Here is a 115343-nt window from a genome sequence, read left to right on the forward strand (position 1 = left end):
CGCGACGAGTCGGAAACCGCTACTCAAACCATTGAAGAGCTGGCCTTTCGCAATGACCGAAACTCACGACTCATCGCAAAATCCTCTTGAACCCCTGACCGCTGCTCAAGCGGTTGCAGCGGGTATCGACTTCGCCGAGCTGGACGTCAGTTCGGCCGGTCTGTTCTGGAACGAATATCGCCCCGAAGACGGCGCCAGCCGCATCTGGCACTGGTACGCGAACAGCAAACGCTGCCTGACGCCACAAGGCTTCAGCGTTCGCAGCCGGGTCTATGAATATGGCGGCGGCTCGTTCTGTCTGGCTGACGACACCGTTGTGTTCGTCAATGAACGCGATCAGCAGCTGTATCGACAGGCGCTTGATGCGAGCGAGCCAGTGGCGCTGACCCAGGGCGACAAGCGCTACGGCGGCCTGTTCTTCGGCAACGGGCAGATCCTCGCCGTCGAAGAAGACCACAACACCCACCGATTGGTCGCCATTGACCTCGCTGACGGGCAGCGTCATTTGCTGGCCGAGGGCGCTGACTTCTACTCGTCACCGCTCATAAGCGCCGATGGCCAGCGCCTGGCCTGGGTCGAATGGCAGCGCCCGCACCAGCCGTGGACCCGTACCCGACTGATGTGCGCAGAGAAGCAGGACGACGGCCACTGGGCCAGCGCCTTGTGTGTCGCCGGTGACGGCGCTGAAGAGTCCTTGCAGCAGCCACGCTTTGATGCGCAAGGCCACCTGCATTGCCTGACTGACCGTGCCGGCTTCTGGCAGCCGTGGAGCGAGTCGCCTTCAGGATTTACAGCGTTGCCTGCCGTGTCGGCCGATCATGCTTCCGCGCCTTGGCAACTGGGCAGCTGCACTTGGCTGCCGATCAACGAAGGTTATCTGGCCAGTTGGGCGCAGGACGGCTCTTGGGTATTGGGGCTGTGTGAGGCTGACGGTTCATGCGCTGATTTCAGCGCCGGCTATAGCCGCTTCCGCAGCCTGGCCGTGGACGAAGAGTTCATTTATTGCATTGCCGCTTCGGCGCTCAGCACATCGGCGGTGCTGGCCATATCGCGTAGCGACGCCAGCGTGCAGGTTCTCGCGGGGGGTGGGTCTCCCTTGCCTGCCGAACAGATCAGTCACCCGCAAGCGCTGCGCTACCCCAGCGGCGGTTCTGAAGCTTACGGTTACTTTTACCCAGCCATGAACGGCGTCGAACATCCCCCGCTGGTGGTGTTCATCCACGGCGGCCCTACTTCGGCCTGTTACCCGGTGCTGGACCCACGCATTCAGTACTGGGCACATCGCGGTTTCGCCGTTGCAGACCTGAACTACCGCGGCAGCAGTGGCTATGGCCGTGACTATCGGCAGAGCCTGCACCTGAACTGGGGGGTGGCCGATGTGGAAGATGCCTGCGCAGTGGTCGCACACCTTGCCGAACGTGGCTTGATCGACCCGCAGAAGGCATTCATACGCGGCGGCAGCGCGGGCGGTTACACAACCCTGTGCGCACTGGCCTTTCTGGATGTGTTTCGTGCCGGGGCAAGCCTTTACGGGGTCAGCGACCCTGTGGCACTGGCCAAGGCCACGCATAAGTTCGAGGGTGATTACCTGGACTGGCTGATTGGCGATCCGGAAAAGGACATCGAGCGCTATGAAGCCCGCACACCGTTGTTACACGCGGACAACATCAGTGTGCCCGTCATTTTCTTTCAGGGCGAACTGGATGCGGTGGTTGTACCGGAGCAGACCCGAGCCATGCTCAAGGCCTTGCAGGACAATGGCTTGAAGGCTGAGGGGCATTTTTATCCGGACGAGCATCATGGTTTCCGCAAGGCGGCTAACCTGGCAGATGCGCTGGAGAAGGAATGGAAGTTTTACCGGGATGTACTTGATGGAGCCGATTGATCGCTCCTGCTGAAGGAACGATCAACCCATGCGCCGGGGTGTTATTTACGCGAGACGATGATGTAGATCGCGTGGATGATGCCCGGGATGTAACCCAGCAGGGTCAGCAGGATATTCAGCCAGAAAGCGCCAGCAAAGCCGACCTGCATGAACACGCCGACCGGCGGCAGCAGAATGGCGAAGATTATACGAATGATGTCCATGAAATGCTCCTGAGTGATTGGCTCTAAATGGCCATACAGCTAATCGACCCTGGCCATCGGTGAGGGTTCAACCGGCTCTGGCAAGACGCCATTGTTTTCAGGAGTGTTTTACTGCGATCAGCCCTATACCCAATGGCTGTAAAAGAAGCCTGCGCCAGCCTATAAAACGCAGACAAAGAAAACCCCTCCGAAGCGAGGTTTTCCAGACTGTTTCCCTGATTTCCTTTTCACCCCACCGTCCTGGCAGGCTTCCCTACGTGTCCCTGTTATGTCTTGTTGCGCGTCCTGCGCTACGTCCATGAACAAAGATTAACTTTGGATCCCTTTCGTGGGAAGAGGCTAATTGGCGACACGTAGTGTAAGCAAATGCTTACACTCATTTCTCAGTCAGAATTGTGATGCTTCCAGCAGAAACAGGGACTCGCTGCCTGCGCGTACCGATGCATCGAGCGAATGAATACGCGGCAGCAGGCGCGCAAAATAGAAGCGCGCGGTGCCCAGTTTGCTCGCGTAAAACGCTTCCTGCTGTTCTTTACCCAAAGCCGCCTTGGCCATCATTGCCCACATGTAGGCGTAGGCGGTGTAGCCGAACAGGTGCAGGTATTCGACAGACGCGGCGCCGATTTCATTGGGGTTACTGCGCGAGCGGTCAAGCACCCAGGCGGTCAGCTCGTCCAGCATGTTCAGCGCAGACGTCAAAGGCCGGACAAACTCGCCAAGCGAGCTCTCGGAACTATCGATGAACTGACGCACTTCATCCGAGAAGACCTGATAGAACGCGCCGTTCGACCCGACAATCTTGCGACCGACCAAGTCCAGCGCCTGGATGCCGTTGGTGCCTTCGTAGATCTGCGTGATGCGCACATCGCGCACCAGTTGCTCCTGCCCCCACTCCCGAATATAACCGTGACCGCCGAATACCTGCTGGCCGTGGACCGTGGTTTCCAGGCCGATATCGCTCAAAAAGGCTTTGGCGACCGGAGTCAGCAGCGCCACCAGATCGTCGGCACGCTTGCGCGCAACTTCGTCCGGGCTGAACTTGGCGATATCCAGTTGCAGGGCAACATAGCTGGAGAACGCCCGACCACCTTCGTTGAACGCCTTCATCGTCAGCAGCATGCGTCGCACATCCGGGTGGACGATGATCGGGTCAGCAGCTTTTTCCTTGTTTTGCGCGCCGGTCGGCGCACGGCTCTGCAGGCGATCAAGGGCGTATTCGACAGCGTTCTGATAAGACTGCACGCCAGACGCCAGGCCTTGAATGCCCACACCGAGACGCTCGTAATTCATCATGGTGAACATTGCCGCCAGGCCCTTGTTGGGCTCACCGATCAGGTAACCGACGGCGTCGTCGAAGTTCATCACGCAGGTCGCAGACGCCTGAATACCCATCTTGTGTTCGATGGAGCCACAACTGACGGTGTTGCGCGAACCGACGCTGCCATCGTCACCCACCATGAACTTGGGCACCAGAAACAACGAGATACCTTTAGGGCCAGCCGGAGCGTCAGGCAGCTTGGCCAGCACGAGATGGATGATGTTCTCGGTCAGGTCGTGTTCACCACCTGTAATGAAAATCTTGCTGCCGGTGATCGTGTAGGTGCCGTCCGCTTGTGGCTCGGCTCTGGTGCGGATCATGCCGAGGTCTGTGCCTGCATGTGCCTCGGTCAGGCACATGGAGCCGGCCCAGGCGCCCGAATACATGTTGGGCAGGAATTTGGCCTTGAGTGCTTCGGTGGCATGGGTGTCGATCGACACGCACGCCCCGGAGGTCAACATCGCGTACAGACCAAAGGCAAGACTGGCGGAGTTGATCATTTCCTCGACCTGAGCCGAGACCACCTTGGGCATGCCCATGCCGCCGAACGCGGGGTTTCCGCCAACGCCGACCCAGCCACCTTCGGCATAGGTCCGATAGGCTTGCGGATACCCCGCCGGCGTAGTCACGACGGTGTCATTCCAGTGACAGCCCTCCTCGTCGCCGTTGCGGCTCAGCGGGGCAATGGTCTTGCTGGTGACTTTGCCGGCTTCTTCGAGAATGGCGTCGACCGTTTCCGCGTCGACTGATTCAGCCAGCTCGGGCAGCTGTGCCCAGAGTCTGGAGACCTCGAACACTTCATTGAGGACGAAGCGCATATCGCGCAGTGGCGCTTTGTAGTCAGCCATGGCAAACCTCGTGAACACGTAACGAGAAACAGTGGGAGGCTGGTCGATGCGTGCAAATACGACGATCAGCTACCGGGTTTCACGAGTCTACCCGAACAACATTTCAGACACATAGGGTCGTGTCATGACTCGATGGTCATAACAGGTCACGGCTTTATAAGGTGTTGATCAGTTCGTTGCACTCGGAGTACGCACGGCGCCACGTCGATTCAGGTGTTCATGGGAGACGACACAGTTGCGCCCCGCCCCCTTGGCCGCGTAAAGCGCCTGGTCAGCGCATTTGAGCACCTCTTCAGGCGTGCAATGTTCGGGTTGGCGTTCGGCAACACCGATACTGACCGTTACCGACACACTGCCTGCCTGAGCACCGTTGCGTCGCTGGCGGCCTTGCTGATAGTCCTGAGGACGGCTGTCCTTGTTGCGCAACTGGATCTCGTAAGTGGCAATGGCTTCGCGAATGGCTTCCAGGTGCGGCAGGCACTCCTCAATGGTTTTGGCCGCAAAGACAATGGCGAACTCTTCCCCGCCATAGCGATAGGCCTTGCCGCCGCCATTGGTGATTTTCGACAGTTTGCTGGCCACCAGCCGCAGCACCTGATCTCCTACATCGTGACCATGTGTGTCGTTGAATTTCTTGAAGTGATCGACGTCGCTCATTGCCAGAACATAATTGCGCCCCAGACGCTGCATGCGCTCATTGAGTGCCCGACGGCCTGGCAGCCCTGTGAGTTCGTCGCGAAAGGCCATCTGGTAAGCCTCGTGAGCGACGGCAGCAGCAATCATCAGCATGACCTGACTGCAAAGAATATTCAGCGTGAACGGCAGAATGAAGGTTTTGGGCAGCGCCCAGAACAGCCCCAGCAGACCGACGATCTGCGCGGCGTGCAGCGGTCGCGGTTTTTCCAGGTACTGCCAGATCAGCACCGCGAACGACATTAGAAACATCGCGTAGGACAACTGGATCAGACTCATCCACGAGCCATGCAATGCAGGCCAGCGGATGTCCGCCAGCCAGGCTTGCAGTTCGACCGGATAACTTTGCTCAAGCCCCACTGCCACGCCGCCCAGGGCCACCATTACCGCGAGACGCGCGACCATGTCCTGAAACAGATGAGTGCGTTCCTCCCACGCCGCGTAAAGCCCGAACAGCACCGGCAACAGCAGGCACACCAGATGGAAGATGACTGCGGCATCGTCACGGACCTTGCCGTTGTCGCGGTAGAAGTCGGTCTGGGTATCAAGCAGGTAATAGGCGATGTAGACGGTGAGCATCAGGAACAGCTCGCGCTGCCGACGATAGACACAGCAATACGCACCGCCCAACAGCAAAACCAGAGTGGGCAGCACATTGAACAGAGAGGTGAAGAAGACGTTCAGGTCCTTTACATACGCAGCCGCAAGCCCCGCCACCAGCAATGCCAGTGAGGGCAGAAAATGACTCAGGCGTGCAGCTGATGGACGCAACAAAAAAACAATCTCCTGCCCAAGGACGAATCGATGTCATTGTGCCTTCATCCGGCGAACAATGCATTCAGCAGGATCAACAAACGAGCTACTTCTGTAACGGCAGGAGAGTGGAAATGTTTATTGCGTGATCCTCTAACGCGCTTCTTGGCGCTCTACCGCCGCACCTCTGCGCCGCACCACAACTCAAGACCGCACGCAGAGCGTTCCCACGCAGGAGCCCGAAGAACGAGTTCGCTGAGTCGCATTAGCCGCTACAAACGCAGCCCAAAAAAAAGCCGCCTGATCAGCGATCAGGCGGCTTGGTTGACTGACGGAGGGCTCAGTAAGCCAGACCGAAGTCTTCTTCCTTCATGTCCATCAGGTTACCGGCGCCCGACAGGATGGCGGCAACGTGGGTACGGGTGCGCGGCAGGATGCGCTGGAAGTAGAAGCGTGCAGTCTGGATCTTGGCGCGGTAGAACGCCTCGTCCGACGTACCGGCTGCGAGCTTCTCAGCGGCCAGACGCGCCATGTCGGCCCAGAAGTACGCCAGGCAGGCATAGCCGGAATACATGATGTAATCCACCGAAGCAGCGCCCACTTCTTCACGGTCCTTCATTGCAGCCATGCCCACTTTCAGAGTCAGGTCGCCCCACTCCTTGTTCAGCGCAGCCAACGGGGTGACGAATTCCTGAACGGCTTCGTTGCCTTCATTGCACTGGCAGAACTTGTGTACGATTTTGGTGAAACCCTTCAGTGCTTCGCCTTGGGTCATCAGCACCTTGCGGCCCAGCAAATCGAGTGCCTGGATACCCGTGGTGCCTTCGTACAGCATCGAAATACGGCTGTCGCGAACGTTCTGTTCCATGCCCCACTCGGCGATGAAGCCGTGACCACCGTAGATCTGCACGCCATGGTTGGCGGCTTCAAAGCCCACTTCAGTCATGAATGCCTTGGCAATCGGCGTCATGAACGCCAGCAGCGCGTCGGCGGCTTTCTTCTTCTCGGGGTCTTCGCTGTACTTGACGATGTCGACCTGCTTGGCGGTGAAGTACACCATCGCGCGGGTGCCTTCGGCGAAGGCTTTCATGGTCAGCAGCATGCGCCGCACGTCAGGGTGGACGATGATCGGGTCAGCCGACTTTTCCGGCGCTTTCGGGCCGGTCAGGGAACGCATTTGCAGACGGTCACGGGCGTATTTCAGGCCGCCCTGAAAAGCCACTTCGGCATGCGCCAGGCCTTGCAATGCGGTGCCCAGACGCGCGGTGTTCATGAACGTGAACATGCAGTTCAGGCCCTTGTTCGGCGGGCCGATCAGGTAGCCGGTAGCACCGTCGAAGTTCATCACGCAGGTTGCGTTGCCGTGGATGCCCATCTTGTGTTCGATCGAACCGCAATTGACTGCGTTGCGCTCGCCGATGCCGCCATCAGCAGCCGAGATGAACTTGGGCACGATGAACAGGGAAATGCCTTTGGTGCCTGCAGGCGCATCCGGCAGACGGGCCAGCACGATGTGGACGATGTTATCGGCCATGTCGTGCTCACCGGCGGAAATGAAAATCTTGGTGCCGGTGACCTTATAGGTGCCGTCCGCCTGTGGCTCGGCCCTGGTGCGCAACATGCCCAGGTCGGTGCCGCAATGCGACTCGGTCAGGCACATGGTGCCGGTCCATTCGCCGGACACCAGCTTGGTCAAGTAGGCCTCCTGCTGCTCGGGGGTGCCGTGCTCCGAGATCGTGTTCATCGCGCCATGAGACAGGCCCGGGTACATGCCCCACGACCAGTTGGCTTCGCCGACCATCTCGCTGACTGCAAGACCGAGAGACTCCGGCAGACCCTGGCCACCGTGCGCCAGATCGTGTGCCAGACTCGGCCAGCCGCCCTCGACAAACTGCTTGTAGGCCTGCTTGAAACCGGACGGCGTCTTCACGCCCGACTCGCTCCAGGTGCAGCCTTCGGTATCACCCACGCGGTTCAGCGGGGCCAGCACCTGCTCACAGAACTTGGCGCCCTCTTCAAGAATGGCGTCGACCATGTCCGGCGTGGCGTCGTGGCAAGCGGGCAGACTTTGATAGTGCGCTTCATAACCGAGCAGCTCGTCGCGGACGAAACGAATATCACGCAAGGGGGCCTTGTAGTCAGGCATAGCGATAAACCTCTGCTGATGAATCCTGGAACGAATGACCGGACGGTCGCCGAGAACAGAGCCTCAAGCACCAGACAATCTCGCATGCCTTGCGGTCAAACAGGTGTTTGAAACATACGTTTACGCCTAAACCTTGTCAATAGCGAACCACGCACCATTCGTCCAAGGCATTGACCGACCGCGCAGGCACAGGCATGCAGCGCAGAAAAAAGCGTAACGAGAGGTTAGTTGGGGCGAAGAGAACAGCGCGGGCGATACAGCGCAGTGATAGCGGGGGATTCAGCCGATGACGCCGCGCGGTATTGGTACCACGCGGGTTCTTTGAGCGGAATATTAAGCGTAAGTGTCGATCAGCGTACCGAGCGCTTCGTTGCTTGCTCTTTGAGCTGCAAGGCCGGCCTCGAACTGATTTTTGCCTGCTGCGAGCTCGACAATATTGCCAGGCAGATCCGAGCGCTGGCTGCGATCGACAGAACGAAGGTTTTCGAGCTGGAAGTCCGATGACTGGCTTCGGCCCGCCACTTCGACATTGGTGCTGGCGATCTGGGTGGCCGCCTGATCCACACGTCCCTGCCCGACCTGCATGGCGCTCAAGCCTGGGTAGAGGGTGTTGTTCATGGTGATTTGCATAAGCCGATCCTCAGTTCAAAAAAAATGAACATCTGCATTGAACCAGCATTTGCTCAGGAATACTCGACAAACAGACTAATGGCACTAGGCCTCACGATAGACTGAGCCTTTGAAATCGGAAAAGACCCTTGTCTGTCAGGAACATAGCAACGCTGTCAGCAGAGCTTCCCGATATCAAGATATAGCGCCACGTTTTCGGCGCTGGCCGTGTCCAGACGAGGGACACGCCCCAGGCACGGAGCGGGCAAGCGCTCGACCAGCGTGGCAAGGTTTTCCTCAAGCCGCGCCGTCTCAGGGTCGATGATATTGGCCACCCAGCCCGCGAGATGCAGACCGTCGCGGGCAATGGCTTCGGCGGTCAGTACGGCATGATTGATACAGCCCAGACGCACGCCCACCACCAGAATCACCGGCAAACCCAAGGCAATGGCCAGATCGGAAAGATTGCTCTGCCCATCCAGCGGAACACGCCAGCCACCTGCACCTTCAATCAAGGTGAAGTCAGCCTGTTTATCGAGAATGTGGCGCATCGGCGTTAACAAGGAATCAACGGTCAGTGTAACCCCCGCCTCGCGTGCGGCCAGATGTGGAGCAATCGCTGGCTCCAGCGCCAGCGGGTTGACCTCATCGTAATCCAGCGCAAGTGAACACTCGGCCTGCAACGCCAGCGCGTCGGAATTGCGCAGCCCCTGCGCGCTCTTCACACAGCCGGACGCGACAGGCTTGCCCGCAGCCGTACTCAGGCCACTCAGCCGGGCAGCGCACAGCAGACCCGCTGCCACTGTGGTTTTACCCGCATCGGTGTCTGTTCCGGTTACAAAATAAGCAACACTCATCCTGGAAACCTTTCCTTCACCACACTCAGCCATCAGCTTTTTCCAGCACCGCGTACACCACTTGATACGTGGCAGGCAGCCCCGCCTCCAGGCGAAAGCGCTCATAGGCCTTGACCATGCCCAGCATTCGCTCGCGTCCAGTCAGGCCGCTGGGTCGCCCCGGATTGAGATTGTGCGCTCCGAGGGCCTTCAACTCGTGGGTCAGGCTGCGCACATCCGGGTAGTGCAACACGTGTGGGCGAACGTCCAGGCTGCGCACCCGCAGACCACTGGCGGCACACAGCTGGCGGTAGTCATCCTCGCGACGGAAGCGATTCACATGCACCTGGCCGTCAACCGCTTGCCAACTGTCGCGCAGCTCATACAGCGTGCCCACGCACAGGCTGGCAAAGGCAAACACGCCGCCGGGCTGCAATACACGATGAGCCTCACTCAGCACAGCCTTGAAATCAGCACACCACTGGACGGCGAGGCTGGAGAAAATCAGCCCGCAGCTTTGATCGCGCAACGGCAGATGCTCGGCATCCCCCGCAATAAAATGCTCTGCTCCACCAAGCGGCTGTGCGTGACGCAACATGCCTTCGGCGATATCCAGCGCGATGCCTTCGCTGCTATTGAACGCTTGCCCCAGCGCCCGGCTGAAATAACCGGTGCCACAGCCAAGGTCCAGCCAGCGCGCAGGCGTGAATCCGGCAGGAAGACAGGTCAGCAGATGGTTGCCGACGCTACGCTGCAATTCAGCGACGCTGTCGTAGCTGCCCGCTGCCCGGGAGAAAGACGCCGCGACCTGGCGCTTATCGGGCAGCACAGAGGGCGGCTTGGGATGGGAAAGATCAGTCATCACCCGACTCATGTAGAAAAGCCTGGATTGCCGCCGCCACCCCATGAGGGTTTTCCAGAAGAAACGCGTGACTGGCTTGCTCGATGAAGCCTACTTCTACATCCGGCAACAAGGCCAGCAGATCACCTGCAGCCTCGGCTGGCACGAAGGCATCCAGCCCGGCGAACAGGTGCAATTGCGGCCCACGATAGGTTTGCAGCGCGCTGCGGGTATCCAGTTGTTGAAGTATTTTCAGGCCATCGACGAGCGCGGTACTCGAAGTGTGCGGCGCACCGGCCTTGAGCAGGCGCGCCAGACCGCGAGGGTCTTCTGCACCTTGTGTACACAACAGGCTGAAGCGCTTGAGCGTCGCCTCCGGGTCTGCGCAACAGCCTGCCAGAAACACATCGAAATCCAGTGCAGGCATCGCATTCGGCCATGCGCCGCGAGTAACGAAACAGGCATTGCTGGCCAGGGTCAACAAGCCGCAGCAACCCTCACCACGCCGCGCTGCCAGCTCGGCAGCCAGCATGCCGCCCAACGACCATCCGCCCAGCCAGGCATCATCCGGCAGGTTGCTGTCCAGTTCGTCGAGCCAGTCCGACAGATCGCAGCTGTCGATGTCCGGCAGTGGCTCGATCTCGACTCGCAAACGCTCGTCCAGCCCGCACAATGCGTCGGCAAGCGGTTGCAGAGGAGACACACCAAGGCCCCAGCCCGGCAATAGAATCAGACGATCACGCATGCACAGGCTCCGTAGATTGACGTGCATCCAGCAGCGGGTAGCACTGCTCCAGCGCCTCTAATAACAGTTGCACGTCAGCCTCGCTGTGGGCAGCAGATAACGTCACGCGCAGCCGGGCACTGCCGGCAGGCACAGTGGGTGGGCGTATGGCGGTCACCAGCAAGCCACGCTCTCGCAGCAACTGCGACAGGCGCAGCGCGCGACCGGCGTCGCCGATCATGATCGGCTGGATCGGCGTGAAGCTGTCCATCAGTTGCAGGCCGAGCTGCTCGGCACCGCGCCGAAATTGCTGAATCAGACGGGCCAGATGCTCGCGACGCCAGTGCTCGGTGCGCAGCAGTTGCAGGCTTTTCAGCGTCGCGCAGGCCAGCGCAGGCGGTTGACTGGTGGTGTAGATGTAAGGCCGGGCAAACTGGATCAGGGTTTCGATCAGCTCTTCACTGCCTGCCACAAATGCGCCAGAGGTGCCGAACGACTTGCCGAGCGTGCCGACCAGCACCGGTACATCATCCATACTCAAGCCGAAATGCTCGACAATGCCCGCCCCGTTCGCGCCCAGCGGCCCGAAACCATGCGCGTCGTCGACCATCAGCCAGGCGCCGCGGGCCTTTGCAGCGTTTGCGAGCGCAGGCAGGTCGGCGATGTCGCCATCCATACTGAACACGCCGTCGGTCACCACCAGCGTATCGCCGACGGATTTTTCCAGCCGCGAGCTCAGGCTGTTGACGTCGTTGTGCAGATAGCGGGAAAACCGTGCGCCGCTGAGCAAACCTGCATCCAGCAGCGAAGCGTGATTGAGGCGGTCTTCCAGTACGGTATCACCCTGCCCGACCAGGGCTGTGACCGCGCCGAGGTTGGCCATGTAGCCGTTGGAAAACAACAGCGCGCGCGGTCGTCCGGTCAGGTCGGCAAGGGCTTCTTCCAGTTCGTGATGCGGTGCGCTATGGCCGATTACCAGATGCGACGCGCCGCCACCCACGCCCCAGCGCTCGGCGCCTGACTGCCATGCAGCGATCACGTCGGGATGATTGGCGAGGCCCATGTAATCGTTGTTGCAGAACGCCAGCAGCGGCTGACCATCGACAATGACCTGCGGGCCTTGCGGGCTTTGCAGCAGCGGGCGCTGACGATACAGATGCTGCGCGCGACGGGCATCAAGGCGTGTGCGGAGATCGAAAGACATGCAGGCCCCGGTCCGGAAGGTAGCGATTCAAAACGGGCCGATAAAGACCGGCCCGTTCCAGGCGTCAGGCAGAAGCTGCGTCGTAAAACATCGAACTGCTTTGCTGCTCGACCAGCGCCTGCTCGATGGCAGCCTGACGCACTTCGTCGGCATGCCCCTCGCCCGCTTCAGGCTTGATGCCCAGGCGCGAGAACAGCAGCATGTCCTTGTCGGCTTGCGGGTTGGCGGTGGTCAGCAGTTTGTCACCGTAGAAAATCGAGTTGGCGCCAGCAAAAAACGCCAAGGCTTGCATTTGTTCGTTCATCGCTTCGCGGCCGGCAGACAGGCGCACGTGGGATTTGGGCATCAGAATACGCGCCACGGCCAGCATGCGAATGAAGTCGAAAGGGTCGACGTCTTCAGCGTTTTCCAGCGGCGTACCAGCGACCTTGACCAGCATGTTGATCGGCACAGACTCCGGATGCTCCGGCAGATTGGCCAGCTGGATCAACAACCCGGCGCGGTCATCAAGCGACTCGCCCATGCCCAAAATGCCGCCAGAGCAAATCTTCATCCCCGCATCGCGAACATAAGCAAGGGTTTGCAGGCGCTCGCCATAGGTACGGGTGGTAATGATGCTGCCGTAAAATTCCGGCGAGGTGTCCAGGTTGTGGTTGTAGTAATCCAGCCCTGCGGTGGCCAACGCCTCGGTCTGCTCCTGGTCGAGACGGCCCAGGGTCATGCAGGTTTCCAGGCCCATTGCCTTAACGCCTTTGACCATTTCCAACACATACGGCATGTCTTTGGCAGACGGATGCTTCCAGGCTGCGCCCATGCAGAAACGGGTCGAACCGATGGCCTTGGCACGCGCTGCTTCTTCGAGGACCTTCTGCACTTCCAGCAGTTTTTCCTTTTCAAGCCCGGTGTTGTAATGACCGGACTGCGGGCAGTACTTGCAGTCTTCAGGGCAGGCGCCGGTCTTGATCGACAACAGGGTGGAGACTTGAACACGGTTGGCGTCGAAGTGAGCGCGATGCACCGTTTGCGCCTGAAACAGCAAGTCATTGAATGGCTGTACAAACAACGCCCTGACCTCGGCTAAAGTCCAGTCGTGACGCAAAGTGGCGGTGGTGCTGGCGCTCATCGGGCGGCTCCTTGGTATTTCTGGGCAATGCGCGAGGGGCGAAAAAGACCACACACGCAACACGGATGTCGGGCATATTTAAGGAAGAGCCATGCAGTGTCAACCCAGGCACTACCATCAGGTTTACATCTGGTTAAAAAATAAACAAATCTGCATGTTGTGCGATGAACGCAGCGAGGTGCCAACCCCCATCTGTGTGCCCTGCGAAGCCGAGTTGCCTTGGCTTGGCGCGCAATGCGAGTGCTGCGCACTGCCCTTGCCCGGCGCCGGCCTGAGCTGCGGCCTTTGTAGCAAGCGTCCGCCGGCCTTCAGCCAGGTTATCGCGCCGTGGCGGTATGACTTTCCGGTCGACAGCCTGATCACCCGCTTCAAACACAACGGCAAGTTGCCGATGGGGCATTTACTGGCCGACCTGTGCGGGCAATTTCTTCAGCACCGCTTCGATGAAGGTGTGCCGCGCCCGGATTACCTCTTGCCAGTGCCTTTAGCCGTCAAACGCCTGCGTCAGCGCGGTTACAACCAGGCGGCAATGCTCGCTGGATGGTTGGGCAAAAAGCTGCAATTGCCTGTCGACGAACACCATCTGCTGCGCAGCCGGGAGACCGCAGCGCAACAAGGCCTGGACGCCAAAGCCCGCAAGCAGAACCTGCACGGCGCCTTCACCCTGATTGATGCCGACTGGGTGCGAGACAAGCACCTTGCATTGGTCGACGACGTCCTGACCACCGGCTCAACGGCAGAGGTTATTGCTCGCCTATTGAACGACGCCGGTGCGCGACGGGTGGACGTCTACTGCCTGGCAAGAACCCCCAAGCCAGGTAGTAGGTGATTCAGGTAAGTCTGGCGATTATCGTTCCCACGCTCCAGCGTGGTAACGCCCTTCTGGACGCTCCGCGTCCGGCTTTCGACGTCACGCACAAGAACGATCATACTGCCCTCTCTTCCCCAACCCGCCCGGTCACCATGTCCCTGCCACTCTTGCTCACGCAATACATGGTCCGTCGCCCGCAACGCATTGCGCTGTTGCAGCATATTGCTGAACAGGGTTCGATCACCCGTGCTGCGAAAAGCGCAGGCTTGAGTTACAAGGCCGCCTGGGACGCCATCGACGAACTCAACAACCTGACGCAAAAACCACTGGTAGAGCGCAATGTCGGCGGGCGTGGCGGTGGCGGCGCCAGACTGTCGGTCGAGGGCGAGCGAGTGCTGCGTCTGTATCAGCGGGTGCAAGCCTTGCAGGCTCAGGTGCTGGAGGCTGCCGAACACAGTAGCGACCTCGACCTGCTTAATCGCCTGACCCTGCGCACCAGCGCGCGCAACCAGTTGCTGGGGCGGATCGTGAGCATCACTCAGCAAGGGCATAACGATCAGGTGCGCCTGCAATTGGCCGATGAGGTGTTTATCGATGCGCAGGTGACGCACGACAGCACGCTGAGTCTGGGCCTGGAAATCGGCACGGACGCTGTTGCACTGATCAAGGCGGGATGGCTGGAATTACACGCGCCGGGCGCCGAAGAAACAAATGGAAACAATTGCCTGACCGGTCATATCGAAAGCGTCATCGACGCCGAAAACGGCCCCAGCGAAGTGCGCATCGCATTGCCCAGCGGCCAGACGCTGTGCGCCCTCGCGACACCTTCGCAGCTGCACGCGCAGCAGTTGAAAACCGGCGCCAGCGTGCAGGCAAGATTCGCAGCTTCGTTCGTGCTGCTGGGTATACCGCTGTAAGCCCAGGCGCGTCATCACTGCGACACAATTTCGTCATATGTGCCCACTAAGGTGGCTGCCATATTCGAGGGAGCCGTGATGATTAAACTATTAGAAGAAAATCAGACCACCGATCTGGAAAGCATGGTCGCCACTACCAAGGCCGGCCTTACCCGCCGAGGTTTCATCAGCGCCGGGGCGTTGTGCGGGGCTGCGATGTTTCTGGGCGGCAACCTGCTGAGCCGCACCGTGCTGGCAGACAGCGTCAAGGCAGCGTCCGGCGCCTTGCTGGGTTTTGACAGCATCGCTGCCGCAACCGCCGACAGCATCAGCTTGCCAAAAGGCTACACGTCATCCGTTCTGATCAGTTGGGGCCAGCCGCTGCACGTGGGCGGCCCGGCCTTCGATCCAAGCGGCAAGGGCACTGCCAAGGCTCAGGAAGAGCAATTCGGCGACAACAACGACGGTATGTTCCTGTTCCCTATGCCGAGGTACACCGATCGCGCCCTGATGGCGATCAACAACGAATACACCAACTACCGTTACCTCTTCGATCACGGCAAAGAGCCGCAATCGGCTGAAGAAGTGCAGAAGGCACTCGCTGCAGAAGGCGTTTCGATAATCGAGGTGCGGCAGAAAGACGGCAAATGGCAGTTCGTCCAGGACTCGCACTACAACCGTCGCGTGCATGGCAATACCCCGATCGACCTGAGCGGCCCCGCAGCCGGTCACGACTGGCTCAAGACCGACGCAGACAAGACCGGCACACACGCTTTGGGGACCTTTCAGAACTGCTCCAGCGGTCAGACGCCGTGGGGCACCTACCTGACGTGCGAGGAGAACTTCACTGATTGCTTTGGCAGCAGCAACCCCGAGCAGAAGTTCGACGCAGGCATGAAGCGCTACGGCGTCGTGGCCGCCAGCAAGGAGATCAACTGGCACCCGCACGATCCGCGCTTCGATATCGCGAAAAATCCCAATGAAGTGAACCGCCACGGCTGGGTGGTCGAGATCGACCCGTTCGACCCCAAATCGACACCGGTCAAGCGCACTGCACTCGGACGCTTCAAGCACGAAAACGCTGCCTTCACGCAAACCAAGGGTGGGCGCGCCGTGGTGTACATGGGCGATGACGAGCGTGGCGAATTCATCTACAAGTTCATCAGCCGCGACAAGATCGATCACCAGGACCCGAAAGCCAATCGCAATCTGCTGGACCACGGCACCTTGTACGTGGCGCAGTTCGACGCGGGCGACAGCAATCCGGATCATCCGAAAGGTAAAGGCCAGTGGATCGAACTGACTCACGGCAAAAATGGACTGGATGCAGCCGCCGGATTCAATAATCAGGCAGAAGTGTTGATTCATGCGCGTCTGGCCGCCAGCGTCGTCCAGGCCACACGCATGGACCGCCCGGAATGGATCGTGGTCAGCCCCAAGGACGGCCAGGTCTATTGCACCCTGACCAACAACATCAAGCGTGGTGACGAGGGGCAGCCTGTCGGCGGGCCGAACCCGCGCGCCAAAAACCAGTACGGGCAGATCCTGCGCTGGAGCGAAGAAGACAGCAATCCTTCGGCGATGGACTTCGAGTGGGATCTGTTTGTGGTGGCGGGCAACCCTGCCGTGCATGCTGGAACACCCCAGGCCGGGTCGAGCAACATCAACCCGCAAAACATGTTCAACAGCCCGGATGGCTTGAGCTTCGACCAGGCAGGTCGCCTGTGGATCCAGACCGACGAAGACTCCAGCAACAAGGGCGACTTCGCAGGAATGGGCAACAACCAGATGCTTTGCGCAGACCCGGCCAGCGGCGAGATTCGTCGTTTTCTGGTCGGCCCGGTCGGCTGCGAAATCACCGGAATCAGCTTTGCGCCTGACTACAAGACAATGTTCATCGGCATCCAGCACCCTGGCGAAAACGGTGGCTCCACCTTCCCCGAACACCTGCCCAATGGCAAGCCACGCTCATCGGTGATGGTGATCACCCGTGAAGACGGCGGCGTTATCGGCGCCTGATCGGCGGAGCGCTGAGCAAGGAGCACGCAAAGCGCTCTGCCTTACATGCAAGGCCCGAACTCTCAGGAGATAGGGCCTTTGTGGGAGCGATCACCACACGGGCGTCAATCGATCAGCCCGTTCACATCGTAAAACGGATACGGTCCTTCATAGTCGCCGAACACCGCGTTGTGGCTCACCAAACCTTGCTCGGGAACCCAGCGGTGCAGTACGTAGCCTGCCGGTTCAAGGTTGAAATGTGCAGGAGCGGCCTCATCCAGGTCCAGCACGATCTGGTGCGAGGTGCCGGGACAGATACTCGCCAAACTGCCACCAAAACGGCGCTGCATCGGTCGATGCAGATGGCCACACAACAGGCGCTCTACCTGCGGATGCTGCGCGATCACACGCTCCAGCGCCGACGCATTGCCGAAGGGTTCGCGGTCCATGTGGCCAATCCCGGTAATAAACGGCGGGTGATGCAGAATGATCAAGGTCGGCACATAAGGGCGTCGCGACAGTTGGGCATGCAGCCAGTCCAGTTGGCAGTAATCCAGTTGCCCGCCATGTTCGCCGGGAATCGTGGTGTCCATTCCGATCAGGCGTACTGGATACTGTTCCACTACCCAGTCCAGGGGCCCGCTGGCCGACAAGGGCAGATACACCTGGTCGGCAAACGCAGCCAGCAGGTTCTCCCGGTTGTCGTGATTGCCAGGCACCAGGTAGAACGGCATTTGCAAACGCTCAAGCTCTGGCTTCAGCACGGCATATTCATCCTCACGACCGAAGTCCACAAGGTCACCGCTGATCACGACTATGTCAGGCCGCTGTTTGCTGGCGTTGATATGGGCGACGGCGCGGCGTAACGCCCCCAGCGTATCGACCACGCCGTAGGTCAGACGACCATCGGCTTTCAGGTGCAGGTCGCTGATCTGAGCAATAAGAAACGAACGGTTCACAATAATCTCTCGACAGAAAACGGTTTCACGAATGCAGTGTGAACAGCATTTGCGGTTCGACGCTCAGGGCGATGAAAGCATGTGCGGCATAAATCACGTTGTCGGTGCAGTCCACCAGCAACGGCTGAGCTGCGCCCACATCCACCAGCAAACGGCTTTGCGCCCCCTGAAAAAACTGCCCGACCAGACGCCCATGAAGCTGCCCGCCGCCTGACATCAGCTGCAAGTGCTCGGGACGGCAGTAGACTGTAGACGGCACATCGGCACCGCGCCACGGCAGCTCGCCGCCGCTTACCTTGAGACCGCCAGATGTGCGCTCGACCACGCTGAATGCGTTCAGATTGCCGACAAACCCGGCGACAAATGCGTTGGCGGGTTGTTGATAGATTTCCCTCGGTGTCGCCAGCTGCGACACACAGCCTTTTTCCATAACCAGAATCCGGTCGCCCAACGCCATCGCTTCGCCCTGATCGTGGGTGACGAAGACCGACGTGATGCCCAGCCCGCGCAGCAACTGATCAAGCTCGCTACGCAGGCGCTCACGCAACTGCGCGTCCAGCGCGGCAAGCGGTTCGTCAAGCAACAGCACCCGAGGACGCGGCGCGAGGGCACGGGCCAGCGCGACCCGTTGCCGCTGGCCGCCAGACAGCTCGTTGACGCGACGATTGCCATGACCGGTCAGGCCGACCAGCTCCAGCAATTCATCACAACGTTTATTGCGCTCGGCAGCCGACAGCCCTCGAATCTTCAGGCCATAGACAATGTTGCCTGCCACATCAAGGTTCGGAAACAGCGCGTAATTCTGAAACACCATGCCGACATCGCGTCGTTCGATAGGCAGCCGGGTGACGTCCTGATCATCGAACAGCACCTGACCGACATCCGGGCGTTCAAGGCCGGCGATCAACCGCAAGGTGGTGGTTTTGCCGCAACCGGACGGGCCGAGAATCGCCAGCGTTTCGCCGGGCTCGATGGTCAGGTGCAGATCCTGTACAGCAACGGTGCCATCGGCAAATGCCTTGCGGCAGCCCTTCAGGCGAATGGTGGTTCCGCTCATCGGCTCTCTCCACGGGCAAGACGCGCGCTGATGGCCTGCAACGCAATCAGCAGCGGCACAATCAGCAACAGAAAAAGAAGGGTGTAGGCGCTGGCAACTTCCAGCCGGGCCGAGGCGTAGCTGTCGGCCAGACCGACAGGCAGGGTCTTGGTCATCGGCGTGTGCAGCATCCAGGTCAGGTTGAATTCACCCAGCGACAGGGTGACGACCATCAGCACGCCGGCAAGAATCCCGGCCCTGCAGTTAGGCACCACCACGCTGAAGAAGCGCTTGATCGGTCCGGCACCCAGGCTGGCAGCAGCCTCCTCGAGCACCGGCAATTGTTGACGCTGCATGACGGCCATGACCGGTCGTACCAGAAACGGCAACGTAAACAGCACATGGCCGACCAGAATGAACAGCCAGCTGCTGCGAAAGCTGCCGAACTGGCCGTAGGTCAGCAACAACGCCAAAGCACTTGCCAGACCGGGCATGGCGACCGGCAGGACCATCAGCTCTTCAAACGCACGGCTGAAGCGATTGTTCATGCGCACCAGCGCATACGCCGCCGGAACACCGACCACGCATACGCAAATCGCACAGGCCACCGCCAATTGCAGCGACAGCCAGACGGTCGGCGAATAGGCCTGCCAGACCTGTATCAGCCAGTCGAAGGTCAGGCCGCTCGACAGTCCGAGAAAATAATTGCGGGTCAGGCCGGCCAGCAGCGACAGCACGACCGGCACCAGCATGAATGCGCAGACCAACAGCGTGAAGGCCAGCTGTGCAGCAAACAATGGAGAACGTTTCACAGGGCGACTCCCGACTTGCCGACCATGCGGCGGGCCAGCAACAACACCGCCCAGGTCACCAGCCCAAGGATCACCGACAGCGCGGCAGCCACGGTGAAATTGGCGTAATTGGTGAACACGTTGTAGATCGCCACCGGGGTAACGTTCAAGCGCGTGCCCAAGGTGAAAGCAGTGCCGAATGCGCCCATCGAGGTGGCGAAGCAAATTGCACCGCAGGACACCAATGCAGGTGTCAGCCCAGGAATGATCACGTCGCACACCACACGCCAATGACCGGCACCCAGCGAATGAGCAGCCTCTTCAAGACTCCGGTCCAGGCTTTCGCAGGCAGCCATGACGGTGAGGATCACACGCGGTATAGAGAAATACAGGTAGCCGATGAACAGCCCAGTGAGGGAATAGGCGAACACCCATCGTTCACCAGCCAGCTCCAGACCGAGGGCAGCGAAGATCCCTTGTCGACCGGCCAGCAGAATCACCAGAAAGCCGACCACCACGCCGGGAAACGCCAGTGGAAAGGTCAGCAACGCCACCAGTGCAGAGCGTCCGAAGAAGTGGTTGCGGGCCAGAAACACTCCGCTGATGCCACCGACCAGCAATGCCGCCAGCGTCACCACCAGCGCCAGCACGCAGGTTTGCAGCAGGCTGCCGAGGTACTGAGCGCTGCTCAATACCTGCCAGTAACCGCTGCCATTGCCATCCGGATCTTGCGTACCGAGCATGATCAGGTGGGTCAGTGGCAGCAGCCAGAAGGCCAGCAATACCGCCATCGCCGGGGCCAGCGCCACCGCAGCGGTCGGGCGTAGCCGCAGCCTGAGAAATCCGCCCTTGCGCAAAGCCGGCGCTTGTCCCGACGAGGCTGACATTACTTCACCTCACGCAGATAACGAGCGGCGAAGGCTTCCTGCACGGCTGCCATGTGCTGGTAATCCACCACGCCAGCGCGGGCATAATCACTGTCCGGCAGGAACTGCGCAGCCACGTCGGCCGGCATCGTCGAGCGCACCGGGCGAAGATAGGCCTTGGCCCACAGTGCCTGCCCTTCATCGGACAACACGAAATCCAGCACCTTCTCGGCGTTGGCGCGATGCGGCGCCTTGGCGACCATGCTCATCACGTAAGGCACACCGATGGTGCCTTCTTTGGGGATCACGAAGGCGACGTTGGCCTTGTCCTTGTAGCGGGCGCGGTAAGCGTTGAAGTCGTAGTCGACCAGAATCGGCAGCTCGCCGGACAGCACGCGGGCATAGGCGGTTTGCTTGGGCACGATGGGCGAGTTCTTCGCCAGTTTCTGGAAGTAATCAATGGCCGGACCGAAGTTATCCAGGGTGCCGCCCATCGCCTGATTGATCGCTACAGCGGAAACGTAGCCGACGAAGGCGCTGGAAGGATCAAGGTAACCGACCATGCTCTTGTATTCGGGTTTCAGCAGATCAGCCCAGCTCTGCGGCACTGGCAGACCGCCCAGTGCATCGACGTTGACCATGATGCCGAGGGTGCCTGAGTGAATGGCGAACCAGTGCCCTTGCGGGTCTTTCAAACCAGCTGGAATGTCGTCCCAGTGCTTGGGTTTATAGGTATCGACCACACCCGCTTTTTGCGCCTGCAGGCCGAAAGTCACGCCGTAATACACCACGTCGGCGACTGGGGCTGCCTGCTCGGCGACAATCTGCGCCAGCGCCTGCCCGGAGTTCTTGTTGTCCAGCGGCACTTGAACACCCGTGCTGTCGGCAATGGCCTTGAGCTGAGTCCCCCAGTCAGCCCATTCAGGTGGGCAGTTGTAGCAGATGGCGGTTTCGGCGGCCTGGGCGAGGCTGGCCGCACCGCATAACAGCAGTGCCGCAAGGGTTTTACTGAGGCTGAGCATGAAGCATCTCCTGGTAGGGCTGGGTGCTTTCGCCGGGCCGGATGTGGCACGGCAGACAATGAGAAACCGCTGCTGACCCGGCAATCCGGGCCAGCAGTTGGTCGATGAGCAGGTGGGCGAGCTCGGCGATGGGCTGCACCACACTGCACAGCGTCGGGTGCATCTGGGTGCCCAGCGCAATGCCGTCGAAGCCGATGACCGACAGGCGTTCGGGAACGCCCCAGCCATTGCGTCGCAATTCGGCAATCAGGCTGATGGCCAGCAGATCGTTGGAGCAGACCAGGGCGCTCGGTGCGCCTTGACTGCGCAACAAGGGCTCGAGCGCGGCAAAGTCGGCACGGGTGTGATCCGGCATTTCAATCACGGGGCGCGCCTCAAGGCCACGTTCGTTCATCGCATCGCGATAGCCTTCATAGCGCAGGCGGGCGCGGTCGGACTGCATGACCGGGCCTGCAACCATGGCGATACGCTGATGGCCAGCGTCGATCAGGTATTGGGTCGCCAGCGCCATGCCTGCGCGGTTATCCACAGACACAGCGCTGTAATCCACATTGCCGGTCTGGTGATAGGCCAGCACAAACGGAGCGTCCTCACTGGCCAGACTTTCCAGAACACGATTGTGCTCGGCGTCGGTCACAGTCAGCACCAGGCCGTCGACTCGCTGGCGCAGCAGTTCTTCAACCACGGCGCTTTCCCGCTCGGCGCTGTAGTCGGTGGTAGCCAGCAACAAGGTATAGCCGCGCGCCCGGGCCGCTCGCTCCATGGCCTGAAATTGTTCGGCAAACACTGGATTGAGCAGGTTAGGCACCACGACGCCGATCAGGTTGGTGGTTTGCAGACGCAACTGTCTGCCCAGCCGGTTAGGGCGAAAACCCAGCGTACGGGCTGCGGCGAATACTCGGTCACGGGTTTCGGAACGCACCACATCAGGGCTGGCAAACGCACGTGCAGCGGTGGCCCGGGAAACGCCGGCCAGGCTTGCAACCTCTTTCAGATCAGTCATTGTCGCTCGCTTGAGATCGATCTCATTGACGGCGACTCTATGCGCTCAACATGGCTGAATGGCGAACGAGGGATGACCGTTTAGTGACAGTCCGACCCTTGAGCACTTTAATCCGATGGGTTTGGCGAAGCGGGACCGGTCTGCGTTACCATCACCGGTCCGACGCGGCAACCTGCTGCGCGCAGGAGTAGTCATGGCTCACCCGTTTGCAACACTTACTCCCGATCTGGTCCTGGATGCTGTCGAAAGCATCGGTTTTCTCAGCGACGCCCGCATCCTGGCGCTCAACAGTTACGAAAACCGCGTGTATCAGGTCGGTATCGAAGACGGCCAGCCGCTGATCGCCAAGTTCTACCGCCCACAGCGCTGGACCAACGAAGCCATCCTCGAAGAACACAGCTTCACTGCAGAACTGGTTGAGGTCGAAGTGCCGGTTGTTGCGCCGATGGTGCATAACGGCGAAACCCTGTTCGAACACGCAGGCTTTCGCTTCACGCTGTTCCCGCGTCGCGGTGGACGCGCGCCAGAGCCGGGCAATCTTGACCAGCTGTATCGTCTCGGCCAGTTGTTGGGGCGCCTTCATGCAGTCGGCTCGACCAAACCGTTCGCGCATCGCGAAGCACTGGGCGTAAAGAACTTCGGCAACGATTCAGTCAATTACCTGCTGGAAAACGACTGCATCCCGCGTGGCCTGCTTCCGGCTTACGAGTCGGTAGCCCGTGATCTGCTCAAGCGTGTCGAAGATGTCTACGCCGCCACGCCGCACACCAATATCCGCATGCATGGCGACTGCCACCCTGGCAACATGATGTGCCGCGACGAGATGTTCCACATCGTCGATCTCGATGATTGCCGTCTTGGCCCGGCCGTTCAGGACATCTGGATGATGCTGGCTGGCGATCGTCAGGAACGCCTGGGTCAGTTGTCCGAGTTGATGGACGGTTACAACGAATTCCACGATTTCGATCCTCGCGAGCTGGCTCTCATCGAGCCATTGCGCGCGCTGCGTTTGATGCACTACAGCGCCTGGCTGGCACGTCGCTGGGACGATCCGGCTTTCCCTCACAGCTTTCCGTGGTTCGGCACCGAACGTTACTGGGGCGACCACATACTGGCACTGCGCGAGCAGATGGCTGCGCTGAACGAGGAGCCACTGAAGCTGTTTTGATGGATTGATAGCCTTCAACATCATAAAGAGCGCTTGTGTATGACGATAAGCGCTCCAGCGTGTGTACGATCAAAGCCATCATCCGCATCACCCCACAATAAAACTGGAATCTTCTGTATTAAAGGGACGCTCCATGCAAGCTGCCAATCCACGTCGTGGATACATACTGGGCCTGTGCGCCTACATCATCTGGGGCCTGTTCCCTCTCTATTTCAAAGCCATCGCCGCCGTTCCGGCCATCGAAATCATCATCCACCGCGCGCTCTGGTCGGCGCTCTTCGGCTCGATTGTGCTGATGCTCTGGAAGCATCCCGGCTGGTGGCGCGACCTGCGCAACAACCCGCAACGACTCGCCGTACTGGCGCTGAGCGGCACCCTGATCGCCGCCAACTGGATCGTCTACGTATGGGCTGTGAACAACGGGCGCATGCTTGAAGCCAGTCTTGGCTATTACATCAACCCGCTGGTCAATGTGCTGCTCGGCATGGTGCTGCTGGGTGAGCGGCTAAGGCGTCTGCAATGGGTCGCGGTCGCTTTGGCGGCGACAGGCGTCGCCCAACAGGTCTGGCATGTCGGCAGCTTGCCGTGGGTGTCACTGGCACTGCCACTGACGTTCGCTTTCTACGGCCTGATCCGCAAAAAGGCCCCGGTCGCCGCCCTGCCCGGTCTGGTCGTCGAGACCTGGATGCTGGTACCGCTGGCGTTGATCTGGCTGGTCCTCAACCCCACGGCCGTCAGCACACAAGCCGAGTTCTGGACGACGACCCAAGCCATCTGGCTCGCCGCCGCTGGCCCGGTCACGCTGATCCCCTTGGTGTGCTTCAACGCAGCGGCCCGCCACTTGCCATTTACCACACTGGGCTTCCTGCAATACGTCGCGCCAACCCTGGTCCTGCTGCTCGCGGTATTGCTGTATGGCGAACAGCTGACCACCAGCACCCTCATCACCTTTGCCTTCATCTGGGCCGGGCTGGCGATCTACAGTGTGGATATCTGGCTGAAATCTCGCGGCCGTCGCTGATCAAAAAACATACAACGCCACGCAGGCCTTTCAAAACGGGGCCTGCAGAGGGTTCTCCAAGGGTTATCCACAGGCAGGCTGACCTTATCTGTGCACAAACCCTTGAAACTGTTGGATTTTTGATCAGTTCTCTACAGGCCACAGTGGACTTGGCGCGCAAGGCTATTCCCCCAGCTTATCCACAGGCAGGTGCACGGTTAAACTGGATAACCTGAAGACTCGAATCACTCTTCTCCACCCAACACCAACTCCACCATCAAATCATCAGCCAGCGTCTCAAGCCCTGCCTGCAGATCATCCAGCGACAAGCCCGCTGGCACGCCCAGCACTGCGTTGGCATGGAACAGCAGTTCGCTGCTCATGGGAGCCGGGGTGACGTCGGTAATCAGGTGCTCAACATTGACGCCCTGCCCGGCCAGCAAACGGGTGATATCGCGCACGATGCCAGGGCGGTCGTTGCCGACCAGTTCCATGCTGATCGGCCGAGTGGTGCCACTGGTTTCGACAACGCTTTCGGCCAGCAGCATGCGGATGCCATGCACCGACAATTCGTTCAGGGCCTTGATCAGGTCGTCGTACTTTTCTGTTTCGACACCAACCTTGAGTATCCCGGCGAACTGCCCGGCCATGCGTGACATGCGGCTTTCCAGCCAGTTACCGCCATGCTCGGCAATGCACTGGGCAATGCGTTCGACCTGCCCGGGTTTGTCGGGAGCAACCAGCGTTACGACGAGATGATCCACGGTCTATTCCTCTTGCAGTGCAGATGATTTGGACACTTCGATATTCCCACGAGTATAGGCGTGCTTGAAGGGCAACTCATGCATGGCAAATCGTGTACCGTCTGGCACGCTTTGTGGAACAATCCCGAGCGCTTTCGAGCGAACAGTGAAATAGCGTGACCCGACATGAGTGTTCAGTCGTTTACTGACATGTTCAGCAACGTTTCCACGCGATTGCCGCTCATGTAGCATCCCCGGTCACGCACTACATGGCAAAAGATCAATAACAGAGCGCTCTCCGAGTGCGTTCGCCCCTGCTGAGCAGAGTGAGGCAAGTGTAATGACTGAATACGTTCAAGTCGGTGGCCTGCAAGTCGCCAGAGTCCTGTTCGACTTCGTGCAGAACGAAGCCATCCCTGGAACCGGCGTCGATGCTGCGGCGTTTTGGGCCGGTGCGGATCAACTGATCCACGACCTGGCGCCAAAGAACAAGGCACTGCTCGCCAAGCGCGATGAATTACAGGCACAAATCGATGCCTGGCACCGGTCCCGCGCGGGGCAGTCTCACGATGCCTCAGCCTACAAGGCTTTCCTGCAGGAAATCGGCTATCTGTTGCCAGAAGCAGCAGACTTCCAGATCACCACACAAAACGTCGATGAAGAAATAGCCAGCATGGCCGGCCCCCAACTGGTGGTGCCGGTGATGAACGCACGTTTCGCCCTCAATGCGTCTAACGCACGCTGGGGCTCGCTGTATGACACGCTCTACGGCACCGACGCGATCAGTGAAGAAGGCGGTGCCGAAAAGGGCAAGGGCTACAACAAGGTGCGTGGCGACAAGGTCATCGCCTTCGCCCGAGCGTTTCTGGATCAGGCTGCGCCATTGGCGGCAGGCTCGCACGTTGACTCGACTGCTTACAAAATGATCGACGGCAAACTGGTCATCAGCCTCAAGGGCGGCAGCAACACCGGCCTGCGTGACGACGCACAACTGGTTGGTTTGCAGGGCGATGCCTCGGCGCCTTTCGCCGTGCTGTTCAGACACAACGGCCTGCATTTCGAATTACAGATCGACCCTGCCAGCCCGGTCGGTCAGACCGATCCGGCAGGCGTGAAAGACATCGTCATGGAAGCCGCGCTGACCACCATCATGGACTGTGAAGACTCCATTGCGGCTGTAGATGCCGAAGACAAAGTGGTCGTTTACCGCAACTGGCTGGGCCTGATGAAGGGTGATCTGGCAGAGTCGGTGTCCAAGGGCGGTGAAACCTTCACCCGCACCATGAACCCCGACCGCGTCTACACCACACCGCAAGGCGGCGAGGTCACACTGCATGGCCGCTCTTTGCTGTTCATCCGCAATGTCGGTCACTTGATGACCATCGATGCGATCCTCGACAAGCATGGCAATGAAGTGCCCGAGGGTATTCTCGACGGCCTGCTGACCAGCCTTGCGGCAATTCATAACCTCAACGGCAACAACTCGCGCAGCAACAGCCGCAGCGGCTCGATGTACATCGTCAAACCGAAGATGCACGGGCCGGAAGAAGCTGCGTTTACCAACGAACTGTTCGGACGTATCGAACAGGTACTGGGCTTGCCGCGCAACACGCTGAAAGTCGGGATTATGGACGAAGAGCGCCGCACGACGGTCAACCTCAAGGCCTGCATTCAGGCAGCGAGTGAGCGAGTGGTGTTCATCAACACTGGCTTCCTGGACCGTACCGGTGACGAAATCCACACGTCGATGGAAGCAGGCGCGGTAGTGCGCAAGGCGCAGATGAAAGCTGAAAAATGGATCTCGGCCTACGAAAACTCCAACGTCGATATCGGCCTGAAATGCGGCCTGCAAGGTCGTGCGCAGATCGGCAAAGGCATGTGGGCGATGCCGGACCTGATGGCCGCCATGCTGGAGCAGAAAATCGCTCATCCACTGGCTGGTGCGAACACGGCCTGGGTGCCCTCACCTACCGCTGCTGCGCTGCACGCCCTGCACTATCACAAGGTTGACGTGTTTGCCCGTCAGGCAGAGCTGGCGCAACGCGAACAGGCTTCGGTAGACGACATCCTGACCATCCCGCTTGCACCGAACACCAACTGGACGCCGGAAGAAATCCAGAACGAACTGGACAACAACGCCCAAGGTATCCTTGGCTACGTGGTGCGCTGGATCGATCAGGGCGTAGGTTGCTCGAAAGTGCCGGACATCAACGACATCGGCCTCATGGAAGACCGCGCCACGCTGCGCATCTCCAGCCAGCACATGGCCAACTGGCTGCGTCATGGCGTGGTTACTGAAGCTCAGGTCCTGGAAAGCTTGAAGCGCATGGCACCCGTCGTGGACCGCCAGAACGCCAACGACCCACTGTACCGCCCACTCGCGCCAGACTTCGACAGCAACATCGCCTTCCAGGCGGCCGTCGAGCTGGTAATCGAAGGCACAAAACAGCCGAACGGATACACCGAGCCGGTGCTGCATCGTCGTCGTCGTGAGTTCAAAGTCAAAAACGGAGTGTAAGGATTTCAGTCACCGGACCGGAGAGGCGGCTTGCTGCCTCTTCGGGAAGGTGATGAGTAGACATCGCGTTTTTTTCGTTTGAACGACCCAGATATTTTTTAACTCGACACGTCATAGAAGCAAAAAAAACTTCATCCCGTTTGTGGGAAAAAGTTATCCCCCGCGTAAGACGCCTGATCAATATAGGTAAGTCGAGTCTTAAATTATAAAAACGTAACCACAGGGTATTTCCGCGCACGACACACAGTGCTATCTCTCTTCCTGTTGCATTAACAAAAGTCATACATCTTAAACAACGTCGTTTAAATTGATGAGCGTTGAGAGTGGCCATGACTTCAGTTCTGCTCAAGGAGAGTTGCATGAACCGACTGGCAATTGTTGTAGGTGATATGACGGATCATGGAGGACGCGTCATGACAGGCTCCGAAAGCCATATTATTGATGGGTTCCCCACGGCGCATGTCGGGTGTGATGTTATTTGTCCGCTGCATGGCCCTACCAAGATAATCAGCGGGCAGAACGACCACCTCGTAGAAGGCCAGCCACTGGCGCTTGAAGGCGACCTGACAACCTGCGGTGCACGACTGGTCTCTTGCCAACAGAACTTTTTCCTGGTCGAAAGAGAATCCTCTTCCGACCACAAACCCGTTACCCCGCCAATGAAACGGGCATATACCCCCGTCGTACTTGCTCAGTCCTACACTTCGCCGACGTCTAAACAAAACCGAATCGTGTGTGACGAGCGTTTTCAAATGCTCACCCACCAACGCAATCGCCTTGGGCATCTGGATTACGTGCTGCTGGAACATAACCAATGCACGGCTCGCGGCACCCTCGATGAGCACGGCCACAGCCGCAAACATGGCAGCTCTAGCCCCTCGTCCCTGCAGTTTGCCGCCTCCGCCCCTTGGCCTGTAATGGAGTAACTGAACATGTCCCTGAATGATTTCCAGCGCACCAATGCCGTCGGTCCCGATACCTACTTCGCCCTGCCACAGGGTGTGTCACGCACCTATGCACCCTTGGACACGCCACCCAAGCAAGTCATCATCGAAAACCTCGCCCTGTCCCGCATCCCGGGCGCCATGCGCAACATGGGCTGGGATACCGCTGCAGCGTTGATGCAACGATGGTTTGATAGCCCGGGGTGGGAGATGCCGGCGGATTGGAAGGAGCCGGAAAAACAACCCAACCCCATGAGTTTGTCTGCTGCACAGTGCGATGAGAGCATAGTAAAAATGTCTTGGGCGATGCAATTTGAGCGTTGTAGAGAGGCAGTAGAGGTAGCAGAGTCGCGATTGATGACGACTAACGCAATTATCCGTTTGAAGAATCTTTTAAAGCAGGCCGGCTGGTGTGGAGCGGGCTCGTTCAAACTGGGCGCCCACACAATGACAGCACGAGAAGTTGATAACACATCACAAGTAAACTTCACAAGATTTGGCAATGCATGGAATACTTTAGATGATATGTAAGGTGCACTGGGACGAGCATCGCTAAAAATCGGGGTTACCGGAACAGCTTTTGGCATACAAAACCCTATTACCAGAGAGATCAAATCCCACTTCCAAGTCGAGTATCTGGGTTTCTACATTCGTGATCATTACGATTTCAGCGGCCTACAATACCTAGGCACTTGGACGGAGGACCGAGTTTTAACAAAAGCAGAGACAGTTATTGCTTTGACTCCACAAGGGCACTTAGTAATAAGGATAAAAAATGGAGCTTTTGCCGCTATCACAAACTTGCATTTCCGTAATTATCGAGAAAAACATAACAAGGGAGGCGATTTTTATGTTTATTCGGATGTACTTTGGAAAAAAGTCGATCAAATAATCGATTTGGGAACCTGGACTTGAAACGATCATCCCGAAAAGCTGCATTCTTTTTAGCCTACATCACTATCATAGGCAGCATATGGGCCGTATCAGAGTGGTGGGAAAAAGGCTTGGCCGAACGCTTGAGTGAACCCTATATCAGCCCTGGCGGTTGTTATCGCGTAGAGCTATTCAAGCCATTTTGGGTTTTGCCCATGATGTTTCACACAATGCCCGACCCGAATGAAGGTGTACCTCGGGAATGGCTCCCTTGGTGGGGCTACCCTGCATTTTTCCGTCTCTACGATCATCGCACTGGCGAATTGATCTCGGAAACCGAGATTCATGATCTGGAGTCGGCAGGCGGGCCAATGTCTTGGGGCGGTGGGTCAGGGATGGTCTACGCAGGAATGATCCCCATCGGCCCGAATGTCCCTGACTGTATGGGGGACCGCCCAGCTACACGTGCTGCGCCTCAAGAATGAAGTCGCCATCGAAGCGCATCATCTTTCTTGCAGCCTACATCACCATTGCAGGCAGCATATGGACTGCTTCGCAACGGTGGGAAAAGGGCTTAGCCACAAAGGAAAATCAAATCATCATTAGCCCCAACAAATGTTACAGAATCGAAAGCTATACGCCAGCATGGCTGCTTCCTACATGGTTACATCCATGGGGAACTCCCGATAAAGTTGAGAAACCTCAGTGGTTTGTTCAATGGATAGCTCCAGGCTTTGACCGGCTATATGACCACCGTACCAACGCTTTTCTGGGGGAAAGCGAAGTGTATGATTTTGGACGTACGGGCGGCGGCGGTACTTTCTGGGGTGACCGACTGCGACCCGGCGTATACGAAGGAATGATCTATATCGGCCCGAATGCCCCCGATTGCATCGGCGACCTACCCACACAGCTGACACCAGAAGAATGAAACACCTTCGAAGGCGCATTTCCTTTCTAACAGCCTACACCGCCGTCGCACTCAGCCTATGGACCGCGTCGCAATGGTGGGAAAAAGGCTTGGCGGAAAGGTCAGGTGAACCGATCGTCAGCCCTGATGGCTGCTACAGACTCGAAACATTTAAACCATTCTGGGTACTGCCGAATATGTTTCATCGCAAGCCTCATCCTGACGAAGACGTACCGCCAAAATGGTTCCCGTTGTGGGGCTACCCTGGCTTCTATCGGCTGTATGACAATCGCAACGGTGAACTGATTTCAGAAAACAAGATTTATGACCTTGAAACAGCAGGATGGGGAATAGATTGGGGAGAAGAGTCGGGTTTCGTCTACGCAGGAATGATCCCCATCGGCCCGAAAGCCTCTGACTGTATGGGCGATCAGTCGGCCATGCCTTGAACTTTCAGCCCCGCTCATCACCCTTCCGCTTTCATCAAAATAAAACCCGGAACCGAATCCACATCCCGGCCACCCATCCTGACAGGTCCGAAAACCACCCGCCCAGGAAGGAGCGGTTTCAGGCACCTGCCCCAGCTGACCCACTAAAGGACGCAAACCGCGAGTCAGCTCTTAGCCCCACCCTCGAGCAAACACGCCTCCCCGTGCCGCCTTGGCAATTTGAAGAAGTGTCGCATGCAACGCTCAGGCGTCATGGCGATAGCCCTTTGAACACCTTTCACGCACCACCTAACGTGCAGTGTCGATTACTACCACCACCTGTATTGATCTGTCGAACTTGATACCTGAGCTGATGGAGCTGCTCATGAACTTAAGAATCGATACTCGTTCTACCAATCCGGTTGTACCTCTCGAAACAGGATCTACATCGCAGCCAACACCACCTCCCGCCGCAGTAAACATGCATGAACCTACTCCCGTGGCAAACCCTGCAGCGCCACGGTCAGCGCCGGGCGTTCAGCAAGCACATGGTTTGAGAACGCGCCTGGCTGGAAAACTTTCAGAGCGCCAGACCAACTTCAGTCTCGGTATTCCTGGCACCGGTCGCACGCTTAACCGGCCGCTGCGCAGCGGGATTCCAGAGGAAGGTGAGCATACGTCGAGCAATGAAGATCACGATCCGTTGCTCAAAGAGGCGCATGAACTGCAGCGCCTGACCGAGTCGGCGCTGAACAGCCTGAAGGCAGCGCCGACGCCTCTCTGGGAGCGTCCTGCGCCGTCAACAGTCAGGCGCATCACCACCAGGATTATTCCGTGGCTCAAACCTGCCCCTTTGCGTGAGGTTGTCAGCAGTGACAGCGCAGCCAGGACCAAGGCCGATAACTCGCAGCAGAGTGCTACAGCCATTGCAGCGACCGTCAAAGAGCTGAGCGCTCGACTGGATCAGCAGAGTAAGGTTCTCGCCACAGCGACCCATGCGCTGGTCGCGGCACGCGAACATCTTGAATCACTTGAACAGGCCACATTACCCTCGTCGACCGGGCGACTGGATCAGGCCAGGGTTCGTGTTCAACAAGCCGACACCACCACCCGCCTCGCCAGCCAGCAACTTCGTGAGCTGATTCAGGGTACAGAGGTGTTGCAACTGGGCGCGTTGAGCGAGGGGCAGGACCAGGCTGCACAGAAAACCGAGTTTTCTCAGAAATGGCTCAGTGAACTGCGCACACGTATGCAGGCGGTAGATGCCCGTTTCGGTGATCGGCACGCCGCTATCGCAATCGAGTTGAAACTCAAGGTAGCGGAAACCCGCGAGCTGATTTCGCTCGACCATGACATGACCGTCGCCGAGCAAACGGCCGCGCAGGCCAACGCACAGCTCTCTGCCTTGCGTACCCAGCGACAGGCAACGCCAGACGGTTCAGCCGAAGCCGAAAGGCTGGACAGTGTCATCGAACAAACGCTCACAACGCGTTCGCAGGCCATGCAAACGCATGAGCAACTGGCAAAAAGACTGGTGCGCGTTGATGCCGATGTTGCGCGTTTGAACGCCGAACTGGGCGAGCTTCACCAGCGGCTGGCTGTCGCCAGTAACGAACGTTCTGCACTCAAGACACTTGAACAGAAGCTGCCCGAATCAACACAGGTAACCGCGCCTGCAGAGGGGGAAACGCAAGAAAGAGACGACAAAACCGCCCTCAAGAACATTCGCGAACAGTACCTCTCCAGTCAGATCAGTGAAGCGCATGCTTTTGCAACGACAGGCGCGGACGAGATTAAAGCGTCACTGCAACGCATTGCCGGCCGCCTGCAAGCTACGCCCCCGCCAACACCAATTCCGCCCTTTGCGGTTATCGAGATCGTTACGTCGGCGCTGGCAGAACTGACGGGCAATGACGCTGCACGCGCCAACCGCGTACTCGACCTGCTGAACCAGCATCCCCTGGAACATTGGCCGCGCATTGCAGAGGAGTTGTCCAGGTCGGTCAGGACGCGTAGCGCAAACAACAACAGTGTGCAGAGGGACACCCTCGACTTTTGTCGAAAACTGGCAAGTGTGCCGCGTGGCATGGAAATGCTTCAGTTGCTCTCCAGCGAAGGTACTAAACCGATAGTGGCCGAGCGGGCCAAGCCTTTGAGGGTGTTCTGGAACGCCGACGAGGCGCAGCAAAAAGAGCCCGATGGCAAGGTAAAGGCATGGCTGCAAACGGCCAAACAGGTGGCACGTCATAAGCTGGATGGCAGCGAGAAGTCGTTCGACGATGTCGATCACGCCGCCTTCAATGCGGTTCGTAACGGCTATTACAGCAATGCTCCCGGCTCGCCATATGCGCAACATGACCAGCGCCTGAAAAAAGCCACGATGGAATGGGTCATGCGCGCCGTTGCAGCCAATACTCCAGAGCAGACCACGGCAACTGCCCCAGCGAAAAGCTCGTTACCACGCCGCCTCGCCCCAACGCTGAACAAGACACCTTTTGCCAAATCGACGCTGGATCGCGCCTACACGGTGGGCGAAAGCATGGGGCTGCAATCGCCCAGAAGACAAGTTGATCAGGTTATTACAGCGCGAATAAAGCAGCTGGAAGAAACCCTGAAAAACTGCCGCGGCGCACCGGAACTGCAACTTGAGATTTCGGCAGCCCACGCCATGCTCGACCACCTGAAAACACTGGAAAAGAAAGGCACTCATCTGTCGCAAGCGACGCTGAAAAAGCGTGATGGCAAATCGATGCAAAGCCTGCTGAAGGCTCGCGTCCACCAGCAGCGGCTGTCGCAGATCTGGGATAAGCCGGACGCGAACGGCAAGCGTGCAGTCAACGTTCTGCAAAAAGCTCAACACATTGAACTTCCGCCGCTTTACAGCGAACTTGCGAGCAGCAAATTGTCAGTTTACGAGGCAATCAATCGTGTCGATGAGCACCTGCGCGAGATTTTGCCGCCAGCGCTGCAACCCGCTCAATCTGTTGACGAGGTGCTTGATCAAGACCTGAGCGCAGCGATAAAACTGTTGAAAACCCGGCACCTGAGCGAGAAAAGCGACATCGTGACGTTTTTCAAACCGTTCATTCTTGAAAGCCGCCTGCGCGACCGACTACGCCTGGGCGGTGGCGGTACCCTTGGGTTAGGCCTGCCGTCTCTGCCCTATGGCTTGATATCGCCCACAGTGTCACCGATCTTCTCGGCAGAAAAGTCGCGCAGTGACGAAGCGTTTGCCCAGTTGTTCATGCCGATTCTGGGAATGGAAATGTCCTTCGGCAGGGCCCGAACCGAGGCCGCCGAGGCGACCATCGGTGTGGCCGTCGGCGGCGCGGTTGCAGAAGGGGTGGCGATACAGGCTGCGTTCACTGGCCGTTTTAGCGCCCAGCAAACCCAGACCAGCTCGACCCTCATGCGTTTTTTCCGCACTCGCCACAAAGACGATGAAATGCGCGGCAACATGCTTACCGCTCTGGACAGCATGGTGCGCTGGGACATCATCGAGCCCACACAGGGCCGCCGTTATTCCGGGCCGCTGGAATCCATACTGGCGCGTAACCCTGAGGTCTCTGTGAGCCAGATCGATGCGACTTCCAGTACCCGCAACGTAGCAGCGCGTGTGGCATTACGCGCGCCGGCTGCACGCTTCAAGGATGGCTCCAGTGGTGCATCGCAGACATTGACGCTGGAACCCTCGCTGTACGCCGAAGCTGATCGAATAAAAGAGCAACGCACCGAAACAGGAGGATTCATCAGCGTCGTCGGCGCCAAGGCTGACACCGCCCAGCAACGTGCGGGGGTCACTGCCAACCTGAACTTCGCGCCGATAGCCAGCTCGGCCACGCCAGCAAAAAAAGACGCTGACTATGGTGTTCAGGGTCAGGGGCTGGGTTTGCAGCTGGGAATGTCACGCGATCTGGCTTGGGCGCTGGAAAAAAACGAAATATCGCCCTTTCTGATCGGCGACAAACAGGACGCCGATCTTGACCGACACTATTCCACGCCGCGCGATATGCAGGCCGAGATCACCGCCAACCGCGACCTGTGGTTGCTGCGCTGTATCGAAACGCTGGAGCCGGATGAGACCGGCAATAAAAACACCCCGGACAACCGTCTGCGGGCAGCCATGCATCTTGATGCTTTCGAGGCGACGATCAAGCGTCTGAGCAAGGACAGCAAGTATTGCCAATACAACGTCAACTACTCGATGAAAGGTCGGGCCGGGGCCGAGATAGACGGGTATCGAGGCATTCAGACCCTGGCATTGCAGCGCGGAGACGCGCAGGCGGCGGAAAAGGCCAGACAGGCCATTGACGATATTTTGTTGACCAAAGAGACGTGGCGGCCACTGGTGTTGATAGTCCGCGAGCGGGCGCGGGACTCGACCGTCGTCGGCTGGCGCAACCTGCTGCGCTGGCAGAAGCTCTCCAATGTCGACGGTCAGCGCACCGCAGCGCAGTTTCCACCGCCTTGAACAGGGGGGTTCAGCGTGCCAGCGCAAGCATTGGCACGCTAGCCAGCCAGGTTTGGCAAGGCCTCAACCCACGCCCAACTCGCGCTTGACGAGCTTCACCAGCTGTTTGGTGTTCAGCGGTTTAAGCAGAAAATCCACAACGTCGAGGTGCATGGCGTCAATGGCGTCACGCACATTGGCGTCCCCGGACACGATGATGATCGGCAAATCCGCGCGATCCGATTCGCGGATCTTGCGGATCAGTTGCAGCCCGTCGAATGGGGCCATTCGCAGGTCAGTGATCAGCAGGCCAATGGACTGACGGGTTTCGAGCATGCGCAGCGCGATGTCGCCACCGGGCGCGGTCATGCAGCTGATGTCGTTGAGACTCAGAATTTCTGCCAGCAGTTCTCTCGCGTCACTGTCGTCATCAACGATCAGGACCCGTTGCGGGGCGTCGCGTTCAGGCGTGAGCATGACCTCATTGAGGGCATTGCGCTCATCGTCGCTCAGAATATCGTGGTCAATCATTGCAGTCTCATCATTCCCTGGACTTATCCGACAACAGATTCAGGTCAATCTGCGATGTATTTCGTCGGCATCCTGGCCAGGCGCAGCGCGCAATCCATTGCGTTTGTCTATCAGTTATCCGGCAATTACCCTGGCCGAGCAATCATTCTGGCGTAAGACTTACGTCCAATGGGCACCTGGCGGCAAGCGGCCGACCATGAGCACCAATAACAAGAACGCGGACCGGGCCATGAGCAAGGCAGATGCTTTCAATCAGGCAGGCAAGACAGCCGTGCTGCAGAACATACACGGCACCATGCAGTTCCTGCAAAAATTCCCGCCGTTCAACCAGATGGAAAACGCTCATCTGGCCTACCTTGTCGAGCAGTGTCAGCTCCGTTTCTACGCCGCTGACGAGAGCATCATCAAGCCTGGCGATGGGCCAGTAGAGCATTTTTACATCGTCAAACAGGGACGAATCGTCGGCGAACGGCCGCATTCTGCAAAAGGCGGCACAGAGACAACGTTTGAGATCACTACCGGCGAATGCTTCCCGCTGGCCGCTTTGCTGGGCGAACGCGCGACGCGCACCGAGCACCTGGCCGCCGAGGACACGTTTTGCCTGCAGTTGAACAAGCAGGCGTTCATCAAGCTGTTTGCACTGTCCACGACGTTTCGCGACTTCGCCTTGCGCGGGGTCAGCAGCCTGTTGGATCAGGTCAATCAGCAAGTTCAGCAGCGCGCCGCCGAAACACTCGGTACACAATATTCCCTGAACACCCGCCTGGGCGACCTGGCCATGCGTCATCCGGTGATGTGCAACCCTGACACGCCGATGCGCGATGCAGTGAAGCTGATGCATGAGCAGCAGGTGGGCAGTATCGTGATCGTCGACGAACAGCAAGCGCCGCTGGGCATCTTTACCCTGCGCGACCTGCGCGAGGCGGTTGCCGATGTGAATGTGGACTTCAGCGCTCCCGTCAGTCACAGCATGAGCCCGTCGCCCTTTCACCTGAGCCCGGACGCCAGCGCTTTCGATGCGGCCATTGCGATGACCGAGCGCCACATTGCGCATGTGTGCCTGGTCAAGGACGGAAGATTGTGCGGAGTTGTGTCGGAGCGAGACCTTTTCTCCCTGCAGCGCGTAGACCTTGTGCATCTGGCGCGCACCATTCGCACAGCGCCGCGCATTGAAGCGCTTGCCGGGTTGCGGGGCGATATCGTTCAGTTGGTCGACCGCATGTTGGCCCACGGCGCTTCGTCGACCCAGATTACCCAGATCATTACCCTGCTCAACGACCATACGGTCTGCCGGGTGATCGAACTGACGCTTGCGGAGAAAGGCGACCCCGGGGTTGCCTTCAGCTGGCTGTGCTTCGGCAGTGAAGGCCGACGCGAACAGACCCTGCATACCGATCAGGACAACGGCATTTTGTTCGAGGCGCGCGATGCAGCAGAGGCAGAACAGACCCGGAGGTTGCTGCTGCCGATTGCCGAACGCATCAATCAGAGCCTGGCGCAGTGCGGCTTCACGCTGTGCAAAGGCAATATCATGGCCGGCAACCCTGACTTGTGCTTGTCACGGCAGGAATGGTCACATCGTTTTTCAGCTTTCATCCGCGAAGCCACTCCAGATAATCTGCTGGCGTCGAGTATCTACTTCGATCTGCGTGTGGTCTGGGGTGATGAAAACGGCTGCGAGCAATTGCGGCGCGGCATTCTTGACCAGGTCGCGGATAATCAGTTATTCCAGCGCATGATGGCCGATAACGCCTTGCGCCAGCGCCCGCCGGTGGGCCGCTTCAAGGATTTCGTCGTGGCTCGCAAGGGCAATGAAAAAGACACTCTGGACCTCAAGACCGAAGGTCTGACGCCTTTTGTAGACGGCGCCCGGCTGTTGGCGCTGGCCAACGGTATTGCCGTCAACAGCACGCAGGAGCGTCTGCGGCAACTGGTGGAGCGTGAAGTCATCGACCCTCTGGATGGTGCCGCGTACCAGGAGGCTTATCACTTCATTCAACAGACTCGCATGCAGCAGCATCAGTTGCAGAGTCGCCAGAACCTGGCGTATTCAAACCGCATTGACCCAGACACGCTCAACCATCTGGACCGACGCATTCTGCGCGAATCGTTTCGTCAGGCGCAGCGACTGCAAACCAGTCTGACGCTGCGTTACCAACTATGAACCTGTTCGAATGGCTGAAACCGCGGCCGAAGACAACCCATCTGGACGCCTCCCACCTGAACCGGCTCAAACAACTGCCAGCTTGCGCCAGGCTCAGCGACAAGCCGTTGCGCCAGCAACGCTGGGTGGTGCTGGACCTTGAAACCAGCGGCCTGAACATGAACCGCGATCAGGTGCTGTCCATCGGCGCAGTGGTGATTGAAGACGGCGCCATCGACCTGGGCCAGCAGTTCGAGCGCACGCTGTTGCGTGTCGATCACAAGGTCAGCCCCGCCGTGCTGATTCATGGGTTGGCACCCAGCGCGATTGCAGCGGGCAGCGAGCCGGTCGAGGCGTTACTGGATCTGATGGCGTTCATCGGCGACAGCCCGGTTCTCGGTTTCCATGCGCCGTTCGATCAGCACATGTTGTCGCGCGCGCTGAAAGAGAGCCTTGGCTATCGCTTGCAGCATCCATTCTTCGACATCGCTGAACTCGCACCGATGCTGTGTGAACAAGCCAACCTGCGTCACGCAGGGCTGGACGACTGGACCCGCTTCTTTGGTCTGCAAGCAGAAGAGCGACACCACGCCAGCGCCGACGCACTGGTCACGGCGGAGCTCGCGCTGATTCTGTTCAGCCATGCCCGCAGACAGCAGATCGACAGCCCTCTGCTGCTCGACGAACGACTGGGGCAATGGCGCAGACGCAGGCAATCGCATTCGTTTTGAATGCGACCCGAGTTCAGCCCTGGGAAATGGTCTTGGCGATCACATCTACCGTCGCATCGACCTTCTCCCGGTAACGTTTCAGCTCGACCTTGTGCAGTTGCTCAAGCTCGATCTGCTGCGAGCAGAGGTTCAAGGCTGCCAGAACCAGCAAGCGATCACCGATCAGGGTCGGGTACTTGCGCTTGGTGTCGGCCAGCGACGCATTGAGCATCGCGGCGGCCTTCATGAGCGTGAGGTCTTCACCAGCCGGAGCCTTGACCGAATACTCGTTACCCAGAATTGAAAGAACGGTTACACCGCTTCCGTCGACGTTCATGCGCCGACAGCGCTTGCGCTGGTAGCGCGGTCAACCAGTGCCTGGATGCGGGCCGCAGTGCTGCTCTGTTTTTCTTCCTGCTCCATCAGACTCAGTTGCAAGTTCTCGTTCTCGTCCTTGGCTTTTGCCAGCTCTGCGTTGAGCTGTGCATTTGTGTCCTGAAGGGCCTGATTCTGTTGCACCAGATCACCGACAAGCTGTTCCAATTGGCTAAGGGAGGCTTCCAACATTTTGATTTCTCGAGCAAATTTCAACGGGCGCACACGATAAAGAAAAGTCACTGCGCATGCCAGCGCTCAGGGTTTGAATACTGACCTGTCACGGCATGGACACGTCGATAACGCAAACGCATGGGGGGCTTGTGACTGCATAATCCGGTTGCGGTTCCCGCTGTTCGTCAGGCCACATAAGGGTGCGACAAATGCGCGCAGCTTGCGGGCAGCCTGAAATCACCGAAAAGCCCTGTATCTCAGCCTTTTCAACAGCTTGCGCCGTCTGTCGAGACGACTCCCGGCTGATGAATATTGAGTGGATGCGCGCATTAAGTGCCTGCGGGCTCAAGACTTCAGTCGCATGACCGATAGGCAGCCATTCACTTCATCCCCTACACCCGTTGAATCGCATGGAACGCGTACATAACCCTGGAAACTTTCTATGTCCCTGCGAAATATGAACATAGCGCCCCGAGCGTTTCTTGGATTCGCCATCATTGGCACACTCATGCTGATACTGGGTGTTTTTGCATTGTCACAAATGAGCAAGATCCGTAGCGCTACCGAAGTGCTGGCCGACAGCAATGTGCCCAGCATCAAGAGCCTGGATCGCTTTGCTGAAGTCAGCATTCGCTTGCGTGTTTTGTCTTACCGGTTGCTGGTCAACCGCGACCCGGAAACCCAGCAGAAGACCATCGACCTGCTGGCGATGCGCAACAAGCAGATCACTGACGCTCAGGCTGTCTACGAAAAGCTCATCAGCGACCCGAGCGAGCGCGATCTCTATGGCCAGTACGTGCAACTGCTGGGACAGTATCGACAGCTTGAAGAACGCCTGAAGACCCTGACGCGCGCCAACAGGCTCGATGAGCTGCAGAACCTGCTCAACAACGAGATGGTCAGCAACTCAGACCAAATGAACACAGTGCTCAGCAAGCTGGTAGAGAACAACACCGCGCAGTTGAACAAGGTCAAGACAGACGCCACCAGCGAGTACGATTCGGCGCTGCAACTGGTGATCGGCCTGCTGATTGCTGCCACATTGCTGACCATCGTATTTGCCTGGATGCTGATCAAAAGCATCACCACGCCGATTGCCACGGCTCTTCAGGCGGCGGAAACCATCGCCAAAGGCAACCTGACCCAGCCAATCGCGATCGACGGCACCGACGAAGCAGGTCGCTTGTTGCTGGCCATGAAAACCATGCAGGATAAGTTGCGCGACACGTTGCAGGGTATCTCCGGCTCGGCCACGCAGCTGGCTTCGGCGGCTGAAGAGCTGAATGCGGTTACCGATGAAAGCGCACGCGGGCTGGTGCAGCAGAACAATGAAATCGAACAGGCTGCCACCGCAGTCAACGAAATGACCAGCGCTGTAGAAGAAGTTGCCCGCAATGCCGTCAGCACTTCGCAGGCGTCGCGCAATGCTGCGACATCGGCTGGCGATGGTCGTGACTTGGTGCAGGAAACCGTCAGTGCCATTGAGCGCATGAGCGGCGATGTCAAAGGCACCGCCGAACTGATCATCAACCTGGCTAACGAGTCACGCGATATCGGCAAAGTACTGGACGTGATTCGCAGTCTGGCCGACCAGACCAACCTGCTGGCCCTCAACGCGGCTATCGAAGCAGCGCGTGCGGGCGAAGCAGGCCGCGGCTTTGCGGTCGTGGCCGATGAAGTTCGTGCTCTGGCGCACCGCACGCAGCAATCCACCAGCGAAATCGAACGGATGATCGGCAGTATTCAGAGCGGCACCGAGCAGGCGGTCAGTTCGATGCGCAACAGTACGGAACGCGCTGAGTCCACATTAAGCATCGCCAAAGGTGCAGGCCTGGCGCTGAACACCATCAATGTCGCGGTCGAAGAGATCAACGAGCGCAACATGGTCATCGCCAGCGCTGCTGAAGAACAGGCTCAGGTTGCACGCGAAGTGGACCGCAACCTGGTGAACATCCGCGACCTGTCGGCACAATCCACCACCGGCGCCAACCAGACCAGCGCAGCCAGCACAGAGCTGTCACGCCTGGCCGTGGACCTCAACAGCATGGTATCGCGCTTCGCGCTTTGATCCGGCGGCAGGTGTGAGCGCCCGTTGAGCCATGATCGTGCCGATGCTCCGCGTCGGCATGCCGGAGCTTCACGCATCGATCAGCGCAACTACAGCCTCACACTCGCAAACGTCGACTCATTGCGCGCCTGACTCAAAGCCGAGAGCGGGCCTGACAAGGGGGCGAGTACCAGCGCATGCGGGATTGGCATCATGGCAACCTGTTGCGCAGTGTTGGAGCCCACGCGCTCGTCGCGCGGCGGGATGCCGAAATATTCGCGGTAGCACTTGGAGAAGTGCGGTGTCGAAACGAAGCCGCACACCGACGCCACTTCGATGATCGACATCGGTGTCTGCTTGAGCAGTTGCCGTGCGCGAATCAGGCGCAGCTTCAGGTAGTAACGCGAGGGCGAGCAGTGCAGGTATTTCTGGAACAGTCGCTCCAGCTGCCTGCGCGAGACGGCGACATACACCGCCAGCTCGTCGAGGTCGATCGGTTCTTCAAGGTTGGCTTCCATCAGCGCCACAATCTCCTGCAATTTGGGCTGATTGGTGCCGAGCATGTGCTTGAGCGGAACGCGCTGATGGTCTTGTTCGTTACGGATACGTTCGTAGACGAACATCTCGGAAATAGCGGCCGACAATTCGCGGCCATGATCACGACTGATCAGGTGCAGCATCATATCCAGTGGCGCTGTACCACCGGAGCTGGTGAAACGGTTGCGGTCGAGCGTGAACAACCGTGTGCTCATGGACACACGCGGAAAGGCTTCCTGCATCGCCGCCAGGCATTCCCAATGCACGCTGCAATCAAAACCGTCCAGCAACCCGGCGCATGCCAGCGCCCAACTGCCCGTACACACAGCGCCGAGACGACGCGACTGACGCGCCTGGCTCTGCAACCAGCTCACGTGTTCGCGGGTGACGGCACGCTGAATGCCGACGCCACCACAAACAATGACGGTATCGAGCGCTGGCGCCTTGTTCATGGCGGCGTCCGGGGTGATCTGCAAGCCGTCGCTGGCCCAGACCTGCCCACCGTCAAGGCTCAGCGTCGTCCAGCGATACAGCTCGCGACCCGACAACTGATTGGCCATGCGAAGGGGTTCGACCGCCGATGCGAGAGAGATCAGAGTGAAGTTGTCCAACAGCAGAAAGCCGATGGATTGCGGCGCGCGGTTCTGGGGTTGGGTCCCTGGATTGAACGATGTCATCACACTATCTCCTCTCACGTGGCTGTGGTTGGCCTCAAGACGGGCTCTTCTTATAGCCCTTTCCATTACAGGGCCTGAGAAGGACATCGCAAATCCCATGCCGAAAATTGATCGGCTATTCAATAACGTTTGAAAACGACGTCGCGAAGCGTCTAATCAGCAGCGACCCCTGTGTCTGTTTGCGACGCCAGAGCCCGCCGACTGCGGCATTCGATGAGCAATTCGGTAGCACTCCAGCCAAGTGCCAGGCGCCGCGTACACAGGGAGTGCTACTCAACGCACATGTGGACGAACCAGAGAACTTGATAGCTGTGCGCGCCAAAAGGTGGCGGCCGAAAAGGCCCGTGGTCGAAAACCGCGCAGCGCGCCAAAATGTCGGTCAGGCACCTGGATCAGAAAGCAAAAGTACACCAGATAGTGAACTTGTCGGCGTTACCCCCCTCAAAAGCACCGCGTTCGCGCAGGCACCGACCTGCCAACCGACGCTGCCGATATGCGCAGCGATTGCGTGACGTACTGGCCGCTTTTCAGCAGTTCCAACACTGCAACCAGGCGCGTGTACGATGCAAAGAATCTGTAAGCGACCTTGCGCGCACTGGATACGACGCCGCCTGCACTGGATACGACGCCCCCTGTAGGCGTTTGATTTCCCCTGTTACATGATCGGATCCGACTCGATCGCCAGGCGCAGTGATGGAGCTTCGCGAAAAGCCTTGCCGACCCATAAGCCGCGTCAGCGTTCACCTGCTGATGACCACAAGAAACTCACAGGAGTCCACCCAATGAAAGGTTCCAAATCGCTGCTCTTGGCCGCAACGCTATGTATGCCGGTGCTTGCTCAGGCAGCCGAGCCAGAGGCCTGTCATACGGTCAACTTCTCCGACGTAGGCTGGACAGACATCACCGTCACCACTGCGGTGACCAGCGCCGTACTCGAATCGCTGGGCTACAAGACCAAGACCACCATGATTTCCGTACCTGTGACCTACAAGTCGCTGGCAGACGGCAAGAACATGGACGTTTTCCTCGGCAACTGGATGCCGACCATGGAAAACGACATCAAGCCTTACCGCGAAGCCGGGACTGTCGAAACCGTACGCGCCAACCTCGAAAACGCCAAATACACTCTGGCCGTTCCGCAAGAGCTCTACGACAAAGGCCTGCACGACTTCGCCGACATCGTCAAATTCAAGAAAGAACTGGGCGGCAAGATCTACGGCATCGAGCCTGGCAACGACGGTAACCGCCTGATCCAGAGCATGATCGACAAGAACGCCTTCGGCCTGAAAGACGCAGGCTTCAAGGTCGTCGAGTCCAGTGAAGCCGCAATGCTCTCGCAGGTCGACCGCGCGGTTAAACGCAAAAACGACGTTGTGTTCCTGGGCTGGGAACCACATCCGATGAACACCCGCTTCAAGATGAAATACCTTACAGGCGGTGATGACTTTTTCGGCCCCAACTATGGCCAGGCGACCATCTACACCAACACTCGCAAAGGTTACAGTCAGGAATGCAGCAACGTAGGTCAGTTGCTCAAAAACCTGTCCTTCACGCTGGACATGGAAAACACCCTGATGGGCAATGTTCTGGACGACAAGATGAAGCCTGACGCCGCTGCCAAGGCGTGGATCAAGAAAAACCCGCAAGTGCTCGATACCTGGCTCGCCGGCGTGACCACGGTTGATGGCAAACCTGGCCTGGAGGCAGCCAAGGCCAAGCTGACCCAGTAAGCCGAAAGCAGGCGGGTCTGGCCCGCCTGCTGTCCTCTTCACCTTCCGCAAGCGGATACCCGATACCATGCTGATAGATCAAAAAATCCCTCTGGGCGAGTACATCGCCGCATTTGTCGACTGGTTGACGCTCAACGGCGCCGACTACTTCGACGCGATTGCCTCGACACTGGAAATGATGATCCACGGGTTCACGTTCGCGCTGACCTGGTTCAACCCACTGGTATTGATCGGCCTGATCGCCGCGCTCGCGCACTTCATCCAGCGCAAGTGGGGCCTGACGGTTTTCGTGATTCTTTCGTTTCTGTTGATCCTGAACCTGCACTACTGGCAGGAAACCATGGAAACCCTGGCCCAGGTCCTGTTCGCGACCCTGGTCTGTGTTGTCATCGGTGTGCCGCTGGGCATCATTGCCGCGCACAAGCCGCTGTTCTACACCATCATCCGGCCGCTGCTGGACCTCATGCAGACAGTCCCAACCTTCGTTTACCTGATCCCGACGCTCACGCTGTTCGGCCTCGGTGTCGTTCCCGGGCTGATCTCTACAGTGGTCTTCGCGATTGCTGCGCCGATACGCCTGACGTACCTGGGCATCCGTGACGTGCCTCAGGAACTGCTGGACGCCGGCAAGGCCTTCGGCTCGTCGCGTCGCCAGTTGCTGACCCGGATCGAGCTGCCCTACGCAATGCCTTCCATCGCCGCCGGTATCACCCAGTGCATCATGCTGTCACTGTCGATGGTAGTAATTGCCGCACTGGTCGGTGCCGACGGTCTGGGCAAACCTGTGGTCAACGCACTGAACACCGCCGATATCGCCCTCGGTTTCGAAGCCGGTCTGGCAATCGTATTGCTGGCAATCATGCTCGACCGTATCTGCAAACAACCCGAAGCCAAGAAAGGGTCCGACGCATGAGTACCATCAAATTCGACAAGGTAGACGTCATCTTCGCCAAGGACCCGCGTGAAGCCCTCAAGCTGCTGGACGAAGGCCTCACGCGTGATCAGATCCTCAAGAAAACCGGGCAGATCGTCGGCGTAGAAAGCGCCAGCCTGGATATCGAAAAAGGTGAAATCTGTGTCCTGATGGGCCTTTCCGGCTCAGGAAAATCCAGCTTGTTGCGCTGCATCAACGGCCTCAACACTGTCAGCCGTGGCTCGTTGTTCGTTGAACACGAAGGTTCGCAGATCAACATCGCCAGTTGCAGCGCAGCCGAACTGAAAATGATGCGCACCAAACGCATTGCAATGGTGTTCCAGAAGTTCGCCCTGATGCCCTGGCTGACAGTGCGCGAAAACATCAGCTTCGGCCTGGAAATGCAGGGCCGTCCTGAAAAGGAACGCCGCAAGCTGGTGGACGAGAAGCTTGAGCTGGTAGGCCTGACCCAGTGGCGCAACAAAAAACCCGACGAACTCTCTGGTGGCATGCAGCAACGCGTCGGTCTGGCGCGTGCGCTGGCGATGGATGCCGACATCCTGCTGATGGACGAACCGTTCTCGGCGCTCGACCCGCTGATCCGTCAGGGGCTGCAGGACGAACTGCTCACCCTGCAAAGCAAGCTGAGCAAGACCATCGTTTTCGTCAGCCACGATCTGGACGAGGCCCTGAAACTCGGCAGTCGCATCGCCATCATGAAAGACGGCCGCATCGTTCAGTACAGCGTGCCGGAGCAGATTGTTCTCAATCCTGCCGATGAGTATGTGCGCACCTTCGTTGCGCACACCAATCCGTTGAATGTGCTGTGCGGTCGCAGCCTGATGCGCACGGTCGATGAGTGCACTCATGTCAACGGCTCGGTATGCCTGGACCCGAGCGTCGACTCATGGCTCGACCTGGCCGACGGCAATGTGATCAAAGGCGCACGCCAGGGTGCCGCGCCGCTTGATCTGCAAAACTGGACGCCCGGCCAGGACGTCAGCGCCCTGGAACGACGCCCTACTCTTGTGCACTCCAATATCGGCATGCGCGAAGCCTTGCAGATCCGCTACCAGACCGGCAATAAGCTGGTCTTGCAGGACGGCAACAAAGTGGTCGGCATTCTGGGTGATACCGAGCTGTATCACGCATTGCTGGGCAAGAACCACGGTTAACGCCTGAAACCGACAGGCCCACTCCCCTGCGCTGGAACGACTCCAGCCGGGAGCGGGCTTGTCTTCGTCCAGCACAGCGTCATCTTGCCTACCCTCCCGCTATTTTCACTCCCTCCTCCCCTATGTCGTAAACGCACCTTTGTGTGGCGTCCATAGGCATTTGACGACATCTGTACGGCCCTACCATCGCTCTCAGAGGGCTCTGTTCGGCCCTAACGACAAGTCAGGCGCCGTGCCGCCGCTGGGAGATCCGCGATGTTCAGCAAGCAAGACCAGATTCAGGGTTATGACGATGCACTGCTGTCGGCGATGAATGCCGAAGAGCAGCGTCAGGAAGACCATATCGAGCTGATCGCCTCGGAGAACTACACCAGCAAACGCGTTATGCAGGCTCAGGGCAGCGGCCTAACCAACAAATACGCCGAAGGTTATCCCGGCAAGCGTTACTACGGCGGTTGCGAGCATGTCGACAAGGTCGAGCAACTGGCCATCGAGCGCGCCAAGCAGTTGTTTGGTGCCGACTACGCGAATGTGCAGCCGCACTCCGGCAGCCAGGCCAACGCTGCGGTCTATCTGGCGCTGCTTCAGGCGGGCGACACCGTACTGGGCATGAGCCTGGCGCACGGCGGTCACCTGACCCACGGCGCCAAGGTCAGCTTTTCGGGCAAACTCTATAATGCCGTGCAGTACGGCATCGACACCACGACAGGGCTGATCGATTACGACGAGGTCGAGCGCATCGCCGTCGAAAGCCAGCCGAAAATGATCATTGCCGGTTTCTCGGCCTATTCAAAAACGCTCGATTTCCCGCGTTTCCGCGCAATCGCCGACAAGGTGGGCGCTTACCTGTTCGTCGACATGGCCCACGTCGCAGGGCTGGTCGCCGCAGGGCTTTATCCAAACCCGCTGCCCTATGCCGATGTGGTCACCACCACCACGCACAAGACCCTGCGCGGCCCACGCGGCGGCCTGATTCTGGCCAAGGCCAACGAAGAGCTGGAGAAGAAATTCAATTCCGCCGTCTTCCCCGGTGGTCAGGGTGGCCCGCTGATGCACGTAATCGCCGCCAAGGCAGTGTGTTTCAAGGAGGCTATGGAGCCCGGCTTCAAGGCTTATCAGCAACAGGTCATCGACAACGCACAAGCAATGGCACAGGTATTCATCGAACGTGGCTTCGACGTGGTTTCCGGTGGCACCGACAACCACCTGTTTCTGGTCAGCCTGATCCGTCAGGGCCTGACCGGCAAGGACGCCGACGCTGCGCTGGGTCGTGCGCACATCACCGTCAACAAGAACTCTGTGCCCAACGACCCACAGTCGCCCTTCGTGACCTCGGGCCTGCGCATCGGCACACCGGCCGTCACCACCCGCGGCTTCAAGGTGACCCAGTGCATCGAACTGGCAGGCTGGATCTGCGACATCCTCGACAACCTCGGCGACGCCGATGTCGAGGCCAACGTCGCCAGTCAGGTCGCAACCCTGTGCACCGAATTCCCGGTTTATCGCTGAGTCAGGAGTAGCCTCACATGCAGCATTACTCAGGCTTCGGCCTTCTCAAGCATTCCCTCAGCCATCACGAAAACTGGCAGCGCATGTGGCGCACGCCGACGCCGAAAAAAGTCTACGACGTGGTCATCGTCGGCGGTGGCGGTCATGGTCTGGCGACGGCTTACTACCTGGCCAAAGAGCACGGCATTACCAACGTAGCGGTGGTCGAGAAAGGCTGGCTGGGCGGCGGCAACACGGCTCGCAACACGACCATCGTGCGCTCCAACTACCTGTGGGACGAGTCGGCTCATCTTTATGAGCACGCAATGAAGCTGTGGGAAGGACTGTCTCAAGACCTGAACTACAACGTCATGTTCTCTCAGCGCGGTGTCTACAACCTGTGTCACACCCTGCAGGACATGCGCGACTCGGAGCGCCGCGTCAGCGCCAACCGCCTCAACGGTGTGGACGGCGAGTTGCTCAACGGCAAGCAGGTCGCTGAGGAAATTCCGTACCTGGACTGCTCGAACAACACCCGCTACCCCATCATCGGCGCAACGGTTCAACGCCGTGGCGGCGTGGCCCGACACGACGCGGTGGCCTGGGGCTTTGCGCGTGCTGCCGACGCCTTGGGTGTGGACCTGATCCAGCAGACTGAAGTCATCGGCTTTCGCAAGGAAAACGGCGTGTGTGTCGGCGTCGAAACCAACAAGGGCTTCATTGGTGCCAAACGTGTCGGCGTCGTGACGGCCGGTAACTCGGGGCACATGGCAAAGCTCGCAGGCTTCCGTCTGCCAATCGAATCACACCCGTTGCAGGCACTGGTCTCCGAAGCGATCAAGCCGATTATCGACAGCGTCATCATGTCTAACGCCGTACACGGTTACATCAGCCAGTCCGACAAGGGCGACCTGGTGATCGGCGCCGGCATCGACAGTTGGGTCGGTTATGGCCAGCGCGGCTCGTACCCGGTGATCGAACACACGGTTCAGGCGATCGTCGAGATGTTCCCAGTCCTGTCCCGCGTGCGCATGAACCGCCAATGGGGCGGCATCGTCGACACCACACCAGACGCCTGCCCGATCATTTCCAAGACGCCCGTACCGAACATGTTCTTCAACTGCGGTTGGGGCACCGGCGGTTTCAAGGCCACGCCCGGCTCGGGCAATGTGTTTGCGGCCAGCCTGGCGAAAGGCGAAATGCACCCGTTGGCCAAGCCGTTCTCCATCGACCGTTTCCACAACGGCGCACTCATCGACGAGCACGGCGCAGCAGCCGTCGCCCACTAACAGGAGAACCCGTCCATGCTTTATATCTTCTGTCCTCACTGTGGCGAACTGCGCTCCGAAGAGGAATTCCATCCCGCCGGTCAGGCGCACATCCCGCGCCCGCTGGACCCCGCAGCCTGCACCGATGAGCAGTGGGGCGACTACATGTTCTTCCGCGACAACCCGCGTGGCCTCCATCACGAGTTGTGGATTCACGCCGCCGGTTGCCGCCAGTACTTCAACATGACGCGTAACACGGTGACCTACGAGATTCTCGAAACCTATCCGATTGGTACGAAGCCGCAGTTCACGGATCAGGGAGACAAGGTATGAGCCAGACCCATCGTTTACCCAATGGCGGTCGCATCAATCGCAGTAAGGTGCTCAACTTCACCTTCAACGGCCAGACCTATCAGGGCTTTGAAGGCGACTCGCTGGCTTCTGCTCTGCTGGCCAATGGCGTCGACATCATCGGTCGCAGCTTCAAGTATTCCCGGCCACGCGGGATCTTCGCGGCGGGTTCGGAAGAACCCAACGCCGTGTTGCAGATCGGCGCGACCGAAGCAACGCAGATCCCCAACGTGCGTGCCACTCAGCAAGCGCTCTATTCCGGCCTGGTAGCGACCAGCACCAACGGCTGGCCGAACGTAAACACCGACCTGATGGGCATTCTGGGCAAAGTCGGCGGCAAGCTGATGCCGCCGGGTTTCTACTACAAAACCTTCATGTATCCGCAGTCGTTCTGGATGACGTACGAAAAGTACATCCGCAAGGCTGCAGGCCTGGGCCGCTCGCCGACCGAGAACGACCCGGATAGCTACGACGCGATGAACCAGCACTGCGACGTGCTGATCGTTGGCGCAGGCCCTGCCGGTCTGGCGGCTGCGCTGGCAGCAGGTCGCAGCGGCGCCCGGGTGATTCTTGCCGACGAGCAGGAAGAGTTTGGCGGCAGCCTGCTCGACAGCCGTGAAAGCCTGGATGGCAAACCGGCCGCAGAATGGGTGACAGGCGTGGTTGCCGAGCTGAAAAGCCTGCGCAACGTGACGCTGCTGCCCCGCGCCACAGTCAACGGCTATCACGACCACAACTTCCTGACCATTCACGAGCGCCTGACCGATCACCTCGGTGATCGCGCGCCCATCGGCATGGTTCGCCAGCGTATGCATCGCGTGCGTGCCAAACGCGTGGTACTGGCCGCCGGTACTCATGAGCGGCCATTGGTCTATGGCAACAACGATGTGCCGGGCAACATGCTGGCCGGCGCGGTTTCGACATACGTTCGTCGCTACGGCGTGGCGCCGGGTAAAAAACTCGTGCTGTCCACCAACAACGATCACGCCTACCGCGTGGCACTGGACTGGCTCGACGCCAGCCTGCAGGTGGTCGCCATTGCCGATGCGCGGCACAATCCCCGCGGCCCGCTGGTGGAAGAAGCGCGGGCCAAAGGCGTTCGCATCCTGACCGGCAGCGCGGTGATCGAAGCACGCGGCAGTAAACATGTTACCGCTGCGCGTGTTGCGGCCATCGACGTCAAGGCGCACAGCGTCACCAGCCCTGGCGAATGGCTTGATTGCGATCTGGTCGCCAGTTCGGGCGGCTACAGCCCGATCGTGCATCTGGCCTCGCACTTGGGTGGCAAACCGTTCTGGCGCGAGGACATCCTCGGCTTCGTACCCGGCGAAGCACCACAGAAACGCATCTGCGTGGGCGGTGTGAATGGTGTCTACAGTCTGGCTGACAGCCTGGCAGATGGCTTTGAAGGCGGCGTTCGCGCTGCCAGCGAAGCAGGTTTCAAGGTTGTCGAGGGCGTGATGCCCAAAGCCCTCAGCCGTGCCGAAGAACCGACGCTGGCGTTGTTTCAGGTGCCACATGAAAAAGGCACTGCGCGAGCACCCAAGCAATTCGTCGATTTTCAAAACGACGTGACCGCCGCTGCCATCGAACTCGCAACCCGCGAGGGTTTCGAGTCGGTCGAGCACGTCAAACGCTACACCGCGCTGGGCTTCGGCACCGACCAGGGCAAGCTGGGCAACGTCAACGGCCTGGCCATCGCTGCTCGCTCGCTTAGCGTGTCGATCCCGGAAATGGGCACGACCATGTTTCGCCCCAACTACACGCCGGTAACATTCGGCGCTATCGCGGGGCGACACTGCAAACATATTTTCGAGCCGGTGCGTTTCACTGCACTGCACGCGTGGCACGTCAGAAATGGTGCGGAGTTCGAGGACGTGGGTCAGTGGAAACGCCCTTGGTACTTCCCGAAGAACGGTGAAGACCTGCACGCCGCTGTTGCCCGCGAATGCAAGGCTGTGCGTGACAGCGTCGGCCTGCTGGACGCATCGACCCTGGGCAAGATCGACATTCAAGGCCCGGATGCACGCGAGTTTCTCAACCGCATCTACACCAACGCCTGGACCAAGCTGGATGTAGGCAAGGCGCGTTATGGCCTGATGTGCAAGGAAGACGGCATGGTCTTCGACGACGGCGTGACCGCCTGCCTCGCCGACAACCATTTCCTGATGACCACTACCACAGGCGGTGCTGCGCGCGTCCTGCAATGGCTGGAAATCTATCAGCAAACCGAATGGCCGGACCTGAAGGTGTACTTCACCTCCGTGACCGATCACTGGGCGACCCTGACGCTGTCCGGCCCCAACAGCCGCAACCTGCTGAGCGAAGTCACCGATATCGATCTGGGCCGTGAAGCGTTCCCGTTCATGACCTGGAAGGAAGGCCTGGTCGCAGGTGTGCCGGCGCGGGTGTTCCGCATCTCGTTCACAGGCGAGCTGTCGTACGAAGTCAACATTCAGGCCGATTACGCGATGGGTGTTCTGGAAAAGATCGCCGAAGCAGGCAAGCAGTACAACCTGACGCCTTACGGCACCGAAACCATGCACGTATTGCGGGCCGAGAAAGGTTTCATCATCGTCGGTCAGGACACCGATGGCTCGATGACGCCGGACGACCTGAACATGGGCTGGTGTGTCGGCAGGACCAAACCGTTTTCCTGGATCGGCTGGCGCGGCATGAATCGCGAAGACTGCGTGCGTGAGCAGCGCAAGCAACTGGTTGGCCTCAAACCCGTCGACCCGACCAAGTGGCTGCCGGAAGGCGCGCAACTGGTGTTCGACACCAAGCAGACAATCCCGATGAGCATGGTTGGCCACGTGACCTCCAGTTACGCGCACAACTCGCTGGGCTACTCGTTTGCGATGGGCGTGGTCAAGGGCGGCCTGAGCCGCATGGGCGAGCGAGTGTTCGCGCCGCTGGCAGACGGCAGCGTGATCGAAGCCGAGATCGTTTCTTCGGTGTTCTTCGACCCTAAGGGCGAGCAGCAGAATGTCGAATGAAACGTGGTGCGCCGATCAACCGCAGCAAGCAGAATTCAAGGCAGGTAACTCATGACCACAGCGAACGTTTACCAGCAACGCCCGACCACCGACGTCAAAGCCGAGTCGCCACTGTTTCATGCAAACCTCGACAGCCTGATAGGCAAAGGGCGCGCCAACCCCGGTGTGTTCCTGCGCGAAAAGAAGCTATTGGGCCACCTTACCGTTCGCGGCGATGCGCATGATCCGGCCTTCGCCGCTGGCGTACACAAGGCGCTGGGCATGGAACTGCCAGCGGCACTGATGCTGGTAACCAGCGGTGAAAGCTCATTGCAATGGCTGGGGCCGGACGAGTGGCTGCTGATCGTGCCCAGCGGCGAAGAGCTCGCAGCAGAGCAGAAGCTGCGAGAGGCGCTGGCTGGCCTGCATATTTCCATCGTCAATGTCAGCGGTGGCCAGTCGATCCTTGAACTGACCGGCCCGAAGGTTAGACAGGTTCTGATGAAGTCCACCAGCTACGACGTACACCCGGACAACTTCCCGGTGGGCAAGGCAGTCGGCACGGTGTTCGCCAAATCGCAACTGGTCATCCGGCGTACCGGTGAAGAAACCTGGGAACTGCTGATCCGCCGCAGCTTCGCGGATTACTGTTGGCTGTGGCTGCAGGATGCGAGCGCCGAGTATGGGCTGAGCATTCAGGCATGATCAGCACGAGAAACCGTGCTGAAACCTCATCGGCTTTCGCGCTCATGGCTACACACAAGTCTTGAGATGACCATTATGCCAATGCTCCGCCTTGGCATGCAGTTCGTGACGCACAGCGCCACAAAATGCATTACCACGCGGAGCATGGGAACGAGAATCAAGGGACGCAAAGCGTCCAGGCCTGAACGTGCGGTTTTGCACGATTGCCTGTCGGTTTGTGGACAACGAATATTCAGGAGCACTGATTGAATGAGCCGCGCCCCAGACACATGGATTTTGACCGCCGATTGCCCCAGCGTACTGGGCACGGTGGACGCGGTGACCCGCTTTCTCTTTGAGCAGGGCTGCTACGTGACAGAGCACCACTCGTTCGATGATCGCCTGTCCGGGCGATTCTTCATTCGCGTGGAGTTTCGTCAGCCCGAAGCATTCGACGTACAGGCGTTCAAGGCAGGATTGAGCAAACGGGGCGAAGCGTTCGGCATGATCTTCGAGCTGACTGCGCCCAACTATCGGCCAAAGGTGGTGATCATGGTCTCGAAAGCAGATCACTGTCTCAATGATCTGCTCTACCGCCAGCGTATCAATCAGCTTTCAATGGACGTGGTCGCTGTGGTGTCCAATCACCCTGATCTTGAACCGTTGGCTGGCTGGCACGGAATTCCGTACTACCATTTCCCTCTGGACCCGAACGACAAACCTGCACAGGAAGCCAAGGTCTGGGGCGTGATCGAGGAGTCCGGCGCAGAGCTGGTAATTCTCGCCCGCTACATGCAGGTGCTGTCACCTGACCTGTGTCGCAAGCTGGACGGCAAGGCGATCAATATTCATCACTCGTTGCTGCCAGGTTTCAAAGGCGCCAAGCCTTACCATCAGGCCTATAACAAGGGCGTGAAACTGGTCGGTGCGACCGCGCATTACATCAACAACGATCTGGACGAAGGCCCGATCATTGCCCAAGGGGTGGAAGTGGTCGATCACAGCCATTACTCCGAAGACCTGATCGCCAAGGGCCGAGACATCGAAGGGCTGACGCTGGCGCGCGCGGTGGGTTATCACATCGAACGGCGAGTATTCCTCAACGCCAACAGGACGGTGGTTTTGTAGCTGCAACTGTTTTTCCCTCTTTCACCACAATAAAAGCGAGGCGACATGTATGTCTGGTAATCGCGGTGTAGTTTATCTCGGCGCTGGCAAGGTCGAGGTGCAGTCCATCCCCTTCCCGAAAATGGAAGACCCACGCGGCAAACGCATCGAGCACGGCGTCATTCTGCGTGTGATCTCCACCAATATCTGCGGCTCTGATCAGCACATGGTTCGCGGTCGCACGACAGCGCAGACCGGGCTGGTGCTAGGCCATGAAATCACCGGCGAAGTGCTGGAAGCCGGACGCGACGTTGAGCACCTCAATGTCGGTGACCTGGTTTCCGTTCCTTTCAACGTGGCGTGCGGCCGCTGCCGCAGTTGCAAGGAGCAGAACACCGGCGTCTGCCTGACAGTCAACCCTGCCCGCCCCGGTGGCGCTTACGGTTATGTCGACATGGGCGACTGGGTCGGCGGTCAGGCCGAGTACGTTCTGGTGCCTTATGCAGACTTCAACCTGCTCAAACTCCCGGACCGCGATGCAGCGATGGAGAAGATTCGCGACCTGACCTGCCTGTCCGACATCCTGCCCACCGGCTATCATGGCGCAGTGACCGCTGGTGTGGGCCCTGGCAGCACGGTATACGTCGCAGGCGCTGGCCCGGTCGGCCTTGCCGCTGCTGCTTCCGCGCGCCTGCTGGGTGCTGCGGTGGTGATCGTTGGCGACGTCAACCCGACCCGTCTGATCCACGCCAAGGCTCAGGGCTTCGAGATTGCCGACCTGTCTCAGGACACGCCTCTGCACGAGCAGATCGCCGCCCTGCTGGGCGAACCCGAAGTGGATTGCGCCATCGACGCAGTAGGCTTCGAGGCACGTGGTCACGGTCATGCAGGCGCACAGGCTGAAGCACCCGCCACGGTTCTGAACTCGTTGATGGGCGTGGTAAGAGTAGCAGGCAAGATCGGCATTCCCGGCCTGTACGTGACCGAAGACCCAGGTGCCGTGGACGCCGCAGCAAAAATGGGCAGCCTGAGCATTCGGTTAGGCCTGGGCTGGGCCAAATCCCACAGCTTCCATACCGGCCAGACCCCGGTCATGAAATACAACCGCCAATTGATGCAGGCGATCATGTGGGACCGCATCAAGATCGCCGATGTCGTCGGTGTCGAAGTGATCAGCCTGGATGACGCACCACGTGGTTATGGGGAGTTCGATTCGGGCGTGCCGAAGAAATTTGTGATTGATCCGCATGGGTTGTTTGGTGGGGTGTAGGTTTGTCCAACACCTCACTTTTAACACTAATAACTGAGCTTCATTAATCCCACACGCCGCGATCCCGCTGTCTTCGGTTTTCTTTGTTCACTCTGACCAAAGCAGGGCTGAGGCTGAGGCGGGCACGGGGCGTGGCTGTGGATTGAACATAATCGTAACTAGGCGGCGCGGCCAACTCCAAAGCGCTTTCGGCACTAGACAACTGGCCCTTAAGGCGACTTTGCCTACGCAGGTACTCGGGAGATGGAGTAATACCCTGCGCTTTCAGTGTTCGTACTTTTTCCTCTACGTACTTTACTTCAAACTTTAATCCTACATATTCATGCCAATTTGCATCCCGATTTTCCGTTGTTGCAGCTTCATATGTCGGTGGTTCATCAAGTCTCGCTTTCATAGTACCCTGCCTACTTCGCGCAGTGGCTGGGGCTGGGGCTGGGGCTGAACTTAATGCTTGGCTTCTAGGCCTTCTAAGTCGACTGAACATATGCCCACTTGAATCAACCCGATTAACCGGATCCCCACCGCAATACGCATAAGCATTCAACCCACCCTCGCCAAACGGGCTCAGACTGTCCGGACTATTAAACCTCATCAATACCGGATTGAACGCCCTATACCCATTCCCCAGCAAATAGTGACCCGTCACCGGATCACCCGCTGGCCTGCAAAGCCAGGCAGGTTCATAGGCCCTGCTGAAGGGTGACGTTGCCCATAAGGCGTGTAAGCAAACGCCACGCCCTGAGCAGCAATCACGGACAGCTGTTGATCCGTCGCCAGCAATGCGCAATCGCTCAGGTTGTTTTCCGTCCGTCGCTGCGCCAGCAAATACTCGTCCGTACGCAGAAGCGTATGCTGGATCTGTCCCTGGATTTGCGCCGCCAGACGATTCTTCTGATAGAAAAACCGGTTGTCGCCCTGCACTGCGGGCGAGCAGCTGGCCAAGCGGTCAGTTGCGTCATAACTGTACGTGCAGAGCACGACAAGACGGGCAGAAGGCATAAGAGTCACCCACGGAGATCAATGATTACTACTGATTCTGGGCGTCTTATCTCTAGCTGCAAAGCTGGCAGAAATGCTAGGCCCGTATCCTCGCCTGCCTGAGTCGGTTCCGACCGCATGAAATAACTGGCTGTCTTCGGCGTCTTGGGAACAAGCCCCGGTTCCTCCAGTCAAATCGTCTGCTTACCGCTCACTCACGAGCGGTTCAGGTTGATAAGGGTGACCCGATGAAAACTGCACGTGGTATGGCTTTGGTAACGTTGATGGCGATCGCGGCAAGCCCGGCGTTTGCCTTCAATCTGAATGACGCCGCGAATGCGGTCGCCAATGCCACGAATGGCAATCAGAATGCCACGGCGGCACCCGAAGCGGCTGGCTTGCTCAATATGCTGGGTAGCCAATTGAATGTCACACCTGAGCAAGCTGTCGGCGGGACGGGCGCATTGTTGGGGCTGGCCAAGAACAAGCTGACCGGCGCTGATTACTCGCAATTGAGCAAATCGGTCCCTGGACTGGAGCAATTGTCCGGAACGTCGGCGCTTGAGAGTCTGGGCGGCGCAAACGGGCTGGGCAGCCTGCTCGGTGGAAAGTCCGGTAACAACTCGATGCTCAACAGCGCGCTGGGCAATGTGCAGAACATGGGCGACGTGAACACTGCCTTCAAGGCACTGGGCATGGACAGCAGCATGGTCAGCCAGTTTGCCCCGCTGATTCTTCAATACCTCGGGCAGCAAGGTGCCAGCGGTTCGGCGTTGCAGAGCTTGAGCGGGTTATGGGGTGCGGGGAGCTGATCTGATATTTCGGGCCATGCGGGGCGGGCTGTTGGATAATGCCAATCCTCTTTTCAACAGTCCGTGATCGTTCACTCCCTCGCCAAAAGCGCCAAAAACATTGAAAACCGCGCCTACGATACCGTTCGAGCGGGTGCGTGGATCAAGAATTTGCGGTACCCAAGTCGCAGCCGCCGCTGCGTGAGCTCCAGCATTGCTCATGTCTCCGGCATTTACGCTGTGTGCCAGTTGCAGATAGCGCTTGGCCTGTGGCTTTGAAAGGCTATTATCACCATAGCTGGCAAGGTTTTTATTGACGAAATCCAGTTTACTAATGAAAGAGTTCTTCTTATCAAGCTCATTAAGGCCGTCATCGAGATACTTTCTTGCCCCCGTCATGTTCCCTGAAAAACCAGGATTTTTAGTCATAGCCTGACGAGCAGCCCCTATCACTTCGCCTATATTGATATTCAATGACCCAAGTACTCGAAGACGTTTGGCGTGCGTAAACGCCATTGCAAAAAAACCCGAGACAGGGATGTGCCCAGTCGGATCGCTATAGTTCACAGGGTCCCCAATGCAGTAGGCGTAGCTGTTCAACCCTCCCGCTTTAAATGGACTCAGCGTATCCGGACTGTTGAAGCGCATCAGCGTGGGGCTGAATGCGCGTGCTCCGTTTCCCAGCAAATAATGGCCGGTGACCGGATCAATCGTATTCCCCTTGAAACCAGGTAAGCCAGCTGAGGATGTTGACGAGGATCGCGTGCCATAAGGACTGTAGGCAAACGCCTGATGTCGTTTAGACTCAAGCTTATGCAGCACCGAGCTGGCTTGATCTGTGGCGAGCAAATCGAACAGAACCCTGTTTGCTTCTGCCCGGCGCACTGCCAGTAAAAGATGCTTTGCCTGAACAATACAATTCTGGGAAATACCCTGTATCGCTGTAGTCAGGCGGTTTTCTAGATAGAATCGCCTGACCACTTCCTGACCCGCTGGCACAACGCTCGCCAGCCGATCCAGTGCGTCGTAACGGTATAAACCAAGTTGTAAAACTTCGGGCGATGACATGAAAGTGGCCTCTCGCAGAATCAAAGACCACTCTCATCCTCCTGCTGCGCCCCGTCTAGCTGTCAGAAATATCAGTACCCGGACAACTCCAGTCGCAACGCCGCAATACGCGCATCTTTCTCAACCCAGAGCTGATTGACCCAGCCCTGCACTTTTTCGCGAAACAGCGGGTCGTTTTCATAGTCTCCCTGCCACAATGCGGGGTCTAGCTCACGGGTCTTGATATCGACGATCACCTTGGAAACACGCCCGCACAGCATGTCCCAGAAACCCGGAATGCCTTTGCCCGGGTACACCACGGTGACATCCAGGATGGCGTCCAGCTGTCCGCCCATCGCTGCCAGCACAAAAGCGACGCCACCGGCCTTGGGCTTGAGCAGGTAGTCATAAGGTGACGACTGTGCAGCGTGCTTGGCCGGCGTAAAGCGCGTGCCTTCCAGGTAATTGACGATAGTCACCGGTTGCCGCTTGAACAGCTCGCAGGCGGCCTTGGTGATTTCCAGGTCCTTGCCTTTGAGTTCCGGGTGCTTTGCCAGAAAAGCTTTGCTGTAGCGCTTCATGAACGGGTAATCCAGCCCCCACCACGCCAGGCCCAGCAGCGGTATCCAGATCAGCTCTTTTTTCAGGAAGAACTTGAAGAACGGCGTGCGCCTGTTAAACGCCTGAATCAGCGCGGGAATGTCCACCCAAGACTGGTGGTTGCTGATGACCAGATACGACGTATCGCTGCGAAGGCCCTGGTCACCGCGTATGTCCCACTGTGTGGGGATGAAGGCGGCGAAAATGAGTTTGTCGACTTCGGCCCACGTTTCGGCGATCCACATGACAGCTTTCGAGCAGCGATCACGCATCCGGCCTCTGCATAGCAGTTTGAGCAGGGCAAAAACCAGAAGCGGGCCGATCAGCACCAGGGTGTTGATCAGCAGGAGTAAGGTAACGAAACAGCCGGTGAGCAGACGGCGCATAGCAGACTCTTGAGGGTTCAGGGGTGGCAATAATAAAGACCCTCGCGTTTTACGCCAATCCGGCAGGCAGTTACAAATGTTTCACGTGCTGGCCTGTAGGCTGGGTCTACATTTATGCTGCCGAACCAACCCACGGTTCGCTGTCTAAAACCGGGCGCCATTCTGGCGTAGCCCATTGCGAGGAACCTTTTACGTGAAACCGATCCTGGCGCTGTTGTCCCTGCTGGCTTTGCCGGTCATGGCTGCTGAACCCACGTTGTACGGCCGTTACGAAAACATAAAGGTTCTGGAGATAGGCCAGACCTTCAAAGCCAAGATGGACACCGGCGCGCTCACCGCTTCGCTGTCGGCCAAGGACATCGAACTGTTCAAGCGTGATGGCGATGACTGGGTGCGCTTCCGTCTGGCGACCAAAGGCGCCGACGACAAGGTGTATGAGCACAAGGTGTCCCGGATCAGCAAGATCAAGGGTCGCGCCGAAGGCGATGACGAAGATGACGACGTTGCAAGTGCAGCCAAGCGCCCGGTCGTGGATATGGAGCTGTGCCTGGGCAACAAGAAACGTACGGTCGAAGTCAATCTGGTGGATCGCAGCCATTTCAACTTCCCGCTACTGATCGGTGCCAAGGCGTTGCGCGAGTTCGATGCGGCGGTCAACCCGGCGCGCCGCTACACCGCCGACGAGCCTGATTGCTAATACGCACCAGGCTGTAGAGGTGTTCGCCAGAACACCTCTTGTTTGTCACGCGTCTGGGATAGGGTCGGTATATTCTCTGGGCATTTGTCGTTTGACCGATTGCCTTCGCGGACGAGTCCGCTCCCACAAAAACAACATTGCTTGTGATCTCTCACACAAAACCATTGTGTGGGATGTTCAGGCCGTGCGTGTAACGCCGAGCGCTTCTGAAGGCAGCGTACGAGTCACGCCGGCGGCTGGGTTGCCAGCATCGACGGACGCTTGCTGACCTCCAGATACCAGCTCGCCAGCCTCGGGCAGGTGTTGCGCCAGAGCAAATCCGGCTGGCGAAAGTCCAGATAACCCAATGCGGCGGCCACACTGATCGAGGCAACGTCGAAAGACGAGCTGAGTTCGGTCATTGCATCCCGTTCGAAATAATTCAGCGAGCGCTCGATCTTCTGCTGCTGATTATCCAGCCACTGGTCCCAATGCTTTTCTTGTGGGCGCAAAGCCCTTTCATAGCGAATCAATACGGCAGCGTCGAGCACCGCATCGGCCAGCGACGCGAGGGTCAGGCGCCTCCAGCGTGACGAACCTTCGCGAGGGATAAGCGCAATGCCGACATGCTGATGGTCCAGATAATCGAGAATGACCCGGCTGTCATGAATGACATTGCCATCGGCCAGACGCAAGGCCGGAAGCTTGCCTGCGGGGTTGTCATCATTGAGTTCCGCCGACGGGCTCACTGGCGTCAGCACAGTGGGCTGCAGCTGCACACTGTCGAGTTGTCCGGTTTCGTGGAGCATCACCATCACTTTACGAGCAAAGGGCGAAGCTGCGTTGAAGTACAACGTCATCGTGGGGGCTGACATAGGTGTTCCTCGAATGAGACAGGCTTCCAGACTAGCCAGCGTACAGGAGGTTCGCAATCGACATGGAATGCCGCCTAACTTCACCGCCTCAACAGACCCCGAACACTGAAGGCCGCAGCGCTGCCCATCCCCAGCCAGGCCAGTGTGTCCCACCAGCCATCGCCCAGCAGCGCGGAGAAAAGCCCTGCTGCGGTCAACAATGCGACCACACTCGGCATGGCGAACGTTTTCCAGAACCGAGAGGGTCGAGCGCTCATTGCGCCACCTGCGCACTGGCAGCGCTCGCCGAGCGGGCTGCACGACGTCTGACCCACCACAGGTAAACCCCGCTGCCCAGTACGATGATGGTCAGCACATCCAGCGCTGCCCAGAGAATCTTCATCGGCATGCCGCCATAGTCGCCAAAATGCAGGGGTTGCGACATGCCCAGCGCGTCCATGTACCAAGGGCGCTCGACCACTGCGGTGACCTGCAAGGTCTGCGCGTCTATCAGGACCGGCGTGGCAAGATGCGCAGTCAGTTGGGTGTTACCTTTGAGAAATACGGCGTAATGATGCTCACTGGAAAACCGCGTACCGGGGAACGCGATGAAGTCGGCCTGCATGCCAGGCGCAGCAGATTCGGCGATCTCCAGCAAACGCGTCGCTGGAGCGCGCCAGGACAGCGGCGGCGCATCCTTGTACGGGGCAATCATCGTCGCCAGCGCATCGTTGCGCCATGAGGCGATCAGCAGATCGGCGCAGGCGCTGATCACCCCCGTCACCCCCACCACCAGCGCCCACGTCAGGGTCACGACACCGATCAGGTTATGCAAATCCAGCCAGCGAGTACGGGTGGACTTGTTGACACGCACTTGGCCGAACTCCAGTTTGCGCATGAACGGCGAGTACAGCACCGTCCCGGAAATAATCGCCACCACGAACATCAGCCCCATGAAGGCCAGCAACAGCTTGCCCGGCAGTTCGGCATACATGTCCACATGCAGACGCAGCATGACCATCATGAAGCCGCCATTGGCCGACGGCATTTCCAGTGCCTCGCCCGTGCGCGCATCCAGCGCAAAGGTGTGGGACGAATTGGGTTCGGTGCCCGCCGTTGCAGCGGTGATTGCCATCACGCCATTGGGGTCCTCGTCATCCCAGCCAAAATACTGCATCACCTCACCGGGCCGATGCGCTTCGGCCGCACGTGCCAGTTGCTCCAGATCCAGATGCGGCGTGTCGGGCGACATTTCCCTGTACTGCGGCGCATCACCGAGCAGGTGATCGATTTCATGATGAAAGATCAGCGGCAGGCCTGTGACGGCAAGCATCAGCAGGAACACGGTGCAGATCAGGCTGCTCCAGGTATGGACGACCGACCAGCGACGCACGGTTTGACTTTTCATGATTGATCCACAGGCAAAAAACGACCTGGCTGGCGTACGAATATGTCCTGACTCAGGTCTTGCGCACGCTGTAGCAACGCTCTTGTGATGAGCGTCTGGAGCTGGCGACTAGAGGGAACGCGATAGAAACTATCTAACTAAAGAGAATCATTCGCGATTGTGACAGAAGCGTGGGGGTTGCGCCAATTGGCGGGGCGGGGCGATGTAACGGGAGCAGCTTCAGGCTTATCGCCCCACACACAAGCGTGAACAGCGAGCGGCCTGCGCCTGTCGCTCGCGGTGGTCGGGAGCGACAGGCTTGCGGATCAACCCTGGTGGCTGATCTCGCGCAGTGGCTTACCACGAGCAGGCTTGTCGCCTGCGACGAAGTAGTCGGCGGTGCTGCGAGGCAGAGGCTGACGACCACGAATCTTGTCGGCGATTTTCTCGGCGATCATGATGGTCGGTGCGTTCAGGTTGCCAGTGGTGATGATCGGCATGATCGAGGCGTCGACCACGCGCAGGCTCTGCATGCCATGCACACGGCCATCGCCATCGACAACAGCCATCTCGTCGGTGCCCATCTTGCAGGAACAGGATGGGTGGTAAGCCGTTTCGGCATGCTCACGCACAAACTGGTCCAGTGCCTCGTCGGACTGCACGTCGATACCCGGGCTGATTTCACGACCACGGTACGGGTCGAGCGCTGGCTGCTGCATGATTTCGCGTGTCAGACGGATGCCGTCACGAAATTCCTGCCAGTCTTGATCCGATGCCATGTAATTGAACAGGATGCTCGGGTACTCGCGCGGGTCCTTGGACTTGACGTGTACGCGACCACGGCTTGGCGAACGCATCGAGCCGACGTGCGCTTGAAAACCATGCTCCTGAACGCCCTTGGTGCCGTTGTAGTTAATCGCGACCGGCAGGAAGTGATACTGAATGTTCGGCCATTCGAACGCTTCGCTGGAGCGAATGAAACCGCCCGCTTCGAATTGATTGCTTGCGCCGATACCAGTGCCGAGGAACATCCATTCCGCACCGATCGCAGGCTGGTTCCACCACTTCAGCGAAGGGTAGAGCGATACGGGTTGGGTGCAGGCGTATTGCAGGTACATCTCCAGGTGATCCTGCAGGTTCTGGCCAACGCCCGGCAGATCGTGAACCACCGGGATATCCAGCGAGTTCAGCAGTTGCGCAGGGCCGACACCGGAACGTTGCAGGATCTGAGGCGAAGCAATCGCGCCACCGCACAACAGCACTTCCTTGCGGGCGCGGGCTTCAATGCATGTGTCGCTGTCGCCTACCAGATAAGCCACACCTACGGCGCGCTTGCCTTCGAACAGGATACGGTCGGTCAGCGCGTGGGTGACGATGCTCAGCGTGTCACGCTTTTTCGCTTCGTCCAGATAACCACGAGCGGTACTGGCGCGACGACCATTAGGGGTCACGGTGCGGTCCATCGGACCAAAACCTTCCTGCTGATAACCGTTGAGGTCGTCAGTACGCGGGAAACCGGCCTGCACGCCCGCCTCGACCATCGCATGGAACAGTGGGTTATTGCCCGCTTTAGGGGTGGTCACGCTGACGGGGCCTTCGCCGCCGTGGTAATCATTCGGCCCGATGTCACGGGTTTCGGCCTTGCGGAAGTACGGCAGGCAATCGAGGTAGCTCCAGTCTTCGAGGCCTGGCTCTTTGGCCCAGCCATCGTAGTCCATTGCGTTGCCGCGGATGTAGCACATGCCGTTGATCAGCGACGAGCCGCCAAGGCCCTTGCCGCGACCGCATTCCATACGGCGGTTGTCCATGTGCGGCTCTGGCTCGGTCTCGTACGCCCAGTTGTAACGACGGCCCTGCAACGGGAACGCCAGGGCGGCAGGCATCTGGGTACGGAAGTCCAGACGGTAGTCAGGGCCACCGGCTTCCAGCAGCAGAACAGTGACGCCAGCGTCTTCGGTAAGACGGGCTGCCAGGGTATTACCGGCCGAGCCGGCACCAATAATGATGTAGTCGTATTCGGATTGAGTCGTCATAGAGGCTCCCTCATAGAGCTGCAAGTCTCAAGCCTCGGCTGCAAGCAGAAGCAGCGAGGCGATACTTGTGATAATGGGGTGCGGCAAGCAGCTTTTGATTGCGTCTGCTTGAGGCCTGCCGTGTGCCACTTGAAACGATGTTTAGAAAACCGAGGCGTAATCGCCCAGCTCGATCTGTACCGACTTGATGCGCGTGTACTGGGTCAACGAGCTGATGCCGTTTTCACGACCGACGCCCGACTGCTTGTAACCACCGACCGGCATCTGCGCGGCAGATTCGCCCCAGGCGTTGATCCAGCAGATACCGGCTTCCAGCAGATGAATCACGCGGTGCGCGCGGTTCAGGTCGCGGGTCACGATGCCGGCAGCCAGACCGAAGTCGGTGTCGTTGGCACGGCGGACCACTTCGTCTTCGGTGTCGTAACCGAGAATGCTCATCACCGGGCCGAAGATTTCTTCACGCACGATGGTCATTTCGTCGGTGCAGTCGGTGAACACGGTTGGCGCAACGAAGGCGCCCTTGTCGAACACGCCACCAGTCAGGCGGTCGCCGCCGCACAGCAGGCGAGCGCCCTGCTCTTTGCCTTTGGCGATGTAGCCCAGCACGCTTTCCATGTGTTCAAAGCTGACCAGCGGGCCGAAGTTGATGCTTTCGTCTTCCGGGTTACCGGCACGAATACGCTTAACGCGCTCGAGGATTTTTGCTTCGAATTCGGCTTTCAGGGCATTCGGTACGAACACACGCGTGCCGTTGGTACAGACCTGACCGGAACTGTAGAAGTTGGCCATCATCGCGATGTCAGCGGCACGATCCAGGTCAGCATCGTCGAACACGATCAGTGGCGACTTGCCGCCCAGTTCCATGGTCACTTCCTTGAGCGACGAGCTCGAAGCGCTGGCCATGACTTTCTTGCCGGTGTCGGTGCCACCGGTGAATGAGATTTTTTCGATGCGCGGGTGCTCGGTGATCCAGGTGCCGACTTCACGGCCGCTGCCGGTCAACACGTTGAACACGCCGTTCGGCACGCCTGCTTCGGTGTAGATTTCTGCCAGTTTCAGCGTAGTCAGCGACGTGACCTCGCTTGGCTTGAAGATCATCGCGTTGCCCGCAGCCAGGGCCGGGGCGGATTTCCACAGGGCGATCTGGATCGGGTAGTTCCACGCGCCGATACCGGCGACCACGCCCAGCGGTTCACGGCGGGTGTAGACGAACGACGAATCACGCAGCGGGATCTGCTCGCCTTCGATGGCGGGCACCAGGCCTGCGTAGTATTCCAGTACGTCGGCACCGGTCACGATGTCCACGTAGCGGGTTTCGGAAATGGCCTTGCCGGTGTCCAGGGTTTCAAGTGCCGCCAGCTCATCGTTGCGCTCACGCAGGATGTCGACAGCACGACGCAGGATGCGCGAACGCTCGACTGCGGTCATGGCGGCCCAGATCTTCTGGCCTTTTTCAGCAGCTACGACTGCACGTTCGACATCGTCTTTACCGGCACGCTGAATGTGCGCCAGTACTTCGCCGTTCGCCGGGTTGATGGAGTCGAAAGTCTCGGGGTTGGTGGCGTCGACATAACCGCCGTCAATGTAGAGTTTCTGCAGTTCAAAACGGGCCATAAAGTCCTCGCAAATTCAGTGGGGGCAGGCGATGACTGATTTCAGTGCGCCGGGTTTGCTCGGCAACAGGGCTGTGCAGTCGTGTGGTGAGGGGCTTCGAAAGCCTCAGCTCGCCGATTTCGCCAATTGGAAATCCATGTACTCGTAAGCAATCCGTTGCGCTTGCTCGGTGTCGAATGCATCACCTGAAAGCGCGCCTCGCAGCCACAACCCATCAATCAGGGCAGCCAGACCGCGAGCGGCGTTGCGTGCCTGTTCCAGTGGCAACGTGCGACGGAACTGGCAGCACAGGTTCGAATACAGACGATGGTCGTTGATGCGCTGCAATCGGTGCAGCGACGGGTGGTGCATGCTGGTCGCCCAGAAGGCCAGCCAGGTTTTCATGGCCGGGCCGTTGACCTGACTGGCGTCGAAGTTGCCCTCGATGATCACTTGCAGGTGTGCTCTGGGGCTGTCGTCGCTCAGCGCCTGTCGGCGTTCGCGGACGTTATGGATCAAGGCGTTCATCAGATGCCGCATCGTGGCGGCGATCAGGCCGTTCTTGTCCTGAAAATAGTGACTGATGATGCCGTTGGAGACGCCTGCCAATCGGGCTATCAAGGCAATGCTGGCATCGCCCATACCAACTTGATCGACCGCAGTCAGTGTGGCCTGGATCAGCTGTTGGCGGCGGATGGGTTGCATACCGACCTTGGGCATTGGCGCGAATCTCCCGGTTGTCTGCAGTGATCGTTGTATCGAAATGACAGGGCCAGTCTAAAGATTTTTTATTGAACGATCAATCAATAAAAAATCGGAGGTGAGTTTTTGGCAGCAAGCGGTGAGCTTAAAAGTGCCTGAATGCGGGCGTGCTGGGGGATGCGTCAAGGCGCAAAGTTGGGAAGCGGAGCGTCACGAAAGGCATTTCCACGCTGGAGCGTGAGGAACGATGACCTCAACTATCGTGCGACGCTCCGCGTCGCATGCAGTTCTGGACGCTCTGCGTCCGGTCTTCCGCGCCGGAACAGCTCAATCCTGCAACACCACATCCGCCAGTTCATCGATCGCTTCCTGCCTCTCGCCCTGATTCGGTTTGGGATGCGGGTTGAGCGTGGACCACTGCGGATGGGCGCGGGCGCGGGAAAGCGGTTCGGGGATTTTGCCTTTGCGCCAGGTCTTGTCCTGCGGTGTGGTCAACTCAATGCTGTGCATGGCCGCATGCCCTCTCACGCCCAGCGCCAGCAACAAGTGGCGCTGTCGCAGTGCCAGCAGGCGCAGCACTGCATCGTCCACGGTCAGCTCTCTGCGCCCCTTGAACTTGCCCAGCAACCGCCCGCCATAGCTGCGCGCTGTCAATAACGCCCCACCCGCAATCGCACCGACCAGAGCCGCTGCGCCAAGGGTCACGCCGCCGACCATCAAATCCACCCCTGCACCGGCAGCGGCGCCTGCTGCCACGCCGCCGCCAACCCGTACGCCCATCAACTTGAGCGTTTCCGGATTGAACAGGTCATCACCCCAGCGCCCGTCCATCAACGGCAAATCACTGGCGGACACGTCGTCCTTGCGAAACGCGTGCAGTTTGAGCAGCGCTTCGACGCAGTTTTGCTCGCGCAGGCGAACAGCCTTGCGCAATGCTTCCACGGCTTGCTGTTCCTGATCGGGGGTCGTCTCGACGCTGCGCCGACACGCGGCACAATCGATCAACATTTCCGCAATCAGACGTGCGGCACTGTGGCGCCTGGCTACGCGCTGTTTTTCCTGATCATCAATCAGACGCTCCAGTCGAGGCCGGGCGCTTTCCAGCAGCAGCGCAAGACTTTCATACAGGCGGCGCCCACCGTCTTCCGGGGGTGCCACACTGTCAAAGCGCACCAGCGCATGCAGGCCCAAACGCGAAAGAGCCTCACGCCATTCCGGCTCGCGGTGCTGTGCTGCATTGACGAAGTTCAGCACCGGCAGCAACGGCTTGCCGCAACTGGCCAGCACCGCCAGTTCGTCGCGATACTTGGCCAGCACCGGCTCACGCGCATCGATCACGTACAGCCCTGCGTCCGAGTCGAGCAACTGGCGCAAGACCTTGGCTTCCTGCTCGAAACGTTGTCGCGCCTCGCTGCCTTCCAGAAAACGCCCCAAACGCGCCGGACCGTCCAGCCGTTCACCGGGACGGTCCAGTCGCTCCAGATAATCGAGCAGCGCAATGGCGTCTTCCAGGCCGGGCGTGTCGTACAACTCGACCATTGCCTGACCGTCCACAGAAAGACGCGCACCCTCCACATGGCGAGTGGTGCTGGGCCGATGGGAGACTTCGCCAAAGCTTACATCGCCGGTCAGCGTGCGCAGCAGCGAGGTCTTGCCGACGTTGGTATGGCCGACCACCGCGAGCCTGATGGCGCGGGGGTTGTCTGCTTCACTCATGGCCTGTCTCCAGCCAGTTCAACGGCGCGTTGTCGGTGTATGGCAACTGCAGTTGATCCAGCGCCACGTGCCAGTCGTCCAGACGCTCGGGGTCCAGCGTCTGCCCGGCAGGCGCAGGCAACAGCCAGATACGTGTCGCCCCGGCACAGCGCGACAGTTCGGCAATCAGCGCCAGACTGCCGCGATCCGGCGAGCGGCGCGGGTCGCAGGCGACCAACAGGCGCGCAGGCGGGTACTGAGTGAGTTGTTCCAGCAGCTTCTGCCGTGATTCGCGGCTGTCAAGAATACCCGCATCGGCCACGCCAACAGGCAATGCCGGTGGCCAGAGCTGTTGATCATCCAGTTCGATTGCCACCAGCAAAGCACCTGCGCTTTTAACGGCGCCAAGACCGGATTGCACCTGATGCAGCGCAGCAGGCTCGGCATCGTTGACGCCCAATCGCTCGCTGCTTGGCATCAGTTGCTCGCGCAGCTCAAGGTATTCAGGCAGCTCGAGATCAAGCCGCAGCGCCGCCCGCCCGCGCTTCCAGCGCCACAGACAGAACGCAGCCAGCAGCAGGCGCGGCAGAATGCCGAACACCAGCAAAACGCCTACCAGCCACGCTGCCCAGGCCTGACGCGCACTTTCGATGCTAGACGCGCCGTTTCCACTGGCGCGAATCATGGTTTCGTCCGGCACGCTGAAACCCAGCCAGGCCGGAATGGTGCTCAGGGACTGGGTGAGGCTGACAAACGTGTCGCTGCTCAGAATGGTGGTTTCCCAGACAAAACCGTAGCGTCGGGTCGCCATCAGCATCAACAGCACGAACATTGCGCTGAGCAAGGCCAGCAGCCACAGGCTGTGAACCACCAGCCCCAGCACCCAGCGATTGAGCCGTTTACGCTGCAACAGCAGAACCAGCGCAGGCGCGAGTTGCATAGCCTGAGCGTCGCGCGCCAGCTTTTCACTCAACCACAGCCACAAACGACCCAGCCCGGTGTTGCTGCGCCCGGCGAAGGCCAAACCCAAGGCCCAACTGACCAACATCACCAGGTTCAGCCCAAGCAGACTGCCCAGCGCCCAAAACACGTTGACCGGGGTCTGCCCGTCACCCATCGCCGCGAAGGCCAGCCCCGCGCCACTGATGATGCAAAGGAGCGCCATTGCCATCAGCGCCAGCCGGGCGCCCTGCTTCCAGCGCTGCAGTGCCGCCAGCATGCCGTCGCGTTCCGCCAGCCCGAGGGCGCGGTGTGTAATGCGTGCAGTCAGGTCACCGCTGGCTGCGCGGGCAAGGCGGTTGGCTTCCTGATCATCCAGTGCGCCAGCCTGTTGCTCACGCAGGCGCACGGCTTCGGTCAGCCAGAGGGTATCGAGGGGAGTGAGTGCAGTCACACGGCGTCTCTTGAATGGATACTGCGGGATTGAATTCTGCGGTGAGCATAACCGCTGTCATCGGACTGAGCACGGCACGTATCAGTTCATTCGCCCGCCCTGCGACCTCTGATATCCTCGCGCCCATGAAAACTCATCTCCCGCTCAGCCTGATTGCCGCCCTTGGTGAAAACCGAGTGATCGGCGTAGACAACTCCATGCCCTGGCATTTGCCGGGGGATTTCAAATACTTCAAGGCCACGACCCTCGGCAAGCCGATCATCATGGGTCGCAAGACCTGGGATTCGCTGGGCCGGCCCCTCCCCGGCCGCCTCAATCTGGTGGTCAGCCGCCAGACCGACCTGCAACTGGAAGGCGCGGAAGTCTTCCCTTCGCTGGACGCCGCAGTGGTGCGCGCCGAGCAATGGGCGCAGGAACAGGGTGTCGATGAGGTGATGCTGATAGGCGGCGCGCAGCTTTATGCGCAAGGCCTCGCACAGGCAGATCGTCTGTATCTGACTCGCGTGGCTTTAAGCCCTGAGGGCGATGCGTGGTTTCCGGAGTTCGATACGACTCAATGGGCGCTGGTGTCCAACACTGAAAACGCTGCCGCCGATGACAAGCCTGCTTACAGCTTTGAAGTGTGGGAGCGCGTCTGAACGTTGTTTTTGAACTCATTTCAGACCCGATCAAAAAAACGTAACAAAAGTGTCGCTTTCAGTTTCGGCGTCGCAAATAAAGGGGCAAACGGCGTTTTTTAGCGTTTCTCGGGTCGCTGACGTACTTTAGCTTTCATAATATTTTGTTACGGTCTGCCCCTTCGCTTTTTCGACAAGGGGTAATCACCTATGAAACTCGTGCCAAAACTGCTGGCTGCCGCCGTCTGCCTCGGGCTGGCCAGCCAGGCCATCGCAGCCACCGAATTGAAGCATTGGCCCGAGCCTGCCGCCAAAGCGCTCGACGCGATGATTGCCGCGAATGCCAACAAGGGTAATTACGCGGTCTTCGACATGGACAACACCAGCTACCGCTTCGACCTCGAAGAAGCGCTGCTGCCGTACATGGAAAACAAGGGCCTGATCACCCGCGACACGCTTGACCCCTCCTTGAAACTGATCCCTTTCAAAGACACCGCCGGCCATAAGGAAAGCTTGTTCAGCTACTACTATCGCCTTTGCGAAATAGACGACATGGTCTGCTACCCGTGGGTCGCGCAGGTGTTTTCCGGTTTCACGCTTCAGGAGCTAAAAGGCTATGTCGATGAGTTGATGGCCCTGAAAAAGCCGATCCCTGCGACCTACTACGACGGCGACACAGTCAAGCAGCTTGATGTCGAACCGCCACGCGTGTTTACCGGGCAGACCGAGCTGTACAACAAGCTGATGGAAAACGGCATCGAGGTCTACGTAATGACCGCAGCCTCGGAAGAGCTGGTGCGCATGGTCGCCGCAGATCCCAAGTACGGTTACAACGTCAAACCGCAGAACGTGATCGGCGTCAGCACGCTGCTGAAGGACCGCAAGACAGGCGAGCTGACCACCGCACGCAAGCAGATCACTGCTGGCAAATACGATCCGAAAAGCAATATGGGCCTTGAGCTGACGCCTTACCTGTGGACCCCGGCAACCTGGATGGCTGGCAAGCAGGCGGCGATTCTGACCTACATCGATCAGTGGAAAAAACCGGTGCTGGTCGGCGGCGACACTCCGACCAGCGACGGCTACATGCTGTTTCACAGCGTCGTTGTCAGCAAGGGCGGCGTCCACCTTTGGATCAACCGCAAGGACAAGTACATGACCCAGCTCAACGGCATGATCAAGGACAATGCCGAGGCTCAGGCCAAGGAAAAGCTGCCGGTCACGGCGGATAAGAACTGGGTGATCGTCAAACCGGACGAGATTCAGTAAGAGGCGGGACAGGCTGCATGCGCCTGGATCGTGCCCGGGTGACGGGCACGGTCAGCACATTCAGTCGATTTTCTCGAACTTCAGATCCCAGACACCGTGCCCGAGCTTCTCGCCGCGGCGTTCGAACTTGGTGACTGGACGTTCGGCAGGGCGCGGCACGTACTGGTCGTCTTCGGCCTGATTGCGATAGCCGGGCGCCACGCTCATGACTTCGAGCATGTATTCCGCATAGGGCCCCCAGTCAGTGGCCATATGGAAGACCCCACCCACTTTCAGCTTGCTGCGCACCAGTGCGGCGAACTCGGGCTGCACGATGCGACGCTTGTGGTGGCGACTCTTGTGCCACGGGTCCGGGAAAAACAGCATCAAGCGATCAAGGCTGTTGTCCGCAATGCAATGGTTTAGCACTTCGATGGCGTCGCAATCGTAGACGCGCACATTGGTCAGCCCTTGGGTCAGCACCCCATTGAGCAGCGAGCCCACACCCGGCGAATGCACTTCGACACCGATGAAGTCCTGCTCGGGCGCCGCCGCGGCCATTTCCAGCAACGATTGCCCCATGCCGAAGCCGATTTCCAGGGTGCGCGGCGCCGAACGACCAAACACCTGATCGAAATCCACCGGCGTGTCAGTCAACGACAGGCCGAAAAGCGGGCGCCCCTGATCCAGACCGCGCTGCTGGCCTTCGGTCATGCGTCCGGCACGCATCACGAAACTCTTGATGCGGCGGTGCGGGCGCTCTTCGCCTTCTTCGGTAACAGGCGACTCGGGGTGCGGAACGTGTGTATCAGTCATCAACGGGCTCTTACTTGATCAGGCCATCCAGCGGCGAAGACGCGCTGGCATAGAGTTTTCGTGGCATGCGCCCGGCGAGATAGGCCAGACGACCGGCAATTACAGCGTGCTTCATGGCTTCGGCCATCATGACCGGCTGCTGAGCGTGGGCGATGGCCGAGTTCATCAGTACCGCCTCACACCCGAGTTCCATGGCGATGGTGGCATCGGACGCAGTGCCGACACCGGCATCGACCAGCACCGGCACTTTGGTTTCTTCAAGGATGATCTGCAGGTTGTACGGGTTACAGATCCCCAGACCGCTGCCGATCAGACCGGCCAGCGGCATGATCGCGATGCAGCCGATTTCAGCCAGCTGGCGAGCGATGATCGGGTCGTCACTGGTGTAAACCATGACGTCGAAACCGTCCTTGACCAGTATTTCAGCGGCCTTGAGCGTTTCAATCACGTTCGGGAACAGGGTTTTCTGGTCTGCAAGCACTTCCAGCTTGACCAGATTGCGACCGTCGAGCAGCTCGCGAGACAGGCGGCAGGTGCGCACGGCCTCGACCGCATCGAAGCAGCCAGCGGTGTTCGGCAGAATGGTGTAGCGATCCGGCGGCAGAACATCGAGCAGATTCGGCTCGCCCGGGTTCTGGCCCAGGTTGGTGCGGCGCACTGCAACGGTGACGATCTCGGCACCCGAGGCTTCGATGGCCAGCCGGGTCTGCTCCATATCGATGTATTTGCCGGTGCCCACCAGCAGGCGCGACTCGAAAGTCCGACCGGCCAGAACGAAAGGCTTGTCGCTGCGAACATTGCTCATCGGGAATCCTCTATGAAGTGCAGATTGGGGTCGGTGCAGTGCGAGTGCGAACTAGCCACCGCCGATGGCATGAACCACTTCGACCTGATCGCCTTCGCGCAAAACCGTGGCGTCATGCTGGCTACGCGGCACGATGTCGAGGTTCAGTTCCACCGCAACCCGGCGTCCGGCCAGATCCAGGCGGGTCAGTAGCGCCGCGACGGTCTCGCCATCGGGCAATTCAAAGGGTTCACCGTTCAACTGAATGCGCATGCGACAGCAGCCATCATTTTAGGGGGCGAGCATTCTAGCCCGATCAACCGGTATGACCAAGGCAAAGCCACGCCATTCGTCTCAAGCGCAGCCTGCCGCTCATGGTGGGGACCCGAGGCGCCAGGCCGCCAGCCCGAGCATCGACCAGCCAAACAGAAACGCCAGGCCGCCGAACGGCGTGATGATGCCGAGCTTGCCGATGCCGGTCAGGGTCAGTGCATACAAGCTGCCGGAGAACAGCAGAATGCCCACTGCGAACGAAACCCCGGCCCAGGTGATAAGGCGACCGGGGACCTGCGTCGCCAATACCGCTACGCCGAGCAAGGCCAGCGCGTGGACCAGTTGATACAGCACACCGGTGTGAAACACCGCCAGGTATTCGGCACTCAAGCGCTCTTTCAGGCCATGAGCCGCAAACGCGCCCAGCGCCACACCGGTAAAACCGAAGAATGCGGCCAACATTAAAAAGCTACGAAGCATCAGGAACTCCAGTGAAAAATCGTCGAAAGGCGCACGGTCTGTATAATGGCCCGCTCAACGGGTTCGGCCAAGCCATCTCTATGCTGCAAATTATCCTTCGTCGCGTCGTCAAAGCCCTGCTGTGTTTCGCTGCGGGCAGCTTTCTTGTGGTTCTGGTCCTGCGCTGGATACCCCCGCCAGGCACCGCGCTGATGGTCGAGCGCAAGGTCGAGTCGTGGTTTGATGGCGAGCCCATCGACCTGCAACGTGACTGGGAACCGTGGGACAAAATCTCCGACAATCTTAAAATCGCTGTCATTGCCGGCGAAGACCAGAAGTTCGCCGAGCACTGGGGGTTTGACGTCGATGCCATTCAGGCCGCGATCCAGCACAACGAGCTGGGCGGCTCGATCCGGGGCGCAAGTACGCTCAGCCAGCAGGTGTCGAAGAATCTGTTCTTGTGGTCTGGCCGCAGTTACCTGCGCAAAGGTCTTGAAGCCTGGTTCACCATGCTGATCGAACTGATGTGGCCCAAGGAGCGCATCCTTGAGGTGTACCTGAACAGTGCCGAATGGGACGAAGGGGTATTTGGCGCGCAGGCTGCCGCACAGCACCATTTCCACACCAATGCCAGCGCCCTCTCCATCCAGCAGGCCAGCTACCTCGCCGCCGTTCTGCCTAACCCGCGCCAGTGGAGCGCGAGCCACCCGAGCGGGTACGTTTCACGCCGCGCCGGCTGGATTCGTCAGCAAATGCGTCAGCTGGGTGGGGATGAGTACTTGCAGGGCTTGAACAGCAGCCGTCGGTGGTGATGGCTGAACGCGCGCTCCACGCTGGAGCATCAGCACGATAGTTGTCGCTGACACCCCAAAAACAAAAACGCCCCGATCAGATCGGGGCGTTTTTCGTTGCAAGATGGCCTTAGGCAGCTATCGACGTCTTCAGCTTGTTCATCGCGCTTTTTTCCAGCTGACGAATACGCTCGGCAGAGACGTTGTACTTCTGCGCCAGGTCGTGCAGCGTGGCTTTTTCTTCTGCCAGCCAACGCTGGTAGAGGATGTCGCGGCTGCGCTCGTCGAGCACGTCCAGCGCCTGATGCAGGTTAGCGGTGGAATTATCGGTCCAGTCAGAGTCTTCCAGCTGACGCGCCGGATCATACCGGTGGTCTTCCAGATAGTTGGCTGGCGACTGAAAAGCGCTGTCGTCGTCGGCTTCGGCGGCAGGGTCAAAGGCCATATCGTGACCCGTCAGGCGGCTTTCCATTTCGCGAACTTCACGCGGTTCGACACCCAGGCTTTCCGCGACGCGATGCACTTCGTCGTTATTCAGCCACGCCAGACGCTTCTTCTGGCTGCGCAGATTGAAGAACAGCTTGCGTTGCGCCTTGGTCGTGGCGACCTTGACGATGCGCCAGTTGCGCAGGATGAACTCGTGAATTTCGGCCTTGATCCAGTGAACGGCAAAGGACACCAGACGTACGCCCATTTCAGGGTTGAAACGCTTCACGGCCTTCATCAAGCCGACATTGCCTTCCTGGATCAGGTCAGCTTGTGCCAGACCGTAACCCGAATAACTGCGAGCGATGTGCACGACAAAGCGCAGGTGGGCGAGGACCATCTGTCGGGCCGCGTCCAGATCCTGCTCATAGTAGAGACTCTCAGCCAGTTCACGCTCCCGCTCGGGCGTCAGCAAGGGGATGCTGTTGACCGTCTGCACATAGGCCTCAAGGTTCGCACCCGGGACTAAAGCATAAGCAGGTTGCAAAGAAGTGGTCATACGAAAAAACCTCCAGCGCACATATGATGTGCAGTTCAAGCACTAGCAAGATTGACCCGGAACCGCTAACCAAGTTCCTTGATTTTAGAAGCCAATCGGGTGAACGAAAATTTGCCTCTACCGGGGCGCCAACTCACGCAAGTGACGAGCGACCGCAATCCAGGCACCGATATACCCTAACAGAATTGCTCCAAGCAAGAGCGAAAGACCATCACCCACCGGCACGCCAGCCAACGCAAAGTCGCTTCCGTACAGCCCGGCCAGCCCGACAACCGCACCGTTCAGCCAGTTCAAGCCGTAGGCCAGAACGCCCCAGGACAGGATACCCGCCCCGAAACCGTACAGCGCGCCCATATAAAGGAAGGGTCTGCGCACATAACTGTCGGTGCCGCCCACCAGCTTGATCACTTCGATTTCGGTGCGACGATTTTCGATGTGTAAACGTATTGTGTTGCCGATAACCAACAGCAAAGCCGAGACCAGCAGAACCGTCAAGCCAAAAACAAACCGATCACCCAATTTGAGGATCGCTGCCAGCCTCTCGACCCAGACCAGGTCCAGCTGGGCCTGCTCTACCTTCGGCAGTTCGGCAAGCCGGGTGCGCAAGGCTTCCAGCGCAGGCTTGTCCACTTCATCAGGAGTGACCAGCACCACGCCCGGCAGCGGGTTATCCGGCAATTCCTTCAGCGCCTCGCCCAGACCGGACTGTTGCTTGAACTCGCCCAGCGCCTGCTCGCTGCTGATGTACTCGGCGTCAGCCACGCCAGGCATGGCCTTGATCTCGTCGCGCATGCGCGTGCCATCATCAGTGCTGGCGTCCAGCTTCAGGTAGATGGAAATCTGCGCCGCTCGCTGCCACGAACCTCCCAGGCGCTCGACATTGCTTAGCAGCAACGACAAGCCCATCGGCAGGCTCAGGGCAATGGCCATGACCAGGCAGGTAAAGAAGCTGCCGATCGGTTGCTTGGCGAGACGACGCAGGCTGTCGACCAGGCTAGACCGATGGCTTTCCAGCCAGGCAGACAGCAATGCGCTGAAATCCGGGCCGTCGTCATCGTGATCGTGGCGTTGCTTTTTCTGTTTCGGCGGTAACGGATCAGCGGCTTTGGGCGCAACGCGTTCCGAGACCTTGGGGCTACGTGTGGCACTCATACTCCAGCCTCCCCGTCACCGATAAGACGACCGCGCTGCAGCGTCAGCATGCGATGACGCATGCGAGCGATCAACGCCAGATCGTGACTGGCGATCAGCACGCTGGTCCCCAATCGGTTGATATCTTCGAATACACCCATGATTTCCGCAGCCAGGCGTGGATCGAGGTTGCCGGTCGGCTCATCCGCCAGCAACAGGGCCGGACGATGGACGATGGCACGGGCAATACCGACGCGCTGCTGCTGACCGGTGGAAAGATCCCCCGGATACAGCTCGGCCTTGTCGGAAAGCGCCACGCGATCAAGCGCCGAATCGACCCGCTTGGCAATCTCCGGCTTGGAAAGACCGAGGATCTGCAGGGGCAACGCAATGTTGTTGAACACCGTGCGATCAAACAGCAACTGGTGATTCTGAAACACTACGCCGATCTGCCGACGCAAAAAAGGAATCTGCGCGTTGCTGATTTGCCCAAGGTCCTGACCAGCCAGCATCAGTTTGCCGGTTGTAGGACGCTCCATGGCCAGCAACAGGCGCAGCAACGTGCTTTTGCCGGCACCGGAATGACCGGTGACAAACAGAAACTCGCCGCGACGTACTCGAAAGCTCAGCTCATGCAACCCGACGTGTCCATTCGGGTAGCGCTTACCGACCTGCTCGAATCGAATCATGAACGCTCCCGCTCCGCAAACAGAGCCTGAACAAAGGGTTCGGCTTCGAAGGTACGCAAATCATCGATGCCCTCACCTACGCCGATATACCGGATAGGCAGCCCGAACTGCTTGGCCAACGCAAAAATGACGCCGCCCTTGGCGGTACCATCCAGTTTAGTGAGTGCCAGCCCGGTCAGCGTGACGGTCTGGTTGAATTGCTTGGCCTGATTGATGGCGTTCTGCCCGGTACCCGCATCGAGGACCAGAAGGACTTCGTGTGGAGCGTCGGCATCCAGTTTGCCGATTACCCGGCGCACCTTCTTCAACTCCTCCATCAGGTTGTCCTTGGTATGCAGCCGGCCCGCCGTATCGGCGATCAGCACATCGATACCGCGTGCCTTGGCAGCCTGCACGGCATCGAAGATGACCGAGGCAGAGTCTGCACCCGTGTGCTGGGCAATGACCGGTATGTGATTGCGCTCGCCCCAGACCTGCAATTGCTCGACGGCGGCGGCGCGGAACGTATCACCCGCTGCCAGCATGACCTTCTTGCCTTCCAGCTGCAGCTTCTTGGCCAGCTTGCCGATGGTCGTGGTCTTGCCGGCGCCATTGACACCTACAACCAGGATCACGAACGGCTTGTGCTCCGACTTGATCACCAGCGGTTGCTCGACCGGCTTGAGCATCGCAGCCAGCTCACCCTGTAACGAGGTGTACAACGCCTGCGCGTCGGTCAACTGCTTGCGAGCGACTTTCTGGGTCAGGCTCTTGATGATGACCGAAGTGGCCTCGACACCGACATCGGCCGTCAACAACCGGGTCTCGATCTCTTCAAGCAGATCATCGTCAATCGCCTTCTTGCCCAGGAACAGGCTGGCCATGCCCTCGCCAATGCTGGCGCTGGTTTTCGACAGGCCTTGCTTGAGACGAGCAAAGAAACCGACCTTGCCGGCTTCAGATTCTTGCGCGGGTGCGGGAACAGGCGCTGCGTTCTGAACAGACACACGAGGCTGAGCAGGCGGCGGAGTCAGCACTACTACCGGTTGTGGCGCGGGCTCATGCGCGGGGGCAGTAAACAGTGGCTCGGGAGCACTGCGCGGCATAAGGTCGGCAACCGGCTCCGCAGACGGCTCAGGCAGCGAGGACTTGGGCACCACAGGCTCTGGTTCTGCATGCGCGTGGCTATGCTCGGGAATCAGCGGCGTAATGTGCGGTTCAAGCTCGTCGCTCAAGGCTACCGGCTCTTCGGTCACCGGCAACGTCAGCCAGGGCTGAGGCGACGGCGTGCCAGGCTGGACGGGAACTTGTGGCGACACAGGCACGGCGGCTTCAGGCTGAAGCTCGGGCGTGGCTGTTTCGGGCGCGGCTTGCGGGGCAGCAAGAGGCTGAACCTGGGGCGGCGTCACGACAGCCTGATCGGGTATCGGATCGGGTTGGGTCGGGGTTGATTCTGGTGGCGTTGGCTCGACTTGCTGCGGCTTCTTGCGCAGCCACCCGAACAGGCCTTTCTTCTCGCCAGCCGCAGCTGGGGTCTTCTTGTCGTCGTTGGAACCAAACATGGAGGACGGCTATCTCAAGGTTGCGGGACGCCAGAGGGCGGCCCGGAAAAATTCTGACATGCAAAACAGACTGCGTTTAGGACTTCTTGTTCACTCATCGCCCGCTTGAACAGCTACCTTTACCTACGTTTCAAACAGGTTTCACTCGCAATCGGCCAGTGAAGGCTGTCTCTGAAGCAAACGGATCAGTATCCTAACACCCCCGTGCCCGCTGACGCTAAGTTCACGCGGCCCGTCCTACAGGTTCAAACAACGAATGAATGCTTTAGCCCGCCGCGCCGCAGGCCTGCTGCTCAGCACAATTTGTCTGCCTCTGACAGCATTGGCTGCCGATCCGCAACCGACCCACGAATTCACCCTCGACAACGGCCTGAAAGTTGTTGTGCGCGAAGACCACCGCGCCCCTGTGGTGGTTTCCCAGATCTGGTACAAGGTCGGCTCCAGTTACGAGACGCCGGGCCAGACAGGTCTGTCCCATGCGCTGGAACACATGATGTTCAAGGGCAGCAGCAAGACCGGGCCGGGAGAATCCTCACTGATCCTGCGCGATCTGGGGGCTGAAGAGAACGCGTTCACCAGCGATGATTACACCGCTTACTATCAGGTGATGGCGCGTGATCGCCTGAGTGTCGCGCTGGAGCTGGAAGCCGATCGCATGGCGACGCTCAAGCTGCCGCCTGACGAATTCAGCCGCGAGATCGAAGTCATCAAGGAAGAGCGCCGTCTGCGCACCGATGACAAACCAATGGGCAAGGCCTTCGAGCGCTTCAAGGCAATGGCCTACCCTGCCAGTGGCTACCACACGCCGACCATCGGCTGGATGGCTGACCTGGAGCGCATGAAGGTCGAGGAACTGCGTCACTGGTACGAGTCCTGGTACACACCGAACAATGCCACCCTGGTGGTGGTCGGTGACGTGCAGCCAGATGAGGTCAAGGCGCTGGCTGAGCGTTTCTTCGGCCCGATCCCGCGCCGCGACGTTCCGCCCTCGAAAAAGCCGCTTGAACTCGCCGAGCCCGGTGAGCGCAAGATCACCCTGTACGTCAAAACCCAATTGCCGAGCCTGATCTACGGTTTCAACGTACCCAGCGTGGCAACCGCTGAAGACCCGCGTTCGGCCAACGCGCTGCGTCTTATCGCCGCCCTTCTGGACGGTGGCTACAGTGCCCGCATTCCGGCACGCCTGGAGCGCGGTGAAGAACTGGTGTCTGGCGCGTCCTCGCGTTACGACGCCTTTGCTCGTGGTGACAGCCTGTTCATGATCAGTGCCACACCGAACACACAAAAGAAGAAGACGCTGGACGATGTAGAAGCTGGTATCTGGCGTTTGCTCGATGACCTGAAAACCAAGGCGCCGTCGGCTGAAGAGCTGGAGCGCGTGAGGGCTCAGGTCATTGCCGGCGTGGTTTATGAGCGCGACTCGATCACCAGCCAGGCGACCATGATCGGCGAGCTGGAAACCGTCGGTCTGTCCTGGAAGCTGATGGACAACGAGTTGGAAGCCCTTCAGAGCATAACGCCACAGGACATTCAGAAAGCCGCCAACACCTATTTCACCCGTGAGCGCCTCAGCGTTGCGCACGTTCTGCCTGAGGAGAAAGCCAAATGATCAAGCGCCATGCTCCACGTCATGCGCTGCTCGGCCTGATCCTGGCCGCTTCGCTGGGTGCTTTTGCAGCCCTGCCGGCGCTGGCCGACAACGCCGCAGTTGCCGAGTCAAACCCGACAACTCAGGCCACGCCCGCCTTGGGCAGCAATCTGCAAACTCTGAAAGAACTGGACGGCAAGGCACCCGCCCGCCGCGCGCTGAACATCCAGACCTGGAACACGGCAGAGGGCGCCAAGGTGCTGTTCGTCGAGTCCCGCGAGCTGCCAATGTTCGACATGCGCCTGATCTTTGCTGCTGGCAGTAGCCAGGACCAGAAATCCCCTGGTATCGCTCTGCTCACCAACGCCATGCTCAATGAGGGCGTCAAGGGCAAGGACGTCAGCGCCATCGCCCAAGGCTTCGAAGGGTTGGGTGCTGATTTCGGCAACGGTTCTTACCGCGACATGGCCGTAGCATCGCTGCGCAGCCTGAGCGCGGTCGACAAGCGTGATAAGGCCTTGAAGCTGTTCGGTGAAGTCGTCGGCAAACCGACTTTCCCGGCCGACTCGCTGGCGCGCATAAAGAACCAGTTGATCGACAGCCTCGAAAGCCAGAAACAGAGCCCGGCAGCTCTTGGCAACAATGAACTGTTCAAGCGCCTGTACGGCGATCATCCCTACGCTCACCCGAGCGAAGGCGATGTCAAAAGCATCAACGCCATTACGCTGGCCCAGCTCAAGGCTTTTCATGCCAAGGGCTATGCTGCTGGCAACGCGGTAATTGCACTGGTCGGCGACCTGTCAAGGGACGAGGCGCAAGCCATCGCTGCGCAGGTTTCCGCCTCACTGCCAAAAGGCCCGGCGCTGGCCAAAGTCGCGGCCCCGGTAGAGCCCAAGGCTGGCCCGACACACATCGAGTTTGCCTCCAACCAGACCCATCTGATGCTCGCGCAACTGGGCATCGACCGTAATGACCCGGACTACGCGGCTCTGACGGTCGGCAATTCGGTACTCGGGGGCGGCGGTTTCGGCAGCCGGCTGATGACCGAGGTGCGTGAGAAACGCGGCCTCACCTACGGTGTTACTTCCGGCTTCACCGCCATGCAGGTTGCCGGGCCGTTCATGATCAGCCTGCAGACCCGCGCAGAAATGAGCGAAAACACGCTCAAGCTGGTCCAGGACATCGTCCGTGATTTCCTTGCAAACGGTCCGACCCAGAAAGAACTCGACGACGTGAAGCGCGAACTGACCGGCAGCTTCCCGCTGTCCGCCGCCAGCAATTCGGCAATCGTCGGCCAATTAGGCGCTATCGGCTTCTATGATCTGCCGCTGACCTATCTGGAAGACTACATGGCCGCAGCCCAGAGCGTGACGGTCGAGCAGGTCAAGGCTGCCATGAGCAAGCATTTGAGCGCCGACAAGATGGTCATCGTCTCGGTGGGCCCGACTGTCGAGCAGAAGCCGTTGCCTGCACCGACCGACAAACCCGCCCGCCAACCTGTAGGGGTACCGGAACACTGATGGCCAATCCACGTCCGAAGGGCCATAACGGCCTGGGTCAGCTTCGTATCATCGGGGGCGAATGGGGCAGCCGTCGCCTGACCTTTCCCGACGCGCCCGGCCTGCGTCCGACACCGGATCGCGTACGCGAAACCCTGTTCAACTGGCTCGCGCCGTACATCGCAGGCGCCAGGGTGCTGGACGTCTTCACTGGCAGTGGCGCGCTATTCTTCGAGGCCCTGTCCCGTGGCGCCAGCATGGGCCTGGCGCTGGACAGCAACGCAGCCGCCATAGCCAGCCTGCGCCAGAACCTGAATGCCTTGAACTGCACCAGCGGCCAGGTTTCCCAGACTGACGCCCTGCGTCATCTGGAAACCTCAGTGGCATCGCCGTTCGACGTGATCTTCCTCGACCCGCCTTTCCACCAGGGCCTGCTCGCCTCGGCCTGCAACCTGCTGGAAACCCGAGGCTGGCTGGCCGACACCGCGTTGATCTACACCGAAAGCGAAACACCGCCGTCGACCACCGGGTTGCCCGGTAGCTGGCGCTTGCATCGCGAGAAGAAGGCCGGACAGGTCTACTACGCGCTGTGGCAGCGCGGGCAGGGCTGACATCCATCGTGCCAATCGCTCGGCGTTGGCATGCAGCTCCCGACGTTCCGCGTCCTCTTTGCAACGCGGAACGTCGTGAAGTGTATGCCCCGATCACTGTCAGACCACTTACATCCTTGCCCACTTAGTGGCACCGTACAGCACCAGCCCTTGAAACGATCGTCGAGCAAGACCGTGCCTACACGCCTCACCTTTCTGCCCCATGAAAACCCTTTCGTGCCCGCCATCGGCATGGGCAATCCGCACCTGCAGACGTTGTGGGGACCACTGTTGCGCAAGCCGACGCTGTTGGCGCGAACGCGTGAGCGGCTGTGGCTGAAGGACGGGGATTTTCTGGACATGGACTGGCATGGGCCGGACGAAGTCGATGCACCGCTGGTGCTGGTTCTGCACGGTCTGACCGGCTCGTCCAATTCGCCTTACGTCGCAGGGCTGCAGAAGGCAATGGCCGCACGCGGCTGGGCCAGCGTGGCACTGAACTGGCGTGGCTGTTCGGGCGAGCCGAATCTGCTGTCGCGCAGTTATCACTCGGGGGCCAGCGAGGATCTGGCCGAGGTCATCGCGCACTTGAAGGTGAAGCGTCCACAGGCTCCGCTCTATGCCGCAGGGTATTCGCTCGGCGGTAATGTATTGCTCAAATACCTGGGCGAGTCCGGCGCTGAAAGCAAGTTGCTCGGCGCTGTTGCCGTGTCTGTGCCCTTTCGGCTGGATGAATGCGCTGACCGCATCGGCCAAGGGCTTTCCAGGGTTTATCAACGGCACTTCATGCGCGCGATGCTTGCCTATGTGCGCGACAAGCAGCAGCGCTTTCAGCATGAAGGGCTGACCGAGGGGCTTGCTGAGCTGGCAGCCTTGGGCTCGCTGGAGAACATGCGCACATTCTGGGATTTCGATGGCCGGGTAACCGCGCCGCTGCACGGCTATGCCGACGCCACGGACTACTACCGCAGCGCCTCCAGCCGCTATTACCTGGGCCGGATTCAAACCCCGACGCTGATTATCCAGGCCAGCGATGACCCGTTTGTCTTTCCGCACAGCCTGCCCGAGCCAGGCGAACTGTCGTCATGCACTGAATTTGAACTGCACGCCAAAGGCGGGCATGTCGGATTTGTCGAAGGCTCGCTGCGCACCCCGGAGTATTACCTCGAGCGCCGCATTCCGCTGTGGCTGTGCGCCGCTCACGAGCGCAACGGCGGCCATGAGCACCAAGCCAGCAGTGAATGAGTGCGGATCAAACGGCGCCGGTGGCGACTTCTCGGGTCGGATCGTTGATCCATTCGCTCCAGGAGCCCGCATACAGAGTGCCTAGGGGATACCCCGCCAGGCACAATGCGAACAGATTGAGGCAGGCCGTCACGCCTGAACCGCAGTACGACACGAGGTTTTCCGGAGGGCGGCCTTGCAGCGTTTCAGCAAACCTCTGCCTGAGCTGCTCAGGCGGCAGAAAACGTCCATCGGAGCCGAGATTGACACTGCAAGGCACACACTGCGCGCCGGGAATATGGCCGGCGACAGGGTCGAGCGGCTCTATGTCACCGCGGAAACGGGCTTCGGCACGAGCATCGATCAGGGTCATTTCCGGACGCCCGAGACGGCCTTGCAATCGACTGCCGCTCAGTAGCATCGACATGTCCGGTTCGCCCTGAAAACTGCCCGGCTCATGATTCGGTGCATCCAGACTCAGCGGCAGGCCTGCTAAATGCCAGGCTTTCAAGCCGCCATCCAGCAGATAAACGCCCTCGCGCTTACCCATCCAGGCCAACAGCCACCACGCTCGCGCGGCATACATGCCGGGGCCATCGTCATACAGCACGATCTCGCTGTGCGGGTCGATGCCCCAGGCTTGAATGCAGTGCAACAAGGCGGCTGGCTCCGGTAACGGATGACGCCCTGTCTTGCCCTTGATCGCCGGTCCACTGAGGTCACGCTTCAGATCGGCGAAGGACGCGCCTTCAATATGGCCCTGAGCGTAACTGCGCTGACCATAATCAGGATCTTCCAGTGAAAAACGACAATCGAGAATCACCAGACCAGGTTTTTCCTGGCGTGCAGCCAGTTGTTCGGGACTGATCAGTTGCGCGATGGACATGACACTCTCCTGTGGCAAAAAACCGGATGACCGGGCCGCTCACCGCGCCTGGCATTCATGCCAGAACGTCGGGCAGCGACGAATGAAACGTCCCACACAACGCGTCAAATGCTTCACGGGCCTGCGGGGCGACAAAGCCTGACTCAAGCATAAGCACTTGATAGACCCCACGTCGAATGGCTGATTCGCTCACCTGCGTAGAGTCCTCGCGGTTTGTGCACAGAAAACGCACCCATGAGGTCAGAACGATCCAGGTATTGAGGCTGGTAAATTCGATCTGCGATTCATCCATTTCCAGAATGCCAGCCTTGATGAACCCTCGATAGATGTCCATTGCCTGCATCAGGCAGCGGTAAGAGAAACGCCGATAGCGTCGGGCCAGTTCTGCATCCGACGTCAGCAGGTGCTCTAGATCGCGGTGCAGAAAACGGTAGCGCCACATGGCGTCGATGATCGCCAGGAAGTAATCGCGTTTGTCCTCGATCGTCGGCGATCGGGTGGCCGGCAGCGTCAGGAAACTGCCTATCAGCAGCTCATAAGCACTGAACAGTTCAGCGATGATGACCTGCTTGTTGGCGAAGTGGTAATAGAGGTTGCCGGGCGATATACCCATGTGCGCAGCGATATGGTTGGTGGTAACGCTGCGTTCGCCTTGCTGGTTGAACAGCTCCAGGCTGGTTTGCACAATCCGCTCACGGGTTTTGGTACGGGCCGCCATGCTGGATCAGGCCTCTCGGTTGCTGATGAGGTAATGGCGATATTAACGCAAGAGTTTGCGCAGCGGGATACACCTGGCCTGCGATCGAAACACGGTTGATGCCTGAAGAACGGTAAGGTCAGCTGCGCGGTTTTGCGCATGACAGGCAAACTTTTCGAACGATGACCGCATCAATCTCGTGGCGAAAATAGCCCCCTATTCAGGGTATTTCGAGCAAAAGATGACCGATAATCGGCGCAATACAGTCTTTGCGACCTGTCGAGCGGCTTGGCCCATCGGGAAGGCTGCGATACCATCCGAGTCCCACAACGGACTCCGACCAGGACGACGCGATGAACCGAGTGTTGTACCCAGGCACCTTCGACCCGATTACCAAGGGCCATGGAGATCTGGTCGAGCGCGCCTCGCGCCTGTTCGACCAAGTGGTCATTGCGGTTGCCGCCAGCCCGAAGAAAAACCCGCTGTTCCCGCTGGAGCAACGCGTCGAGCTGGCCCGAGAGGTCACCAAGCACTTGCCCAACGTGGAAGTCGTCGGTTTTTCCACGCTGCTCGCGCATTTCGCCAAGGAACAGAACACCAACGTCTTTCTGCGCGGCCTTCGTGCCGTATCGGACTTCGAGTACGAGTTTCAACTGGCCAACATGAACCGCCAGTTGGCGCCGGACGTCGAAAGTCTGTTCCTCACGCCTTCAGAGCGTTACTCGTTCATTTCCTCGACGTTAGTGCGAGAAATCGCGGCGTTGGGCGGCGATATCACCAAATTCGTCCACCCGGCTGTCGCCGAAGCGCTGACAGAACGCTTCAAGCGCTGACTGCGCTGCATGTGAAGGTGCATCCCGGAGCCTAATGCGGCACAATTCGCCGCATTGGTTTTCATGTGCCCCGGCGTCGGCCGCGGCAGGAGCAATTCATGTCCCTTATCATCACTGACGATTGCATTAACTGCGACGTCTGCGAACCTGAGTGCCCGAACGAGGCGATTTCACAAGGTGAAGAGATCTACGTGATCAATCCGAACCTGTGTACCGAATGCGTGGGCCATTACGACGAGCCACAATGCCAGCAGGTCTGCCCGGTAGACTGCATCCCGCTCGACGAAAATCATGTCGAGAGCAAAGAGCAATTGATGGACAAGTACCGGATCATCACCAGTAAAGTCTGACCCCGGCTTTACTGCTGCTTGCCATACCCGTCGCCGGTGCAACCCAGGCAACGTACAAACGCAGCCTTGCCCGGGTCTACTACTAACGCCTTGCCGGTAGCGCCGAGATTGCCGCCTGCCGCAGCGAAAGGCGAGGCAATAACGAACAGACCGGCGCCGATGATAGTGGCCGCGATCAGCAGCGGTCGTGCGATGAGCAGGTCGCCGATCATCGCAAAGGCTGGCGGGTTCTGAATGGTGTAGACCGGATCGCCACTGCCTTCGGTGACATCGGCAGCAACTGCAGGCGTTGCCTGCAGGCCGAGGAACAACGCCAGCGTGGCAGCGAGAATGCGAAACGGGCTCATGGCGTGGTCCTTCAGGCGTAGCAAATTAAGATGCCATCACTATAAACGCGGATGGGTGTTAAGCAAGTGCGCCACGCAGGCACTCAACGGTTATTTCAGCGTTGACACTTCGGGCAGTAGACGCTGGCACGCTGACCCAGCTTGATCTCGCGCAACAATGTGCCGCAGACCTTGCACGGCAGACCGCCACGCCCGTAGACAAACAGTTCCTGCTGAAAATACCCTGGCTTGCCATCGCCGCCAATGAAGTCGCGCAACGTCGTGCCGCCACGCTCGATGGCGTAGGCCAGAATGCGCTTGATCTCTATCGCCAGCTTCAGATACCGCGCCCGGGAGATACCCCCGGCTTCGCGGCGCGGATCGATGCCCGCCGCGAACAGTGCTTCGGTCGCATAGATATTCCCCACCCCAACCACAACCGCGTTGTCCATGACAAACGGTTTGACCGCGATCGACTTGCCACGCGAGCGCTCGTAAAGGCGCTCGCCGTCGAACAGATCCGTCAGTGGCTCCGGTCCGAGGCGAATCAGCAATTCGTGGTTATGTGGATCAAGGCTCCAGAGCATGGCGCCGAACCGACGCGGGTCTGTGTAGCGCAATGCCAACCCGGACTCCAGTTCGATATCGACATGCTCGTGCTTGAGCGCAGGAAGGCCGGCTTCGACCAGGCGCAGGTTGCCTGACATGCCCAGGTGACTTATCAACGTACCCACTTCGGCCTGGATCAGCAGGTACTTGGCGCGCCGATCCACCTGCACGATGCGCTGCCCGGACAGGCGGACGTCCAGATCTTCGGGGATGGGCCAGCGCAAACGGCTGTCGCGTACGATCACACGGCTGACGCGCTGCCCTTCAAGATGCGGCGCAATGCCGCGGCGGGTGGTTTCGACTTCGGGTAATTCAGGCATGGATAACTCGGTCGTGCAGAAAGGACAAGCTGGCGCTGCGCAGGATCAGCGCGCGCCCAGCTCGCGGATGCTTTCCCTCAGGTATTCAAAGTCATATCCGGACAGGCCCACGTAATCGAGCACCAGAGGACCAACGCATTCCCATTCGTGGTCTTCGTTCTGATTGCCCAATACCTGATAGGACTGGCAGATATGCTCAGCCATTTTCAGTGGCGCCAGAAGGTTCTTGAGCGTGGCATTACGGCTGGTATCGTCCTGAAAAATCGCCAATGCGTTGTGATGATTGGCAATCGCGTCGGTAACGTGCGCAGGCAAACGCCATGATTTGGCCGTGTAGTAACCGACGACCGAATGATTGGTATGGAAGACGCTGTTTTCTGTGTCGACGATACGGCAATCGGGTCCTGCACTGGCATAGGCGTCTTCGAGCACCGGCATGTAGTTGGGGAACCGCTTGAGCATCAATGGAATCCCGCAATCGTGAAACAGACCCAGAGCGTAGGATTCATCCACAGTTTGCGAGCCTATGCGCTTGGCCAGCGTCATGCTGGTCATCGCGACATCCTGCGCCGTGTCCCAGAAGCGGTTGAGCGCAACGATGGTTTCATCGGTCATCTCGCCCCTGATCGACTGTGCATTGATCAGATTGATGACCGTACGACTGCCCAACAACACCACAGCCTTGTCAATCGAGGCAATCTTGTTAGACAGGCCATAGTGCGGCGAGTTGACGATCTTCAGCAATGCACCCGACAAGCCAGGGTCCTGCGCAATCAGTCGCGCAATGGCCCCAAGGTCCGGGTCGGGCATGTATTGTTCCATCTGCAGATCCACCATGATCTGCGGCTGCGGAGGCACACTGATGCCCTGCAACGCTTGCTGGATCTGCTCTTGGCTCAGCTCTTCGGACATAGCAATTTACTCACGGTAATGACTGGATTCTGCCCCCTTGCAAGGCAACGGTCCATCGTCCAGATCGAAGATATTCTTGGAACTTTGCCGAACGCGAGGCTTCGGACCTTGTGTTGACGGCGTGCATGACGGCCCCAAAACGGCCCGCCAGCCGCTATTCCGAAAGCCCGACACTGGAGGATCCCATGTCTAAAGCACTGACTGGCAAACGCATCGCAATTCTTGTAACCGACGGTTTCGAGCAGGTAGAACTGACCGGTCCAAAGGAAGCGCTGGAGCAAGCAGGCGCTACCGTTGAAATCCTTTCTGCTGAAGAAGGCCAGGTCAAAGGCTGGAATCACGACAAACCTGCCGATGATTTCAAGATCGACCGTACGTTCAAGGCTGCCAACGCCAGCGATTATCATGGCGTTGTGTTACCGGGCGGCGTCCAGAACTCCGACACCATCCGCATAGACACTGACGCACAGAAGATCGTCAAGGGCATCGAGGCCGCAGGCAAGCCTGTTGCAGTCATTTGCCACGGCGGCTGGTTATTGATATCGGCAGGCCTGGTCAAAGGTAAAACCCTGACCAGCTTCGAGACGCTGAAAGATGACCTGGTCAATGCCGGTGCAAAATGGGTTGATCAGGAAGTGGTCGTCGACGGCACGTTGATCAGCAGCCGCCAGCCAGACGACATCCCGGCCTTCAACAGCAAACTGATTGAAGCGCTGTCTGCCTGATCACTCAAGCTGATCAACTGACCAGCTGGGTCAGTTAATTGCCGTCATCCCGGCGCATGACCGGGATGACGCGCTATAATCCCGCTCTTTTTTCAGGAGCGACGTCATGTCCCTGCCTAGCTTGCGCCTCAAAGCCAACGCCGACCGCCGACTGCGCGCCGGTCACCTGTGGGTCTACAGCAACGAGATCGATGTAGCCGTCACGCCGCTGCATGGCTTTGCAGCCGGTGACCAGGCCATCCTCGAAGCAGCGGGCGGCAAGCCGCTGGGCATCGTCGCCATGAGCCCCAACAACCTGATTTGCGCACGCCTGGTATCGCGCGACATCAAGCTGCCACTCGACAAGTCGCTGCTCGTGCATCGCATCAATGTAGCGCTGTCGTTGCGTGAGCGCCTGTTCGACAAGCCTTTCTATCGTCTGGTCTACGGCGATTCCGACCTGCTGCCGGGCCTGGTGGTTGATCGCTTCGGTGACATTCTGGTGGTTCAGCTGGCCTCGGCAACGATGGAAAACCACAAGGAAGACATCGTCGCGGCGCTGGTACAGGTCATCAAGCCAAGCGGCATCCTGTTCAAGAACGATTCGGCAGCGCGCGACGCGGAAGGCATGAATCGCTATGTCGAGACTGTGTTCGGCCTGGTCCCTGAATGGGTTGCCCTGGAAGAGAACGGCGTGAAGTTCGAAGCTCCGGTCATGGCCGGGCAAAAGACCGGCTGGTTCTATGACCATCGCATGAACCGTGCGCGCATCGCCCCTTACGTCAAAGGCAAGCGTGTGCTGGACCTGTACAGCTACATCGGCGGCTGGGGTATTCAGGCCGCGGCCTTCGGCGCCAGCGACGTGACCTGTGTCGACGCATCGTCCTTCGCCCTTGACGGCGTGGAGCGCAACGCAGCCCTGAACGGTTTTGCAGAAAAAATGACCTGCATCGAAGGCGATGTGTTCGAAGCTCTGAAAGAGCTGAAAGCCGGTGAAGAGCGTTTCGACGTCATCGTTGCCGACCCGCCTGCGTTCATCAAACGCAAGAAAGACATGAAGAATGGCGAGGGCGCCTACCGTCGCCTGAACGAACAGGCCATGCGCCTGCTCAGCAAGGACGGCATTCTGGTCAGCGCCTCGTGCTCGATGCACCTGCCGGAAGACGACCTGCAGAACATTCTTCTGACCAGCGCTCGCCATCTGGACCGCAACATCCAGCTGCTCGAGCGCGGCGGCCAGGGCCCCGACCACCCGGTCCACCCCGCCATCGCCGAAACGCGCTACATCAAGAGCATCACCTGCCGACTACTGCCGAACAGCTAACGCCCGAATGGACGCTCTGCATCGCAAGGACGCAGAGCGTCCAGAACGGCATGCGACGCAGAGCGCCGCACGATAGTTGTATCTGATGCCTGAAGGGCAGCTTTGCGTCGCACGATAGCTGCGATTCTCAAACCCGCTCCAACGCCCCCCGCAACCCCAGCAACACCAGGAAATGCAGCGGGTAAATCGCATAGGCCCAGCGCCGCATCGGGATCACTGCGAACTCAGGCTTTGTCCGCAGCAATGCCATGCCCAGCACAGGTGCCAACACGCACGCGACGATAGACCCTAAGGAAATCGGATCACCCCAACCCGCGCCCGCGAACATCTGTGGCCAGGCGTTGCCTGCCAGGCAGAAAACAGCCGGAAACACTGCGTACCAAAGGCGCCTTTCCTGCACCAGTACGAAGACCAGCGGCAGCAACACTCCGGCAAAGCCAAACATCAGGTATTTCTGAAAGATCGCTGTGAGCAGCAGCGCGACAACGGCCATCACTCGGGTTGCCGGGTTGCGATGCTGCCAACCCTGAGCAATCAGCAAGCCCAGTAGCAGCGTCGGCATGACGTTCAATACCGTGGCATCCTCCATGAACAGCCGATACGGAATCTCGGATAACGCCGCAAATGCCAGCAACCAACCCAGGTAGCGCCATTGCACACGCGGCGCCACAATGGCTGCGCTGCGTCTTGAGAGATTCACGGCGATTGCCAGACAGAACCAAGGAAAGGCGAAACGCCCCGGCACGTAAAGAAAATCGACTGACCAACCCACATAGCGCAGATGATCGAGCACCATGCTCAACATCGCCAGCCACTTGAGCAGGTCCAGCGCCTTGTTGCGTCCTGGCAGAAAAGGCGGGTTGGATAGATCCATATCACTCCAGATCGGGTAAGTCGGTCCAGCAGTCAACACATGACCGCACTCACTATTGTCGCTACAGTGCGCACCATAATCGCCCATAAGGAATCGGCCATGACAGACCAAAGCCAACAGTTCGCCAGCGACAATTATTCCGGTATCTGCCCCGAAGCCTGGGCGGCAATGGAACAGGCGAACAAAGGGCACCAACGCGCCTATGGGGACGATCAATGGACTGCGCGCGCGTCGGATGATTTCCGTCGCTTGTTCGAAACCGACTGCGAAGTGTTCTTTGCGTTCAACGGCACGGCCGCCAACTCTCTGGCGCTGTCCTCGTTGTGCCAGAGTTACCACAGTGTCATCTGTTCGGAAACGGCTCACGTCGAAACCGATGAATGCGGCGCACCGGAGTTCTTCTCCAATGGCTCGAAACTGCTGACGGCTCGCAGCGCTGGCGGCAAGCTGACGCCCGAATCGATTCGTGAAGTGGCACTCAAACGTCAGGACATTCATTACCCCAAGCCACGGGTCGTGACCTTGACCCAAGCCACTGAAGTGGGGGGTGTCTATCAGATTGAAGAACTCAAGGCGATCAGCGCGACCTGCAAGGAGCTGGGCCTGCATCTGCACATGGACGGCGCACGGTTCTCCAATGCCTGTGCCTTTCTGAACGCATCGCCGGCCGAGCTGACCTGGAAATCCGGCGTCGATGTGCTGTGCTTTGGCGGCACCAAAAACGGCATGGCGGTAGGCGAAGCCATCCTGTTCTTCAACCATGATCTGGCCGAAGACTTCGATTACCGCTGCAAGCAGGCCGGGCAACTGGCGTCGAAAATGCGCTTCCTGTCAGCGCCGTGGGTCGGCTTGCTGGAAAACGACGCTTGGCTCAAGCATGCGCGCCACGCCAACAGTTGCGCACAGTTGCTGGCTGAACTGGTCGAGGACATCCAGGGTGTGGAACTGATGTTTCCGGTGCAGGCCAATGGCGTGTTTCTGCAACTGTCGGAGCCGGCGATTGCAGCCCTGACAGCAAGGGGCTGGCGTTTCTATACCTTCATCGGTAATGGTGGCGCTCGCTTCATGTGTTCATGGGATACCGAAGAAGAGCGCGTGCGTGAACTGGCTGCCGATATCAGGCTGGTGATGCAGGGCTGAAGCGTCTATCTCAAGCTTGCAGGTGCAGCCTGACGATCTACGGGGTAATCTCCTTCTGAAAGGCAATCGGCTCAAGACGCCGTACGGACTTCACCGACCGCCCTCAAGAAGGAGCTTGTCTGCATGTTCGATTTCTCCGCCCGGCTCAAGCAGCACTTCGCTGCTCTGCAGAGTGAAGCGCAATTCTTTTCGTTACGTTATGTAAGGCGCACAGGCCAGCATTTGTGCGTGCGTAAAAACGTGGCCGAACCACCGTCACTGACCAGCGACGAAGGCGCCATGCTGACCGTGCGCCTGAACGGCGTCGAGGCCTACGCAGCCACCAACGATACGTCACGGGCTGGTTTGCAGGCCGCCCTGCAACAGGCTGAGGCACTGGCGCGCCGTCTGGCACCACATACGCTGTTAGACCTGAGCGAGCAGGCCGTTTCAACCGCCAGGGCTGACTATCTGTCACCGAACATGGATCAGGCCTTCCCGCCGCTGAGCGACTGTATCGGCCTGCTGATGGTCGAATCCAGCGCAGTTCCGAAGGACGAGCGGCTGGTCAACTGGCAGGCCATTCTGGGGCTGGAAACTGTCGAGCAGTTCTATTTGAACACTGCGGGCGCCGAGCTTCGTCAGGCGCAACGCTTTGTTTTCCCCGGCATGAGCGTGACGGCGTACGACGGACATGACAGCCAGACCCGTACGCTGGGCGGCCATAATTTTGGTCAACAGGGCGGCCTTGAAGTGTTGAGCAGTTGCGGGCTGATCGGCTCCGCTGCCAGCGTCGCCGATCAGGCCTTGCAACTGATTCTTGCGCCCAATACGCCATCCGGCCCGCGCGACCTGCTGTTGATGCCGGACCAGATGGTGCTGCAGATTCACGAGGCAATCGGTCACCCGCTGGAGCTGGACCGGATTCTCGGCGACGAACGTAACTACGCAGGCACCAGCTTCGTGAAAATGTCGGATTTCGGCACGCTGCAGTACGGCTCCAGTCTGTTGAACGTCACGTTCGACCCGGACATTCCCGAGCAGTTGGCAAGTTACGCGCACGATGATGACGGCACGCCAGCGAGCAAGCAGTTTCTGATTCGCGAAGGCGTGCTGCAACGCCCGCTCGGCGGCGCGCTGTCGCAACACCGCAGCGCCATGCAAGGTGTCGCCAACAGCCGCGCCTGCAACTGGAATCGCGCACCGATCGATCGCATGGCCAACCTGAACATCGAACCGGGCGACCGGTCCATGAACGACCTCATCGGCAACATCGAACACGGCATCCTGATGTCGAGTAACCGTTCCTGGTCCATCGACGATGCACGCAATAAATTCCAGTTCGGCTGCGAATGGGGCCAGTTGATTGAAAATGGTGAATTGAAAGGCGTGGTGAAGAACCCTAACTACCGGGCGATATCCGCGCAGTTCTGGAAAAGCCTCAGCGCCGTGGGCGACGCCAGCACCTTCAAGGTTCTGGGCACGCCCAACTGCGGCAAGGGCGAACCCAATCAGGCGATCTGTGTCGGCCATGCGTCTCCGGCCTGTGTGTTTGCCGATGTCGACGTATTTGGAGGGGCTGCCTGATGACGCACCAACAGCAATTCGAAACACTGGTCGCCGCGCTCAAATCGGCCATCAACCCCACCGAACAGTTCACCCTGGCGTACGACGCCGAGGTGTCGGATTTCATTCGCTTCAATCACGGCCAAGTACGTCAGGCCGGGCAGGTTCAGCAGGCGGTCGCCGTCTTCAAACTGATCGACAACGGCCGCCACGCCAATCTGGAGCTGACGCTTTCCGGCGACGCCGAGACAGACACCCAACGCCTGACCGACGCTTTGCAGAAACTGCGCGAAACGCTGCCATCGTTGTCCGAGGACCCGTATCTGCTGCCCAATACCGAGGCTTGGCGAACCGGTAATGTACAAGACGCGCCGCTGCCGGACAGCGCCCAGGTCGTTGCACAGATCTGCGCGTTGTCGAGTGGTCTGGACCTGGTGGGTTTCTACGCTGCGGGGCCGCTGTACCGTGGTTTTGCAAGTTCCTGGGGGGCGCTGGGCTGGCATCAGGCCAACAGCTTCAATTTCGACTGGAGCCTGTTTCACGAGAACGGCCAGGCGGTAAAGGCAAACTATGCCGGTCACGACTGGAACAGCGAGGCCTTTGCCCGGCGTTTCGAGCAGGCACGTGAGCAACTGGAGTTTCTCGGGCGCCCGCTGCACACCCTTGCACCTGGCCAATACCGAGCCTATCTGGCCCCTGCGGCGGTCGATGAAGTGATCAGCATGCTCACTTGGGGCGGGTTTTCCGCCCAGGCGCTGGCCAGTAAACGCAGCCCGCTGCAGCGTCTGTATGACGGGGATACCCGGTTCAGCCCGCTGGTGAGCATCGACGAGCACGTCAGCGGCTCATTCTCGCCAGCCTTTTCGAGAGAAGGTTATCCGCGCAAGGACCTCGCCCTGATCGTCGACGGGCAGGCCCGTGAGCGATTGGTGGACTCAAGCAGCGCTGCCGAATATGACCTGCCAGCCAATGGCGCCGATTACGGTGAAGGGCCGAGCGCGCTGGAGATGGCGGGCGGTTCGCTGGAGATGGACCAGGTGCTTGAAAAGCTCGGGACAGGTCTTTACATCAGCAACCTGTGGTACTTGAACTTCTCGGACCGCGCGGCGGCACGCCTGACTGGCATGACACGTTTTGCAACGTTCTGGGTCGAAGACGGAAGGATCGTTGCGCCGGTCAGCACCATGCGCTTCGATGACAGCGCCTACAGCCTGCTGGGCAGTGCGCTGGAGGACCTGACTCGAGAGCGGGAGCTGATCCTGCAATCGAGCACCTACAGTCAGCGCCAGACCGGTTCCACCCACTTGCCGGGCGCGCTGATCAGCCAACTTACTCTTACGCTGTAAAAGGAGCCTATGCAGAACTCAGCGCCGATCATGGACGAAAAGACCCTGCGCTGGATGCCGTGGGTCATTGCCATTGCGTTCTTCATGCAAAGCCTGGACGGCACGATCCTCAATACCGCGCTGCCGTCCATGGCCCGCTCGCTGGCAGAAGACCCGCTGCGCATGCAGTCGGTGGTGATTGCCTACATGCTGACCATTGCGCTGTTGATTCCGGCGTCAGGCTGGATCGCTGACCGGTTCGGAATCAAACGCATTTTTTTCAGCGCCATTCTGCTGTTCAGCTTCGGCTCACTGCTGTGCGCGCTGTCCTGGTCGCTCGACGTACTGGTGGCAGCACGCGTGATTCAGGGGTTGGGGGGCGCACTGATGGTGCCCATCGGGCGGCTGATCGTACTGCGCGCCTACCCCCGCTCGGAACTGGTGCGGATAATGGGCTTCATCACCGTGCCCGGCTTGCTCGGGCCATTACTGGGCCCGACACTGGGCGGCTGGATGGTCGAGTACCTGAGCTGGCACTGGATCTTCCTGATCAATATTCCGGTCGGGCTTTTAGGTTGCTACGCGGTCAAACACTTCATTCCTGACCTTGCGGGAGGTGGCCGCACGCACTTTGACGGCATCGGGTTCATCCTCTTCGGCGCGGCGATGGTGCTGATCACCATCGCTTTGGAAGGCCTGGGCGAATTGCACCTGCCGCACATGCGTGTGGTACTGCTGCTGTTTGCCGGGATGGGTTGCCTGGCAGCGTACTGGTTGCGCGCCGGGCATATCGAGTCGCCGCTGTTCGCGCCTTCGTTGTTCCGCACCCGGACATTCGCAGTAGGCATCATGGGCAACCTGTTTGCTCGCCTCGGCAGCGGCGCCCTGCCGTTCCTGGTGCCGTTGTTGCTGCAAGTGGCGCTTGGCTATTCACCTTCTCAGGCGGGCATGAGCATGCTGCCGCTGGCCGCCGCAGGCATGTTCGCCAAGACGGTGGCGCGCTGGCTGATCGAACACCTGGGTTATCGACACATTCTTACCGGCAATACACTGCTGCTGGGGATCCTGCTGGCCAGCCTTGCGCTGGTGGACATGGAGACCCCTTATTGGGTGCTGCTGATACAACTGGCGCTGCTCGGCGCGGTGAATTCGTTGCAGTTCACGGCGATGAATACTGTGACGCTGATCGACCTCGACGACGCCAGCGCCGCGAGCGGCAACAGCCTGCTTTCAGTGGTCGCGCAGCTGTCGCTGAGCCTTGGAGTTGCCAGCGCTGCAGCATTGCTGGGCGGTTTCAGTGAAGAAGTAGCCACCGGCGAGGTCAGCAGCATGCTGGGAGCCTTTCAAATGACGTTTCTGAGCGTCGGAGTGCTGGCGATGTTCGCGGCCGGGATTTTCCTTCAGCTGCCCGTCAAGGCCGCAGAAATACGCTCCGGCAAGGCCGCAACGCTCAACGATGAGGTGAAAGAAAACTGACCCATATAGCTGAAAACAGGGGCTTTAACCTGAAAAAACAGGGTATTTTAAGTAACTGACCAGATACATTGCAGAACCGGGACAATCGGCCGACACATTTATAGCACTAAGCCACCGTGGTCTCTTGTAAGCATGGGCCGCATGATGCAACCTTGCCGTACGCGAAAAGCGGGTTTACGCCCGTCGCGACTAGTATTCTGGAAGCGAGTTTGTTCATGAAAAGCCAAACCGATGCTGCCGGTAGATCCGCAGCCGAGGTAGTGACGCAATTGCCAGTGCCTTCTCGCCTGGGCATGCTGCGTTTCGAGAGGCTTAATGAAGCCAATTGGGCGCTGCTGTTTCTCGATCCAAACTGTGAAAAGCAGTTAGGGCTGCCCGCGGTTGACCTTTGCGCTCTGATTGGATCCCCTTATGCCAGTCTCATGGAGCCGGAAGCACGTTATCAACTTCACGATGACATACAGCTGCAACTGGCCTCTTCTCCGAATTACCTGATCCGCTACACCCTGCACAGCCCTAAGGGGCCGCTTGGCCTGCTGGAAATCGGCGAAGGCTACAGGCAGCACAACCGGCATCTTCTGCGGGGCTACTTTCTGATCGTCGAGGGGCTTGTCGTAGACAACGAGCAAGCCACAGACTCCGATCTCGAAACCCGCAACCTCAGGCTGCAGATTGCGCTGGAACTCAACCAGCGTGCCCAGCGTGACCAGTTTGCCCACCTGGAACGCGTACGTGCTCAGCAGGACCTGATCCTGCGCCTCACGCGCCACCGCTACACAACCGCCAACACGATGCTGGAAGCGGCAGAACTGATCACCAGAAGTGCCTGCGATATCTATGATCTGGACCATGCCAGTATCTGGAACCTCAACGAAAAGCGCCTGGAGCCGATCACCGACTACCACCGGGAAAGCGGCAACTATCAAACCCTCTCACCGATCGACATCAGCCCTTACCCCACTTACTTGCAGGCGCTGAACACCAGCCGCGCAATCGACGCCAGCGACATCCAGAAAGACCCGCGCACCCGCGAGATGGCAGAAAGCCTCAGGCCAGGTGAAACCCGGGCGGTCCTGGATGCCAGTATTCGTATCGACGGGCAGGTCGTCGGTGTGCTGTGTCTTGAGCAGACCGGCGCGACGCGCGACTGGCAGTCCGACGAGATTGCCTTCGCCGGCGAACTGGCCGACCAGTTTGCCCAGGTCATCAACAACCACAATCGGCGCGCCGCGACCATTGCATTGCACCTGTTCCAGCGCGCGGTCGAACAAAGCGCCAACGCGTTTCTGCTGGTCAACTGCAATGGGGTGGTCGAGTACGTCAACCCGAGCTTCACGGCGATCACCCAGTACAGTTCCGACGAGGTCTCCGGGCGCAAGCTATCGGAACTGCCGGCGCTGGAAAATCTCAACCAGCTGCTGCTGGAAGCCAACTCCAGCCTGACCAACAGCAATAGCTGGCAGGGCGAATTCAAAAGCCGACGCAAGAACCTCGAACCCTACTGGGGGCAGTTGTCGATTTCCAAGGTGTATGGCGACAATCGTGAGCTGACGCACTACATCGGTATCTACGAGGACATCACCCAGAGCAAGTTGGCCCAGCAGCGCATCGAGCGCCTGGCCTACACCGACAACCTGACCAACCTGGGCAACCGTCCGGCGTTCATTCGCAATCTGGATGAGCGCTTTGCCCGCGACACCGACACGCCCATGAGCCTGTTGCTGGTCGACATCGACAACTTCAAGCGCATCAACGACAGCCTGGGTCACCAGACCGGCGACAAACTGCTGATCAGCCTGGCACGCCGCCTGCGCAACACGTTGAGCCCTTCGGATGTGCTGGCACGCTTCGCCAGCAACGAATTTGCCGTGTTGCTGGACGACACCGATCAAGAGGCCGGGCAGGCCATCGCCAGCCAGGTCCTGGCCACTCTGGACAAACCGATGTTTGTCGACAACCAGTTGATCAGCGTCACCGGCTCGGTAGGCCTGGCCTGCGCGCCGATTCACGGTCGTGATCCGCAGACCCTGATGAAAAATGCCGGTCTGGCCCTGCACAAGGCCAAAGCCAATGGCAAGCATCAGGTTCAGGTGTTCACAGAAGCGCTGAATGCCGAGGCCAGCTACAAGCTTTTCGTCGAGAACAACCTGCGCCGCGCGTTGACCCAGAACGAACTGGAAGTGTTCTATCAACCCAAACTCTGCCTCCTGACCGGCCGCCTGCTGGGCATGGAAGCGCTGCTGCGCTGGAACCATCCAGAAAAAGGCATGATCCGACCGGACCAGTTCATCAGCGTTGCCGAAGAGACCGGTTTGATTATCCCCATTGGCAAATGGGTCGCGCGCCAGTCGTGCCGCATGAGCAAAGACCTTACCGCAGCGGGTTTCGGGCACCTTCAGGTGGCGATCAACGTATCGCCGAAACAGTTTTCCGATCCCGAGCTGGTGTCATCGATTGCCTCGATCCTCAAAGAGGAAGAGCTTGACCCGTCGTTGCTGGAACTGGAACTGACCGAAGGCCTGCTGCTGGAAGCCACAGAAGACACGCGTCAGCAACTCGACTCGCTGAAGAAGCTTGGCCTGTCACTGGCGATGGATGACTTCGGAACAGGCTATTCCTCTTTCAGCTATCTGAAAAAATTCCCCATCGACGTGATCAAGATCGATCGCAGTTTCATCCGCGATATTCCGGATGATGAAGACGACATGGAGATCACCTCGGCGGTCATCGCCATGGCGCACAACCTCAAGCTCAAAGTGGTTGCCGAAGGCATCGAAACCGCTGCCCAGCTGGCGTTTTTGCGTCGCCATCGCTGTGATGTCGGTCAGGGTTATCTGTTCGACAGGCCCATTCCCGGCGAAGAGCTGGTCGAGAAGCTGAAGCGCTACACCCGTCGCCCATCGGCCTGAGCACCTTCCCTGCACCCTGCTCTCTCGGGCACACTGTTGCTCTGTTATTACACGGCAGCCCTTGTTTCTGCGTGTAACGGGACCTATGTCATTGTATTAACCCGTCCTGTTACCTGCTGCCGTCTCACAACGAGAGGATATGGTTCATGACTCTGCGCTCGGAAATTCTTGTGAACAAAAACGTATTGCCTACCGCCGAACAAGCTCTCCCAGGTCGTGAAACACCGATGGCGCTTCCGGAAACCCACTTCGTCAACGGTAACCCGCTGCTGGGGCCATTCTTGAGCAACGTAGAATTCGCTATTTTCGGCATGGGCTGCTTCTGGGGTGCAGAACGTCGCCTGTGGCAACAGGAAGGTGTTGTCAGCACCGTTGTCGGTTACGCGGGTGGGTTCACGCCTAACCCGACCTACGAAGAAGTCTGCTCAGGCCTGACCGGGCACACCGAAGTGGTACTGGTCGTTTACGAGCCTGAGAAGATCAGCTACGAATCGTTGCTCAAGGTGTTCTGGGAAGCCCATAACCCGACTCAGGGCATGCGTCAGGGCAATGACATCGGCACGCAGTACCGTTCTGTCATCTATTGCACGCGGCCTGAACAGCTCGCCGCAGCCAAAGCCAGCGCCGAAGCGTTTCAGGCGGAACTGAGCAAGGCCGGTCTGGGCGGGATCACCACTGAAATCGAAGAAGCGCCGACTGTGTACTTCGCCGAGGCGTATCACCAGCAGTACCTGGCCAAGAACCCGCAAGGCTATTGCGGCTTGGGCGGCACGGGGGTTTGTCTGCCTGCCTGAGGGACCGACGGGGGCTCAAACCTCCGTCATCCTGCGTCCTGCCTGACGCCTGCATTGGGGCTTGTTACGCAAAGCGTCACGAAAGGCATCCCCGCGCTGGAGCGTGAGGAACGATAGGCCCCGGGCTACTTCTGAGGCTATCCCTACACGATGAGCTTCCAAACCGACCTCTATCGTGCCCATGCTCCGCGTGAGTATGCAGGCCTGGACGCTTTGCGTCCGCCCTTGACCGCGCAACCCTGCGCGAACTTACGCTCGCTTACTCGGCGATCAACCAGTCCATCTTCCAGCCGCCCTGAGTCTGGCCCAGTTTGTCGGCCAGGTAAGGCATCAGTTCGCGCAGCTCTTCTTCAAGGCCCCACGGCGGGTTGGCGATAGCCAGACCTGAACCGTTGAGACTCGCCGGGGTGTCCAGCGGATGGACATACAGCTCGACGCGCAGCAACTTGGGCGCGCCGGTTTCTGCCAGGTCCTGATAGAAACGTCGCAGCAGGCGCGGGTCTTTGATCGGGTACCAGATGGCGGCGACCGTCTGGCGCATGCGCCCGATGGTTTCCTTGAGCGCCACTGCGCAACGTTTCATTTCATCCAGTTGCTCGAACGGCGGGTCGATCAGCATCACGGCACGCTTTTCAGCGACGGGCAGCAGTGCGCGTGGCACGTGCCAGCCCTCTCCCAGATGCACCGCGACGCGGCGGTCGCCCTTCATGTTTTCCTTGAGCAGACGCCCGTCTTCAGGGTGTTTTTCATTGAGCAACACCCGCTCGCGCTCGCGAGTCAGGCGGCGGGCCAGCTCCGGCGAGCCGGGGTAGTAGCGCAACTCGCCATCAGGGTTCATGTCATGCAGCACTTGCAGGTAATCAGCCGTCAGCGCTGGCAAGTCCGGGGTATCCCACAGACGACCAATGCCTTCGAGCCACTCGCCGGTGCGAGAGGCCTGATCACCTTTTAGGTCGTACAGCCCGAGCCCGGCATGGGTGTCGAGATAGGCGAACGGCTGCTCCTTGCGCGCCATAAGGGCGATCAGGCGAGTCAGAGTAAGGTGTTTGAACACGTCGGCGTGGTTGCCGGCGTGGTAGGCGTGACGGTAATTCATGGCAGCTCCTGGCAGGCTGCGCAGTTTAGCAAACCTGAGCCGCGAACAAGAATTTGTAACGAATTTGCGGGACTCGTCTGTATCACTTGAAGGAAATTTCCGAGAAACTCCCAGCCCCTTGTGCCTGCCCATTTCGATCACTACTCTGCGCCCGTCGCTGCATATCAGCGATGAGGATTAGTAGCCCTCGGTGTGATTAGGCGCAATGCGCCACCTTGTGCAAGGCGCTTGTTTACGGCCTGCATCTTTATGGTGGCCGTGCGTGGGGCGTCTCCGGATGCACCGGTTCCTAATCACCGGGCTACTACCTGCGTGCGGCCGCCACCTTCGATTAGTAGCCGAAGTGACGACCTACTGATTATTGATTAGGAGTCTCACATGCTAAAAATCGTCCCCGACCCGCCCTTCTTCAGCGCCCGCCCAAAGGTCAGCCACGAAGATGCCCTTCTGTATGCCAGTGACCTGCTGCGCTGCGCCGCAACCAGCGCCTACGAATTCAGCGACAGCATGAGCGGCGCACAGCGAGACATGACGCTCACGATCATGCACCTGGTGGACATGGCAAAGGTCATGGTCGACAACACGATAGAAAACCTGCAAACCGAATGACCACAATCTGAACTGAAAACGACGCACCTGTAGTCAATCCTGCCATCCGCACCCTGCAAGGGTTGCTCGCAGCCAGCTGTCCTACCAGAATCGGAAACAGCCCGATCAAAGGAACAGACGCCATGATGCACGCGGACTTGATAGACCAGGAAGACCTGCTCGGCCAGCTGAGAGCATTAGGATTCGAAACGCCCAGCGGCGCCACGGCCGAACAAGCCTGCGCACACGCCGTTTGCGGCCTCAACGCAGAACGCGCGACGGCCCTTCGACGTCTGATAGAGCAACTCCTGACCGGCAGCGCAACCCTCCTCCCCGCCGTCCGCCAGGCCATCGACCAGCAGTTGCTGCCTGCGCTGGCGGCTTATAAGCAGAGCCACAGTGGATCATGAGCTCGTTGATTACGAGCTGATCAATAAGATCGTGATCTTGATTCAGCATGAGTCGGGGCTTGTTAAGAAGGCACTCGAGCGTTTCAGTCTGATTACCGATGATTCGTGTCAACGGCTGAGATAAAAAGCCATTGCCCCTGTTAGCGTCGCGGCGAAAACTTGTGACGCTTTGCGTCACATAGTTTCAGGCGTGCTCAATACTCAATCCGCACATCACCCTTCGGCACGCTGCAGCAGGACAGGATGTAGCCCTCTGCAACATCTTCATCGGTAATGCCGCCGTTGTGTTCCATCTCCACTTCGCCACTTGTTTTCATGACCTTGCACGTTCCGCAGATGCCCATGCCGCAGGCCTTGGGGATCATCAGGCCGAGTTTGGCTGCGGCTGCGTGTACGGTTTCTCCCGGTCCAACGCGGATGCTTTTGCCGGTCTCAGTGAACTCGACCTGATGCAGGTCAGCCGCGTCGATATCGGGCGCGTCGGCGGCGATTTCTGCCTGTTCGACGGCATCGGCACGGGCTTCGGCGGGTGTCGCGCCGAAGGATTCTTCATGGTATTGCGCCATGTTGAAGCCATTTTCCAGCAACAGGCGCTTGACCGCTGTCATATAGGGCGTCGGCCCGCAGCAGAACACTTCGCGCTCCATGAAATCCGGCGCCATCAGCTCAAGCATTTTCTGATTCAGGTAACCGCGATAGCCCGCCCACGGATCGCCCAGCCCGTGCTTTTCGCAGACCAGATGCAGGCTGAAGTTGTCGATCCGCGACGCCATGTGCTCCAGCTCGCGATGGTAGATGATGTCCTTGGGCGAGCGGGCGCTGTGCACGAACACCATGTCGACGTTGGCGTTGGTGTCATAGAACCAGCGTGCCATCGACATGACCGGCGTAATGCCCACACCGCCACTGAGGTAGAGGATTTTCGGGTTCGGGAAATCGATGGCATTGAACAACCCGACCGGGCCATGCACTGCCAGCTCCTGCCCTTCGCTCAACGTGTCGTGCAGGTAATTGGAAACCCTGCCACCAGGCACGCGCTTGACGGTAATCGAAAAGCTGTAGGGCACCGAGGGAGAACTTGAGATGGTGTACGAGCGCATGATCGGCAGACCGTCGATCTCCAGCTCCAGGGTCACGAATTGCCCAGGCTTGAAAAAGAACATGATCGGCTGATCGGCCATGAAGCAGAAAGTGCGAACGTCCCAGGTTTCCTGGATGACTTTGACGACTCGTACCAGGTGGCGCCCGTTGGCCCATGTCTGGGTGGTAACCGGGCTCAGGAAACTTTGGGACATACGTGATCTCCACGGCCGACTGTCGGCCTCTCATAGTGCGGATTCTGCGTAACGCGCGAGACGACCATTTACCTATCAACGACATTCACGTACTTACCGCGACCAGCCCCGGTGTACAAGGGCTGTCGCGTCGGGAACGGATGCGGCCATGTCGCCCATGGATATGGTTCGCCAAGCGCCCCGCTCCACACTCGCCAACAGGGATTATCGGCATGAACGACTGATTTATTGTCTTGCGTGCAACGCGCCCACAACCGTATCAGCCACATTCGCAGGCCGCCCATGACGCGGTCATGAGGGATTTAACGATGGACGTCACCGCAACCTTGAGCCTGGGCGATCCGCTGGAACCTGCACGCAAGGCCACTGCCGAGATGCTGCAGAATCGCGAGCGCACTTACTCGCTGCCGCAGCCTTTCTACAGTGATGAAAGGCTGTTTGAAATCGATATGCAGGAAATCTTTCATAAAGAGTGGTTGATCGCAGGGATGACCTGCGAAATCCCGACCAAGGGCAACTACCTGACATTGCAGATCGGCAAGAACCCGATCCTCGTGGTGCGCGGCCCGGACGGCGCGGTCAACGCGTTTCATAACGTGTGTCGCCATCGCGGCTCGCGCCTGTGTACCGCCGAAAAAGGCAAGGTCGCCAAGCTGGTTTGCCACTACCATCAATGGACCTACGAGCTGGACGGACGCCTGCTTTATGCTGGCACCGAAATGGGCGACGACTTCGACATGAAGCAGTTCGGCCTCAAGCCCGTCCATGTGAAGACCGCAGGCGGTTACATTTTCATCAGTCTGGCGGAGAATCCGCCGGCCATTGACGAGTTCCTGTCGACCCTGCGCCACTACATGGAACCCTACGACATGGAAAACACCAAGGTGGCGGTGCAGACCACCTTGATGGAAAAAGCCAACTGGAAGCTGGTTCTGGAGAACAACCGCGAGTGCTATCACTGCAGCGGCTCTCATCCCGAGCTGCTGAAAACCCTGCTGGAATGGGACGACGTCACAGACCCGCGTGCAGATCAGGCGTTCAAGGACCATGTCGCCGCATCCGCCGCTGCCTGGGATGCAGAGAAAATCCCCTACGCTCACGCCAGCTTCGGGCTGCGCAACCGCATAGTGCGCATGCCGTTGCTCAAGGGCACTGTCTCGATGACTCTGGACGGCAAGGTCGGCTGCAAGAAACTGATGGGCCGCATCCAGAACCCGGAACTGGGCTCGATGCGCATCCTGCACCTGCCGCACTCCTGGAATCACTGCATGGGCGATCACATCATCGTGTTCACCGTGTGGCCCATCAGCGCACAGGAAACCATGGTCAGCACCAAGTGGATTGTCCACAAGGATGCAGTCGAGGGTTTGGATTACGACGTGGAGCGCATGCGCCAGGTCTGGGACGCCACCAATGATCAGGACCGTCGCCTGGCCGAAGAGAACCAGCGTGGCATCAACTCCTCCGCCTACCAGCCAGGCCCTTACTCGAAAACCTACGAGTTCGGCGTGGTCAATTTCGTAGACTGGTACAGCTCGCGCATGCTGGAAAACCTCGGGGCCGAGCCAGCAGCGTATTTGAAAGGTGTGGCGGTAAATCACGAATAGGGCGTTAACCCCGCTGACGCGGCGCTTCAATTGATCGATGCCAGTGCAAACTCACTTCACTCCTGAAGTGGGTTTGCCAACCCCTCAGGCCCACCTCTCAAGTCGGCAATCCTCGGCACAACTGCCCTTGCGTCGATACCGTCATTTCTGACAGTTACGTGAAAAACCCCTTCGTGGTCCACTCCAGTTGAAGTCAATCCAACGGACGGAGACACGGACCATGCTCAACCCGAAAATCGTCAATCAATATAAAAATACAAAAACCGACGCAGCCTCGGCCATGACGGATATACGAGGAAAAAATATCCTCATGGGTTTCTGGCATAACTGGCCTTCCGAACCCGGTCAGGGGTACAAGCAGGGCCTTTTCAAAGAGATGCAACTGACAGATATCCCCGAGGCTTATAACGTCGTGGCAGTGGCCTTCATGAAGGGTGCCGGCATTCCTACCTTCAAGCCTTATAACCTCAGTGATGACGAGTTTCGCGCCCAAGTGGCAACACTGAATGCGCAAGGCCGTGCGGTACTGATTTCACTGGGTGGAGCGGATGCTCATATCGAGCTGCATGCAGGCCAGGAACAGGCGCTGGTCTATGAAATCATTCGGCTGGTTGAAATCTATGGTTTTGACGGGCTGGATATTGATCTTGAGCAGGCCGCCATTACATTCGCAGATAACCGTACCGTATTACCGGCAGCGCTGCGGCTGGTGCGTAAACATTACGAGGCAGAAGGAAAGCACTTCATTATCAGTATGGCGCCGGAGTTTCCATACCTGAGAGCAGCGGGTTCCTACCTCGCCTACATCAACGCCCTGGAAGACCTGTACGACTTTATCGCGCCTCAGTACTACAACCAGGGCGGCGATGGCATATGGGTCGATGAGTTGAACCTATGGGTTACTCAAAACAACGACACTCAAAAGAAAGCATTTCTTTATTACCTGACCGATAGCCTGATCCACGGCACACGGGGTTACGCATCAATTCCGGCTGACAGGCTGGTGATCGGGCTGCCCAGCAATAATGATGGTGCCGCTACTGGTTATGCGGTTGACCCACAGGACGTCAAAGGCGCACTGCAGGAACTGGCAGACGCTGGCAGCCCGATTCGCGGCCTGATGACATGGTCGGTCAACTGGGATGCCGGTAAGGACAAGCACGGCAAGGAATACGATTGGGAGTTCGTGAAACGCTATGGTTATCTCACCAGTGGTGAGACGCCTTTGCCAGGGAAACCGTCAATACCTGCTGACCTTACATTGTCGGGGCAGACAGAGAACTCGGTAACACTGATATGGCGGCTCTCTGAAGGTGCACACCCGGTGCGCATCTATAATTTATTCCGGGACGGCAGACCTGTAGGTACTACAACGGCGCCGCCTTTTATCGATACAGCTGTTTCGCCTGGCGCCATATACGACTATCGGATCAGCGCAACTGACATTGAAGGGAACACGTCGGACTTGTCCCAAGTGCTGAAGGTATACATGTTTCACGAACAACCGCCATCAACACCTGGCAATTTTAGAGAGATTGAAGTTACCTCAACCAGTGTCACGCTCGCTTGGAAAGCCTCTACCGGACCTCATCTCATCGCCTATTATCGGGTTTTCCGAAATCGTAATCAGGAATTCAGGGTTTACCCGCCAGATACCCATTATACCGACACCGGACTGACGCCCAATACAGCCATTAGTTACAGCATCGGAGCCCGGGATGTAGAGGGCGGTTTATCCAGAGAAAGCGAACCTCTGCACGTCAGTACCACACCTGAGGACGGCAACGGTATTGAAGACTGGAAAGCAGGTGTCGCCTACGCGCTGAATCAAGAAGTGAACCATCACAGTTTTACGTATAAGTGCCGTCAGCCCCATACTTCAATCCCACAGTGGGCACCCGATATTCCTGGCTCGGAATCTTTGTGGCTGCTGCTGGGGCCAGCAGGTCTATAGAACGATAGCTTACTCGGCGCCTGCACGCGCCATCACCGTGGAGCGGGCTCCGCTCCGCGGTGACCAAAAGCCCGCCCGAATGAGCAAGCCATTTATCCACAGATGGCGCGGTCGTCAGGTAACAAACACTCAGTCGACAACGAACTTGTTAAATTCTGCACTAATCAAGAATAGCCCAACACCGCTGTGTGTTTTTTGATCAGAGGACCGATACCCGCGTACCTGAAGGGCTGCAGCCAAGCGCCAACAACTTATCCACAGAAGCGCCAACAGACTTTGGGCATAACCTTGATTAAATAGCACCGACCTTGTGGAAAACTTCGCTATCGTTGAATCAGATACGGCATTCACATCTCGTGTATTAATCCGAGCGTGATTGATTATTTTTTATACAAAGCTCTGGAGAGCCCGAATTCAGAGGCTAGCAGACATTCACGAACAACTTATCCACAGAGACGCCAACAGAGATTGTGCACAACAGGCAGGTTCGGCTAGCAGCTTCATGATGTTGTACACAGGCAGCGTGAGTGAAACCAAAGCTTTAATTGATCATTTTTCAAACACTTACCTGCAAGCCCCGCGTTACAAGTACTTCAGCAATCTGCAAACACTTTACCCACAGGCGCACACACAGGGATTGTGTGTAAGTACTTGCACGAGGATGCTGCAGGGCAAACCTGGCAGTTTTGCCAGTATCTGGACGACAGCTACCCGCCCAGAATTTCTTTCAGGACTTTGCGTCGTATCAAGTTCTGTACTGATCTCAACCACCAGAGGTGGCCAGTTTTATCTCACAACCCCCTCGTCCACCAACAGCTTCAGGATTGCGGCGGCTCCCTCCTCAGGGGTCACGCCTTTCAACACTTGCCCGCCGCCGCCACTGGCCTTGGCGGTGGCAGCCTTCATGCGCTCTGCGCCGCTCTTGGCCTTGATCACTTTCAGACGTTTGGGTCGCGGTTTGGCAGGTTGCAAGGATTGGGCTGTGAATAACTCATCGGCGACTGCTGCAACTTCATCGATATCAAACACACCGCGTTGTGCAGGCCCATAGGCGCTCTGCCGGGGGCTGGGGGCTGAGTTATCCACAGTGGCGACGAATGGCAGGCGTAGTTTCAGGCGACGGCGCTGGCCGCGAGGCAAAGCCTGAAGGACAAATGCGGTACCGCCCTGCAGCGACTCAATGTCCACCAACCCTGTTACCAGTGGCCATCCAAGGTGCTCAGCCAGCAGAAACGGCAACATGCCCGAACCCTCGCCTGTTTCAGCCTGACTGCCGGTCAACACGATCTGTGCAGCAGAGTCACTAATATGAGCGGCCAACGCTGGCATCGCATCCGCACCTTGCGGCTGCTCCAGAACGTGCAGCTCATTCAAGCCCATCCCCAGATAGGCTCGCAAGACAGGCTCCTGGGGATCGCCGGCATGCAACACCTGTAAGTTATCCCCAGCCAGTTGCAAGCCAAGCTCCACTGCTCGCGCGTCCTGATCGGCACGGCGTGCACGGCCTGAGGTCGGGTGAGCACCCACGGAAACAAGGCTGATGATGTGCAGGGCAGGCTTATCCACAGATGCTTTTTGTTTATCAAGCCGCATCACGCTTCTCCCCATTGCGCCATGCGTCGACCGCTGCGATCAACGCCGTAAGGATCTCTGCGCTCTCACCGATTATCGAAAGATCAGCGCGCTTGATCATGTCGCAGCCCGCATCCAGGTTGATCGCAATCACCTTGTCGCAGGCGCCGATACCTTGCAGGTGCTGAATTGCGCCAGAGATACCTACAGCCATATAAACCCGCGCCGTGACCCAGGTTCCACTGGCACCCACCTGACGCTCGCGCCCCATGAAGCCATCGTCCACCGCCACCCGTGAAGCACCTTCAGTTGCGCCCAAAGCCGCAGCGGCACGATGGAAAAGATTCCAATCCTGGACGCCATTGCCGCCAGACAAAATGAATTCGGCTTCAGCCATGGGGATAACTGCAGGATCGACGGCAACGGCCCCCAGGTCCTCTATGCGCGAAAGACTGCGCGCCACACCTGTGGATAATTCGACAGCCGATGCTTCGTGTCGAGTTTCGCTGACAGGCTCGGCGCATTCGGCCGTGGCCAGAATCAAGCGCGGCACAGCGCGAACCAAATCTTCACGCCCTGCCCCTGCGCGACTTATGCACTGGCCATCCTTGACCTGCCACACCCGCGTCGCAGGGCGCTCGCCGAGGCTGGCTGCGAAGCGCCGTCCGAGTTCGCCTCCACCCGTACGGCTGTCAGGGAATAACCAATGATGGGGGCTGAACTGGTTATCCACAGCACGCAGTCCGTGCAAGCGCTGCTCAGGGGAATAACCGCTGAACTCATTACCCTCAAGCATCAAGACACGGTCCACGCCCGCAGTATCAAACGCAGTCTCTTTATGCTCATCAAACACCACCGCCAGTACCGCGCCTTCGGCACCTGCCATCTGACGCGCAAGCCCTAGCAGGTCTCGATCATGGCTGCTCAAGCGACCGCCCACCATGTCAGGAACAACGTTGATATAGAACGCTGGCGCAGCGACCACATGCAGCGGCAGCTGGACGTCGGACGCCATCGAGCGCTTGCTCGTGCCGCCCTGCTGCGCGCCACTACGATCTATGCGCTTGATGCCATTGGGGCCGATAAAACCCAAACCATGCACGTTCTTGCGCATCAGACCGTTGGGTCCCATCCAGCTGCTTTGTGCAGGCTGCATGGCCGCATGCAGCGGGTGCAGGCGGTTGCGGGCGATCCATTCGGCACGAGGATCGCGGCGGATAATGTCGCTCATCAATGCACCTCCGCAGGTTCACGTTTCGCGGGAACAGCCGGGCTGGGGATAACTTCTTCGATCAGCGCATCAGCCACCAGCTCGGCGATGTCCTTGATCAACGGTCGAGGTTCGACAACGCCTTCGAGCATGGCCGTGCATTGTGGACAACCTACTGCGACGACTTCAGCCGCAGTTTCGCGGATGTCGTCCATGCGCATGTCGGGAATCCGCTGTTTGCCTGGGATGTCGGTAATAGGCGCGCCGCCACCACCACCGCAGCAGCGAGAACGAAAGCCGGAACGCTGCATCTCTCTGACCTCGATACCCAGCGCACGCAGCACTTCACGCGGCGCCTCGTATTCGCCGTTATAGCGGCCCAGATAACACGGGTCGTGATACGTGACGCTGGCGCCTTTGTGCTGATTCAGATTCAGTACGCCGCTCTGTACCAGTTCGGCCATGAACGTGCTGTGGTGCTGCACCTGGTAGTCGCCGCCAAACGCGCCGTATTCGTTTTTCAGTACATGAAAACTGTGCGGGTCGCAGGTGACGATGCGTTTGAAGCTGTAGCTGGCCAGGGTCTGAATGTTGCGGCGGGCAAGCATCTGAAAAGTCGCCTCATCGCCCAGACGCCGTGCCACGTCCCCGCTATCGCGCTCTTCAAGGCCCAGCACGGCGAAATCCACCTTGGCAGCTTTGAGAACTTTGACAAAAGCACGCAGCGTGCGTTGATTGCGCATGTCGAACGCGCCATCGCCAACCCAGAACAATACGTCCACGGTCTTTCTATCGCTGAGCAGGTTCAGGTTCAGATCCGCCGCCCAGTTCATACGCCCGCCCGGTGCGAAACCGCCGGGGTTATCGGTGGCGATCAGGTTATCCAGTACTTCGGCGCCCTTGTTCGGGGTTGCGCCTTTTTCGAGGGTCAGGTAACGGCGCATGTCGACGATGGCATCAACATGCTCGATCATCATCGGGCACTCTTCGACACATGCGCGGCAGGTCGTGCAGGACCACAGCGTCTCGGCATCCACCAGCCCGTTGACGATAGGCTGATGCGGGTTGCCACCATGTTTACCGAGCGGCTTGCCCTGGCCATCCAGCGATGGGTACGGGCTACCGGCGAATTTTGCGTCGGTGCCGCCGGCAAGGCCGACGACCATGTCTTGAATCAGTTTCTTGGGGTTCAGCGGCTGGCCTGCAGCAAACGCCGGGCACGCTGCTTCACATTTGCCGCACTGCACACAGGCGTCAAAGCCCAACAGCTGATTCCAGGTGAAGTCTTCGGGCTTCTCGACGCCCAGCGGCGCAGTACGATCGTTCAGGTCGAGTGGTTTCAGACCGGTGGAGCGTCCGCCGCCGAAACGCTCAGGGCGGCGATGCCAGGCCAAGTGCAGGGCTCCGGCGAAGGCGTGCTTCATCGGCCCGCCCCAGGTCATGCCGAAAAAAAGTTCGCTCACGCCCCACAACACACCCAGTCCGAGAATCACGACCAGCACCCAGCCGCCGAAATGCTCGGGAAGAATGCCTGCCACTGGCAGAGTGACCAGAAAGAAGCTTGCAGAGAACGCCATCAAGCTTTTCGGCAGTCGCATCCACGGCCCTTTCGACAGGCGCGCAGGCGGGTTGAGGCGACGACGATAGACAAATACTGCACCGACAAACATCACCGCCGTCATCAACAACAGCGCGTAACCGAGCACACGGTTGTGCAGGCCGAAACCATGCACCAAAATAGCCAGCACAATGGATGCGACCGCCCCGCCCGCCGTGGCCACGTGGGTATTGGCGATGTACTTGTCGCGCGCGACTACGTGGTGCAAGTCCACCATGTAGCGCTTGGGCATGGCCAGTAACCCGCCAAGCACGTCGACTTTCGAAGATCGTCCATTGCGCCACATGCCGGCCCTGCGCAAGGCGCCCAGTACCGCGAGGGCCAGAGCGCTGAACAGCAGGATGGGAAGAAGAATGTCTAGCATCTAAAGCTCCAAGGACCAGGCGATCTTGCAGGTCTGCGGCCAGAACCAAAGACAGACGGCTTCAGAAATCCTTGCACAGCCGCAGGCCGTCATAGATCGCCGCATGTGTGTTGCGCTGCGCTACACAGTCGCCGATACGGAACAGCAGGTAACCATCACCCGGCTCGCTCAACGAAGGTTGTGGCTGAATGGCGAACAGCGCGTCGATATCAATCTGGCCCTTGTTGCGCGAGCCTTCCTTGAGCGCGTAATAGATCGCTTCGTCCGGACGCACGCCGTTCTCCACAACCACCTGATCGACAACTCGCTCTTCCTTGGCGCCGGTGTATTCGTTTTCCAGCACGGCAACCAGCTTGTCGCCCTCGCGGTAGACCTTTTCCAGCATCATGTCGCCGGTCATGATCACTTCCTTGGGGTACATGCTGCGGTAGTAGGTCGGGAACGACGTACCGCCGATCGCCACACCCGGCTTGATGTCATCGGTAACAATCTCGACCTGGCAGCCCTTGTCGGCCAGGAAGTCAGCCACCGACATGCCGGTGAACTCGCAGATGGTGTCGTAGACCAGCACGTTCTTGCCCGGCGCAACCTTGCCGTCCAGCACGTCCCAGCTGCTGACTATCAGGCCCTCGGCAGCGCCCCAGTGTTCGTTCTGCTCCACAAAAGGGTGACCGCCCACCGCCAGCACCACGATGTCCGGGCGCAGGTCGAGGATGGTTGCCGCATCGGCCGCAGTACCAAGACGCAGGTCCACTTTCAGGCGCGCCAGCTCCAGCTGAAACCAGCGCGTGATACCGGCGATCTGATCACGTTGCGGTGCCTTGGACGCAGTGGTGATCTGCCCGCCGATGAAGTCCTTCTTCTCGAACAGCGTCACGTCATGGCCGCGCTCGGCGGATACCCGCGCCGCTTCCATCCCGGCCGGACCGGCACCGACTACCACGACCTTGCGCTTCGGCCCGGTGGATTTTTCGATAATGTGCGGCACGCCCATGTATTCGCGGGACGTGGCGGCGTTCTGGATACAGAGCACATCGAGGCCCTGATACTGGCGGTCGATGCAATAGTTGGCGCCCACGCACTGTTTGATCTGGTCGATCTGCCCCATCTTGATCTTGGCGATCAGGTGCGGGTCGGCGATGTGCGCGCGGGTCATGCCGACCATGTCGACATAGCCACCTTCCAGAATCCTCGTCGCCTGATTCGGGTCCTTGATGTTCTGCGCGTGCAGGACAGGGGCCTTGACCACTTCCTTGATCCCGGCCGCCAGATGCAGGAATGGCTCAGGCGGGTAACTCATGTTCGGAATGACGTTGGCCAGTGTGTTGTGGGTGTCGCACCCCGAGCCCACTACACCGATGAAATCGATCATGCCGGTGTCGTCGTAATATTTGGCGATCTGTTTCATGTCTTCATGGCTCAGGCCATCGGGGTGAAACTCGTCGCCGCAGAGGCGCAGCCCGACGCAAAAGTCGGGGCCGACTTCCTTGCGCACTGCCTTGATGACCTCCAGGCCGAAGCGCATGCGGTTCTCGAAACTGCCGCCCCATTCATCGGTACGCTTGTTGACGCGCGGGCTCCAGAACTGGTCGATCATGTGCTGGTGTACGGCTGACAGCTCGACACCGTCGAGCCCGCCGGCCTTGGCGCGGGCCGCAGCGCTGGCGTAGTTGCCGATCACCCGCCAGATTTCTTCTGGCTCGATGGTCTTGCAGGTCGCCCGGTGTACAGGCTCACGGATGCCCGAGGGCGACAGCAGGGTCGGCCAGTGATCACCGTCCCAGCGCGAGCGTCGGCCCATGTGGGTAATCTGGATCATGATCTTGGCGCCGTGCTTGTGCATGGCGTCGGCGAGGTTCTGGAAGTGCGGGATGATCCTGTCGGTCGCCAGATTGACCGACTTCCACCAGCCCTGCGGGCTGTCGATGGCTACGCTGGACGAGCCGCCGCAAATCGCCAGACCAATGCCGCCCTTGGCCTTTTCTTCGTAGTACTTCACGTAGCGGTCTGTGGTCATCCCGCCATCAGTGGCATAGACCTCGGCGTGCGCGGTGCTGAGCACACGGTTGCGGATCGTCAGTTTGCCGATCTGGATCGGCTGGAACATCGCTTCGAAAGCCATAACCCGATCCTCGATTTACAGCGGCTTGACGACAAACAGCCCGTCGTCGTGACCATCTTCGGAGCCGCCGTACACCTGCTCGGCAACCGTACGGATCGAACTGCCACTGGCGGCGAGAATCTGGTCCATCGCACCGGCGAACCAGCCGGTGAACATGTAATCGACCTTGCGCCCGACCTTGCCATAGACGTAAACGAAGCAGGAGTGCTCAAGCTTGACGCTGGCTGTGCCTTTCTCGATATCGATGTCTTCAATGCTGAACAGGCCCCAGCCACGCTGTGACAGGCGCTTCATGTAGTGTTCGAACACCGCAACGCCTTGCAGACCGTGGCATTCAGCCTCTTTCTCACACCAGT

101 protein-coding genes and 3 pseudogenes (2 of these 104 only partly in view) are annotated in these 115343 nt (G+C 59.0%); 51 read left to right on the top strand and 53 right to left on the bottom strand.

What is annotated here, in order from left to right:
- Positions 1–90: the 3' end of a pyrroloquinoline quinone biosynthesis protein PqqE gene (gene pqqE, locus I9H09_RS22945; protein WP_054997536.1), read on the top strand. Its footprint begins 1080 nt before the window's first position; 90 of the gene's 1170 nt are visible here — the last part of the coding sequence; its start codon lies beyond the left edge, outside the window; it ends in the stop codon at positions 88–90.
- Positions 53–1885 carry a S9 family peptidase gene (locus tag I9H09_RS22950; RefSeq protein ID WP_122346516.1) on the top strand — a complete coding sequence of 611 codons (1833 nt, stop codon included), beginning with the start codon at positions 53–55 and terminating at the stop codon, positions 1883–1885. The genes pqqE and I9H09_RS22950 overlap by 38 nt, the downstream gene beginning before the upstream one ends.
- 41 nt (positions 1886–1926) lie before the next feature.
- Here the strand turns inward: I9H09_RS22950 and I9H09_RS22955 are convergent, their stop codons facing one another.
- The 10 genes from I9H09_RS22955 to bioB form a co-directional block, all read right to left on the bottom strand.
- Positions 1927–2088: a YqaE/Pmp3 family membrane protein gene (locus tag I9H09_RS22955; RefSeq protein WP_002555565.1), complete on the bottom strand. Its 162-nt coding sequence runs from the start codon at positions 2086–2088 to the stop codon at positions 1927–1929.
- A 387-nt stretch (positions 2089–2475) separates the two neighbouring features.
- On the bottom strand, positions 2476–4254 hold the full coding sequence (locus tag I9H09_RS22960) for an acyl-CoA dehydrogenase C-terminal domain-containing protein (protein WP_122346515.1): 1779 nt from the start codon (positions 4252–4254) through the stop codon (positions 2476–2478).
- A 168-nt stretch (positions 4255–4422) separates the two neighbouring features.
- On the bottom strand, positions 4423–5721 hold the full coding sequence (locus I9H09_RS22965; protein ID WP_122346514.1) for a GGDEF domain-containing protein: 1299 nt from the start codon (positions 5719–5721) through the stop codon (positions 4423–4425).
- A 319-nt stretch (positions 5722–6040) separates the two neighbouring features.
- Positions 6041–7846 (bottom strand): phenylacyl-CoA dehydrogenase, encoded by a 1806-nt coding sequence (locus I9H09_RS22970; protein ID WP_122312037.1) that lies wholly within the window; start codon positions 7844–7846, stop codon positions 6041–6043.
- Positions 7847–8179: 333 nt separating this feature from the next.
- On the bottom strand, positions 8180–8476 hold the full coding sequence (locus I9H09_RS22975) for a hypothetical protein (RefSeq protein ID WP_024669206.1): 297 nt from the start codon (positions 8474–8476) through the stop codon (positions 8180–8182).
- Between the two features lie 155 nt (positions 8477–8631).
- Positions 8632–9312 carry a dethiobiotin synthase gene (gene bioD, locus I9H09_RS22980; RefSeq protein ID WP_122312038.1) on the bottom strand — a complete coding sequence of 227 codons (681 nt, stop codon included), beginning with the start codon at positions 9310–9312 and terminating at the stop codon, positions 8632–8634.
- Between the two features lie 25 nt (positions 9313–9337).
- Positions 9338–10153: a malonyl-ACP O-methyltransferase BioC gene (gene bioC / locus I9H09_RS22985; RefSeq protein ID WP_005896490.1), complete on the bottom strand. Its 816-nt coding sequence runs from the start codon at positions 10151–10153 to the stop codon at positions 9338–9340.
- On the bottom strand, positions 10146–10877 hold the full coding sequence (locus I9H09_RS22990) for an alpha/beta fold hydrolase (protein ID WP_122346512.1): 732 nt from the start codon (positions 10875–10877) through the stop codon (positions 10146–10148). The genes bioC and I9H09_RS22990 overlap by 8 nt, the downstream gene beginning before the upstream one ends.
- The gene (gene bioF, locus I9H09_RS22995) at positions 10870–12060 is read right to left on the bottom strand and encodes an 8-amino-7-oxononanoate synthase (protein WP_122312040.1); all 1191 of its coding nucleotides are present in this window, start codon (positions 12058–12060) and stop codon (positions 10870–10872) included. The genes I9H09_RS22990 and bioF overlap by 8 nt, the downstream gene beginning before the upstream one ends.
- Positions 12061–12124: 64 nt before the next feature.
- Entirely contained in the window at positions 12125–13183 is a 1059-nt protein-coding gene (gene bioB, locus I9H09_RS23000) for a biotin synthase BioB (RefSeq protein WP_122347126.1), read from the bottom strand.
- Positions 13184–13274: 91 nt separating this feature from the next.
- Between bioB and I9H09_RS23005 the strand changes: the two genes are divergently transcribed.
- The 3 genes from I9H09_RS23005 to I9H09_RS23015 all read left to right on the top strand — a co-directional run bounded on the left by I9H09_RS23005 (position 13275) and on the right by I9H09_RS23015 (position 16909).
- Complete coding sequence (locus tag I9H09_RS23005) at positions 13275–14012, top strand: ComFC family protein (RefSeq protein ID WP_122347125.1); 738 nt, start codon at positions 13275–13277, stop codon at positions 14010–14012.
- Between the two features lie 134 nt (positions 14013–14146).
- Positions 14147–14911 (top strand): TOBE domain-containing protein, encoded by a 765-nt coding sequence (locus I9H09_RS23010; RefSeq protein WP_122347128.1) that lies wholly within the window; start codon positions 14147–14149, stop codon positions 14909–14911.
- An 81-nt stretch (positions 14912–14992) separates the two neighbouring features.
- Positions 14993–16909, top strand: a complete 1917-nt coding sequence (locus I9H09_RS23015) for a PhoX family protein (protein WP_183142450.1) — start codon at positions 14993–14995, stop codon at positions 16907–16909.
- Positions 16910–17013: 104 nt separating this feature from the next.
- Here the strand turns inward: I9H09_RS23015 and I9H09_RS23020 are convergent, their stop codons facing one another.
- Genes I9H09_RS23020 through I9H09_RS23045 form a run of 6 tightly spaced genes read right to left on the bottom strand, consistent with a single transcriptional unit; the run spans position 17014 to position 22565 of the window.
- Positions 17014–17847: a phosphodiesterase gene (locus tag I9H09_RS23020; RefSeq protein ID WP_024669197.1), complete on the bottom strand. Its 834-nt coding sequence runs from the start codon at positions 17845–17847 to the stop codon at positions 17014–17016.
- Positions 17848–17872: 25 nt separating this feature from the next.
- Positions 17873–18904, bottom strand: coding sequence for an ABC transporter ATP-binding protein (locus I9H09_RS23025; RefSeq protein ID WP_122347123.1), 1032 nt, complete (start codon positions 18902–18904; stop codon positions 17873–17875).
- A complete protein-coding gene (locus I9H09_RS23030; protein WP_024689721.1) occupies positions 18901–19695 on the bottom strand; it encodes an ABC transporter permease in 795 nt (264 codons plus the stop codon). The genes I9H09_RS23025 and I9H09_RS23030 overlap by 4 nt, the downstream gene beginning before the upstream one ends.
- Entirely contained in the window at positions 19692–20561 is an 870-nt protein-coding gene (locus I9H09_RS23035) for an ABC transporter permease (RefSeq protein WP_005896469.1), read from the bottom strand. Before I9H09_RS23035 ends, I9H09_RS23030 begins: the two co-directional genes overlap by 4 nt.
- Positions 20561–21562 carry an ABC transporter substrate-binding protein gene (locus tag I9H09_RS23040; protein WP_122347122.1) on the bottom strand — a complete coding sequence of 334 codons (1002 nt, stop codon included), beginning with the start codon at positions 21560–21562 and terminating at the stop codon, positions 20561–20563. Before I9H09_RS23040 ends, I9H09_RS23035 begins: the two co-directional genes overlap by 1 nt.
- The gene (locus I9H09_RS23045; protein WP_024689724.1) at positions 21546–22565 is read right to left on the bottom strand and encodes a LacI family DNA-binding transcriptional regulator; all 1020 of its coding nucleotides are present in this window, start codon (positions 22563–22565) and stop codon (positions 21546–21548) included. The genes I9H09_RS23040 and I9H09_RS23045 overlap by 17 nt, the downstream gene beginning before the upstream one ends.
- Positions 22566–22758: 193 nt before the next feature.
- On the opposite strand from I9H09_RS23045, the gene I9H09_RS23050 reads away from it, so the two are divergent.
- Positions 22759–23733, top strand: a complete 975-nt coding sequence (locus tag I9H09_RS23050) for a serine/threonine protein kinase (RefSeq protein ID WP_024689725.1) — start codon at positions 22759–22761, stop codon at positions 23731–23733.
- A 133-nt stretch (positions 23734–23866) separates the two neighbouring features.
- Positions 23867–24754 (top strand): EamA family transporter RarD, encoded by an 888-nt coding sequence (gene rarD / locus I9H09_RS23055; protein WP_054997542.1) that lies wholly within the window; start codon positions 23867–23869, stop codon positions 24752–24754.
- Between the two features lie 224 nt (positions 24755–24978).
- Here the strand turns inward: rarD and I9H09_RS23060 are convergent, their stop codons facing one another.
- Positions 24979–25497, bottom strand: coding sequence for a glycine cleavage system transcriptional repressor (locus tag I9H09_RS23060; RefSeq protein ID WP_005896459.1), 519 nt, complete (start codon positions 25495–25497; stop codon positions 24979–24981).
- A 319-nt stretch (positions 25498–25816) separates the two neighbouring features.
- Between I9H09_RS23060 and I9H09_RS23065 the strand changes: the two genes are divergently transcribed.
- The 7 genes and pseudogenes from I9H09_RS23065 (at position 25817) to I9H09_RS23095 (ending at position 35620) form a co-directional block, all read left to right on the top strand.
- Positions 25817–27994 (top strand): malate synthase G, encoded by a 2178-nt coding sequence (locus I9H09_RS23065; RefSeq protein ID WP_122347121.1) that lies wholly within the window; start codon positions 25817–25819, stop codon positions 27992–27994.
- Positions 27995–28353: 359 nt separating this feature from the next.
- A complete protein-coding gene (locus I9H09_RS23070) occupies positions 28354–28920 on the top strand; it encodes a PAAR domain-containing protein (protein WP_122347120.1) in 567 nt (188 codons plus the stop codon).
- Positions 28921–28926: 6 nt separating this feature from the next.
- Positions 28927–29853, top strand: a pseudogene (locus I9H09_RS23075) (DUF6402 family protein).
- The gene (locus tag I9H09_RS23080) at positions 29850–30296 is read left to right on the top strand and encodes a hypothetical protein (protein ID WP_122347119.1); all 447 of its coding nucleotides are present in this window, start codon (positions 29850–29852) and stop codon (positions 30294–30296) included. The pseudogene I9H09_RS23075 and the gene I9H09_RS23080 overlap by 4 nt, the downstream one beginning before the upstream one ends.
- The gene (locus I9H09_RS23085) at positions 30293–30742 is read left to right on the top strand and encodes a hypothetical protein (RefSeq protein ID WP_122347118.1); all 450 of its coding nucleotides are present in this window, start codon (positions 30293–30295) and stop codon (positions 30740–30742) included. Before I9H09_RS23080 ends, I9H09_RS23085 begins: the two co-directional genes overlap by 4 nt.
- On the top strand, positions 30739–31170 hold the full coding sequence (locus I9H09_RS23090) for a hypothetical protein (protein WP_122325036.1): 432 nt from the start codon (positions 30739–30741) through the stop codon (positions 31168–31170). Before I9H09_RS23085 ends, I9H09_RS23090 begins: the two co-directional genes overlap by 4 nt.
- Before the next feature lie 682 nt (positions 31171–31852).
- Positions 31853–35620: a coiled-coil domain-containing protein gene (locus I9H09_RS23095; RefSeq protein WP_122347117.1), complete on the top strand. Its 3768-nt coding sequence runs from the start codon at positions 31853–31855 to the stop codon at positions 35618–35620.
- Positions 35621–35683: 63 nt separating this feature from the next.
- Here I9H09_RS23095 and I9H09_RS23100 read toward each other — a convergent pair whose 3' ends face one another.
- Positions 35684–36130, bottom strand: coding sequence for a response regulator (locus tag I9H09_RS23100; protein WP_005896447.1), 447 nt, complete (start codon positions 36128–36130; stop codon positions 35684–35686).
- A gap of 229 nt (positions 36131–36359) precedes the next feature.
- Between I9H09_RS23100 and I9H09_RS23105 the strand changes: the two genes are divergently transcribed.
- Together I9H09_RS23105 and I9H09_RS23110 are read left to right on the top strand one after the other, a co-directional pair.
- Positions 36360–38294, top strand: coding sequence for a DUF294 nucleotidyltransferase-like domain-containing protein (locus I9H09_RS23105; protein ID WP_053480372.1), 1935 nt, complete (start codon positions 36360–36362; stop codon positions 38292–38294).
- The gene (locus I9H09_RS23110; protein ID WP_122347116.1) at positions 38291–39004 is read left to right on the top strand and encodes a 3'-5' exonuclease; all 714 of its coding nucleotides are present in this window, start codon (positions 38291–38293) and stop codon (positions 39002–39004) included. The genes I9H09_RS23105 and I9H09_RS23110 overlap by 4 nt, the downstream gene beginning before the upstream one ends.
- A 13-nt stretch (positions 39005–39017) precedes the next feature.
- Here I9H09_RS23110 and I9H09_RS23115 read toward each other — a convergent pair whose 3' ends face one another.
- Positions 39018–39320, bottom strand: coding sequence for a cell division protein ZapA (locus tag I9H09_RS23115; protein WP_005896439.1), 303 nt, complete (start codon positions 39318–39320; stop codon positions 39018–39020).
- Positions 39317–39550 carry a hypothetical protein gene (locus I9H09_RS23120; RefSeq protein WP_122347127.1) on the bottom strand — a complete coding sequence of 78 codons (234 nt, stop codon included), beginning with the start codon at positions 39548–39550 and terminating at the stop codon, positions 39317–39319. The genes I9H09_RS23115 and I9H09_RS23120 overlap by 4 nt, the downstream gene beginning before the upstream one ends.
- Before the next feature lie 490 nt (positions 39551–40040).
- On the opposite strand from I9H09_RS23120, the pseudogene I9H09_RS27270 reads away from it, so the two are divergent.
- Both I9H09_RS27270 and I9H09_RS23125 read left to right on the top strand, forming a co-directional pair.
- A pseudogene (locus tag I9H09_RS27270) lies at positions 40041–40466 on the top strand (MCP four helix bundle domain-containing protein); the annotation flags it as partial.
- Positions 40467–40469: 3 nt separating this feature from the next.
- Entirely contained in the window at positions 40470–41600 is a 1131-nt protein-coding gene (locus I9H09_RS23125; protein ID WP_412459285.1) for a methyl-accepting chemotaxis protein, read from the top strand.
- 89 nt (positions 41601–41689) lie between these two features.
- Here the strand turns inward: I9H09_RS23125 and gbdR are convergent, their stop codons facing one another.
- Positions 41690–42793 (bottom strand): choline metabolism transcriptional regulator GbdR, encoded by a 1104-nt coding sequence (gene gbdR / locus I9H09_RS23130; protein ID WP_005896432.1) that lies wholly within the window; start codon positions 42791–42793, stop codon positions 41690–41692.
- Positions 42794–43575: 782 nt separating this feature from the next.
- Here gbdR and I9H09_RS23135 point away from each other — a divergent pair.
- The 10 genes from I9H09_RS23135 (at position 43576) to fdhA (ending at position 55757) form a co-directional block, all read left to right on the top strand.
- On the top strand, positions 43576–44523 hold the full coding sequence (locus I9H09_RS23135; RefSeq protein ID WP_122325040.1) for a choline ABC transporter substrate-binding protein: 948 nt from the start codon (positions 43576–43578) through the stop codon (positions 44521–44523).
- Between the two features lie 67 nt (positions 44524–44590).
- Positions 44591–45436: a choline ABC transporter permease subunit gene (gene choW / locus I9H09_RS23140; protein WP_005896429.1), complete on the top strand. Its 846-nt coding sequence runs from the start codon at positions 44591–44593 to the stop codon at positions 45434–45436.
- A complete protein-coding gene (gene choV / locus I9H09_RS23145) occupies positions 45433–46611 on the top strand; it encodes a choline ABC transporter ATP-binding protein (protein ID WP_005896426.1) in 1179 nt (392 codons plus the stop codon). Before choW ends, choV begins: the two co-directional genes overlap by 4 nt.
- A 255-nt stretch (positions 46612–46866) precedes the next feature.
- On the top strand, positions 46867–48120 hold the full coding sequence (gene glyA, locus I9H09_RS23150) for a serine hydroxymethyltransferase (RefSeq protein WP_024691240.1): 1254 nt from the start codon (positions 46867–46869) through the stop codon (positions 48118–48120).
- Between the two features lie 17 nt (positions 48121–48137).
- A complete protein-coding gene (locus tag I9H09_RS23155) occupies positions 48138–49388 on the top strand; it encodes a sarcosine oxidase subunit beta family protein (protein ID WP_236502245.1) in 1251 nt (416 codons plus the stop codon).
- Between the two features lie 15 nt (positions 49389–49403).
- Positions 49404–49700, top strand: a complete 297-nt coding sequence (locus I9H09_RS23160) for a sarcosine oxidase subunit delta (protein WP_122325126.1) — start codon at positions 49404–49406, stop codon at positions 49698–49700.
- On the top strand, positions 49697–52717 hold the full coding sequence (locus tag I9H09_RS23165; protein ID WP_122347775.1) for a sarcosine oxidase subunit alpha: 3021 nt from the start codon (positions 49697–49699) through the stop codon (positions 52715–52717). Before I9H09_RS23160 ends, I9H09_RS23165 begins: the two co-directional genes overlap by 4 nt.
- Before the next feature lie 51 nt (positions 52718–52768).
- Complete coding sequence (locus tag I9H09_RS23170) at positions 52769–53401, top strand: sarcosine oxidase subunit gamma (protein WP_122325124.1); 633 nt, start codon at positions 52769–52771, stop codon at positions 53399–53401.
- Between the two features lie 249 nt (positions 53402–53650).
- The gene (gene purU / locus I9H09_RS23175; protein ID WP_122346861.1) at positions 53651–54508 is read left to right on the top strand and encodes a formyltetrahydrofolate deformylase; all 858 of its coding nucleotides are present in this window, start codon (positions 53651–53653) and stop codon (positions 54506–54508) included.
- Positions 54509–54557: 49 nt separating this feature from the next.
- Complete coding sequence (fdhA, locus tag I9H09_RS23180; protein ID WP_024670526.1) at positions 54558–55757, top strand: formaldehyde dehydrogenase, glutathione-independent; 1200 nt, start codon at positions 54558–54560, stop codon at positions 55755–55757.
- Between the two features lie 43 nt (positions 55758–55800).
- Here the strand turns inward: fdhA and I9H09_RS23185 are convergent.
- Positions 55801–56756 (bottom strand): annotated as a pseudogene (locus I9H09_RS23185) (RHS repeat-associated core domain-containing protein).
- 227 nt (positions 56757–56983) lie between these two features.
- On the opposite strand from I9H09_RS23185, the gene I9H09_RS23190 reads away from it, so the two are divergent.
- A complete protein-coding gene (locus I9H09_RS23190; protein WP_236502246.1) occupies positions 56984–57547 on the top strand; it encodes a DUF2780 domain-containing protein in 564 nt (187 codons plus the stop codon).
- Here I9H09_RS23190 and I9H09_RS23195 read toward each other — a convergent pair.
- Entirely contained in the window at positions 57527–58594 is a 1068-nt protein-coding gene (locus I9H09_RS23195) for an RHS repeat-associated core domain-containing protein (RefSeq protein ID WP_122325127.1), read from the bottom strand. The genes I9H09_RS23190 and I9H09_RS23195 overlap by 21 nt on opposite strands.
- 71 nt (positions 58595–58665) lie before the next feature.
- Entirely contained in the window at positions 58666–59559 is an 894-nt protein-coding gene (gene yihG / locus I9H09_RS23200; RefSeq protein WP_122346862.1) for a 1-acylglycerol-3-phosphate O-acyltransferase, YihG family, read from the bottom strand.
- 193 nt (positions 59560–59752) lie between these two features.
- Here yihG and rloA2 point away from each other — a divergent pair, with 193 nt between their 5' ends.
- Positions 59753–60256, top strand: a complete 504-nt coding sequence (gene rloA2, locus I9H09_RS23205; RefSeq protein WP_005896400.1) for a retropepsin-like aspartic peptidase RloA2 — start codon at positions 59753–59755, stop codon at positions 60254–60256.
- Positions 60257–60480: 224 nt separating this feature from the next.
- On the opposite strand, the gene I9H09_RS23210 is transcribed toward rloA2, so the two are convergent.
- The 8 genes from I9H09_RS23210 to I9H09_RS23245 all read right to left on the bottom strand — a co-directional run bounded on the left by I9H09_RS23210 (position 60481) and on the right by I9H09_RS23245 (position 69892).
- Complete coding sequence (locus I9H09_RS23210; protein WP_122325121.1) at positions 60481–61110, bottom strand: glutathione S-transferase family protein; 630 nt, start codon at positions 61108–61110, stop codon at positions 60481–60483.
- Between the two features lie 80 nt (positions 61111–61190).
- A complete protein-coding gene (locus I9H09_RS23215; protein ID WP_122325120.1) occupies positions 61191–61367 on the bottom strand; it encodes a hypothetical protein in 177 nt (58 codons plus the stop codon).
- A complete protein-coding gene (locus I9H09_RS23220) occupies positions 61364–62497 on the bottom strand; it encodes a PepSY-associated TM helix domain-containing protein (protein WP_122346863.1) in 1134 nt (377 codons plus the stop codon). The genes I9H09_RS23215 and I9H09_RS23220 overlap by 4 nt, the downstream gene beginning before the upstream one ends.
- 305 nt (positions 62498–62802) lie before the next feature.
- Positions 62803–64509, bottom strand: a complete 1707-nt coding sequence (gene betA / locus I9H09_RS23225) for a choline dehydrogenase (protein ID WP_122346864.1) — start codon at positions 64507–64509, stop codon at positions 62803–62805.
- Between the two features lie 141 nt (positions 64510–64650).
- A complete protein-coding gene (betB, locus tag I9H09_RS23230; RefSeq protein ID WP_122346865.1) occupies positions 64651–66123 on the bottom strand; it encodes a betaine-aldehyde dehydrogenase in 1473 nt (490 codons plus the stop codon).
- A gap of 105 nt (positions 66124–66228) precedes the next feature.
- Positions 66229–66822: a transcriptional regulator BetI gene (gene betI, locus I9H09_RS23235; RefSeq protein ID WP_005896387.1), complete on the bottom strand. Its 594-nt coding sequence runs from the start codon at positions 66820–66822 to the stop codon at positions 66229–66231.
- Positions 66823–67131: 309 nt separating this feature from the next.
- A complete protein-coding gene (locus I9H09_RS23240) occupies positions 67132–68520 on the bottom strand; it encodes a GTPase/DUF3482 domain-containing protein (protein WP_055002669.1) in 1389 nt (462 codons plus the stop codon).
- Complete coding sequence (locus I9H09_RS23245) at positions 68513–69892, bottom strand: DUF2868 domain-containing protein (protein ID WP_236502247.1); 1380 nt, start codon at positions 69890–69892, stop codon at positions 68513–68515. Before I9H09_RS23245 ends, I9H09_RS23240 begins: the two co-directional genes overlap by 8 nt.
- Before the next feature lie 125 nt (positions 69893–70017).
- On the opposite strand from I9H09_RS23245, the gene I9H09_RS23250 reads away from it, so the two are divergent.
- Positions 70018–70530: a dihydrofolate reductase gene (locus I9H09_RS23250; protein ID WP_005896378.1), complete on the top strand. Its 513-nt coding sequence runs from the start codon at positions 70018–70020 to the stop codon at positions 70528–70530.
- A gap of 189 nt (positions 70531–70719) precedes the next feature.
- Positions 70720–71778: an HAD family hydrolase gene (locus tag I9H09_RS23255; protein WP_122346867.1), complete on the top strand. Its 1059-nt coding sequence runs from the start codon at positions 70720–70722 to the stop codon at positions 71776–71778.
- A 60-nt stretch (positions 71779–71838) separates the two neighbouring features.
- Here I9H09_RS23255 and trmB read toward each other — a convergent pair whose 3' ends face one another.
- The 4 genes from trmB to I9H09_RS23275 form a co-directional block, all read right to left on the bottom strand.
- Positions 71839–72486, bottom strand: coding sequence for a tRNA (guanosine(46)-N7)-methyltransferase TrmB (trmB, locus tag I9H09_RS23260; RefSeq protein WP_221036035.1), 648 nt, complete (start codon positions 72484–72486; stop codon positions 71839–71841).
- A 97-nt stretch (positions 72487–72583) separates the two neighbouring features.
- A complete protein-coding gene (locus I9H09_RS23265) occupies positions 72584–73378 on the bottom strand; it encodes a thiazole synthase (RefSeq protein WP_005896373.1) in 795 nt (264 codons plus the stop codon).
- A 51-nt stretch (positions 73379–73429) separates the two neighbouring features.
- A complete protein-coding gene (thiS, locus tag I9H09_RS23270) occupies positions 73430–73630 on the bottom strand; it encodes a sulfur carrier protein ThiS (protein ID WP_053931815.1) in 201 nt (66 codons plus the stop codon).
- 99 nt (positions 73631–73729) lie between these two features.
- Complete coding sequence (locus tag I9H09_RS23275; RefSeq protein WP_122346869.1) at positions 73730–74110, bottom strand: DUF423 domain-containing protein; 381 nt, start codon at positions 74108–74110, stop codon at positions 73730–73732.
- Between the two features lie 80 nt (positions 74111–74190).
- On the opposite strand from I9H09_RS23275, the gene mtgA reads away from it, so the two are divergent.
- On the top strand, positions 74191–74901 hold the full coding sequence (gene mtgA / locus I9H09_RS23280; RefSeq protein ID WP_005896367.1) for a monofunctional biosynthetic peptidoglycan transglycosylase: 711 nt from the start codon (positions 74191–74193) through the stop codon (positions 74899–74901).
- A gap of 109 nt (positions 74902–75010) precedes the next feature.
- Here mtgA and rpoH read toward each other — a convergent pair whose 3' ends face one another.
- The 4 genes from rpoH to ftsY form a co-directional block, all read right to left on the bottom strand.
- Positions 75011–75865 carry an RNA polymerase sigma factor RpoH gene (rpoH, locus tag I9H09_RS23285; RefSeq protein WP_003402233.1) on the bottom strand — a complete coding sequence of 285 codons (855 nt, stop codon included), beginning with the start codon at positions 75863–75865 and terminating at the stop codon, positions 75011–75013.
- Positions 75866–75982: 117 nt separating this feature from the next.
- Positions 75983–77017 (bottom strand): permease-like cell division protein FtsX, encoded by a 1035-nt coding sequence (gene ftsX / locus I9H09_RS23290; RefSeq protein ID WP_122346870.1) that lies wholly within the window; start codon positions 77015–77017, stop codon positions 75983–75985.
- Positions 77014–77685: a cell division ATP-binding protein FtsE gene (gene ftsE / locus I9H09_RS23295; RefSeq protein WP_003411930.1), complete on the bottom strand. Its 672-nt coding sequence runs from the start codon at positions 77683–77685 to the stop codon at positions 77014–77016. The genes ftsX and ftsE overlap by 4 nt, the downstream gene beginning before the upstream one ends.
- Positions 77682–79226 carry a signal recognition particle-docking protein FtsY gene (gene ftsY / locus I9H09_RS23300; protein ID WP_122346871.1) on the bottom strand — a complete coding sequence of 515 codons (1545 nt, stop codon included), beginning with the start codon at positions 79224–79226 and terminating at the stop codon, positions 77682–77684. The genes ftsE and ftsY overlap by 4 nt, the downstream gene beginning before the upstream one ends.
- Before the next feature lie 256 nt (positions 79227–79482).
- Between ftsY and I9H09_RS23305 the strand changes: the two genes are divergently transcribed.
- The 4 genes from I9H09_RS23305 (at position 79483) to I9H09_RS23320 (ending at position 84148) form a co-directional block, all read left to right on the top strand.
- Positions 79483–80835: a M16 family metallopeptidase gene (locus I9H09_RS23305; protein WP_122346872.1), complete on the top strand. Its 1353-nt coding sequence runs from the start codon at positions 79483–79485 to the stop codon at positions 80833–80835.
- On the top strand, positions 80832–82334 hold the full coding sequence (locus I9H09_RS23310; protein ID WP_122346873.1) for a M16 family metallopeptidase: 1503 nt from the start codon (positions 80832–80834) through the stop codon (positions 82332–82334). The genes I9H09_RS23305 and I9H09_RS23310 overlap by 4 nt, the downstream gene beginning before the upstream one ends.
- Complete coding sequence (rsmD, locus tag I9H09_RS23315; RefSeq protein ID WP_005896352.1) at positions 82334–82924, top strand: 16S rRNA (guanine(966)-N(2))-methyltransferase RsmD; 591 nt, start codon at positions 82334–82336, stop codon at positions 82922–82924. Before I9H09_RS23310 ends, rsmD begins: the two co-directional genes overlap by 1 nt.
- A gap of 174 nt (positions 82925–83098) precedes the next feature.
- On the top strand, positions 83099–84148 hold the full coding sequence (locus I9H09_RS23320; protein ID WP_122346874.1) for a hydrolase: 1050 nt from the start codon (positions 83099–83101) through the stop codon (positions 84146–84148).
- Positions 84149–84155: 7 nt separating this feature from the next.
- On the opposite strand, the gene I9H09_RS23325 is transcribed toward I9H09_RS23320, so the two are convergent.
- Complete coding sequence (locus tag I9H09_RS23325) at positions 84156–85013, bottom strand: sulfurtransferase (protein WP_024690430.1); 858 nt, start codon at positions 85011–85013, stop codon at positions 84156–84158.
- Positions 85014–85068: 55 nt separating this feature from the next.
- A complete protein-coding gene (locus I9H09_RS23330) occupies positions 85069–85731 on the bottom strand; it encodes a TetR/AcrR family transcriptional regulator (RefSeq protein ID WP_122346875.1) in 663 nt (220 codons plus the stop codon).
- A 332-nt stretch (positions 85732–86063) separates the two neighbouring features.
- Here I9H09_RS23330 and coaD point away from each other — a divergent pair, with 332 nt between their 5' ends.
- Both coaD and I9H09_RS23340 read left to right on the top strand, forming a co-directional pair.
- On the top strand, positions 86064–86543 hold the full coding sequence (coaD, locus tag I9H09_RS23335; RefSeq protein ID WP_005896345.1) for a pantetheine-phosphate adenylyltransferase: 480 nt from the start codon (positions 86064–86066) through the stop codon (positions 86541–86543).
- 98 nt (positions 86544–86641) lie between these two features.
- Positions 86642–86893: a YfhL family 4Fe-4S dicluster ferredoxin gene (locus tag I9H09_RS23340; protein ID WP_002555640.1), complete on the top strand. Its 252-nt coding sequence runs from the start codon at positions 86642–86644 to the stop codon at positions 86891–86893.
- Positions 86894–86901: 8 nt separating this feature from the next.
- Here the strand turns inward: I9H09_RS23340 and I9H09_RS23345 are convergent, their stop codons facing one another.
- The 3 genes from I9H09_RS23345 to I9H09_RS23355 form a co-directional block, all read right to left on the bottom strand.
- Entirely contained in the window at positions 86902–87240 is a 339-nt protein-coding gene (locus I9H09_RS23345) for a multidrug transporter (RefSeq protein ID WP_122312066.1), read from the bottom strand.
- A gap of 95 nt (positions 87241–87335) precedes the next feature.
- A complete protein-coding gene (gene mutM / locus I9H09_RS23350; protein ID WP_005896340.1) occupies positions 87336–88148 on the bottom strand; it encodes a bifunctional DNA-formamidopyrimidine glycosylase/DNA-(apurinic or apyrimidinic site) lyase in 813 nt (270 codons plus the stop codon).
- A 45-nt stretch (positions 88149–88193) separates the two neighbouring features.
- On the bottom strand, positions 88194–89060 hold the full coding sequence (locus I9H09_RS23355; RefSeq protein WP_024690429.1) for an HDOD domain-containing protein: 867 nt from the start codon (positions 89058–89060) through the stop codon (positions 88194–88196).
- A 185-nt stretch (positions 89061–89245) separates the two neighbouring features.
- Here I9H09_RS23355 and I9H09_RS23360 point away from each other — a divergent pair, with 185 nt between their 5' ends.
- Positions 89246–89785 carry a type 1 glutamine amidotransferase domain-containing protein gene (locus tag I9H09_RS23360; RefSeq protein ID WP_005896337.1) on the top strand — a complete coding sequence of 180 codons (540 nt, stop codon included), beginning with the start codon at positions 89246–89248 and terminating at the stop codon, positions 89783–89785.
- A 106-nt stretch (positions 89786–89891) separates the two neighbouring features.
- Positions 89892–91088: a class I SAM-dependent rRNA methyltransferase gene (locus tag I9H09_RS23365; RefSeq protein ID WP_122312067.1), complete on the top strand. Its 1197-nt coding sequence runs from the start codon at positions 89892–89894 to the stop codon at positions 91086–91088.
- Between the two features lie 127 nt (positions 91089–91215).
- Here the strand turns inward: I9H09_RS23365 and I9H09_RS23370 are convergent, their stop codons facing one another.
- Positions 91216–91962 (bottom strand): TraX family protein, encoded by a 747-nt coding sequence (locus tag I9H09_RS23370; RefSeq protein WP_122312068.1) that lies wholly within the window; start codon positions 91960–91962, stop codon positions 91216–91218.
- 99 nt (positions 91963–92061) lie between these two features.
- On the opposite strand from I9H09_RS23370, the gene I9H09_RS23375 reads away from it, so the two are divergent.
- The 6 genes from I9H09_RS23375 to msrA all read left to right on the top strand — a co-directional run bounded on the left by I9H09_RS23375 (position 92062) and on the right by msrA (position 101151).
- Positions 92062–93102, top strand: coding sequence for a threonine aldolase family protein (locus I9H09_RS23375; RefSeq protein WP_005896333.1), 1041 nt, complete (start codon positions 92062–92064; stop codon positions 93100–93102).
- A gap of 123 nt (positions 93103–93225) precedes the next feature.
- On the top strand, positions 93226–94668 hold the full coding sequence (locus tag I9H09_RS23380) for a TldD/PmbA family protein (RefSeq protein WP_122346876.1): 1443 nt from the start codon (positions 93226–93228) through the stop codon (positions 94666–94668).
- Complete coding sequence (locus tag I9H09_RS23385) at positions 94668–95993, top strand: TldD/PmbA family protein (RefSeq protein WP_122367058.1); 1326 nt, start codon at positions 94668–94670, stop codon at positions 95991–95993. Before I9H09_RS23380 ends, I9H09_RS23385 begins: the two co-directional genes overlap by 1 nt.
- Before the next feature lie 9 nt (positions 95994–96002).
- Positions 96003–97448 (top strand): multidrug transporter subunit MdtD, encoded by a 1446-nt coding sequence (gene mdtD / locus I9H09_RS23390; protein WP_122324852.1) that lies wholly within the window; start codon positions 96003–96005, stop codon positions 97446–97448.
- Between the two features lie 215 nt (positions 97449–97663).
- Positions 97664–100357, top strand: a complete 2694-nt coding sequence (locus I9H09_RS23395; RefSeq protein ID WP_005896323.1) for a sensor domain-containing phosphodiesterase — start codon at positions 97664–97666, stop codon at positions 100355–100357.
- 146 nt (positions 100358–100503) lie between these two features.
- Entirely contained in the window at positions 100504–101151 is a 648-nt protein-coding gene (gene msrA / locus I9H09_RS23400) for a peptide-methionine (S)-S-oxide reductase MsrA (RefSeq protein ID WP_122312070.1), read from the top strand.
- Between the two features lie 259 nt (positions 101152–101410).
- Here the strand turns inward: msrA and I9H09_RS23405 are convergent, their stop codons facing one another.
- The gene (locus tag I9H09_RS23405; protein ID WP_005896317.1) at positions 101411–102247 is read right to left on the bottom strand and encodes a 23S rRNA (adenine(2030)-N(6))-methyltransferase RlmJ; all 837 of its coding nucleotides are present in this window, start codon (positions 102245–102247) and stop codon (positions 101411–101413) included.
- Between the two features lie 378 nt (positions 102248–102625).
- Here I9H09_RS23405 and I9H09_RS23410 point away from each other — a divergent pair, with 378 nt between their 5' ends.
- Together I9H09_RS23410 and I9H09_RS23415 are read left to right on the top strand one after the other, a co-directional pair.
- Positions 102626–102856 (top strand): DUF6124 family protein, encoded by a 231-nt coding sequence (locus I9H09_RS23410; RefSeq protein WP_005896314.1) that lies wholly within the window; start codon positions 102626–102628, stop codon positions 102854–102856.
- A gap of 122 nt (positions 102857–102978) precedes the next feature.
- The gene (locus I9H09_RS23415; RefSeq protein WP_122312073.1) at positions 102979–103245 is read left to right on the top strand and encodes a hypothetical protein; all 267 of its coding nucleotides are present in this window, start codon (positions 102979–102981) and stop codon (positions 103243–103245) included.
- Positions 103246–103439: 194 nt separating this feature from the next.
- Here the strand turns inward: I9H09_RS23415 and gbcB are convergent, their stop codons facing one another.
- A complete protein-coding gene (gene gbcB, locus I9H09_RS23420) occupies positions 103440–104540 on the bottom strand; it encodes a glycine-betaine demethylase subunit GbcB (RefSeq protein ID WP_005896307.1) in 1101 nt (366 codons plus the stop codon).
- A gap of 308 nt (positions 104541–104848) precedes the next feature.
- On the opposite strand from gbcB, the gene gbcA reads away from it, so the two are divergent.
- Together gbcA and I9H09_RS23430 are read left to right on the top strand one after the other, a co-directional pair.
- The gene (gbcA, locus tag I9H09_RS23425) at positions 104849–106147 is read left to right on the top strand and encodes a glycine-betaine demethylase subunit GbcA (protein WP_122346878.1); all 1299 of its coding nucleotides are present in this window, start codon (positions 104849–104851) and stop codon (positions 106145–106147) included.
- Between the two features lie 220 nt (positions 106148–106367).
- A complete protein-coding gene (locus I9H09_RS23430; RefSeq protein ID WP_122346879.1) occupies positions 106368–108101 on the top strand; it encodes a fibronectin type III domain-containing protein in 1734 nt (577 codons plus the stop codon).
- 786 nt (positions 108102–108887) lie between these two features.
- Here I9H09_RS23430 and etfB read toward each other — a convergent pair.
- The 5 genes from etfB to I9H09_RS23455 all read right to left on the bottom strand — a co-directional run.
- Positions 108888–109694, bottom strand: a complete 807-nt coding sequence (etfB, locus tag I9H09_RS23435; RefSeq protein WP_055003632.1) for an electron transfer flavoprotein subunit beta — start codon at positions 109692–109694, stop codon at positions 108888–108890.
- The gene (etfA, locus tag I9H09_RS23440) at positions 109684–110904 is read right to left on the bottom strand and encodes an electron transfer flavoprotein subunit alpha (RefSeq protein ID WP_122312075.1); all 1221 of its coding nucleotides are present in this window, start codon (positions 110902–110904) and stop codon (positions 109684–109686) included. Before etfA ends, etfB begins: the two co-directional genes overlap by 11 nt.
- A complete protein-coding gene (gene dgcB, locus I9H09_RS23445; protein ID WP_053931807.1) occupies positions 110904–112865 on the bottom strand; it encodes a dimethylglycine demethylation protein DgcB in 1962 nt (653 codons plus the stop codon). The genes etfA and dgcB overlap by 1 nt, the downstream gene beginning before the upstream one ends.
- A 61-nt stretch (positions 112866–112926) precedes the next feature.
- Complete coding sequence (dgcA, locus tag I9H09_RS23450) at positions 112927–114987, bottom strand: dimethylglycine demethylation protein DgcA (RefSeq protein ID WP_005896295.1); 2061 nt, start codon at positions 114985–114987, stop codon at positions 112927–112929.
- Between the two features lie 15 nt (positions 114988–115002).
- Positions 115003–115343: the 3' portion of a DUF5943 domain-containing protein gene (locus I9H09_RS23455; RefSeq protein ID WP_005896293.1), read on the bottom strand. Its footprint extends 190 nt past the window's final position; 341 of the gene's 531 nt are visible here — the last part of the coding sequence; its start codon lies beyond the right edge, outside the window; its stop codon occupies positions 115003–115005.

The sequence above is a fragment of the Pseudomonas tremae genome, from assembly GCF_023278125.1.
Lineage (GTDB): Bacteria > Pseudomonadota > Gammaproteobacteria > Pseudomonadales > Pseudomonadaceae > Aquipseudomonas > Aquipseudomonas tremae.

Bases quoted from the DNA above. Each gene is read 5' to 3' on its own strand.
- I9H09_RS23365 (WP_122312067.1), top strand. From the start codon at position 89,892: ATGTCCCTGCCTAGCTTGCGCCTCAAAGCCAACGCCGACCGCCGACTG.
- I9H09_RS23110 (WP_122347116.1), top strand. From the start codon at position 38,291: ATGAACCTGTTCGAATGGCTGAAACCGCGGCCGAAGACAACCCATCTG.
- msrA (WP_122312070.1), top strand. From the start codon at position 100,504: ATGACTCTGCGCTCGGAAATTCTTGTGAACAAAAACGTATTGCCTACC.
- yihG (WP_122346862.1), bottom strand. From the start codon at position 59,559: ATGCGCCGTCTGCTCACCGGCTGTTTCGTTACCTTACTCCTGCTGATC.
- I9H09_RS23025 (WP_122347123.1), bottom strand. From the start codon at position 18,904: ATGAGCGGAACCACCATTCGCCTGAAGGGCTGCCGCAAGGCATTTGCC.
- I9H09_RS23085 (WP_122347118.1), top strand. From the start codon at position 30,293: ATGAAGTCGCCATCGAAGCGCATCATCTTTCTTGCAGCCTACATCACC.
- I9H09_RS23265 (WP_005896373.1), bottom strand. From the start codon at position 73,378: ATGAGCAATGTTCGCAGCGACAAGCCTTTCGTTCTGGCCGGTCGGACT.
- I9H09_RS23330 (WP_122346875.1), bottom strand. From the start codon at position 85,731: ATGGCGGCCCGTACCAAAACCCGTGAGCGGATTGTGCAAACCAGCCTG.
- choW (WP_005896429.1), top strand. From the start codon at position 44,591: ATGCTGATAGATCAAAAAATCCCTCTGGGCGAGTACATCGCCGCATTT.
- fdhA (WP_024670526.1), top strand. From the start codon at position 54,558: ATGTCTGGTAATCGCGGTGTAGTTTATCTCGGCGCTGGCAAGGTCGAG.
- etfB (WP_055003632.1), bottom strand. From the start codon at position 109,694: ATGCGGCTTGATAAACAAAAAGCATCTGTGGATAAGCCTGCCCTGCAC.
- I9H09_RS23430 (WP_122346879.1), top strand. From the start codon at position 106,368: ATGCTCAACCCGAAAATCGTCAATCAATATAAAAATACAAAAACCGAC.
- I9H09_RS23010 (WP_122347128.1), top strand. From the start codon at position 14,147: ATGTCCCTGCCACTCTTGCTCACGCAATACATGGTCCGTCGCCCGCAA.
- gbcA (WP_122346878.1), top strand. From the start codon at position 104,849: ATGGACGTCACCGCAACCTTGAGCCTGGGCGATCCGCTGGAACCTGCA.
- I9H09_RS23340 (WP_002555640.1), top strand. From the start codon at position 86,642: ATGTCCCTTATCATCACTGACGATTGCATTAACTGCGACGTCTGCGAA.
- I9H09_RS23070 (WP_122347120.1), top strand. From the start codon at position 28,354: ATGAACCGACTGGCAATTGTTGTAGGTGATATGACGGATCATGGAGGA.
- betI (WP_005896387.1), bottom strand. From the start codon at position 66,822: ATGCCCAAGGTCGGTATGCAACCCATCCGCCGCCAACAGCTGATCCAG.
- I9H09_RS23090 (WP_122325036.1), top strand. From the start codon at position 30,739: ATGAAACACCTTCGAAGGCGCATTTCCTTTCTAACAGCCTACACCGCC.
- I9H09_RS23415 (WP_122312073.1), top strand. From the start codon at position 102,979: ATGATGCACGCGGACTTGATAGACCAGGAAGACCTGCTCGGCCAGCTG.
- mtgA (WP_005896367.1), top strand. From the start codon at position 74,191: ATGCTGCAAATTATCCTTCGTCGCGTCGTCAAAGCCCTGCTGTGTTTC.
- I9H09_RS23120 (WP_122347127.1), bottom strand. From the start codon at position 39,550: ATGTTGGAAGCCTCCCTTAGCCAATTGGAACAGCTTGTCGGTGATCTG.
- ftsX (WP_122346870.1), bottom strand. From the start codon at position 77,017: ATGAGTGCCACACGTAGCCCCAAGGTCTCGGAACGCGTTGCGCCCAAA.
- ftsE (WP_003411930.1), bottom strand. From the start codon at position 77,685: ATGATTCGATTCGAGCAGGTCGGTAAGCGCTACCCGAATGGACACGTC.
- I9H09_RS23210 (WP_122325121.1), bottom strand. From the start codon at position 61,110: ATGTCAGCCCCCACGATGACGTTGTACTTCAACGCAGCTTCGCCCTTT.
- I9H09_RS23050 (WP_024689725.1), top strand. From the start codon at position 22,759: ATGGCTCACCCGTTTGCAACACTTACTCCCGATCTGGTCCTGGATGCT.
- I9H09_RS23160 (WP_122325126.1), top strand. From the start codon at position 49,404: ATGCTTTATATCTTCTGTCCTCACTGTGGCGAACTGCGCTCCGAAGAG.
- I9H09_RS23370 (WP_122312068.1), bottom strand. From the start codon at position 91,962: ATGGATCTATCCAACCCGCCTTTTCTGCCAGGACGCAACAAGGCGCTG.
- I9H09_RS23380 (WP_122346876.1), top strand. From the start codon at position 93,226: ATGTTCGATTTCTCCGCCCGGCTCAAGCAGCACTTCGCTGCTCTGCAG.
- I9H09_RS23355 (WP_024690429.1), bottom strand. From the start codon at position 89,060: ATGTCCGAAGAGCTGAGCCAAGAGCAGATCCAGCAAGCGTTGCAGGGC.
- I9H09_RS23045 (WP_024689724.1), bottom strand. From the start codon at position 22,565: ATGACTGATCTGAAAGAGGTTGCAAGCCTGGCCGGCGTTTCCCGGGCC.
- I9H09_RS23165 (WP_122347775.1), top strand. From the start codon at position 49,697: ATGAGCCAGACCCATCGTTTACCCAATGGCGGTCGCATCAATCGCAGT.
- I9H09_RS22970 (WP_122312037.1), bottom strand. From the start codon at position 7,846: ATGCCTGACTACAAGGCCCCCTTGCGTGATATTCGTTTCGTCCGCGAC.
- bioB (WP_122347126.1), bottom strand. From the start codon at position 13,183: ATGAGCGCCAGCACCACCGCCACTTTGCGTCACGACTGGACTTTAGCC.
- betB (WP_122346865.1), bottom strand. From the start codon at position 66,123: ATGGCCCGTTTTGAACTGCAGAAACTCTACATTGACGGCGGTTATGTC.
- I9H09_RS23375 (WP_005896333.1), top strand. From the start codon at position 92,062: ATGACAGACCAAAGCCAACAGTTCGCCAGCGACAATTATTCCGGTATC.
- ftsY (WP_122346871.1), bottom strand. From the start codon at position 79,226: ATGTTTGGTTCCAACGACGACAAGAAGACCCCAGCTGCGGCTGGCGAG.
- I9H09_RS23305 (WP_122346872.1), top strand. From the start codon at position 79,483: ATGAATGCTTTAGCCCGCCGCGCCGCAGGCCTGCTGCTCAGCACAATT.
- bioC (WP_005896490.1), bottom strand. From the start codon at position 10,153: ATGACTGATCTTTCCCATCCCAAGCCGCCCTCTGTGCTGCCCGATAAG.
- rarD (WP_054997542.1), top strand. From the start codon at position 23,867: ATGCAAGCTGCCAATCCACGTCGTGGATACATACTGGGCCTGTGCGCC.
- I9H09_RS22955 (WP_002555565.1), bottom strand. From the start codon at position 2,088: ATGGACATCATTCGTATAATCTTCGCCATTCTGCTGCCGCCGGTCGGC.
- gbdR (WP_005896432.1), bottom strand. From the start codon at position 42,793: ATGACATCGTTCAATCCAGGGACCCAACCCCAGAACCGCGCGCCGCAA.
- I9H09_RS23115 (WP_005896439.1), bottom strand. From the start codon at position 39,320: ATGAACGTCGACGGAAGCGGTGTAACCGTTCTTTCAATTCTGGGTAAC.
- I9H09_RS23405 (WP_005896317.1), bottom strand. From the start codon at position 102,247: ATGAATTACCGTCACGCCTACCACGCCGGCAACCACGCCGACGTGTTC.
- mdtD (WP_122324852.1), top strand. From the start codon at position 96,003: ATGCAGAACTCAGCGCCGATCATGGACGAAAAGACCCTGCGCTGGATG.
- betA (WP_122346864.1), bottom strand. From the start codon at position 64,509: ATGACGACTCAATCCGAATACGACTACATCATTATTGGTGCCGGCTCG.
- glyA (WP_024691240.1), top strand. From the start codon at position 46,867: ATGTTCAGCAAGCAAGACCAGATTCAGGGTTATGACGATGCACTGCTG.
- I9H09_RS23190 (WP_236502246.1), top strand. From the start codon at position 56,984: ATGAAAACTGCACGTGGTATGGCTTTGGTAACGTTGATGGCGATCGCG.
- I9H09_RS23135 (WP_122325040.1), top strand. From the start codon at position 43,576: ATGAAAGGTTCCAAATCGCTGCTCTTGGCCGCAACGCTATGTATGCCG.
- I9H09_RS23195 (WP_122325127.1), bottom strand. From the start codon at position 58,594: ATGTCATCGCCCGAAGTTTTACAACTTGGTTTATACCGTTACGACGCA.
- I9H09_RS23255 (WP_122346867.1), top strand. From the start codon at position 70,720: ATGAAACTCGTGCCAAAACTGCTGGCTGCCGCCGTCTGCCTCGGGCTG.
- I9H09_RS23220 (WP_122346863.1), bottom strand. From the start codon at position 62,497: ATGAAAAGTCAAACCGTGCGTCGCTGGTCGGTCGTCCATACCTGGAGC.
- I9H09_RS23395 (WP_005896323.1), top strand. From the start codon at position 97,664: ATGAAAAGCCAAACCGATGCTGCCGGTAGATCCGCAGCCGAGGTAGTG.
- I9H09_RS23170 (WP_122325124.1), top strand. From the start codon at position 52,769: ATGACCACAGCGAACGTTTACCAGCAACGCCCGACCACCGACGTCAAA.
- purU (WP_122346861.1), top strand. From the start codon at position 53,651: ATGAGCCGCGCCCCAGACACATGGATTTTGACCGCCGATTGCCCCAGC.
- dgcA (WP_005896295.1), bottom strand. From the start codon at position 114,987: ATGGCTTTCGAAGCGATGTTCCAGCCGATCCAGATCGGCAAACTGACG.
- I9H09_RS23005 (WP_122347125.1), top strand. From the start codon at position 13,275: ATGCAGTGTCAACCCAGGCACTACCATCAGGTTTACATCTGGTTAAAA.
- I9H09_RS23310 (WP_122346873.1), top strand. From the start codon at position 80,832: ATGATCAAGCGCCATGCTCCACGTCATGCGCTGCTCGGCCTGATCCTG.
- I9H09_RS23345 (WP_122312066.1), bottom strand. From the start codon at position 87,240: ATGAGCCCGTTTCGCATTCTCGCTGCCACGCTGGCGTTGTTCCTCGGC.
- rpoH (WP_003402233.1), bottom strand. From the start codon at position 75,865: ATGACCACTTCTTTGCAACCTGCTTATGCTTTAGTCCCGGGTGCGAAC.
- I9H09_RS23275 (WP_122346869.1), bottom strand. From the start codon at position 74,110: ATGCTTCGTAGCTTTTTAATGTTGGCCGCATTCTTCGGTTTTACCGGT.
- mutM (WP_005896340.1), bottom strand. From the start codon at position 88,148: ATGCCTGAATTACCCGAAGTCGAAACCACCCGCCGCGGCATTGCGCCG.
- gbcB (WP_005896307.1), bottom strand. From the start codon at position 104,540: ATGTCCCAAAGTTTCCTGAGCCCGGTTACCACCCAGACATGGGCCAAC.
- etfA (WP_122312075.1), bottom strand. From the start codon at position 110,904: ATGAGCGACATTATCCGCCGCGATCCTCGTGCCGAATGGATCGCCCGC.
- dgcB (WP_053931807.1), bottom strand. From the start codon at position 112,865: ATGCTAGACATTCTTCTTCCCATCCTGCTGTTCAGCGCTCTGGCCCTC.
- I9H09_RS23250 (WP_005896378.1), top strand. From the start codon at position 70,018: ATGAAAACTCATCTCCCGCTCAGCCTGATTGCCGCCCTTGGTGAAAAC.
- coaD (WP_005896345.1), top strand. From the start codon at position 86,064: ATGAACCGAGTGTTGTACCCAGGCACCTTCGACCCGATTACCAAGGGC.
- I9H09_RS23105 (WP_053480372.1), top strand. From the start codon at position 36,360: ATGAGCAAGGCAGATGCTTTCAATCAGGCAGGCAAGACAGCCGTGCTG.
- I9H09_RS22950 (WP_122346516.1), top strand. From the start codon at position 53: ATGACCGAAACTCACGACTCATCGCAAAATCCTCTTGAACCCCTGACC.
- I9H09_RS22975 (WP_024669206.1), bottom strand. From the start codon at position 8,476: ATGCAAATCACCATGAACAACACCCTCTACCCAGGCTTGAGCGCCATG.
- I9H09_RS23155 (WP_236502245.1), top strand. From the start codon at position 48,138: ATGCAGCATTACTCAGGCTTCGGCCTTCTCAAGCATTCCCTCAGCCAT.
- I9H09_RS23410 (WP_005896314.1), top strand. From the start codon at position 102,626: ATGCTAAAAATCGTCCCCGACCCGCCCTTCTTCAGCGCCCGCCCAAAG.
- I9H09_RS23040 (WP_122347122.1), bottom strand. From the start codon at position 21,562: ATGCTCAGCCTCAGTAAAACCCTTGCGGCACTGCTGTTATGCGGTGCG.
- I9H09_RS23385 (WP_122367058.1), top strand. From the start codon at position 94,668: ATGACGCACCAACAGCAATTCGAAACACTGGTCGCCGCGCTCAAATCG.
- I9H09_RS22960 (WP_122346515.1), bottom strand. From the start codon at position 4,254: ATGGCTGACTACAAAGCGCCACTGCGCGATATGCGCTTCGTCCTCAAT.
- thiS (WP_053931815.1), bottom strand. From the start codon at position 73,630: ATGCGCATTCAGTTGAACGGTGAACCCTTTGAATTGCCCGATGGCGAG.
- I9H09_RS23065 (WP_122347121.1), top strand. From the start codon at position 25,817: ATGACTGAATACGTTCAAGTCGGTGGCCTGCAAGTCGCCAGAGTCCTG.
- I9H09_RS23360 (WP_005896337.1), top strand. From the start codon at position 89,246: ATGTCTAAAGCACTGACTGGCAAACGCATCGCAATTCTTGTAACCGAC.
- bioF (WP_122312040.1), bottom strand. From the start codon at position 12,060: ATGTCTTTCGATCTCCGCACACGCCTTGATGCCCGTCGCGCGCAGCAT.
- trmB (WP_221036035.1), bottom strand. From the start codon at position 72,486: ATGCGTGCCGGACGCATGACCGAAGGCCAGCAGCGCGGTCTGGATCAG.
- I9H09_RS23325 (WP_024690430.1), bottom strand. From the start codon at position 85,013: ATGTCCATCGCGCAACTGATCAGTCCCGAACAACTGGCTGCACGCCAG.
- I9H09_RS23215 (WP_122325120.1), bottom strand. From the start codon at position 61,367: ATGAGCGCTCGACCCTCTCGGTTCTGGAAAACGTTCGCCATGCCGAGT.
- I9H09_RS23035 (WP_005896469.1), bottom strand. From the start codon at position 20,561: ATGTCAGCCTCGTCGGGACAAGCGCCGGCTTTGCGCAAGGGCGGATTT.
- I9H09_RS23100 (WP_005896447.1), bottom strand. From the start codon at position 36,130: ATGATTGACCACGATATTCTGAGCGACGATGAGCGCAATGCCCTCAAT.
- bioD (WP_122312038.1), bottom strand. From the start codon at position 9,312: ATGAGTGTTGCTTATTTTGTAACCGGAACAGACACCGATGCGGGTAAA.
- I9H09_RS23240 (WP_055002669.1), bottom strand. From the start codon at position 68,520: ATGAGTGAAGCAGACAACCCCCGCGCCATCAGGCTCGCGGTGGTCGGC.
- I9H09_RS22990 (WP_122346512.1), bottom strand. From the start codon at position 10,877: ATGCGTGATCGTCTGATTCTATTGCCGGGCTGGGGCCTTGGTGTGTCT.
- choV (WP_005896426.1), top strand. From the start codon at position 45,433: ATGAGTACCATCAAATTCGACAAGGTAGACGTCATCTTCGCCAAGGAC.
- rsmD (WP_005896352.1), top strand. From the start codon at position 82,334: ATGGCCAATCCACGTCCGAAGGGCCATAACGGCCTGGGTCAGCTTCGT.